This is a genomic window from Halobacterium sp. KA-6, assembly GCF_021029015.1.
GTDB lineage: Archaea > Halobacteriota > Halobacteria > Halobacteriales > Halobacteriaceae > Halobacterium.
The window spans coordinates 1-99,005 of the sequence record NZ_JAJJZH010000011.1; the positions used below are offsets into that span (position 1 = coordinate 1).

General features: G+C 58.2%; 87 protein-coding genes and 8 pseudogenes. 51 read left to right on the forward strand and 44 right to left on the reverse strand.

Annotated features, from left to right (window positions below):
* A pseudogene (locus LPA46_RS16190) lies at positions 1-112 on the forward strand (IS630 family transposase); the annotation flags it as partial.
* A 387-nt stretch (positions 113-499) separates the two neighbouring features.
* Entirely contained in the window at positions 500-2,818 is a 2,319-nt protein-coding gene (locus LPA46_RS16195) for an STT3 domain-containing protein (protein ID WP_230893389.1), read from the forward strand.
* A 6-nt stretch (positions 2,819-2,824) separates the two neighbouring features.
* Here LPA46_RS16195 and glmS read toward each other — a convergent pair whose 3' ends face one another.
* From glmS to glmU, 3 genes are read right to left on the reverse strand one after another with little or no spacing between them, the layout of a single operon-like run.
* Complete coding sequence (gene glmS / locus LPA46_RS16200; RefSeq protein ID WP_230893390.1) at positions 2,825-4,627, reverse strand: glutamine--fructose-6-phosphate transaminase (isomerizing); 1,803 nt, start codon at positions 4,625-4,627, stop codon at positions 2,825-2,827.
* 2 nt (positions 4,628-4,629) lie between these two features.
* Positions 4,630-5,793: a sugar phosphate nucleotidyltransferase gene (locus tag LPA46_RS16205; RefSeq protein WP_230893391.1), complete on the reverse strand. Its 1,164-nt coding sequence runs from the start codon at positions 5,791-5,793 to the stop codon at positions 4,630-4,632.
* 7 nt (positions 5,794-5,800) lie between these two features.
* Entirely contained in the window at positions 5,801-7,000 is a 1,200-nt protein-coding gene (glmU, locus tag LPA46_RS16210; RefSeq protein ID WP_230893392.1) for a bifunctional sugar-1-phosphate nucleotidylyltransferase/acetyltransferase, read from the reverse strand.
* 121 nt (positions 7,001-7,121) lie between these two features.
* On the opposite strand from glmU, the gene LPA46_RS16215 reads away from it, so the two are divergent.
* From LPA46_RS16215 to LPA46_RS16230, 4 genes are all read left to right on the forward strand, one after another.
* Complete coding sequence (locus LPA46_RS16215) at positions 7,122-8,543, forward strand: sugar transferase (RefSeq protein WP_230893471.1); 1,422 nt, start codon at positions 7,122-7,124, stop codon at positions 8,541-8,543.
* A 119-nt stretch (positions 8,544-8,662) separates the two neighbouring features.
* Positions 8,663-9,259, forward strand: coding sequence for an IS6 family transposase (locus LPA46_RS16220; protein ID WP_230893393.1), 597 nt, complete (start codon positions 8,663-8,665; stop codon positions 9,257-9,259).
* Positions 9,260-9,629: 370 nt separating this feature from the next.
* Positions 9,630-10,982 (forward strand): sulfatase, encoded by a 1,353-nt coding sequence (locus tag LPA46_RS16225; protein ID WP_230893394.1) that lies wholly within the window; start codon positions 9,630-9,632, stop codon positions 10,980-10,982.
* A gap of 19 nt (positions 10,983-11,001) precedes the next feature.
* A complete protein-coding gene (locus tag LPA46_RS16230; RefSeq protein ID WP_230893395.1) occupies positions 11,002-12,438 on the forward strand; it encodes an oligosaccharide flippase family protein in 1,437 nt (478 codons plus the stop codon).
* 74 nt (positions 12,439-12,512) lie between these two features.
* Here LPA46_RS16230 and LPA46_RS16235 read toward each other — a convergent pair whose 3' ends face one another.
* Both LPA46_RS16235 and LPA46_RS16240 read right to left on the reverse strand, forming a co-directional pair.
* Positions 12,513-13,373 carry a hypothetical protein gene (locus LPA46_RS16235; RefSeq protein ID WP_230893396.1) on the reverse strand — a complete coding sequence of 287 codons (861 nt, stop codon included), beginning with the start codon at positions 13,371-13,373 and terminating at the stop codon, positions 12,513-12,515.
* Positions 13,374-13,520: 147 nt separating this feature from the next.
* Positions 13,521-14,402, reverse strand: a pseudogene (locus LPA46_RS16240) (IS1595 family transposase).
* Between the two features lie 238 nt (positions 14,403-14,640).
* Between LPA46_RS16240 and LPA46_RS16245 the strand changes: the two are divergent.
* Genes LPA46_RS16245 through LPA46_RS16255 form a run of 3 tightly spaced genes read left to right on the forward strand, consistent with a single transcriptional unit; the run spans position 14,641 to position 17,908 of the window.
* Positions 14,641-15,846 (forward strand): hypothetical protein, encoded by a 1,206-nt coding sequence (locus LPA46_RS16245; RefSeq protein ID WP_230893397.1) that lies wholly within the window; start codon positions 14,641-14,643, stop codon positions 15,844-15,846.
* A 41-nt stretch (positions 15,847-15,887) separates the two neighbouring features.
* Positions 15,888-16,739, forward strand: coding sequence for a glycosyltransferase family 2 protein (locus LPA46_RS16250; protein WP_230893398.1), 852 nt, complete (start codon positions 15,888-15,890; stop codon positions 16,737-16,739).
* Between the two features lie 41 nt (positions 16,740-16,780).
* The gene (locus LPA46_RS16255) at positions 16,781-17,908 is read left to right on the forward strand and encodes a glycosyltransferase (RefSeq protein WP_230893399.1); all 1,128 of its coding nucleotides are present in this window, start codon (positions 16,781-16,783) and stop codon (positions 17,906-17,908) included.
* A 10-nt stretch (positions 17,909-17,918) separates the two neighbouring features.
* On the opposite strand, the gene LPA46_RS16260 is transcribed toward LPA46_RS16255, so the two are convergent.
* Positions 17,919-18,611 carry an FkbM family methyltransferase gene (locus LPA46_RS16260; RefSeq protein WP_230893400.1) on the reverse strand — a complete coding sequence of 231 codons (693 nt, stop codon included), beginning with the start codon at positions 18,609-18,611 and terminating at the stop codon, positions 17,919-17,921.
* 114 nt (positions 18,612-18,725) lie between these two features.
* On the opposite strand from LPA46_RS16260, the gene asnB reads away from it, so the two are divergent.
* Positions 18,726-20,612 (forward strand): asparagine synthase (glutamine-hydrolyzing), encoded by a 1,887-nt coding sequence (gene asnB / locus LPA46_RS16265; RefSeq protein WP_269073741.1) that lies wholly within the window; start codon positions 18,726-18,728, stop codon positions 20,610-20,612.
* Here asnB and LPA46_RS16270 read toward each other — a convergent pair.
* The gene (locus tag LPA46_RS16270) at positions 20,605-21,693 is read right to left on the reverse strand and encodes a glycosyltransferase family 4 protein (RefSeq protein ID WP_230893402.1); all 1,089 of its coding nucleotides are present in this window, start codon (positions 21,691-21,693) and stop codon (positions 20,605-20,607) included. The two genes, asnB and LPA46_RS16270, sit on opposite strands and share 8 nt — an antisense overlap.
* A 2-nt stretch (positions 21,694-21,695) precedes the next feature.
* Positions 21,696-22,682 (reverse strand): SDR family oxidoreductase, encoded by a 987-nt coding sequence (locus tag LPA46_RS16275; RefSeq protein WP_230893403.1) that lies wholly within the window; start codon positions 22,680-22,682, stop codon positions 21,696-21,698.
* Positions 22,683-22,920: 238 nt separating this feature from the next.
* On the opposite strand from LPA46_RS16275, the gene LPA46_RS16280 reads away from it, so the two are divergent.
* On the forward strand, positions 22,921-23,637 hold the full coding sequence (locus LPA46_RS16280) for a sugar nucleotidyltransferase (RefSeq protein WP_230893404.1): 717 nt from the start codon (positions 22,921-22,923) through the stop codon (positions 23,635-23,637).
* A gap of 52 nt (positions 23,638-23,689) precedes the next feature.
* On the opposite strand, the pseudogene LPA46_RS19270 reads toward LPA46_RS16280, so the two are convergent.
* A pseudogene (locus LPA46_RS19270) lies at positions 23,690-24,009 on the reverse strand (hypothetical protein).
* A 127-nt stretch (positions 24,010-24,136) separates the two neighbouring features.
* Between LPA46_RS19270 and LPA46_RS16285 the strand changes: the two are divergent.
* From LPA46_RS16285 to LPA46_RS16305, 5 genes are all read left to right on the forward strand, one after another.
* On the forward strand, positions 24,137-25,072 hold the full coding sequence (locus LPA46_RS16285) for an SDR family oxidoreductase (RefSeq protein WP_230893405.1): 936 nt from the start codon (positions 24,137-24,139) through the stop codon (positions 25,070-25,072).
* Positions 25,073-25,182: 110 nt separating this feature from the next.
* Entirely contained in the window at positions 25,183-25,386 is a 204-nt protein-coding gene (locus LPA46_RS16290) for a hypothetical protein (RefSeq protein WP_230893406.1), read from the forward strand.
* Positions 25,387-25,503: 117 nt separating this feature from the next.
* A complete protein-coding gene (locus LPA46_RS16295) occupies positions 25,504-26,589 on the forward strand; it encodes a DUF4330 family protein (protein ID WP_230893407.1) in 1,086 nt (361 codons plus the stop codon).
* On the forward strand, positions 26,590-27,045 hold the full coding sequence (locus LPA46_RS16300; RefSeq protein ID WP_230893408.1) for a hypothetical protein: 456 nt from the start codon (positions 26,590-26,592) through the stop codon (positions 27,043-27,045). It abuts the gene before it with no gap.
* 42 nt (positions 27,046-27,087) lie between these two features.
* Positions 27,088-27,516, forward strand: a complete 429-nt coding sequence (locus tag LPA46_RS16305; RefSeq protein WP_230893409.1) for a VanZ family protein — start codon at positions 27,088-27,090, stop codon at positions 27,514-27,516.
* Here LPA46_RS16305 and LPA46_RS16310 read toward each other — a convergent pair.
* The 8 genes from LPA46_RS16310 to LPA46_RS16345 form a co-directional block, all read right to left on the reverse strand.
* A complete protein-coding gene (locus LPA46_RS16310; RefSeq protein ID WP_230893410.1) occupies positions 27,508-28,320 on the reverse strand; it encodes an undecaprenyl-diphosphate phosphatase in 813 nt (270 codons plus the stop codon). The genes LPA46_RS16305 and LPA46_RS16310 overlap by 9 nt on opposite strands.
* A gap of 52 nt (positions 28,321-28,372) precedes the next feature.
* Positions 28,373-30,007 (reverse strand): DUF7519 family protein, encoded by a 1,635-nt coding sequence (locus tag LPA46_RS16315; protein ID WP_230893411.1) that lies wholly within the window; start codon positions 30,005-30,007, stop codon positions 28,373-28,375.
* Between the two features lies 1 nt (position 30,008).
* Positions 30,009-31,337, reverse strand: coding sequence for a DUF58 domain-containing protein (locus tag LPA46_RS16320; protein WP_230893412.1), 1,329 nt, complete (start codon positions 31,335-31,337; stop codon positions 30,009-30,011).
* Positions 31,334-31,966 (reverse strand): DUF7269 family protein, encoded by a 633-nt coding sequence (locus tag LPA46_RS16325; protein WP_230893413.1) that lies wholly within the window; start codon positions 31,964-31,966, stop codon positions 31,334-31,336. The genes LPA46_RS16320 and LPA46_RS16325 overlap by 4 nt, the downstream gene beginning before the upstream one ends.
* A complete protein-coding gene (locus tag LPA46_RS16330) occupies positions 31,966-34,980 on the reverse strand; it encodes a transglutaminase TgpA family protein (RefSeq protein WP_230893414.1) in 3,015 nt (1,004 codons plus the stop codon). Before LPA46_RS16330 ends, LPA46_RS16325 begins: the two co-directional genes overlap by 1 nt.
* A 119-nt stretch (positions 34,981-35,099) precedes the next feature.
* Complete coding sequence (locus LPA46_RS16335) at positions 35,100-36,062, reverse strand: AAA family ATPase (RefSeq protein WP_230893415.1); 963 nt, start codon at positions 36,060-36,062, stop codon at positions 35,100-35,102.
* Between the two features lie 218 nt (positions 36,063-36,280).
* Positions 36,281-37,042, reverse strand: coding sequence for a hypothetical protein (locus LPA46_RS16340; RefSeq protein ID WP_230893416.1), 762 nt, complete (start codon positions 37,040-37,042; stop codon positions 36,281-36,283).
* A gap of 130 nt (positions 37,043-37,172) precedes the next feature.
* Positions 37,173-37,316: a hypothetical protein gene (locus LPA46_RS16345; protein WP_230893417.1), complete on the reverse strand. Its 144-nt coding sequence runs from the start codon at positions 37,314-37,316 to the stop codon at positions 37,173-37,175.
* A gap of 770 nt (positions 37,317-38,086) precedes the next feature.
* Between LPA46_RS16345 and LPA46_RS16350 the strand changes: the two genes are divergently transcribed.
* Both LPA46_RS16350 and LPA46_RS16355 read left to right on the forward strand, forming a co-directional pair.
* Positions 38,087-38,512 carry a type IV pilin gene (locus tag LPA46_RS16350; RefSeq protein WP_442908265.1) on the forward strand — a complete coding sequence of 142 codons (426 nt, stop codon included), beginning with the start codon at positions 38,087-38,089 and terminating at the stop codon, positions 38,510-38,512.
* Positions 38,513-38,518: 6 nt separating this feature from the next.
* On the forward strand, positions 38,519-38,956 hold the full coding sequence (locus LPA46_RS16355) for a type IV pilin (RefSeq protein WP_230893418.1): 438 nt from the start codon (positions 38,519-38,521) through the stop codon (positions 38,954-38,956).
* Positions 38,957-39,014: 58 nt separating this feature from the next.
* Here LPA46_RS16355 and LPA46_RS16360 read toward each other — a convergent pair whose 3' ends face one another.
* On the reverse strand, positions 39,015-40,280 hold the full coding sequence (locus LPA46_RS16360; RefSeq protein WP_230893419.1) for an RNA-guided endonuclease InsQ/TnpB family protein: 1,266 nt from the start codon (positions 40,278-40,280) through the stop codon (positions 39,015-39,017).
* Between the two features lie 694 nt (positions 40,281-40,974).
* On the opposite strand from LPA46_RS16360, the gene LPA46_RS16365 reads away from it, so the two are divergent.
* The 3 genes from LPA46_RS16365 to LPA46_RS16375 all read left to right on the forward strand — a co-directional run bounded on the left by LPA46_RS16365 (position 40,975) and on the right by LPA46_RS16375 (position 43,009).
* A complete protein-coding gene (locus tag LPA46_RS16365; RefSeq protein ID WP_230893420.1) occupies positions 40,975-41,355 on the forward strand; it encodes a hypothetical protein in 381 nt (126 codons plus the stop codon).
* A gap of 147 nt (positions 41,356-41,502) precedes the next feature.
* A complete protein-coding gene (locus LPA46_RS16370; RefSeq protein WP_230893421.1) occupies positions 41,503-42,072 on the forward strand; it encodes a hypothetical protein in 570 nt (189 codons plus the stop codon).
* 142 nt (positions 42,073-42,214) lie between these two features.
* The gene (locus LPA46_RS16375; protein WP_230893422.1) at positions 42,215-43,009 is read left to right on the forward strand and encodes a hypothetical protein; all 795 of its coding nucleotides are present in this window, start codon (positions 42,215-42,217) and stop codon (positions 43,007-43,009) included.
* Positions 43,010-44,511: 1,502 nt separating this feature from the next.
* Here the strand turns inward: LPA46_RS16375 and LPA46_RS16380 are convergent.
* On the reverse strand, positions 44,512-44,793 hold the full coding sequence (locus tag LPA46_RS16380) for a PadR family transcriptional regulator (protein ID WP_230893423.1): 282 nt from the start codon (positions 44,791-44,793) through the stop codon (positions 44,512-44,514).
* Between the two features lie 885 nt (positions 44,794-45,678).
* On the opposite strand from LPA46_RS16380, the gene LPA46_RS16385 reads away from it, so the two are divergent.
* Positions 45,679-46,872 carry a Cdc6/Cdc18 family protein gene (locus LPA46_RS16385; RefSeq protein ID WP_230893424.1) on the forward strand — a complete coding sequence of 398 codons (1,194 nt, stop codon included), beginning with the start codon at positions 45,679-45,681 and terminating at the stop codon, positions 46,870-46,872.
* A gap of 692 nt (positions 46,873-47,564) precedes the next feature.
* Here the strand turns inward: LPA46_RS16385 and LPA46_RS19275 are convergent.
* Positions 47,565-47,804: a MarR family transcriptional regulator gene (locus tag LPA46_RS19275; RefSeq protein WP_442908266.1), complete on the reverse strand. Its 240-nt coding sequence runs from the start codon at positions 47,802-47,804 to the stop codon at positions 47,565-47,567.
* A gap of 353 nt (positions 47,805-48,157) precedes the next feature.
* Here LPA46_RS19275 and LPA46_RS16390 point away from each other — a divergent pair, with 353 nt between their 5' ends.
* The 6 genes and pseudogenes from LPA46_RS16390 to LPA46_RS16415 all read left to right on the forward strand — a co-directional run bounded on the left by LPA46_RS16390 (position 48,158) and on the right by LPA46_RS16415 (position 54,976).
* Positions 48,158-49,027 (forward strand): hypothetical protein, encoded by an 870-nt coding sequence (locus tag LPA46_RS16390; protein ID WP_230893425.1) that lies wholly within the window; start codon positions 48,158-48,160, stop codon positions 49,025-49,027.
* A complete protein-coding gene (locus tag LPA46_RS16395; protein ID WP_442908267.1) occupies positions 49,027-49,776 on the forward strand; it encodes a hypothetical protein in 750 nt (249 codons plus the stop codon). Before LPA46_RS16390 ends, LPA46_RS16395 begins: the two co-directional genes overlap by 1 nt.
* Positions 49,773-50,705, forward strand: coding sequence for a hypothetical protein (locus LPA46_RS16400; protein ID WP_230893427.1), 933 nt, complete (start codon positions 49,773-49,775; stop codon positions 50,703-50,705). Before LPA46_RS16395 ends, LPA46_RS16400 begins: the two co-directional genes overlap by 4 nt.
* Positions 50,706-50,786: 81 nt before the next feature.
* Positions 50,787-51,193: pseudogene (locus tag LPA46_RS19280) on the forward strand (cell division control protein Cdc6); the annotation flags it as partial.
* Between the two features lie 737 nt (positions 51,194-51,930).
* Positions 51,931-53,433: a sodium:solute symporter family transporter gene (locus tag LPA46_RS16410; protein ID WP_230893428.1), complete on the forward strand. Its 1,503-nt coding sequence runs from the start codon at positions 51,931-51,933 to the stop codon at positions 53,431-53,433.
* Positions 53,434-53,524: 91 nt separating this feature from the next.
* Positions 53,525-54,976, forward strand: coding sequence for an amidase (locus tag LPA46_RS16415; RefSeq protein WP_230893429.1), 1,452 nt, complete (start codon positions 53,525-53,527; stop codon positions 54,974-54,976).
* Between the two features lie 45 nt (positions 54,977-55,021).
* On the opposite strand, the gene LPA46_RS16420 is transcribed toward LPA46_RS16415, so the two are convergent.
* The 3 genes from LPA46_RS16420 to LPA46_RS16430 form a co-directional block, all read right to left on the reverse strand.
* On the reverse strand, positions 55,022-55,792 hold the full coding sequence (locus LPA46_RS16420) for an IclR family transcriptional regulator (RefSeq protein WP_230893430.1): 771 nt from the start codon (positions 55,790-55,792) through the stop codon (positions 55,022-55,024).
* A 360-nt stretch (positions 55,793-56,152) separates the two neighbouring features.
* Positions 56,153-56,599: a hypothetical protein gene (locus LPA46_RS16425; protein ID WP_230893431.1), complete on the reverse strand. Its 447-nt coding sequence runs from the start codon at positions 56,597-56,599 to the stop codon at positions 56,153-56,155.
* Positions 56,596-57,171 carry a DUF7342 family protein gene (locus tag LPA46_RS16430; RefSeq protein ID WP_230893432.1) on the reverse strand — a complete coding sequence of 192 codons (576 nt, stop codon included), beginning with the start codon at positions 57,169-57,171 and terminating at the stop codon, positions 56,596-56,598. Before LPA46_RS16430 ends, LPA46_RS16425 begins: the two co-directional genes overlap by 4 nt.
* A 335-nt stretch (positions 57,172-57,506) precedes the next feature.
* On the opposite strand from LPA46_RS16430, the gene LPA46_RS16435 reads away from it, so the two are divergent.
* A complete protein-coding gene (locus tag LPA46_RS16435; RefSeq protein WP_230893433.1) occupies positions 57,507-57,791 on the forward strand; it encodes an AbrB/MazE/SpoVT family DNA-binding domain-containing protein in 285 nt (94 codons plus the stop codon).
* Between the two features lie 152 nt (positions 57,792-57,943).
* On the opposite strand, the gene LPA46_RS16440 is transcribed toward LPA46_RS16435, so the two are convergent.
* The 5 genes from LPA46_RS16440 to LPA46_RS16460 all read right to left on the reverse strand — a co-directional run bounded on the left by LPA46_RS16440 (position 57,944) and on the right by LPA46_RS16460 (position 61,854).
* On the reverse strand, positions 57,944-58,219 hold the full coding sequence (locus tag LPA46_RS16440; RefSeq protein WP_230893434.1) for a ribbon-helix-helix domain-containing protein: 276 nt from the start codon (positions 58,217-58,219) through the stop codon (positions 57,944-57,946).
* Positions 58,220-58,320: 101 nt separating this feature from the next.
* The gene (locus tag LPA46_RS16445; RefSeq protein WP_230893435.1) at positions 58,321-59,337 is read right to left on the reverse strand and encodes a YeiH family protein; all 1,017 of its coding nucleotides are present in this window, start codon (positions 59,335-59,337) and stop codon (positions 58,321-58,323) included.
* Positions 59,338-59,889: 552 nt separating this feature from the next.
* On the reverse strand, positions 59,890-60,231 hold the full coding sequence (locus LPA46_RS16450; protein ID WP_230893436.1) for a hypothetical protein: 342 nt from the start codon (positions 60,229-60,231) through the stop codon (positions 59,890-59,892).
* 63 nt (positions 60,232-60,294) lie between these two features.
* A complete protein-coding gene (locus LPA46_RS16455) occupies positions 60,295-61,029 on the reverse strand; it encodes a type II toxin-antitoxin system HicB family antitoxin (RefSeq protein WP_230893437.1) in 735 nt (244 codons plus the stop codon).
* Between the two features lie 111 nt (positions 61,030-61,140).
* Positions 61,141-61,854: a DUF7437 domain-containing protein gene (locus tag LPA46_RS16460; protein WP_230893438.1), complete on the reverse strand. Its 714-nt coding sequence runs from the start codon at positions 61,852-61,854 to the stop codon at positions 61,141-61,143.
* A 335-nt stretch (positions 61,855-62,189) separates the two neighbouring features.
* On the opposite strand from LPA46_RS16460, the gene LPA46_RS16465 reads away from it, so the two are divergent.
* Positions 62,190-62,465: a DUF433 domain-containing protein gene (locus LPA46_RS16465; RefSeq protein ID WP_230893439.1), complete on the forward strand. Its 276-nt coding sequence runs from the start codon at positions 62,190-62,192 to the stop codon at positions 62,463-62,465.
* Positions 62,462-62,830, forward strand: a complete 369-nt coding sequence (locus tag LPA46_RS16470; protein ID WP_230893440.1) for a DUF5615 family PIN-like protein — start codon at positions 62,462-62,464, stop codon at positions 62,828-62,830. The genes LPA46_RS16465 and LPA46_RS16470 overlap by 4 nt, the downstream gene beginning before the upstream one ends.
* 361 nt (positions 62,831-63,191) lie before the next feature.
* Here the strand turns inward: LPA46_RS16470 and LPA46_RS16475 are convergent, their stop codons facing one another.
* Entirely contained in the window at positions 63,192-63,629 is a 438-nt protein-coding gene (locus LPA46_RS16475) for a hypothetical protein (RefSeq protein ID WP_230889915.1), read from the reverse strand.
* Complete coding sequence (locus LPA46_RS16480; protein WP_230893441.1) at positions 63,629-64,162, reverse strand: DUF7342 family protein; 534 nt, start codon at positions 64,160-64,162, stop codon at positions 63,629-63,631. The genes LPA46_RS16475 and LPA46_RS16480 overlap by 1 nt, the downstream gene beginning before the upstream one ends.
* Before the next feature lie 482 nt (positions 64,163-64,644).
* Between LPA46_RS16480 and LPA46_RS16485 the strand changes: the two genes are divergently transcribed.
* From LPA46_RS16485 to LPA46_RS16495, 3 genes and pseudogenes are all read left to right on the forward strand, one after another.
* Complete coding sequence (locus LPA46_RS16485) at positions 64,645-65,937, forward strand: RNA-guided endonuclease InsQ/TnpB family protein (protein ID WP_230893442.1); 1,293 nt, start codon at positions 64,645-64,647, stop codon at positions 65,935-65,937.
* A pseudogene (locus LPA46_RS16490) lies at positions 65,883-66,788 on the forward strand (cell division control protein Cdc6); the annotation flags it as partial. The gene LPA46_RS16485 and the pseudogene LPA46_RS16490, both read left to right, overlap by 55 nt.
* Positions 66,789-67,301: 513 nt before the next feature.
* A complete protein-coding gene (locus LPA46_RS16495) occupies positions 67,302-68,546 on the forward strand; it encodes an RNA-guided endonuclease InsQ/TnpB family protein (protein ID WP_230893443.1) in 1,245 nt (414 codons plus the stop codon).
* On the opposite strand, the pseudogene LPA46_RS19285 reads toward LPA46_RS16495, so the two are convergent.
* From LPA46_RS19285 to LPA46_RS16515, 5 genes and pseudogenes are all read right to left on the reverse strand, one after another.
* Positions 68,543-68,644: pseudogene (locus tag LPA46_RS19285) on the reverse strand (hypothetical protein); the annotation flags it as partial. The gene LPA46_RS16495 and the pseudogene LPA46_RS19285 overlap by 4 nt on opposite strands.
* The gene (locus tag LPA46_RS16500) at positions 68,623-69,162 is read right to left on the reverse strand and encodes a winged helix-turn-helix domain-containing protein (protein ID WP_442908268.1); all 540 of its coding nucleotides are present in this window, start codon (positions 69,160-69,162) and stop codon (positions 68,623-68,625) included. The gene LPA46_RS16500 and the pseudogene LPA46_RS19285, both read right to left, overlap by 22 nt.
* A 948-nt stretch (positions 69,163-70,110) precedes the next feature.
* Positions 70,111-73,155 carry a type IV secretory system conjugative DNA transfer family protein gene (locus LPA46_RS16505; protein ID WP_230893445.1) on the reverse strand — a complete coding sequence of 1,015 codons (3,045 nt, stop codon included), beginning with the start codon at positions 73,153-73,155 and terminating at the stop codon, positions 70,111-70,113.
* On the reverse strand, positions 73,133-74,002 hold the full coding sequence (locus LPA46_RS16510; protein WP_230893446.1) for a hypothetical protein: 870 nt from the start codon (positions 74,000-74,002) through the stop codon (positions 73,133-73,135). The genes LPA46_RS16505 and LPA46_RS16510 overlap by 23 nt, the downstream gene beginning before the upstream one ends.
* Positions 74,003-74,528: 526 nt before the next feature.
* Positions 74,529-74,771, reverse strand: a complete 243-nt coding sequence (locus LPA46_RS16515; RefSeq protein WP_230893447.1) for a MarR family transcriptional regulator — start codon at positions 74,769-74,771, stop codon at positions 74,529-74,531.
* A 177-nt stretch (positions 74,772-74,948) separates the two neighbouring features.
* Here LPA46_RS16515 and LPA46_RS16520 point away from each other — a divergent pair, with 177 nt between their 5' ends.
* From LPA46_RS16520 to LPA46_RS16530, 3 genes are all read left to right on the forward strand, one after another.
* The gene (locus tag LPA46_RS16520; protein ID WP_442908269.1) at positions 74,949-76,133 is read left to right on the forward strand and encodes a DUF7094 domain-containing protein; all 1,185 of its coding nucleotides are present in this window, start codon (positions 74,949-74,951) and stop codon (positions 76,131-76,133) included.
* Between the two features lie 846 nt (positions 76,134-76,979).
* Positions 76,980-77,810, forward strand: coding sequence for a DUF7260 family protein (locus tag LPA46_RS16525; protein WP_230893449.1), 831 nt, complete (start codon positions 76,980-76,982; stop codon positions 77,808-77,810).
* Between the two features lie 105 nt (positions 77,811-77,915).
* Positions 77,916-78,662: a hypothetical protein gene (locus LPA46_RS16530; protein WP_230893450.1), complete on the forward strand. Its 747-nt coding sequence runs from the start codon at positions 77,916-77,918 to the stop codon at positions 78,660-78,662.
* A gap of 90 nt (positions 78,663-78,752) precedes the next feature.
* Here the strand turns inward: LPA46_RS16530 and LPA46_RS16535 are convergent, their stop codons facing one another.
* The 5 genes and pseudogenes from LPA46_RS16535 to LPA46_RS19290 all read right to left on the reverse strand — a co-directional run.
* Positions 78,753-79,901: a tubulin/FtsZ family protein gene (locus LPA46_RS16535; protein ID WP_230893451.1), complete on the reverse strand. Its 1,149-nt coding sequence runs from the start codon at positions 79,899-79,901 to the stop codon at positions 78,753-78,755.
* Complete coding sequence (locus tag LPA46_RS16540; RefSeq protein ID WP_230893452.1) at positions 79,901-81,079, reverse strand: tubulin/FtsZ family protein; 1,179 nt, start codon at positions 81,077-81,079, stop codon at positions 79,901-79,903. Before LPA46_RS16540 ends, LPA46_RS16535 begins: the two co-directional genes overlap by 1 nt.
* Before the next feature lie 165 nt (positions 81,080-81,244).
* On the reverse strand, positions 81,245-81,637 hold the full coding sequence (locus tag LPA46_RS16545) for a hypothetical protein (RefSeq protein WP_230893453.1): 393 nt from the start codon (positions 81,635-81,637) through the stop codon (positions 81,245-81,247).
* Positions 81,638-81,779: 142 nt separating this feature from the next.
* Positions 81,780-82,436, reverse strand: a complete 657-nt coding sequence (locus tag LPA46_RS16550; RefSeq protein WP_230893454.1) for an AIM24 family protein — start codon at positions 82,434-82,436, stop codon at positions 81,780-81,782.
* Between the two features lie 148 nt (positions 82,437-82,584).
* A pseudogene (locus LPA46_RS19290) lies at positions 82,585-83,063 on the reverse strand (site-specific integrase); the annotation flags it as partial.
* A 534-nt stretch (positions 83,064-83,597) separates the two neighbouring features.
* Between LPA46_RS19290 and LPA46_RS16555 the strand changes: the two are divergent.
* The 6 genes from LPA46_RS16555 to LPA46_RS16580 all read left to right on the forward strand — a co-directional run bounded on the left by LPA46_RS16555 (position 83,598) and on the right by LPA46_RS16580 (position 88,348).
* On the forward strand, positions 83,598-84,032 hold the full coding sequence (locus LPA46_RS16555; RefSeq protein WP_230893455.1) for a TRAM domain-containing protein: 435 nt from the start codon (positions 83,598-83,600) through the stop codon (positions 84,030-84,032).
* 207 nt (positions 84,033-84,239) lie between these two features.
* Positions 84,240-85,115: a ParA family protein gene (locus LPA46_RS16560; RefSeq protein WP_230893456.1), complete on the forward strand. Its 876-nt coding sequence runs from the start codon at positions 84,240-84,242 to the stop codon at positions 85,113-85,115.
* Positions 85,112-85,510 carry a hypothetical protein gene (locus LPA46_RS16565; RefSeq protein WP_230893457.1) on the forward strand — a complete coding sequence of 133 codons (399 nt, stop codon included), beginning with the start codon at positions 85,112-85,114 and terminating at the stop codon, positions 85,508-85,510. The genes LPA46_RS16560 and LPA46_RS16565 overlap by 4 nt, the downstream gene beginning before the upstream one ends.
* 285 nt (positions 85,511-85,795) lie before the next feature.
* Positions 85,796-86,446 (forward strand): hypothetical protein, encoded by a 651-nt coding sequence (locus LPA46_RS16570; RefSeq protein WP_230893458.1) that lies wholly within the window; start codon positions 85,796-85,798, stop codon positions 86,444-86,446.
* The gene (locus tag LPA46_RS16575; RefSeq protein WP_230893459.1) at positions 86,443-87,354 is read left to right on the forward strand and encodes a S49 family peptidase; all 912 of its coding nucleotides are present in this window, start codon (positions 86,443-86,445) and stop codon (positions 87,352-87,354) included. Before LPA46_RS16570 ends, LPA46_RS16575 begins: the two co-directional genes overlap by 4 nt.
* A complete protein-coding gene (locus LPA46_RS16580; protein WP_230893460.1) occupies positions 87,341-88,348 on the forward strand; it encodes a GldG family protein in 1,008 nt (335 codons plus the stop codon). Before LPA46_RS16575 ends, LPA46_RS16580 begins: the two co-directional genes overlap by 14 nt.
* 725 nt (positions 88,349-89,073) lie before the next feature.
* Here the strand turns inward: LPA46_RS16580 and LPA46_RS16585 are convergent.
* Positions 89,074-89,418, reverse strand: a complete 345-nt coding sequence (locus LPA46_RS16585) for a hypothetical protein (RefSeq protein ID WP_230893461.1) — start codon at positions 89,416-89,418, stop codon at positions 89,074-89,076.
* On the opposite strand from LPA46_RS16585, the gene LPA46_RS16590 reads away from it, so the two are divergent.
* Positions 89,344-89,940, forward strand: a complete 597-nt coding sequence (locus tag LPA46_RS16590) for a sensor histidine kinase (RefSeq protein ID WP_442908270.1) — start codon at positions 89,344-89,346, stop codon at positions 89,938-89,940. The two genes, LPA46_RS16585 and LPA46_RS16590, sit on opposite strands and share 75 nt — an antisense overlap.
* 48 nt (positions 89,941-89,988) lie before the next feature.
* On the forward strand, positions 89,989-91,518 hold the full coding sequence (locus LPA46_RS16595; protein WP_230893463.1) for a bacterio-opsin activator domain-containing protein: 1,530 nt from the start codon (positions 89,989-89,991) through the stop codon (positions 91,516-91,518).
* Positions 91,519-91,705: 187 nt separating this feature from the next.
* Here LPA46_RS16595 and LPA46_RS16600 read toward each other — a convergent pair whose 3' ends face one another.
* Positions 91,706-92,260: a response regulator transcription factor gene (locus LPA46_RS16600; protein WP_230893464.1), complete on the reverse strand. Its 555-nt coding sequence runs from the start codon at positions 92,258-92,260 to the stop codon at positions 91,706-91,708.
* 151 nt (positions 92,261-92,411) lie between these two features.
* Between LPA46_RS16600 and LPA46_RS16605 the strand changes: the two genes are divergently transcribed.
* The 5 genes from LPA46_RS16605 (at position 92,412) to LPA46_RS16625 (ending at position 96,447) form a co-directional block, all read left to right on the forward strand.
* Positions 92,412-92,768: a winged helix-turn-helix domain-containing protein gene (locus tag LPA46_RS16605; RefSeq protein ID WP_230893465.1), complete on the forward strand. Its 357-nt coding sequence runs from the start codon at positions 92,412-92,414 to the stop codon at positions 92,766-92,768.
* Between the two features lie 121 nt (positions 92,769-92,889).
* Positions 92,890-93,978 (forward strand): tubulin/FtsZ family protein, encoded by a 1,089-nt coding sequence (locus tag LPA46_RS16610; protein WP_230893466.1) that lies wholly within the window; start codon positions 92,890-92,892, stop codon positions 93,976-93,978.
* A gap of 724 nt (positions 93,979-94,702) precedes the next feature.
* A complete protein-coding gene (locus LPA46_RS16615) occupies positions 94,703-95,044 on the forward strand; it encodes a hypothetical protein (RefSeq protein WP_230893467.1) in 342 nt (113 codons plus the stop codon).
* Between the two features lie 60 nt (positions 95,045-95,104).
* Complete coding sequence (locus LPA46_RS16620; RefSeq protein WP_230893475.1) at positions 95,105-95,989, forward strand: IS1595 family transposase; 885 nt, start codon at positions 95,105-95,107, stop codon at positions 95,987-95,989.
* Positions 95,990-96,000: 11 nt separating this feature from the next.
* The gene (locus tag LPA46_RS16625; protein ID WP_230893468.1) at positions 96,001-96,447 is read left to right on the forward strand and encodes a hypothetical protein; all 447 of its coding nucleotides are present in this window, start codon (positions 96,001-96,003) and stop codon (positions 96,445-96,447) included.
* Between the two features lie 382 nt (positions 96,448-96,829).
* Here the strand turns inward: LPA46_RS16625 and LPA46_RS16630 are convergent, their stop codons facing one another.
* Positions 96,830-98,476 (reverse strand): sensor histidine kinase, encoded by a 1,647-nt coding sequence (locus LPA46_RS16630; RefSeq protein WP_230893469.1) that lies wholly within the window; start codon positions 98,474-98,476, stop codon positions 96,830-96,832.
* A gap of 205 nt (positions 98,477-98,681) precedes the next feature.
* Here LPA46_RS16630 and LPA46_RS16635 point away from each other — a divergent pair, with 205 nt between their 5' ends.
* Complete coding sequence (locus LPA46_RS16635; protein ID WP_230893470.1) at positions 98,682-98,900, forward strand: hypothetical protein; 219 nt, start codon at positions 98,682-98,684, stop codon at positions 98,898-98,900.
* A gap of 7 nt (positions 98,901-98,907) precedes the next feature.
* Here LPA46_RS16635 and LPA46_RS16640 read toward each other — a convergent pair.
* A pseudogene (locus LPA46_RS16640) lies at positions 98,908-99,005 on the reverse strand (IS5/IS1182 family transposase); the annotation flags it as partial.

Sequence of the window (99,005 nt, forward strand, 5' to 3'; positions counted from 1 at the left end):
GCTGCAAAAGGCACTGAGCAACCGATTCTTTGACTCACTCGACGAGCTAACAACAGCGATCGACACCGCTCTCGACAAACTCTCCGTCCCTAAAGTGAGCAATTACTTCTAGTGTCTACTATAGTGTCCCCCGACTGTGCTGACGCGCCAGCGACTGTTGACGCCTGTAGTCCCGCTCCAACCGCCAACGCGGTAATGACCGAAAGTACCCCCAAGATGACGGCTGATTTTCGAAGACACCCACCCACTCGCATATAAATTGAATTGGACTAGAACACGGAAAGGCGTTATCGCCGAAAACACCTGAATAAAACCTTGTGGCCGCCAAATACAGGATTTATACAGTCTCAGTTTAACTCCCTGAATACAGGAGATACGGACCAGAAATATTGCTACTTATACCTCTAAATTGCTGTGACCAACACTTTAGCGTCGGTGCTTCATTCGACTGTGGTGCAGTCGAAACACCTTAGCCCACTCGTCGGTGTTTGCTTTACTAATGACCGACGTGCGCGAGGAGACGGCCGCACTCCTCGACGATCGACCGGGACTCGCCGGCGATCTCCGGACTCTCGTCGATGTCGACCGAAAGCGCGAAGCGTGGACGTTCGACGAAACGCCGCTTGACTCCGGGATGTTCGGCGAGCTCGTCTCCCGTGGCATCGCTACTGAAACCGAGGACGGATATCGTCTCGCGGACCGTCACGCCGTCCGGGTGGCACTTGGTGACGCCGAGCCTGAACGAACGTCCAGCAGTGCCACATCCTCTCTTCGGGATCGATTCGCCGCCACGAATATCTCCGCGCGTGTGCTTGCAGCGATCGTTGGCTGCCTGCTCGTTGTCGTCGCATTCCGCGCATTCGTCTACCCTCGCGTGTTCCGTGGGGAGCACGTCGTCCTGCTTGGGAACGACCCGTACTACTATCGGTATCTCGTCTTCTCGATGCTGGACTCCGGCGCTGGCATCCTCGATCTCCCGGCGCAAATTACGACCGGCGAACCCCTGCTTGTCGCGCTTCTCGTCGCCGTTACGCGAGTCTTCGGTGGCAGCACGAGTGTCGCGGAACTTGTGCTCGCGTGGTATCCTGTCTTCGCCGCCGTTGGGGGCGCGATCCTTTGTTATCTCCTTGCAGTAACGCTCTCGCGTGACCGCCGGGTTGGTCTGGCATCCATACTCATTCTTGCGGTCTTACCGGCCCACGCCAACCGGACCGCACTCGGCTACGCCGATCACCACGCACTGGATTTCCTCTGGCTTGGCCTCGTCGCACTCGCCGCCGTCCGCACACTCCCCACGAGGACGACGGAGTTCGAGTGGCGATCACAGCTCCCGTGGGCTGCTGTCCTCGCGGCTGGGATTGCCGCACAAGCGCATTCGTGGAACGCTGCGCCATTGCTGTTCGTGCCGTTCGTCGCCTATGCGGTCGTGCGGAGTGCAGCCCTCGTCCGTTCCGGGGATTCGCTACGTGCGGACATCCCTCTTATTGCGGGCGTCGGCGCTGGTGGGATGCTCGCTGTTGCCGGCCACGTGGTGCTTGGCTGGCAGTCGCCCAATATTGTCGTGCCGCCGCTCCTTGCGGCCGCGGCGATGGCGTTCGCAGTGGGAATGGCCACGCTGACGCGCCGGCTTGAGTGGCCCGCATGGGTGGCGTCCGTTCTGACGACTGGGAGTGGCGTGCTCACGCTCGGAGCTGTCGTCATGATCGAACCATCGTTCGGCGCCGAACTCAGCCAGGAGTTCTCCCGACTCGTGAGCATGTCCGGCAGCGACATCGTCGAGACCAAGTCGCTGTTCAGTACTGACTACGGCCTGTTCGTCGGCCCTATTTTCTTCTATGGAACTGCATTGTTGTTCGCGCTCCCCGCGGGCATGTGGGCGTTCTACGCAAAGTTTGACGAGCCGCGATGGCTGCTCACCGCGTCGTATGGCCTGGTGTTGTTCGTGCTTGCAGTGACGCAAGTCCGGTTTACAGGAGAACTCTCGCTGTTCGTCGCGGTGTTCGCAGGATTTGCCTTCGTCTACTACCTCAACGTCTTCGACATTACGGATCCGCCACAGCTATTCGCCGACAGCAACCCTCGTGAAGCTGATGACCGTGCCGTACGGTCGTTCTCGATCCCCGAACGCCGCACGCTCGTCGCGCTTGGGGTAGCGTTCCTGTTGGTCGGTGGGCTTGGGGCGATGATGACGCCACTTCGGACGAATACGGTTGTGCCGGCTGACGATACGTATGGGGCGGCGGCATGGATGGAGGATGAAGTCCAGTCCCCGGAGTGGACGAGCGACCAGCAGTACGTGTTCAGCGCATGGAGTCAGAACCGCCTCTACAACGCCTTCGTCTCTGGCGATTCCCAGAGCTATGGGTATGCCCGAGCGAATTACGTGGAGTTCCTTAGCTCAACGGATAGCCAGGGCTGGTATGAGCGCCTCCGTACCCGGGCAGCCTTCATCGTGGCTGACGAGGACTATGCGAGTGAGGACGAGACGGAGATGTTAGTCTCACGGCTCGCAGACTGGGGCAGCGGCACTAGTCACTACCGCGCTGTGTGGACTGGCGGGTCGAAAACCGTCTACACGCTCGTCCCCGGCGCGACCATCCGTGGGACGACCGACGCAAACGCCACAGTAACCGTAACACACGAGGGGACAGTATCCGGGCAGCCGTTCACGTATGAACGGACGACAACAGCGGCAGCGAACGGTACGTACACTGTGCGCGTTCCCTACGCTGGCGAGTACGACGTGGCCGGGACGACGGTCGAAGTTCCCGAGGACGCAGTGCAGAATGCCGGACAAGTAAACGCATCCACGGCGTGAAGCCGGCTATTCGACGGTGACGCTCTTCGCAAGGTTCCGCGGCTTGTCGATGGGCCGTCCTTTCTCGTTGGCGACGTGGTAGGCGAACAGTTGGAGCGCGACGTTCGCGACCACTGGCTCCATCGACCCACAGTCGGCGATATCGAAGGTGGCGTCGACGTGTACAGTCGCATCTGGGTCGCTCGCCACACCAATGACGGGCGCCCCTCGGGATTTCACTTCCTTGACGTTGTTGAGCGTCTTCTTGCGCGCGGTCTCGTTCGTGAGGAGGGCGATAACTGGGGTGTCCGGGGTGACGAGCGCGAGCGGGCCGTGCTTGAGTTCACCCGCGGCGAACCCCTCGGCGTGGTCGTAGGAGATTTCCTTGAGCTTGAGTGCACTCTCGAGGGCGACCGGGTAGCCAGCACGCCGTCCCACATAGAAGAACGCGTCACTGTCGGCGTACTCTTTGGCGATTTCTTTGATGTGGGCTTCTTCGTCGAGGACTTGCTGGATCGCGCCGGGGAGGTCGCGCAGACTTTCGAGGAGTTCCGATGCTACTTCCGTCGACATTTCGTTGCGTACCTGGCCGAGGTGGACGGCAAGGATCGCTGCGGTGGCGACCTGTGAGACGAACGTCTTCGTTGCAGCCACCCCGATCTCGGGGCCTGCACGAATGAAGACCGTATCGTCGGCCTCACGCGTAACCGTGCTCCCGAGCGTGTTCGTGAGCGCAAGCGTTCGCGTCCCGGCACGCGACGCTTCGCGGAGCGCGGAGAGCGTGTCCGCGGTTTCGCCGCTCTGCGTGATGGCGACCACCAGTGTCCGCCACGGATCGCGGCCACCCTGGAAGTCGTACTCGCTGGCGACATGGACTGTCACGCGGATGTCCGCCTTCGCTTCGAGGAGTTCTTTCGCGAACAGCCCTGCGTGATAGGATGTCCCACAGGCGACGATCTGGATTTCCTCGACGGACTGGAGGTACTCGTCGGGGAGGTCAACGTCGAGGTCGACGCCCGTCGAGAGTTCGTCGATGCGCCCGGAGATGGCTTGCCGGAGCGCGCGCGGCTGCTCGTGGATCTCCTTGAGCATGTAGTGGTCGTAGCCACTTTTGCCCGCGGCGTCGGCGTCCCAGTCGAGCGTCTCAGTCGTCCGTTCGACGCGCTCGCCGTCGTTGAAGATGGCAACACCGTCCTTGGTGATGTGTGCGATGTCGCCGTTCTCGAGGTACGTTACGCGGTTCGTGTGCTCGATGAACGCGGTGGCGTCGCTGCCGATGAACGTCTCGCCGTCCGCGTGTCCAATAAGGAGCGGGCTATCCTCCCGTGCCACGATAATCCCGTCGTGTCCGGCCGCGGTCACCGAAATCGCGTAACTGCCCTCGAGGCGGCTCATGGCGCGCTTGACCGCGGTGAGCAGGGAGACGTTGTCAGTGAGATGGGTCTCGATGAGGTGCGGAATGACTTCGGTGTCCGTGTCGCTGCGGAAGACGTGGTCGTCACGCAGTTCGGCTTTGAGGTCGTCGTAGTTCTCCACGATGCCGTTGTGGACGACTGCGACCTCGCCCGTGCAGTCGGTGTGTGGGTGGGCGTTCTCCTCGGTCGGCTCGCCGTGCGTACTCCAGCGCGTGTGGCCGATGCCACAAATGACGCCGTTGCGGGAGGGAACGGGGAGATCGCCGACCTCACCCTCGGTTTTGTGAATTGTGAGGCCGTCGCCGTTGAGTGCGATGCCCGCGGAGTCGTAGCCGCGGTATTCGAGATTCTGCAGTCCCTGATGGACGATTTTTCCCGTTGCGTCGGTGCCGATGTAGCCGGTGATTCCACACATGGTTAGCCTCGCGTGACGTGACTGCCGTCCTCAATACGGCCCTCAACCAGCGTTGCGCTGTCGACGGTCGCGTCGTTGCCGACGATCGCGCCAGGTGCGACGGTGACGTTTGCACCGATGTCGACGTTGTCGCCAGTCAATCCGCCGAACCTGACATCCTGGTAGATTGTATCGTCGAGCACTACATCAGCTGTCCCACCTTCGACAGTGGTGTTCGGGCCGAAGGACGCGTTTGCGCCGACGATACAGTCGTTCACTATTGCCCCAGACTCTATCGTGCAATCTGATAAGAGTATCGCGTTTTTCACTACTGCGCCGGCACCGATGCTCACGTTATCACCAAGCGTCACGCCGCCGAGTATCGTCGCTTGTGGGTGGACGACGATGCCGTCACCGAACACGGTGGCGTCGGCGACGACAGATGAATCGTCGATCGCTGCGTTCTGTGGGGGCTGCGGTTCGCGTTCCTCGATGAGTGCGTTGTTGACGGTGAGGAGGTCCCACGGCTTGGAGACGTCGAGCCAGCGGCCACGGTACCGGACTGCGCGAATGCGCTGGTCGTCAAGGCGCGTCGAGAGTGTATCCGTCAGCGCCTGCTCACCATAACTTTCCGTCTGGCGAATCGCCGAGAAGATACTGGGATCGAACGCGTACACGCCCGCGTTGATGAAATTCGACTTTGCGAGCTCCGGGATGGGCTGCTCCTCGATGCCGATTACGGTTTCGTCGTTGAGTTCGACGACGCCGTACTGGCTTGGGTTCTCGACTTGCGTCACGCCCATCGCCGGGTCACCGGTCTTCTGGTGGCGTTCCCACACGTCCTCGATGATCGACGCGTCGATGATGCGGTCGCCGTTCAACGCGATGAATGATTCGCCGACCTGTGCTTCCGCTTGGAGGAGCGCGTGCCCCGTGCCAAGCTGTGGATCTTGGATAGCGTAGGTGATATCGACGCTCCACGCGTCGCCGTTCTCGAAGTGGCGCTGCACGCGTTCGCGATTCGACCCGACGACAAGGACAATCTCGGAGATACCGGCTTCGACGAGCGCGTCAACGATATGTTCTAGGAGAGGGCGGTTCGCGATGGGAATCATCGGCTTCGGCCGGTTCTCAGTGAGCGGCCACAGCCGCTTACCCTTCCCCGCTGCGAGTATGACAGCCTGCATTACCAGTCTAGTGGTCGCCCCGGTTCTTATCAGTTGTCACGCGTTCACCAAGCGATGTTAGCGTCCCCGTGCCGAGCGTCACGCCAGCGTTCAAGCTCGTGTTGATGCCGGTCTTCGTGTCATCACCGACGACCACACCGAGCTTCCGGCGACCGGTATCCACCATCTCACCTTTCACCTGAACGTGGACGGTATCTTCGTCATGGCGGAGGTTGGCGACCTTCGTCCCTGCGCCGAAGTTTACGTCCGCACCGAGCACGCTATCGCCGACGTACGCGTGGTGGCTCACGGCCGTTCCAGCCAGCAGAATCGAGTTCTTGATTTCGACGGCGTTCCCAACGCGGACGTCCGGCCCGATGACGGTCGACCCACGAACGTACGCGTTCGGCCCCACGTCTGCACCCGCCTGAATTCGCACCGGTCCCTCGATGTATGCCCCGTCGCGAACCCGCGCGCCCGCTTCGACAACGACGGATCCCTTGAGCGTCGCGCCTGCTTCTACTTCGCCTTGGATATCTCGGTCGAGGTCGTCGAGGAGGTAGCTGTTCGCTTCCAGGAGCTCCCACGGCCGCCCGATGTCCAGCCAGGGGCCATCGTATTCGACGGCAGTGACGCCATCGTCGAGGGCCATCTCGAGGGCGTCCGTAAGTTCGTACTCGCCGCGCTCGCTGAGCTCCGTCCGCTTGATATTTTCGAAGATCTGGGGCGTGAACCGGTAGAGGCCGAGGTTTGCGAGATTCGTCGGCGGGTCCGTCGGCTTCTCGACGACGCTTGTCACCTGGTCGCCGTCGAGTTCGACGACGCCGTACGCACTCGGGTTCTCGACGGGCATCACGGCCATCGCTGTCCCCGACTGTGCTGCCAGCTTCTCGACGAGTGCGGCCGTGACGTAGACGTCCCCGTTCAACACGAGCACGTCCTCGTCGACGTACGGTTCGGCCTTCCCGACGGCGTGTGCAGTCCCGAGCTGTTCGGCTTGCTCGACATACTCCACGGGAAGCCCCTCATACGTCTCGTCGACGCGGTCGCGTATCTGGTCGCCCTCGTAGCCGACGATCACGACGTAGCTGTCGACGTACGGCGCGGCGACGTCGAGGACGTGTTCAAGAATCGGTTTTCCCGCAACCGGGAGCAGCGGTTTCGGCCGCCCGTCTGTTAACGGCCCCATGCGTGTTCCCTGGCCGGCAGCGACGACAATAGCCTGCATCGTTTCTACAGTCCCGTTACTCGTCGCGCGCTTAAGTTTGCAGGAACCCTCGCTGGTGTTCGACCGGCAAGCCTGTCAAAGTCGGAGCGTTTAACCCTGCTAGCCACCCAAACGAGAGATGATGAACGGGGGTTGGCGGTACCGCGTTGGAAGCGCCTTCGGCGTCGCAGCGCTGACCGCGCTCGCAGTCACCGTCGCGAACAGCCCCACCATCCAAGGTATTCTGGGTGCGCTACCCCTCATCGGACGGCTTTCCGCCAACCCCCCAGCGGGCGCGGAGGGCCTCCTCGAAACTGCAACGACCGTCGCGGTCGTGACCGCCGTGTTCGTACCCCTCTACAAGCCTCGCCCGCGCCGGATTCTCGACGTCGTCGTGTTCGCGCAGAAACGCGTTCTCGTCGCGATGCTCGCGCTCGCTGCCATCGGCTACTTCGACTACACGTATCGGCTGCCGCGGACGACGCTACTCGTGGTGTCGCCAGTGTTGTTCGTCGCACTCCCCGCGTGGTTCGTGTGGATTCGCCGCCGGCCGAGTAGTGACGTCAAGCGCGCCATCCTCATCGGCGACGACGCGGAAGAAATTGAGCGCCTCGCTAGCGACGCCGACATCCCGATTCGAGGGTATCTCTGTCCGACGAGCGCGTTCGACCGCGTCGCAAGCGCGTCGCCGCCGTCGGCGGTCGTCGCGGATAGTGGGTTTACACTCCACGGCATGGAACGGCTCGGTGGCCTCTCGCGCATCGAGGACGTGCTCGTCGAATACGATATCGACACGGTCGTGCTCGCATTTGAACACACCGACCGCGCGGAGTTCTTCGGCGCCCTCAACGCCTGCTACGAACACGGCGTCAACGCGAAAGTCCATCGCAACCACGCCGACCAGGTGTTGACCTCGGACAGTGACGTCGGGACGCTCGTCGACGTCGATATCGAACCATGGGACATCCAAGACTATGTGCTCAAGCGCGGCTTTGACCTCGCCTTCTCGACGGTTGGTTTGGTTGCGTTAAGTCCCATCATTCTCGCGATCGTCGTTGCGATTAAGCTCGATGACGGTGGTTCCGTCCTGTACAAGCAGGAACGGACAGCTGTCTTCGGTGAGACGTTCGACGTGTACAAGTTTCGGTCGATGATCGAGAACGCCGAAGAGGAAACTGGCGCTAAAATTAGCGACGAGGACGAGGGTGGTGTCGACCCGCGCGTAACGCGAGTGGGGCGCATCCTTCGGGAGACGCACCTCGACGAGATTCCTCAGCTGTGGGCAGTCCTGAAGGGCGACATGAGCGTGGTCGGTCCGCGGCCCGAGCGGCCGGAACTGGATTCGGACATTCAGACTGGCGTCATCGATTGGCGAAAGCGCTGGTTCGTCAAGCCCGGACTGACTGGGCTCGCCCAGGTAAACGATGTAACCGGCACGGAGCCGGCAGAGAAGATTCGCTACGACCTTCAGTACGTCAAACAACAATCGTTCTCGTTCGACATGAAACTCGTCATCCGGCAAGTGTGGAAAGTGGTTGTTGACGCCATCGAAGCGTTCCGCTAACCAACGTCTAGGAGTGATACTCCTATCGATATTAAGCCACTTGTTAAGCTTAGGAAACATTACATGGCGGTGTTCAGATAAGGATTGAAAGGTGAGGCGGAGCGTTTTCTGAGTAATCTATGCCCGAAAACGCCCGCCTCAACGGGAATGTCGACCAGATTGACTTAGAGTTTGTTGAACGAGAAGCGACACCGCAGCTGCTGATGAAGCTCAGTATTCAACTCCACCTAGCTGGACTCTCGCTTTCGAATACTGTTTCTATTCTTGAGATATTCGGTGTCGAGCGTGCTCGATCAACCGTTCATAATTGGGTTCACAAGGCCGACCTACAGCCTGAACCTGGTCGGTGTCCGGATCACATTGCGGTTGACGAGACCGTAATCCAACTCGACGACGAGCAATATTGGCTGTACGCCGCTGTTGATCCCGAAACAAATGAATTACTGCATACAAAGCTTGAACCGACGACAACGAAGGTTCTCGCTCATTCGTTTCTGACGGAACTCTCCGAGAAACACGACGTCTCCGACGCCGTGTTTCTCGTCGATGGATCGCACTCGTTACAAGACGCGTGTCAGCGTCACGGCTTCGATTTCAGAGACGAGAAACATGGAAATCGGAATGCTGTCGAACGTGTCTTCCGCGAGATAAAACGGCGAACTCTCTGTCTCTCAAACTGTTTCAGCAACGCCGAAACAGAAACTGCCGACTACTAGCTCAGATCGTTCAGCTTCGCATGGAATCAGCTTATCTGAACACTACCTTCGAACGACAACGAGCTGCGGGCAACGAGGCGACTGCGTCGTCTCGGGCCGTGCGAGCGGTCCGATGGCCCGGGAGCAAAATCCGAGACAGCCGGCGACTTCAACTGTTGACCATAAAATAGCCAGCTTTAGCTGCTTATGTGAACAATCCTGCCGAAGTACCGAACAATATTATTCAGACGCCGATTTCCCGACCACATAAGCCCTGAATCACCCAAAATCTGGCTCACTTCTTTCGCCGCTCTCTACAATGTCATACTCAAAGCTATCCCCCCTTGACTGAATCCGGCATCTTTTTCTTGGAATGTGGGAAGAATGGCACATGCGAGACGTTCTATTGATTACGATAGACTCACTCCGGTCCGACCATCTCGGATGCTACGGGTATGATCGGGACATCTCCCCAAATATTGACGAGATCTCACGAGAGTCGATCACGCTAGACAACGCCTTCGCGAACGGTTGTAGCACTCCAATTTCATTTCCATCGATTTTGACGTCCTCCTATGCTCTACACCACGGCGGGTATCCACCTATCACCGAACTATCTGAGAACCGTAGTTTCGTTTCAGAACCGTTAGCAGAGAACGGATACAGGACAGTCGGTATTCACTCGAATCCGCATCTGTTCGCCGACCTGGGGTACGGTCGAGGGTTCTCGGAGTTTTTTGACTCACAATCGAGCACCGGACTAATCGGACGGCTTCGAAACTACCTTAACAACAATTTTCAGGACAACTCGCTTGTCTACCGAGGCGTCAAGCGGCTTTACTATTCTGTCCGGAGCGCCGGATTCGATCCGGGACTGCCCTACGTCCGTGCCGAGGATATCTCCGATATGGCGATAGAGGCCGTGGAGACGGGCGGGAACAACCAGTTTATCTGGGCACACTACATGGATGTACACAATCCGTTTGTCCCACCCAGTGACGTACAGGAAGCAGTCAATGGAGTGGTAGTACCGCGTCGGCGGGCAGTCCAGCTAACGAACAAATTATTAGACGCTCCCGAGGATGTGACGGACGATGAACTAGACGTACTCTTAGATTTGTACGACGCTGAGATACAATACACAGACCGGGAAGTCGGGAGGCTTATCGATCGTGCGAGAACGGAGCTTGAAAACCCACTAATCATCATAACTTCCGATCATGGAGAGGAGTTCCTAGACCACGGTGGTTCGTCCCACGGAGCTTTGTACGATGAAATCATCAGCGTCCCCCTGATCGTTTATGACGGGGAACAGGAGGGTATTGTTGAGCAATCAGTTAGTCTGATTGACATAGCCCCGACTATCCTTGACTACCTTTCCATCGACACTCCATCTGCGTTCGACGGCGAAAGTTTCCGGCCGCTGATTACTGAACAGCGAGATGAAGACTCACGTTTCATTTTAAGCGAGTGTGGTAAACCAGGTGGCCCCTACAACGTCAGTTGTCGTTATGACGGAATGAAATATATCTACTCAACTAGTTCGGACGACGAATTGTACAATATAAGGCGAGACCCGTCGGAGACAAAGAATCTTTTCGTTGAGCAGACAGTCCCACAAGATTTGAAAAATCAGGTCGATACCCATCTAGAGCGGATCAAGGACGAGATGGATGAGCCAAGTGGAGCCATTTCGGTCGACGGAGAAATCGAAAATCGGCTCTCTGCGCTTGGATACAAGTAACTAGTAGCCAAGTCGCTATATGGACCTTCAGAAAAAGTCAATAGTAAGTCTCGTTTCAATATCCCTTATTGGAGGGTTACTGGGGAAGGGGTTACGCTATTTGACGAACGTCGTCATCGCGCGGGAACTCGGAGCAGAAGCGCTAGGGATTTTCGCAGTAGGGGTGGTTTCGGTCAAATTCCTCGGAGTAGTTTCGCGGCTAGGCTTGGACAAAGCTCCTCCAAAGTTTATCCCCAGCCAAGAAGATGATTCAAAGATTAGCGGGACAGTGATTCTGAGTCTTGGGATGCCAATCCTGGTCGGTATCTTAGTTTCAGTAGTCGGGTACGTCGTTCTGGACAAAATTGATGCATTCGGCTATGAAGACTCGCTACGCTTGTTCTTCGTTGGAGTGCCAGTTATTGCCTCGATGATGGTCGGCGTTTCGGCCACGACAGGATTCAAAGAAACAAAGTATTCGGTATATGTCAAGGATCTCATACAGTCATTCTCCGCCCTACTTTTCGTGGGTATCGGCGCCTATCTGGTCGACAGTCTCCAGTTCTCCATCCTAGGGTACATAGCCTCGTTTGTACTTGGATTGGGCGCATCAGTTTACTTCCTGTTCAAATTAGGTGCGTTCGATGCACGTCCGGATTTCGAGGTTGGAAAGGTCCTGACGTTCTCGGTACCACTACTCGTGGCTTCGATGACACAATTCGTCGTGTCGTGGACTGATATCTTCATGCTCGGGTTGTTCGTGCCAGCGAATGAAGTCGGATGGTATCAAGCAGCTTATCAGACATCAATTCTCCTGTTAGTGGGTCTCTCATCAGTAAATACAATCTTTCCGTCAATTGCATCTGGACTCTTCAGTGACGGTTCGATGACCGAATTGGGTAAGATCTACAGAGTAGTGACTAAATGGCTTGCATATATTAGTTCTCTATTGTTTGTGCTGATTGTTATATTCCACTCTGAAATACTAAGCATATTCAAAATATCGGCTACCGAAGCCAAGATCGCACTCGTAATCCTCTGTTTCGGGCAGACAGCATCCGCCGTTACCGGCCCTGTTGGACTCTTACTCATCATGTCCGACAGGGAGAGAGTAGAAAGCGTAAACAGCACCTTGTTAGCGGTGCTGAATCTTGGGCTGAATTTCTTTTTGATTCAAGAGATGGGAATCGTCGGAGCCGCTATTGCGACTGCAGCATCTATCACGATACTAAATATTGTTCGGGTGACGCAAGTCTGGTGGTTCTTCGGATTCAAACCAATTGATTACAGTTACTATAAGGGAGTTTTCGGTATCGCCGGGGCAACGCTATTCGCGGTAATGGCAGCACGGATGACACCCAACGGAATATTCAGCATGATGGTGATATCTGGGTTTGCCGTCGTGATATTCTCTGTAACCATTATTTTGTTTGGTTTTGGTGAAGATAATGAGGTTATATTGCAGAACATAAAGTAGTGGGTGAAGACTCGAAGCGGGTACAGAACCGTTGGATGTGTTTCAGCATGCCAATACGTGCCTATGAATGGCAGCTACTTGTATCCGAGATCCTCCAGACGCTTGTTGACAACCGATCTCTCGATTGTTTTTCTAGGCCCACTGGTCTCACTGATAACTTCTTTCCGTTCGGTAGCGTTCATCACCAGCCATGGTACCGTAGTCAGAGATTCAACATATGTACCCCGTGGATGGCCCCATTCCGTGACTGGGATCGGCGAACTCCGTTCCCCGAGAAGATTACCGTGATCTGAGGTGACGACCGTCTTTCCATTCAGATCGCTACATAGTTTTTTCACATCTGGTAGAACAGCGCTGAGGTTGCTGTGATACGAGTCAATTACGCGTTCTTCGTCTATTTTGTTTCCGTTCTTGGTGAGTTTTTCCCAAATGTTTAAAGATTCTCCGTCAAAGTCTCCAGTGCCTGTTTCAATATCACCAGCGATAAATGGATAGTGCGGTTGTACGTAGTGTACTATCAGTCGCTTCCGTGGATATTTCTGTTCCGCTTCAAGTGCATATTCCGTTACAGTCTCCGGACGAACAGTTCCGTAATCCTTGTCCCACCCGTTCTCAGCCCAGACGTTTACTTCCGCGTGAAAATTTGTATCGACAGATTTATTATTGTAGTATAATTGTGGATTCGCCGTAACGTACACTGTGTCGTTCAGTTCCTGCCGGCCGAAGTTCCCATTCAGGAACTCAACCGTCGTGGACCCCCGTGAGGTACGTCGTTGTAAGTTGCCCTCAAGATCAGATTTAGACTCAAACATATCATACCGGCAGGCATCAAGTATAACCAAGTTATCCCAATCCTCAGAGATGACATCCATGCCGTGGGGGTTATACTGTCGAGTGTAGAATCGGGTGTGATAGAGGCGGTTGAGTTCACTCAATATTGACTTCGGGTTAGAAATCGCACTTTTGAGATCGTCTAGTCCATACATGGGTGTCTGGATAAACCCGGGAATTCATCAGAGAAGTATCTTCCCGTTTACACCGCCTGAAATAGCAGTGCTCTTGCCGCGTAGATTGTTGGTGAGTTAGAGTGCAGTTTCGAGAATGATTTTCAGCGCTTCTTTCCCCGGTTTTCGGAAGACTTCACGGCGGAATTGGAACGCTCTGAGATATGGTGTGAGTTTGTCTTTGGAGACGCCTCGATGCGGCGAGGGCCACCGTCGCGTCAGCGACGCGTGGCTCTCGCAGGTGTTCACGTGCACATCTCCGTCAACATACTCACCGTCGCCGTAGACGACGTATTCTCGGTTGAATGCGTCGTCTTCGTCGGGTGGGCCGTACGCCCGAAAGCCGTCAGTATAGACGGCCAACCACTCCTCATTTCGGTCAGCAAGTAGTAGTAGGGTCGTCGATTCATCCGCGGCTTTCGCCAGGATCACGTACCGCTCACACTGCCACGATCTGCGAGAACGAACACGGTGAGTTTGTCTGTTCGTACGATCCTCGTCTGCGCGTGGAGAGGGCACGCGAATGCGCCGGGCCTTCGCACTCGCGGCCTTTGAGACCGGCTTTCACGTACAGTTCGTCGATTTCGACCGGGCCTTCCAGCTGTCGTGAGGCGCGTCCAGCGCTTCTTGCGAGCGCTGGACGCGCCGGTATATCGTCTTATAGGAAACGTCGATCTCCGCGTTTAACCGTCTGAGACTCGTGTTGATCCGGATGTAGGTGTAGACAGCGAGAAACCACTTTCTGAGTGCCACCGCCGAGTGTTCGAAGACAGTGCCGGTCTGATCGTTGAACATGCGGTCGCAATTCTCACAGAGATACCGCTGAAACACCCGATAGCTGCCGTACCGAATCACAGATCCGCCACGGCAGCGTGGGCAGTAGACGCCATCACGCCAGCGAATCTGTACCAGCAGATTCGCGGCCCGACGCTCCAAGACGAACGTCTTGATTGGCATCATCGTTCGTCGGGTGACGCGGTCGTGTCACCCCTGCCCTCTGTGACTGCTAGCTACTGCTGAAAACTGACCACAATCCTCTACCCAAGAGCGAATAGCAAATTCAAGATTTATAGCGGTATTCCACAGTACTGAGACGCTGGATAATACTGAGGCCATGTACATGTCGGGGTGGGCCTCTGAAAAAAGAAACTCCTAAGAGGTGCCGTCTCAGAACAATAGTGACGCATAATCCTCAAGTATGTACTCGGTGTTGGTTTTCACTCTTGTTTCATCACTGTTGCTTGCCGTGGGGATACTGTTCGCGGTAGTTTATAGGGCCGGAGCCTATCGGAGGGTCATTCTCGTCTCTATGCTAGCAAAGCTATCGACTATTCTGCTCAATAGCCGTCTGAACTTAATATCAAAGGCAGATTTGAGTGATTATCTCCCACATTTCTTACAGTTTCACGATGCCTTGGTTACCGGTTCGCTTGTCGACTTCATTGGTATCCACGTCTCTGCCTATACGTTATTCTATCCCGGGTGGCTGTTCGCCCTCCCAGTCAGTACTGGCGATGCTATCCTCATGATCAGACTGGCGAACACTGTTGTGAGTGTGTTTCTCCTGTATCCACTCAACGAGCTGAGTAAGGATGTGTTTGGAACAGACTTAGACAGATGGCAGGCACTGTTGCTGCTTACATGGCCATCGTATGTCCCGTTCACAATTACGATCGGTCGGACCCAATTGAGCGTCTTCTTGGTGCTGTTATCGTTAGTTTTGATAAACAGGTTCATGAGGGAGCGGTCGATTTCCTCAATAGGACTCGCAATTTCAGCAGTTAGCCTATCGACAATCTTGCGGATTCATTACATTGTGTTTCCAGCCTCTTACGCACTGTTAGCCATTGTAATCAATACTAGGAGCCGCCTTGACAATAGGGAATTCATTTACTTCAATATGATAAGCTCCACAATTTTAGGCACAGTATCACTGGCAACATATTCCTACCTAGTAAAATTGTATACAGGTCAGACGCCAAGTTCTATTGACTTTATCATTAATTCTGCACGGGTGACTGCTACTGGCGGATCAGCATACCTCACGTCACTCTATCCGTCCGGATACATCGATTTGGTCTGGTACCTTCCATTACAGGGGTTTTATTTCCTCTTCTCTCCCATGCCCTGGCAGGCACTTCACCCAAGTGCTTCCGCGATATTAGTGGTGACAGCAGTTGAGACTTGGATGTTTTTAGGCCTCATTATAATATCTTTCGGACGCAATATGGGATACATCCGGACAAACAAACGGCTACTGACTTTGCTGGCTATGGTGTTTCTGGTAAGCGTAGGGCTGGGAGCGGGCGTAAAAAACGCTGGCGGTGCACACCGCTGGCGGATGCCTCTACAACTCCTACTCATCCTTATATCCACAACATTATTAACCCGCTCAGATGGATAGATCTAATAAGAACGGTTTCCCTTGAATAGAGTGATATTCTGATGGTCAAGGTAAGCGTTGTCACAACTGTCTACAATGGTGAAGAGTATCTCGCAGAGGTGGCAAACTCAATCACCGACCAGCAGTTCGAAAATTTCGAGTGGATACTTGTTGACGATGGCTCCTCTGACAATTCACTGGGGCGTATGGAGTCAATCACTGACGACCTAGATTTCGCGGAACTATACGCGCCCGGCCGTCTCGGACGCCCCAAGGCATTAAATTTCGGTATAGAAAAGGCGAATGGAGAGTACATTGCACCACAGGACGTTGACGATGTCTCGTATCCGAACCGACTGTCTGAGGAAGCGACATTCTTGGACGACCACCCTGAAGTTGGTGCAGTGGGCGGGCATGCAGTGATTGAGAACACTATGCGCGGTGAGGAATACGTCTGGAAACCCCCGTCACGATACGCCGAACTCAGAAATGCATTGTCGAAGTACGTCCCCATCGTTCACACTCTTGCCATGTTTAGGAAAGAGGCGTGGCGGGATGCAGGGGGGTATCCAACGGCAGATGGTAATCTACCCATTATGTACCGTGAAGCAGCAGAGAAAGGGCTTGAGGACCTCGTTTTGTGGATCGAGATGGCAACGAGTGGTTGGGAGTTACGCAACCTTGAGTCAGTGGTTGGTAAACACCACGTTCACGGTGAGAGTTCGTGGTACAGTAAGAGTTCGTACATGAGCCGACAACTGACGCTGGCGAGAGTACAGTACGCCGCAATCAAGAAGCTCAACCTCCCATTACGGAACCTAGTCTATCTCCCCGGGCGCTTAGTCTACTCCATTTCACCACCGTTGTTAAAAAAGGGGATAAGGTGGCTGCAGCCAGAGGTGTCAGAGGAATGAAAAATAATAGCTCGCTGCGTATTATGTTCGTTTCTACCTCGATGGGTCTCGGTGGGGCCGATAAGAAGATCCTATCGTTGACCAAAGCATATCTTCAGAATGGACACGATGTGAAGATAGTTTCACTTGTGCCAATCGGTCCGATGGGTGTGCAGGCCCGAGAGTCAGGTGCTGAGGTGATATCCCTCGATATCGCGAAGAGTCCGAGTGCAGTACTTGACGTAATTGACCTCGTCAGAGAAATCCGGTCGTTCCAACCTGACGTGCTTCACGCACAGATGTACTACGCAAACATCCTGAGTCGAGTAGTTCGACCACTCACTGGGGTGGAGTCGCTCGTTTGTACGGTTCAAAACACCTACGAACGTGATCCGGAGTCGGGGAAGGGAGCAGACAGATCTCTGGTCGAGCATCTATACAGAGCAACCAAATCGCTTGACGATCTCACGAGTTTCGTGAGCACGCGTGCAAAACAACGCTACGTGGATGTAAGAGCCGTCTCCGAAGAGAAGGCGACAGTGGTGCCGAACGGGACCGATACCAGTGAGTTCGTACCATCCGCCGAGTCGCGGTCCAGATTACGTTCGGAATTCGACGTAGAAGAGACGTTCGTGTGGCTCGCAGTCGGACGGCTCTGGCGGCAGAAGGATTATCCAACTCTCTTAGAAGCGTTCTCAGAAATCGACGGGGAAGCCGAACTATGGATTGTGGGCAAAGGCCCACTCCTCAACGACCTCATTGAACTGCGAAACAATCTGGGATTGCAGTCAAGGGTACGGTTTATTGGGCCGGTTCAACCCCAAAAAGTCCCAGAGTACATGAACGCAGCTGATGCGTTCGTGCTTTCATCGTCTTGGGAGGGGTTGCCGCTTGTGCTGACTGAAGCGATGTCGGTTGAACTACCAGTCGTTGCGACGACGAGTGGAGGCTCAAAAGATATCATTGAAGACGGAAAGTCAGGGTTTCTCGTCCCGCCGGAGTCTCCTGAAAAGTTGACCGAAAAGTTAGATTACGTTATGAGCATGGGACCAGAAGAAAGGGCAAAAATTGGTAGGAACGCACGTGAGCGAATAACGAGGGAGTTCAGTATGTCGGCGATATCGGAACGGTGGGAGGAAATCTATGAACAACTACACAGCCAAGACGTTATTCCTGATTGTTATCTGTGATAAATAGTAGTCAACCACTGGTTGCGAACCACTGCTCCTCAGATAGCTTGTTAAGCGTGTAGTTACGGGACTCGAAAGCACTCTCGAAGGCCCGCTTTTCTTCCTGAGAGTGGGTTTCGACAAGCCAGTCGGGTTTTTGTTCCAAGACTTTAGCCGCCCCGTCAATCAGTGCAGCCCCAGCACCTTCGACATCAACCTTAATTAGGTCCGGATACACCCCCGCCTGAAGGGAGTAGCTATCCAACGTGGTACTATCGACCACGATCTTATTGTCGTCCTGATCAGAACTCACAATACTGTGCGAGTCGCTTCTACCAACCTGTAATTCAACCTCACCGCTGACGTTGCTGACCGCTGATGGGACTACTTTTATTTGCTCCTCAGCTTTGTTGGTCGATATGTTTTCTTCTAGTCGTGTAAGATTAGCCGGGTGTGGCTCGAAAGCATGGATACTAAGATTTTCTGAGATCGTTCCCAGAATAGAATACGTTCCAATGTGGGCACCGACGTCAAAGAACGTGTGATATTTCGAGATTCGTTCTACGAATAATTTCTGAACGTCTGGTTCTCTGAAATTGAGAGGAAACCCCATTTCGCGGTCAAGATACACATTCAATATTTTTCGCGGGGCAAGTCGATATGGGACCGGAAGTTTCCAATGTGGGAGGTAGGAAGTTGCGCGGGAGAGATTCTGTGGTACCATATGCTGTCTTACTATCGCGAACGGTATATAATTCTGGATACGCAGAGCGCTCAAATTTCAGCCAGTTGGAATCGGATGTTTGATTGACAGTCCCCTTCTACTCTCTATCAGTAAATGTGTGGAATCGCTGGAGTGTTCAACTCGGAGTCGCGGGATCAGCATCTGCTAGAGTCGATGAATGACGCACTCACTCATAGAGGTCCCGACGAAGGAGGTATCTACACGTCCGGTCCAGTTGGACTGGCCCATCGCCGTCTCTCAATCATTGACCCTGAAACGGGTCGGCAACCAATTTTCAACGAAGACAAGTCCGTCTGCACAGTCTTCAACGGCGAAATTTACAATTACCAGCGACTCCGCAAGTCGCTAGAGGCCGCTGGCCATTCGTTCTCGACCAATACAGATACCGAGGTGCTGGTGCATCTCTACGAAGAAGATGGTCCCTCGTTTGTCGACCGCCTGGAGGGGATGTTTGCCTTCGCACTCTGGGATTCTGAGCGAGAACGCCTTCTTTTAGTTCGCGATCCGATGGGCATCAAACCGCTCGTAGTCGCCGATGACGGTGAGTCGGTAGCCTTCGCTTCTGAACTAGGTGCGCTACTCGAATCGAACCTCGACAATGGTGGAATCGACGAGGCAGCTCTCGCCCAATATTTCGGCCTCGGCTATATTCCCGCACCACACACCGCTTTTAACAATATCCGAAAGCTGAGGCCAGGAGAGCAGATTGTTATCTCCGAGGATGGTATCAAGACTAACCAGTTCTCCACGTCAAGTATTGACCGACGTGACGTCAGTTATCAGGAAGCTGTCGAGGGTCTCCGGACTCGAATCAAGGACGCGGTGCGGAAGCGCCTCATGAGTGACGTACCACTCGGCGCATTTCTGAGCGGCGGCATCGATTCGAGCATCGTCGTCGGGACGATGGCGAATCTTATGGATGAATCAGTCCAAACCTTCACCGTCGGATTTGACGAGGACTTGTTCGACGAGTCCTGGGCAGCCAAGGAAGTCGCAGATTATCACGAAACCGATCACACAGAATACACCGTGACGCCTCAGGAAGTACGTGACACGATCCCCCAAGTACTCGATCGACTAGGCGAGCCGTTCGCCGACCAGTCGATCGTCCCGACCTATATTGTCTCCAGAGAGACGAGCCGCGACGTGAAGGTCGCCCTCTCGGGTGATGGCGCCGATGAACTCTTCGCAGGCTACAGTCGGTATCGCGGCGAGTATTACTCCGGCTACTATCGTCAGATTCCGCCGATCGCTCGGAACAGCCTCGTTGAACCTGCACTCCGCCGGCTTGATGCCTCCCGGAATAGTTCGCGCGCAGAACTCGTCCGCAAGGCCCAGAAATTTTTACGTGGGGGTATTGCGAACACGCCTGACCGCCACTTCGAGTGGGCACGCATCGCAGACAATGAGGCCCTAGCCATGTTCAAGGATCTGAACCCGACCGACGCCGGACGAGAAACACTCCGTCGGGAACATGCACGCGCGGAAGCGTACTTGCCCGAAGAGCGCCAGGACGACATGTCCAGAATCCAGGCCGTCGATACCCATTTCGGCCTGCCCAACCAGATCCTCCACAAGACCGACCGGGCGAGCATGTACAACTCCCTCGAAGTCAGAGTCCCGTTCTTGGATACCGACGTCGTTGAGTACGCGATGTCCCTCCCAGCAAACTACAAGATCACCCCGCGAAAACAGAAGCGCGTCCTGAAGCGTGCCTTCGACAACGTGCTTCCCGATCAGATTCTCGAACGGAACAAACAGGGCTTCGACATGCCCATCGGCGAGTGGTTCAAAGATGAGCTGAAAGATGAGTTCACGAAGACTGTTTCAGCCCTCGACACAGATATCATCGACATCGATGCGGTAATGGATCGTTTTGCCGACCACACGAACGGCCGACGCGAACATGGCAAGTTCCTCTGGGCGGTCTACGTCTTCGCACGCTGGCACAACCGAATGACCGACAAGGGGGTTATCTAAGTGAATTCAGCACCGCAGTTGTCTCTTCAACTGTCTCCTGCCATTGAAATTTGTCTACAACCGTCTGTCTGCCCCGATTGCCAAGTGCCAATCCGTTTTCAAGCACCTGCTCCAGCGCTTCCGTATATCCCTTGATGTCGCCGACTGGAACTGTCTCTCCACCTCCCTGAACGATCGACGCCGTGTGTTCTAAGTGACTTGACACGACGGGGGTCCCTGACGCAAACGCTTCAAGCACCGTCCGTGGCAATCCTTCTGCCCGACTCGGTAATATCATCACGTTGCCCCCGCGATAGATCGCCGGCATCTTGTCGTAGGGTACATGTCCGAGATATTCGACTTCGACATCATCGCCACGACCCTCAAGGTCTGCACGCAACGGTCCATCACCAACGACGTAGAGTTTTGCATCCAGACTGTCAGGAAGGCGATCCACGGCCTCGATCGCGTCTTCAGGCCGCTTGCCCTGGACCAACCGTCCCACGAACAACACCACGAGACCGTCGTGGTCGATCAAGTCGCTTGCCTCCCCATCGGGAGTGAATCGCTCTGTGTCCACGCCGTTCGGCACGACTTCAATGCGCGACTCGACACCAAACTCCTGTACGCGCTCTCGGTCTTCCTCGGTATAGCAAAACATCACGTCGGCCTGATTAAACGTCCATCGGCCCACAGTTCGCAAATATAGATCGAACAGCCACTCCGGTGCGTTCTGACTGTACAGCCCGTGGTTCGTTATCGCCAGTGGGGTGTCTCCTAGCCGACGGGTGACGGCGGCGAGGTTCGTTGAGAAGTATAGATGTGAGTGTGCGTGCACAACATCAAAGTCGTCAGCGTCCCGCAGGAACTGTGCAACACCGACAGAGATCTCGTTCCCGAGCAGATCGATAGTCGGCTTTCGACGAATGACCTTGTATCCATCGCGCTGTTCACGTCGCGGGAGGCTGTCATCGTTGGTCACCGTAAGAACGGTGACGTCGTGACCCATCGCCGCTTGATCACGGCTCATCGCGTGGACGTGGTACGTTCCACCACCAGGGACCTCAGGATAGAGGTTCTGTGCAACGCGCAGAATCCGCATTATTAGCTCTCCCGTACCAGCGGCTCGTACCAGTCCCGGTTCGCGCGGTACCACTCGACGAACTCCCGAACGCCATCTCGAATTGTCCGGGTAGGCTCGTATCCCAATCGATCGTTAGCCTTCGAGATGTCCGCGTGCGTGTGCTCAGCGTCCGCGTCGTGCCGGTCGGCGAACTTGATGTCCACGTCTGGAGCGACCTGATCGCGAATCTCCTCTGCGAGCGTCAGAATCTCGATGTTGTCCGTGCTTCCGATGTTAACTGCTTCCCCATCTGCCGTATCCTCAGTAAGCAACTGAAGGTTCGCGTCGACGACGTCCTCAATATACGTGAAGTCACGCGTCTGCGTGCCGTCCCCATACACGATCGGCGGTTCGTCGTTCATACACCGTGAGACGAAATTCGAGATGGCCATGTTCGGGCGCATCCGTGGCCCGTACACGGTGAAGTAGCGGAGCGCAACCGCCGGCAGGTCGTAGACTTCGTTGTACGCGCAGACGTACCGTTCTGCGGCGAGTTTCGACGCGCCGTATGGGCTGACTGGCGTCGTCGGATGTACCTCGTCGTAGGGCAAATACTCGGGTTTCCCGTAGACTGACGACGAGGACGCGTACACGACGCGCTTGATGTCCGTGTCTCGCGCAGCGTCGAGGACGTTCAGCGTCCCGTCGACGTTGACCTCGTTGTATTTCCGTGGGTTCTCGACACTCGGGCGGACGCCGGCTTGGCCCGCCTGGTGATAGACATAGTTGACGTTAGCCACGAGCTCTTCGACGAGCTCTGCATCTCGAACGTCGCCTTCGACGAGCCGGTACGACCCGTCACCGTCGGCTGCACGACTCTGGCAGACCTCAACAGTATGATCCTTGATGCGCGTCTCGTAGAATGGGTCGAAATTGTCGAGCACGACGACGTCGTGCCCTCTTGAGACAAACCGCTCTGTGAGGTGGCCGCCGATAAATCCGGCACCACCCGTAACAAGAATCTGCATAGTAAAGACATGTTCCCTTATGAGGTAAAACGCCTCGTATTCTCTCGCCCAGTCAGGCCAGTGACAACCAACTAGACGACAAGCACCCGTCGTGACCGAACCCACCTCCTTCCTCCGGGATATCATGTTGCCCTCTTCTGATGTGCTCGATACCATGCGAAAGGATTTACCCGGCATTGCCGTACTCATGGATTTCTCTGGGAGGAACTAAGACGCCGGAATCCCACCACAGAATACGATGAACGCAGTGGTGTTAGCTGCCGGCGAGGGCACACGCCTTCGCCCGAGGACGGCCGACCGTCCCAGGCCACTCGTCGAAGTTACCGGCAAACCGATTCTGACGTACTGCTTCGAGACGCTGCTTGACCTAGGCACGGAAGATGTCGCCGTTGTTGTCGGGCACGAAAAGGACAAAATCATCGACCACTCCGGTGACTCGTTCCAAGCGCTCGACATCCAGTACGCCCACCAATCGGAACGACTCGGACTTGCTCATGCTGTCCTCACAGCTGAACCGTACGTCACCTCCGACTTCGTCGTTCTGAACGGTGACAACATCTACTCGGCGAATCTCTCCGAGGTCGTGGCCCAGCACACCGAATCTGATGCGGATATCACGTTCCCGGTCCAAGAGGTATCAGCCGAGGCGGCCACAAAGGGAGCAGTCTGCGAGCTTGATGACGACGGGGCGGTCACTGGTCTCGTCGAGAAACCGGAGGACCCACCATCACAGTATGTCCCAACTGCATTCTACATCCTTCCACCGGCAATCTTCCCAGCGTGTCACATCATCCAGCCCTCTGAACGTGGCGAGTACGAACTCGCAGCCGCGATCGATCTCCTGATCTACAGTGTATACAGCGTCGAAACACACCCGTTCAACGGCTGGAAAGTGAATATCAATACTGACGCCGACATTACCCGAGCAGAACACTTGCTGTACCAGCGCCAGTAACAACCCTGGCTATTGAGCAACTCGCCGCTGCGGTATCTGCAACAACCTGCATCTACTGATTGGCGAGTTCGTCGGTAGCCGCGTCGACGAACGCCTCGTCGAGTTGCTCTTTGAGCACGCGCAAGGTCGCCGCCTCCTCGTGGCCGACAACGGCCTGCTCGTCGAAGGTGATGTCGCCGTCGTAGTACGCGTCCGCGAGTTCCTGTTTAGGTCGTCGTCGTGGCCGGCGTCGTGCAGATACTCCCGGAGCGCCGAGAGGATGACTGACGTTCGGTCTGTCTCACGGACTGCTGCCAGCGCATCCACCTGTTGCACGATGCTCTCCGGGGCGTCGAACTGCACCCCCTGTTCCTCCCCGAGTTCCGAATCCAGGGGTGTCCATTACCAGTTACACGACAAAGAACCATTGCCACCGATAATGCCCTGTCCTCATTCGTCGCTAGCCTGGAATAGCACTCGAAGTCGACAGACCCATCTCCACTCCTGAGAATCCTGACGCATGCCCACTGCACTCGTTACTGGCGTTGCGGGGTTCATCGGGTCGCATCTCGTCGACACTCTGCTTAACCGCGGGTACGACGTTCGCGGTGTCGACAACTTTGTGACGGGCCACGATCAGAACCTCAAGCCATTTCGTGACGTGGAGAACTTCTCGTTCCACGAGGCGGATGTCCGTGATGCTGATACGATGGCAGACGTCACTACCGGTGTCGACTACGTCTTCCACCAAGCCGCAGATTCATCCGTCCCGCGTAGCATTGACGACCCGATCACGACGAGCGACGTCAACTGTACCGGGACAGCTACCATCATCGACGCTGCCCGCAAGGCTGACGTCGACACCGTCGTCGTCGCCTCCTCCGCCGCAGTTTACGGCTCCACGGAACAATTCCCGAAAGTCGAGTCGATGACCGAACAGCCTGAATCCCCGTACGCGCTCTCGAAGTACTACACGGAGAAGCTCGCGCTCCAGGCGAGCGACCTCTACGACATCGACACGGCTGCGCTCCGCTACTTCAATATCTTCGGCCCGCGTCAGGATCCCAACGGCGACTACGCCGCGGTCATCCCGAAGTTCATCTCGCTGCTGCTCGACGGCGAACGCCCCGTCATCTACGGTGACGGCGAGCAGTCCCGTGACTTCACGTTCATCGACAACGCCGTCCAAGCGAACATTCTCGCCGCGGAGCGCGATGTGACCGGCGAAGCGTTCAACGTCGGCTGCGGCAGCCGCATCACGATTAACGAGCTCGTCGACACGCTCAATGACCTCCTTGACACCGACATCGACCCGATCTACGACGACCCACGGCCAGGCGACGTTCGTCACTCCCACGCCGACATCTCGAAAGCCGGAGAACTCCTCGGTTACGACCCGGACGTTGGCTTTGCGGACGGACTCGAGGCGACGATTCCGTACTACCGTAGGCGTTAACCAACACGCTCTGCGTTTCGCCTGATTCTGTTGGTTAACACGCGAATCGATACGACCTGTTCGAACGCGTGGCGAGAAACTATTTCTTCCTTGCCGCCGCAGCCAGTTCCGTGAGTTCCATTCAGCTAACCGCACAGGAGCTCAGCGCGATTCTGGTGATTGGCGTCGTGCTTGGCGTGTCACGATACTTCCGCTACGACGTTGAGGGCGGTTTCCCCGTTATTGACGTGCTTCTCAGCACCGTCCTCGCCTTCCTCGTGGCAACTGCGGCCCTGCTGGTTGCGAAACGACTCGGTGTCGTTCCCGAGTCATAGGCGAGACGGTTGTTCCAGCACCGACCGCTGCTCCCCGTCGCCACCGAGGAACGCCGCGTTCCGGAATCGTTTAGTTGTTCTGTCGACCAGTCGGGAACAACATGACTGGTGGTCTCTATGGAGCTGCTTGACGACGAAGGCCAGCTCTTCGGCGTCGTCAACGTCGTCGACGCGCTCGTCGTGCTCTTCGTCCTCGCGGTCGTCGCCGCGGGCGCTGCGTTCGTCCTCCAACCCAATCCCGAACCCGAGCCGGAACTCGCAACGACGGACGCAACCCTGGATCTCGGCACGCAACCAGGCTACATTATCGAGGAGATCGAGGCCGGTGATACGTATTCGCCGTCAGGGGAAGCAGGCCTCGAGATCACCGACGTCCACCTCGCCCCGCAAGGAGATAGCACGCGCGTTATCCTCGCCATCACGCTCAACGGCTCCGTTTCAGAAGATACGATGAATTACGCGGGCGCGCCACCGCGTGTCGGACGCAGCCTCGACATCCAAACGTCGACGTACCAAGTCTCAGGGACCCTTCGCGATCTCGGCTCCGGCCCCAAGACAACCACTACTGAAGTCGTCGTCGAGGACACCGTCAGCACCGAAACGGCGACGACCATCGAGACCGGCGACACGTACACGCTCGGCGACAAGGAGATTGCCACCGTCGAATCCGTGCACGCCTACGGCACGGATAATCCGGATCGGAAACGCGTGCTTGTCGGCCTCTCCCTTGCCACGCTCCGAGATGATGGCAACGCGCGCTTCGGCAACACCACCGTCCGTGTGGGCGCGACGATTCCCTTCCAAACAAGTGCGTATTCGCTGAACGGTTCCGTCCAACGTGTTGGCGCCACCGAACCCCAGGGTGACACAGCGACGCGCACGATGACCCTCCAGTTGCAGGACGTCCCGCCAGCCAAAGCGGACAGCGTCCACACGGGGCTGACCGAAACCGTCCGCGGCACCACCATCGCCGACATCACGGCTGTCGACCGCGAGGATGCGACGGTCATTCTCACAAGTCGCGACGGCAACATCTACGAGCGCGACCACCCCGTCAACCAAGACCTCACGCTCACCGCCGACCTCACCGTCCGCGAAACCGCCACCGGCGTGACGTTCAAGGGCCGGACGATTCAGCAAGGTAGCAACGTCACGCTCGACCTCGGGACGACGACCGTCCGCGCAACCGTCGTTTCAACGTAGATGCCCACCAACTCCAGTCCGAACGCCAGCGACGCACGCTCCACTATCGAGCGCATTCTCGACGGGTCCCGTGTCGTCGACGCCGTCCAGCGCGTGTCGACGACCGCCAAGCGCTGGCTGAACGCCACAACCGAACGACTCACGCGCGTCGTCCAGGGATCGTTCCTCTACCGGTGGCTCACCGCCGAACCCGACCCAGAAGTTATTGTCATCGACCTCCGGGAGACGTACACAGTCGGGCCCTTCATCGCCATCCTTGATCGCATCGTCGAAACGCTCGTCCCTTACTATCAGCAGTCCTTGCTCAAGCGCGGCGTCGACGGACTCGCTGCCCTCGCAGCCCGCGCCGCAGACACGCGGCCCGGTCGCCTGCTCGTGGCGCTCTTCGAGCCACCGGAACCGCCTGAAGGCCGTGACGAACCGCGCGACGACCGTCACGACCGCGACGACGAGTAAGGACCACCACCGTTTTCTTCCCGGTCACGAATCTCTCAGTTCGTGCGCACAGTCCCGTTCCCGCTCGTTCCGCGCTGGCTGCGATACGCTGGCGTGCTCAGCGTCGTTGGCTTCCTTCTCTACTATTCGGTGCTGTCGGCGCCGCCCGTGAACCCACCAAGCCCCGACCCATGGTGGGACAAGAAACTCCACGTCGCCGCGTACCTCGGGCTTGGACTCACGCTGGCGTACGCTACTGTCCACCTCCGTGACCGCTTTTGGACGCGCATCGCGCTCGTCCTTGCACTCGCCGTTGGTTACGGCCTCTTCATCGAAGGGATACAGGCAACGCAGCCGAACCGGTACGCTTCACTTAGTGACGCGCTCGCGAACGTCGTCGGCGCGCTGCTCGCGAGTACGTGGTTCTTCGTCGAGCGTCATCTACGGTACGTACGCCCGCTCAACAACGAGCCGATCGAGTACTCAGAGTAGTAGTACACCGCCGGCAATAGCGACCGCACCAAGCCCGACGCAGACGCCCCAAAACGGCACCCGTTCGACGACCCGCATCAGCGCGTCAATCGTCAGATACCCAACGACCGCCGCACTCGCGAGCGCTGCAGCGCCACCCACGAGCGTCACATCACCCAACCCAGTATCGAGCGCCGCGAGCAGGCCGCCACCGACGGCTGCGGGAATCGACAGCAAGAACGAGAGGCGAAACGACGCCGGTCCCTCGTGGCCGCGTAGCAGTAACACGCCCGTCGTTGAGCCCGACCGCGACACACCGGGGAGAATCGCGACACCCTGTGCTACTCCCACGAGCACCGCATCAACTAGTCCGGGCTGCTTCGTTGGCGTGCGATCAACAGCCGTGGACAGCCGCTGGAACGCCCCAGTTGCGACGAGTAACACGCCAATCACGACGACGACCATTCCACCAGTCAGTTCAGAGACGACCTCCTCGAGCACCGCGTATGATGCGATTCCTACAACACCCGAGACGAGCGTTGCCACGCCGAGGAACGTCGTCGACGCGTGCGTTTCCGCGGTCGCGTGCCGGGGCCGCCACGTACGTAACAGCGCCAATTCCTCGCGGATTTCGGAGCGATAGTACACTGTCGCGGAGAGCGCGGTGCCGAGATGCAAGAATAACGCAAACGCGACTGCCTGCTCGGGACTCTCCCCAAGCCACGAGAGCGCGACCGTGATGTTACCCTCGCTGGATATCGGGAGCCATTCAAAGATGCCCTGCAGGACACCGACGACGATCGCCACCACCAGTGACCGAGCCATACTCAACGTGGCCGCTGCGCTCGCAAGTGTATTCCGCTATGAGGGAACGGCGTCAGGCGGTGGTCGCTGACCGGAGTGCGAAGACGAGGAGGAAGATGGCAATAGCGGCACCGACGAGGGCGACTGGGATGGAGGTCGGGTCGATAAATGAAATCGCCGTGGCGTAGGTGAGCGCGGCAACGGCGATGGTGCTGGCGACAATACCGACGGCGAGGGTGCCGGCGAGGTGGACGGCTTCAGTATTTCGCGTGGGGGTGTGGCGGCCAACTTCCTGGCCGAGTTGCCAGGCGAAGTGGCCACTATCCCAGGCGACGAAACTGCCGATGATACCAGCGAACAACACCCATCCCGGGAGTGCCTCGACACCGCCGAAGGCGGAGGCAACGAAGAGCCCTGCCCCAGACAGTGCAGGGCCGACGGTTTTGGCTGGCAGGAGCTTGATCCACATCGCCAGCCGGAAGCCCGCAATCATCCCTGCGGTACTGAGGAGAACGGCTGTCAGCGCGGCGAGCGTAATGGTGGCCGGGCCGTAGAATGTGATAACGCTCTCGGAGAGCTGGCGGTAGGTTGGCGACATCGTTGACGGCAGTGATGTCACGATGAACGCCTGGACCGTGTTGACGAGCGGGTCGGCGACAACGAACCCGACGACAGTGAGCGTGACGCCGCTGAGCACCGCACTGTACCGTGCAACTGAGAGCGCTACCGAGGCCTGTGCGAGCCGCTTGAGCACGTAACTCACCACAACTAAGCCGAGGCTCACGCCGATACTGATGGCGAGTAGGAACCGGAGTGGTTCCAGTTGGGTCGCGCCGATCAGCAATCGATAGGTCGAACCACTCAGTTCCGACCGGAACTGTGGGCGCCGAAGCAGCACGTCGGTAATTACGCCGATCGGGATGAGGAGAATGAGACCCCAGGTGAGTTTGGTGAGGTGCCCCTGAATTGTGTGGAGTGCGGCCTCGTGCTCGCGGCCGAAGAGCGCGACGATTGGGAGGGCGCGAAGCGCCATCCCGAGTGTAGCGGTTGTCCCGAAGAGCAGGAGGACGAGCGAGGCCACTTGGGGCGCAGACGCGGCGGGCGTGAGGAAATACGTCGTCACCACGGAGAGGCCATTGCTGACGGTGCTGCCAACCGTCTGGTTCTGGCGGGCAAGCGTGGCCGTGTCGATGACCGCAGCCGCTGCCAGCACTGTTGTCGCGAGTACTGGACTGACGAATGTTCGGTACGTGACGCTGGAGAGCGCGCGGAGTGACGCCCGTGTGAGGAGGTCCGCGATGGCGACGCAGGCGCCAACCACCGCCAGCATGAGACTCGCGACGACGATGAGTTGGGCCACCACCTCGAGAATCGCCGTCGCGCCCTGCGCGGGTGTCGGCTGTGGGAATCGTGTCCCGGACAGCGAGAGCGCGGCGTACGCGAGCCCGCCCGTGGCTGCGAGTCCGAGCGGGGCGACCAGCAGGCCGGCAAGATACTGCGTGATGACGCGCCACGAGGAGTGCGTTGCCAGCCACAGCCCGCCAGCGAGCGAGAGTGCGGCGACCCATGCAGCCGCGAGCGGGAGCAGCAAGTCGAGCCAGGCGGCGATCAGCGACGTTACGGCGATCGTGACGAGGACGCTAATGAGGGTGCCTTGTCTCGTCGGTCGCCACGTGGACTCGTCGACGGTCGTTGGCTGTGAGGACATCTTAGTGAGTGAGGTGGGTGAGTGAGCGGGCGAGCGCTGTATCAATCGGCGTGTCGAGCTGCCAGTCAACGACCGCGAAGCCGGCATCCGTCAGCCGCGTCTGTCGGAGGTCGCGGTGGAGCGCGACGAGATTGCCCGCACTCGTTGTGCGGTCTGTCACGTCCGGACTGACCACCGTAACCGGGTAGTCGTACGGCCGCAGTCCCCCCGCGAGCTCGAGCGGCCAATCGTCGAGCAAGGGCGTGACAACCACAACCTCGGCGCGTGGTGGGAGGCGGCGGCGAATCGCCTCACCCGCTGCCGGCATCGAGAGATCGAAGACGTCCGCACGCGGTGGGGTTGGCGTCATCGAGTGGCGATTCGGCCCATTCGTTGCGGTGTCCTCGACGGCATCGAGGAGGTCGGCGGCGTCAGTCGGCGTCTCCGCGGTCACCCACGGCAGATCATGCGGGCCGACAGTAAGCGTCGTGTTGTTGGGTAAGCCGACCGCGGTGAGGAGCGTGTCGACGTCGGCGGTCGCGAGGGCGTCGTGCAGGCGTGCGCTCACGTAGGCGTTGAGTTCCGGGGCTGTCGGATGGCCTGGTGCCGGACTCACGCGCGTCGCTTTGCGCGCATCCACGATGATGGCCGTCCGAGTGGCATGTTCCTCCCGGAATTCGACCGTCGAGAGCTCGCCGGTTTTGGCGTACTGGCGCCAGTTCAAGCGATTCAGTGGGTCGTTCGGTTGGTAGTCGCGTGTACGGTGGAACTCGAGCCCCGGGCCACCTTGGTCGGTTGGCTGCGTGCCTGCGCGATGAATGGGCGTCTTCGTTGGTGGGGAGTCGATCGCGCGAAGCCCCTCGAAGCTGGTGTCGCCGCCCGGCTCGAGGGTGGTTGTCGCCTGCTCACTCCCGGCAAAGGACCGGCCACGGGCGACGGGCGCATCGAACTCGTGCTGGCCGCGTTTGGCCACCACCTCGTAGGTGGTCGACGCGGTGTCGCCTGCTCGCAGTGGCGCGCTCACCCGCGGGGTTCCCGAGACGACTGCGAGCTCGGAAGGGACACCGTCGATCACGCGCAGATCCGGTACCGCCGCGTCCCCAGTGTTCGTCACGGTGAGCGTGACGGGCACGCGCTCACCGGGACTGGCGGCGGTCATACCAATTTTTCGGTCCGCCTGGAGTTCAGCGTCGGCTGGAACCACGGAAAGCGCATCATACGCGGCGAACGCGACGGGGATCGCGGCTGCAGCGACGACCATCGCGCTGGCGTACAGGAAGCCAACCGCGACGAGAAGCAGGGCCGCAATCCCCGCCATCTGCCAGCGGTACGTCCGCCTCACGGCCGTCATTCGCCATCCGCCTCCGTGCGGTGTGCAGCGAAAGCCTCGACTTCGCGAGCGGTGACGCGAACGCGGCGAGCGCGTTCCCGCTCTGGATCCAGCCACCGACGCAGCCGGCTCCAGACGGAATACTCGACGTCCCCGGCGTCTGAGAGGAACGCTGCTGCAAGCTGCGACTCCGTCCACGCCCCATCCGCGAGCGCGTCCTCTGGGGTGGCGTCTGCCGTCGCGATCAACGCCTCCGTTGTGTCCCGCAGGAGCGTGCGTGCTTCCGCGGTCTCGTCTTCAGTGAGTGAAGTGGCGTCAAGCGTACTGGGGACGGCTTCAGTAACTGGCGTTCGGTCGTCGTCGATAACGCGTTCCGGCGGGCGCTCCTGTGCGCCATCGTACCGGGACGCACTGCCTGCAGCCGGGTTCGTCGGGGTTATGCTCCCACCCCACGCCCCGAGGAGTGCGTACAGCGAGAGGACGCCACCAACGGCCGTCAGCAGGTGATTCGGGTCCGTGTCGCCGAGTCTGGTTTCGACGAGGGAGAGGCCGGGGAGCTGTGTCGCGAGCCCCGGTTCGAAGGTGTAGACTGTGCCGAGCGCGAGCGCCAGCACGCCCAACCCACCACTGACAGCGGTACGCATCCGCATTAGTCCGCACCCCCAGTCTCCGAACTGTCCTCCGCTTGGCCCGCCTCGTCACGGACTGCTGCTTCGATCGCCTGACTAGCGGTCTCGACGCGTTCCAGTCGCGCTGACGGCTCCCGATGGCCGTATTCGACGGCGCGGAACTCGTTGCGCAGCGTGGCAACCGCGTCGGCCGGCAGTCCGTCACGGCTGACGGCGTGTGCCGCGAGCTCGCCGGGCGTGTAGTTGTAGGGTCGACGAATGGACACGTGCGTGAGCAGCGTCTCCCAGGCCTCCCGGAACGTCCGATAATCCGACTGTGACCCAACCGCGTCGCCGCGCTGCACGGCGCGGGCGCGGTTCGTGATGTCGTCCGCAATCGACGACGTCTGGCTGGTGAGTCGCTGGCGGACCCGTTGCAACCACCGCGCGAGCCGCGTGGCGAGCACCTTTGGTGAGAGTTTCCCACGGAGAGTCGCGAGCACCGCACGGAGTGCTGCGTGGAGCGTCCGAATACTACGCGCGACCCATCCGGCCATCGTAGTGGCGACGTAGACGAGCGTGTTACTGAGCCACCGCACAGCCTCAACGAGGAATGCGGTCAGGCGTGCGAGCACTCCCCGAGCGCGAACCCCGGACCGGCGTTTGGTGTACCCGAGCACGCCCACCACGAGGACGACCGCGCCAACGGCAATCGCGATGTTTTGGTAAATCCCCTGGATGCTCGTCGTGGTGGTCTGTTCGAACTTGCGGACTTCGAGTGCGGCCGCGTCGGCGAGCGGGAGGCGCGTTGTGAGCGTACCATCCGGCCCGGTAACGCCGACCTCGTTACCGTTGAGCCGGACTGGGGCACCAGGTACAGCCGACCCATTCAGGGTGGCCGTGACCTCGACCCGGGTGAACGGGAGTGCAAGCGGCGCCACAGATGACGCATTCACCGTGAGTTCCGGCAACCGAACCGACCTCGTCCCGGCGACCTCGCCGCGCTCGACGCGGATCGTCGCGTTGCCGGGGGCACTCGGCAGCGTGAGCGTCGTCATACCCGAATTATTCGTCCTGGCGACTGCCTCGCCATCGAGGCTGACCGACGCATTCCGGAGAGAAACGTTATCGACGGCCGCCACCACTCGCACCGTATTCCCCGTGACCGTCCGCCCGAGAATCGAGACGGACGCGTTCGTCGCCAACGAATAGCTCTTCGTCGTGTTGTTCCCCGAATCAGGTGGTTGGGCGTGCGTCTGCGTGCTGCTCCGCGGGGCAATTCGCTCGCCGCGTTCAGGCTGGGCGCTGCGGAGGGTGAGCGGTCGATAACTCTGCTGTGGCGTCGCCAGGTGCGATGTGCGTTGTGCCGTCGCGGAGTCGGCTGGCGCTGTGACGGAGATGTTCAGGGTGGCGGTGTACGGCACTGTCCCAGTCACGTTCCCCGTCTCGTTCGTCACGCCGATCGGCTCGCCGTTAAATGCGACGCGAGCTCCCGAAACGGCAGTATCCTGCCGTGTCACCGTCACAAGTACGGTGCTGCCGGGGACCGGGTCGCGGTTCAGCGTCACATTCAACGGGCTGCGTTCCACACTGTTCTCCGAGTCATTTTGTGTGGGGTCCTCGGACTGGGATGACCCCTCGCTCGACGACGATTCACCACCACTGGCCGAGCCGTTCTGTCCAGTACTGCTCGTGGGGCTCCCATCGCTGGGTGCGCCCGCTGGCCCTGCGGTCGTATCTGATGGACCAGGTTGTGGCTGGCCGCTTCCACCCGTGGCGCTCCCGGACTGGGTGCCGTTCGGTGACTGTTGATTGTTGGTCGGTGGCGTCTCCCCCGGAGATCCAGGGACGCCGGCCGGAGTGTACTCGCCTTGCGAGCCCGCGGCGCTCCCGCTGCCCGTGCCGATCGATTGGGCTTCCTGGGCCTGGCGCTCGCTGGCCGGAGTCGGGTCGAAGCGCACCCAGCCAACGTCGGCGAAGTAGACTTCAACCCACGCGTGAGCGTGCAGCGCGCGAACCGTGTACTGGTTGGGGCCCGATTGTTCGCCCGGCGCATACCCAACCACGTAACGCGCGGGAATATCATGCGCGCGCAGTAGCGCGGTCATGCTGGTCGCGAAGTACTCACAGTACCCCGCCTCCATGTCGTGGACGAACTGGCTGGCGACGCCATCCGCGGGTGGCTCCGAGACGGACAGCGAGTAGTTCTTGTTCGTCTCCAGCCACGCCTCGACCCGCTTGGCGGCCGCGTACCGGGACGTAGCGCCAGCAGTAATCGTCTCGACCGCCGGTGTGAGTGCTTCGCGTTCGGCCGGCGGCAATTGCGTGTACTTCTCAGCCACGTCCCCAGACGCACTCCCACCAGTCGCTTTCAGGACGGCTGGATCGCGTGGTGGCCGCGAGCTCCGCGCGGTGTACGTCGTCCCCGCGGGGAGTGTCTCGGCGGCATGCACGGCCCGCGTGGGCGTCACCTGCAGGGAAGCCCCACTGCGCACGCGGTGTGGCCGCCACGCCGTCGGGAGCGCCGTCGCCGCCGTCTTCAACTGGACGCTGTACGTAAGCTGTCGGTCGCTTCGCTCCGGGTGAATCGGCGCCGAATACGCGCTCGGCGTGCCGGTCTGTTGCCAGCCGCTGCCGGTGTAGCGGTCGTACGCGTTCGTCCGCCAGTACGCCGGCCGGTCAGCGTTCACGACAAAATGTACTTCGTCATTCTGGGACTGGAACGCGGACGCGTTCTCGGACGCCAGGCTCCCTCCGACGCTCGTCTCCTGTCCGGGAGATAGCGCCCCGAGCTGGCTCCCACCACCAGCCGCTGCTCCATCACCCGTTCCATTCCCAGCGCCGCCACCACCACTGCCTTGGAGTGGCTCCGACCCGCCACCACCAGGGACGGGGACGACGGAACTAGCGGGCGTGTCACTTGCGAGCGAGCCCAGCGCGGGCGTCAGCCCAGTCGCAAGGACGACCGCCATGATGAGCAGGCCCGTGAGCGCGACACTGCCCCACTGCCGTGATCGGCCGGAGTCAACGAGTGGCGTTTGCTGACGATCACTCATGCGTGTTGTATAGCCCCCTGGCCGTCCCCCATCCGGGCATGCTGATAGCGTGATATGCTAAGCCAGCCGTTAAAAATGTTATCAGAGTTAAATCACTCAGATACACGATTTGCTCGTTGTCACTCCTCTTCGGTGACGCCCGGCACCGAAAGCTGGTCGAGGACATCTTCGATGATCGCTTCACGTTCGACGCCCTTGGCATCCGCCTCCGCGGTCAACACGAGGCGATGCTGGAGAGCGGGGATCGCCGTGGTCTTGATATCGTCGGGCACCACGTAGTCGCGGCCGGCAAGCGTCGCGCGGGCCCGTGACGCCTCGAAGAGCTTCTGGATGCCGCGCGGACTCACACCGACGTCGACGCGATCATCCTCACGGGTCTGGCGGCCAATCCGAACGAGATACTCACGCAGCCGCGTCTCCACGTCGACGGTCTCCGGCACGTGTTGCAGGTCGGCGACCGTTTCGGCGCCATCCAATACTGGCGTGACGCTGGGGACGTGCTCGAACCGATTCGCGCGCCGATCAATCAACTCAAGTTCGCCTTCTAGCCCGGGATACCCCATACTCGTTTTCACCATGAACCGGTCGCGCTGGGCTTCCGGCAGCCCGAACGTCCCCTCCTGCTCGACAGGATTCTGTGTCGCAATCACGAAAAACGGACTCGGCAACTCGTGAGTGGTGCCGTTCACACTCACTTGCCCCTCCCCCATCGCCTCAAGCAGCGCGGCCTGCGTTTTCGGGGGTGCGCGATTGATCTCGTCAGCGAGCACGACGTTCGCGAACACCGGCCCAGGCTGGAACTCAAACGTCCCCTCAGCCTCATTATAGATGTTCGACCCGGTGATGTCCGCCGGCAACAAGTCCGGCGTAAACTGGATGCGGGAGAACTCCAAGCCAAGCGCTGTCGCGAAACTCTGTGCAGTTAGTGTCTTCCCGGTCCCCGGGACGTCCTCGAGGAGTGCGTGCCCGTCCGCGAGTAAGGCGGTCATCACGCTCTCGAGGAAGTTGTCGTCAGCAATCACCGCAGCTTGCACTTCCTCAAGCACGTCCCCCACGCGGTCGCGCGCCGTCGACGAGTCCATACGATGACAGGACAGGGACGGTCGCAAATAACTATCGCTCCCATCTAAGGCAGGTGCGACCTAAAGACCGAATCAGCGATGTGCTGGCCGTGGGAGCGCTTTCGAACCGTAACACGAATAAAATTGAAGGCCGGCAAGGTGGATACAGATTCGGGAACCGAGGAATACCCGGATAGCGGGCTTCGTGCAAACTGGGCGCGACAGCACTTGTTTATTTGTTAGCGTTGCTGGAGGTTCGTGAAGTCGGTCTGGAGCCAGTCAACTCGGGTGTCGAGGCGGTCACGTTGATGGCGGAGGTCTTGCAGAAACCAGTCGGGATCGTCAGTCAGCGCCACATACGAGAAGTCGGTGGGTTCGAACTCGAATTCAGTTTGATACGCTTCACCGATGGCATAATAGGCGTGCACGCGACGGACTGCGGTTTTGGCGTCGGCGAGACGGTGCTTGGCATCGGTGACACACTCCGCTGCGTCCTCAAACAGCGACTGTAGTGGGTCCTCGCTTTCAGTCATTGTGTCCGGCTGGTCGCGTTGAAGTCGCGTCTCGATATCATCGAACAGCCGCTCCGCCTTCGTTCGGCACCGCTCGATCGTCGTGAATGCCTCCGTCGCGATCCCATAGGCGTCGAACGCACGGAGATAGAGACACTCTGTGTAGCGCTGGACGGCGGTCTTGAACGCCGTCCAGTTGAGACCGAGTTCGCTGCCACGCCCATTCAACTCCGGAAACCACGACTCCGACAGTTGGGTAGCAATATATTCACGGAGGGCTGTGCGGTCTTCCTCATCGGTTAGGCCCGCGCCAGGCGTACCCTCCCTGTCCTCGAAGAGGTCCGCGAGAAGGTCGTCCGTCTGCTCGGTACATGCGTCCAGCAGCGGTGGTGCGATCTCCGCAATTTCACTGTGGCAAGCGTCAAGCGCACTATCGAGGGTGTCGTGTGGCCCAGTCAGCGTGAGCCCAGCATCAGGCACCGTCGTCATTTAGACACACCAACAAGATGTGCGCCTCCCACCAAATAATTTGGGACGGCTGACAGGAACTGCTGGCTGTTAGTCACGAGAAACCCGTGTGCTGACGGGGCTAGTCAAGAATGAGGTCGCCGTGGGTTCACTACGCATTGGTGAGCGACCGTGCGGCAGCGGCAGAGACGGTGACAGTACTCCCGGACTGCGTGGCTTGCTCGACGGCGACCGTTTCGAAGAGCGCGGCGAGCTCCTGTAAGTACGACTCCGGCCGCTGCTCGTGGATCGTCAACGTGGCTTTGTCGGTGTGTGTCGCCCCATGATTGAGGGCGTAGATGCGTGCGAATACCGCCTGCTGCGAGTTACTGCACTCGCTGACGAACGCCGGAAGTGTTGTTGCAGTCTACTTGACCGATGCCGATGCTGGGACACCCATCGCGATGAGGACGCGAGCGAGCACGGCGCCGTCCGTGGTTGGGCGTGCTTCAGTCGCCCGCCCTTCGGTATTCGCGTTGACGACGTCGTAGTCGATGCCAGCGGGTCCGCAATCTGCTCGAATGGCCCGTCGTCGTGGTCGAGCGAGAAATAGACGTGCTCTCGCCGGAAGCAATACTCCCGCCGCTCAGCGCCCACGCCGCAAGTTGGACGAGCGCCCGCTCGGTGTCGGGTGTGCTATGTGTCGCAAGCCAGCCGTGTGCTTCGGCGGTCTGGATGCCACGAACGACATCTGGCCGGCTGCCGTTTATCATGATCGGATCCGGCTCCGTGGCAGGTCAAGCCGGGAGGAAACGGCGCCACTTCCGAGCGACGGATGGTTCGCAGTGTACTCAAGGACGCGCTGATAGTCGGTAACTCAGTCTAGGGGTCGCGATAGTTGGGTGGATGATAGGTGCGAGCGGGGTCTTGGGTGGTGGCCAGTACCATTATTAATCGGGTGACGGCGTGCGGTATGCTGTCAATTATTTCCCAATAGACTTTAACACTCCGGGTGAGACATCTCTACGTACACGCACAATCCGGAATGAAAAACGGAGGGACTAGCTCCACCTATTCGTGGGTGGTGTGCCACCGTATCTCTTCCGGTTGCGTGCACTCAACCCAATCATGAAGAAAAACAAACTCGAAATCCCAGACCCAGACGACCGCGGTGTGTCACCCGTTATCGGCGTCATCTTGATGGTCGCAATCACCGTCATCCTCGCCGCCGTCATCGCCAGCTTCGTCCTTGGCTTCGGCGGCCAAACCACCCAAAGCGCTAGTGCTGGTGTCGAAGTTGACGCCAGCGGTAATAATGCTAATGTGACAGTTATCACTCTCGGAGAGAACGCTGAAGGAGTAACCTGCGTACAGGGGTCTGCTACTGATGCTCCTGATACCACCATCGCTGGAGTCGGCGAGACAATCGAGTGTAATACTGGCAATAATGTGATTGCCGTCGGCACGGATGGCGCACAGAATTCCACCATCAGAACGAACATCGGCAACTAATCAACGATGTTCGAGGAACTATTGAATAGTCGGTCAGTAGATGAAAGGGGTGTCTCGCCTGTAATTGGGGTGATACTTATGGTGGCAATCACCGTGATTCTCGCTGCGGTGATCGCCTCATTCGTCCTTGGGTTCGGTGACAACATCAGCCAGAATGTTAATGCTGGCGCTGATATCGAAGCAACCGAAGGCACAGGCACTGATACCGGCGAAATCAGTGTAACGTGGATTAGTGAAGGAACCGCGGAGGAGCTTAGTGTCTCAGTTTCGGGATCTGGTGCTAGTAATATAGACGGTAGCACCAGTCGAACGCTCAGTAATGTCGGTGATACAGTCACTTTCGAAGAATCAAGCAGCGGGGCTACTGAGGTGCGAGTGACTGTTACCGCGGAAGGGTCTGGCGGCCAACAGACCGTCATCAGTACGGAAACAGTCACAATCTAATCGGTTCTCGTTCGGTTTTTCGTCTAACCCGGCATCATTACCGGTGAACTACTCCACCCTACTCGCGGACGGCTGACGCCGTTCGTTCGTTGAGGGTGGGGCTTCCTGTTTCGATGACGCGCTTTGCAGACACCGACTCAACGCGAGTCGTGCCCGTAGGGAGCGCAGTCTCCACAGGCGTCGATTCGGGCCATCCCAGCCCTAATGCAGCAAACCCGCGCTGCAAGACGTTCATCGCCGCGTTTGCATCCCGATCCGCTTCGAATCCACACGAGGGACAGGCGTGTTCTCGCACCCAGATCGGTTTTGCTGTCTCCACACCACACGACGCGCATTCCTTGGTTGTTCCCGCCGCGTCCACCTGCACGACGTGAGTGCCGTACAACTCGGCCTTATATTCGAGCAAGTTGATGAATTGCCGCCACGCCGCATCCTGCTTGTTCCGGGCGTTGTGCGACTGTTCGAGCATCTCTTTGACGTCCAAGTCCTCGACGAACACGGCGTCGTATTCGCGGACAAGCCAGGTGGTGAGTTTGTGCTGGTAGTCCAGCACCTTCCGACGGATGTGCCGCTTGACCTTCGCAAGCTTCCGTCTTTGTTGGTCGTAGTTGGTTGAGCCGTGGTCTTTCCGCGAAAGTTTGCGTTGCTCGCGGCGAAGCCGCTCATACTCTTCGGAGAGGTCAAGCCAGTCGACGGCTTTGCCATCCGAGGTGTGGATATAGTTCTGAATACCGAGATCAATCCCGATGGTGTTAGTCGTGTTGAGGGAGTCTATGTTGGGTTTCTCGGGCAAGTCAGCTTTGTCGGTTTCGAGGCCGAAGGAGACGAACCACTCACCGGTCGTCTCCTGTTTGACCGTGACTTCTTTGATGGTGGCTTCGTCGGGGAGTGGACGGTGATACCGGATCGGGATGTTGCCGATTTTCGACAGCCAGAGGGTCGCACGTCGGCCACTCGTGTTTTTGAGTTCGAAGCCAGACTGCGAATACGTCAGACTCTGGTATTCTCTCGATGATTTCCACTTGAGTTTCCCGACCTTGCGGCCGTTCTCTTTTTGCTTGGAGAGGTTCGAGAGGTTCTGGTAGAATCGCGTGACGGTTCGCTGGAGTGCTTTCGAATGCACCTCTTTGAACACAGCGAAGTCGTCTTTCCAGTCGGGGAGTCGAGAGTGGTGTTTGTACGCTGACCCGATATTGTCGGCGTCGACGTTCTCGTACTCGTAGCGAGTGTAGTTGTACGCCTGACGATGAACGTCGATATGGTAATCTAGTGCACCGGCTACTTGTTGTGTCGGATATGCACGGTAGCGGTGACTGTACTCCAACGCTATCCCTTGATTCGGGGTGTGTCTACTTAATGGCTTATATTGCTGGCCGGCGATTCATCCCCTCCCTACTCGCTCGCATTGCTCGCTCCTTGAGGAACGGGCATTCTCGCCTTATCTCTGGTAAACGGCGCACAAAACGCTGTTTCGGAGTGCAAACTCACTGGCACCGCCAGTACGTGAACAGGCTCTACGGCAGGCAACGATTCCAGCGCCTCAACGTATGACCAGTCTTCGAGTAGCCGTCATCCACGAGCGGCGACGCCGTGCGCCTATTGCCGGTGAGGCTCTCTGAAAGAATACTCGTCTCCCGTGTCTGAGATGCCACTCGTCGGCTCCCCAAGCAACGTGGGTTGCCCGCCGCTATTATACCCGAAATATTAGGTCACTGCAATCAAATATAGATATGGGCGGAAGAGTCACACGCTCTGTCCACCTCGTTCCATGACCACAAACGAGTTCAGAGAAGTATCACTCCAAGACTGACAAAGAGGTCGGATACAAGAACGGTAAGTCAGCTGTACTTAGCGAATCAAATCCCCACATCGAATAATTCTCACCGGCTGATTTGCTGTGGGAAAGCCGGCACAGTCGGCACTCGCGAGAACTACAGTCCAGACTGGTCTGTGAACGTGTCCGGTGATTCGGGGGGCACGCAGAAAGCTTATCACGGCTACTCTCGGTTCTTGGCCTTGTGCAGGAGCGGATACCCGCAGTGAACGGTGGCGAGATCGGGCTCGTACTCGGAGCTGTACTCTATGCGGGCGTCTGGCTGGCAGTGTTCGGTTCGGGTTCGCCGATTACGTTCTATCTCTGGATTGCGTTCGGGGGACTTGCGCTGGGTGGCCTAGCGGGCTTCACCCTGGGACGAGAGCGGTTGGTCACTCCGGTCTCGCTCGCTCTCCTCGTCCTGTTGGTTGGAGGGCTGCCGACTGGTGGCGTCGACGGGGGCCTGTCCAGTCCGGGCGCATACTCGATGGTGTTCATCTTCGGATGGCCGCTGCTCTTCGTGCTGGCTGGCCTGCTGGCTCTCATCGAGCACTACGACAATATCTGGCCACAGTCTCCACTGTAGGTAGCGGGCAGGCGTTCGTCTGTCCTTCTCGAACCGACGACCCACATACGGCAGGTGCTCACCAGCTGAGTTGACATTGAACAGCCGCTCAGTAGGGCTGCGAGCCGCCCAGAAGACACTTGCCAAACCTGTCATGAGCAGGTAGTAATGCCCCCTGACCGGTCTCGCCGTGCCATCCTTGCGAGTCTCGGGAGCGTACTACTTGCCGGCTGTAGCGGCATCCCACCGACCGAGACACCCACACCGGACACCCCAACTTCGACCACGCCCGTTCCCTCCTCGTCGACGCCGTGTTCAGGATCTGGCGATGTAACGCTTACCGCTGAAGGCGAGGTGTTTACCGTTGATGAGAGGTACGACGGATTTGAGTTCACGCTCCGGAATCAGACGACGGCTTCGCTGACGATCACGCGGACGAAGGCGTGGGAGATCGAGAGACGCACAGCCGTTGGCTGGGAGCAAGTCGCAACTGAGGGCGGTGTCGCAGACGGTGAGACTCGAACGCTGGACTGTGGCGAGGAACACGCATGGCATCTCGCACTCTTCGAACATCCAACGCCCCCTGGCCGCAAAACTACGTACCTGTTCGTGAATCTCGCCGAGGGCCGGTACGAATTCTCGGTGACGGGGACTCTCGAAACTGGCGTTGAGATCACTCGGTCAACCCAGTTTGAAGTGCGGAGACAACTCCCGCCCCAGACAGAGACTGAAGACTGATGTCTGGGGTACGATGACCGTTCCGCGACGCATTCAGGCTACGACCAGTAAGATTGCTAGCGTGCGAAACAGCCGTCACACACCGCTGCTTCCCGTGAGAACCACCCACATTTCTAATGACACGTAAGGTAACCAATCACTGATGCCGAACCTGAATCGGTCTCCATTCATCCTGACTGCCTTCCTCATCGTGCTCGCGGGGTGTAGTGGGCACCCCGTCACGCCTGGGACAACTGATGCGCCGGACGCGGCGACCAGCACAACCACCGACCGCGACACTCCCCAGTCGATGCTCGCACCCGGCCTTACCGACTCGGGTGTGACTGACGCGTGGGCGCTGGCACAAGCCCATCGCGACAGCCTCGCCAACACCACGTACACTGAACGTAGCCAACGCACCGTACACGCAAATGGCACGCTCCGCCGAGCAGTGACAACGACACTCCGGCAAGGACAGAACGAACAGTACGTCTACGAGCGCCACGCTTACGGTACGGCCGCCGCACTCCCGAACCTGACGGTATTCCGGAACGCATCGACGCTCGTACAACGGACCTCTTATAGGAACGGCACCGTCGCGTACAGCGGCCCCGAGACAGCTTCGACGCCCGCGACAGAGCACTACGGGAACGTCTACGCCGTGCTGAGCGCGAGTCCCACAACCGTCGAAGCGTCATTTGAACGCAACGGCACGACGCGCTACCGCGTGACGTCAACTGGTCCACCGACGACTTCGTCGGCGTACGCCGGCGTCTCCAATTACACCATGACTGCGCACGTCGGCCCCGATGGACTCGTCCACGAGTACACCATCTCCTATGCAGCGATCCGGGATGGCCAGACAGTTACCGTCAGCACTGCAGTGCAGTTCACTGCCCGCGGAGAGACCGTTGTTCAGCCGCCTGAATGGGGTGCAGACGCGCTCGTGAACAGCTGAACCGCGCTAATTCATGGGCGTTAATAATCGATTTTGAACAGTGTTCGCAGTGGAACCGCCGTCCAATACAGGGAACGCACGCAGCATAAGGGACACTCAGTCGTCGACTGCGTATACGTCCCCGCGACGCTTGGTTCGGGCGATAACGAATCGTTGCTCGTCCTATCGGACTGTCGCGGAAAGACGAAATCCGCCGACGCGACGGGGCAGTTTGCAGATTCGGCTCTGGTATCAGTAGTACGCGTCGGGCCGTGGGATAATACCGAAAACAACGAGCCACGGTACTAGCTCATCGCAGCGGTGCAGGCCGGGGTGGCCTGCGCCGGCTCGCAAAGGCAAATGTGCCGCAACTGGTGTGTCGCTGGTCGCACAGTAGTCCTCGGGTGCGCTCAACTCGCATGCTGTGATGGCCGGGGTAGTCCTCAGGCTACCCGCCATCGCTGCGACCGGCGACAATCCCTCAATTAGTCAACCAGATACCTAAAGGTATGGAGTCGTGCAGTTGCCACCGATCACAGTCTTCGTCAGTGCCCCGAGGGAGGTAAAAGCCAGTCCTGCTGGCTGCGGGACGTCCTCAGTTGTGTCACTCCGGATAATCTAGGCGCCTCAAATACGATTCACAACCAACGAACACCGCGTATCGTTGCATACTCCCCTCGTTAATTATCGATTAGTTGGCGGGATGTCGCCGACCACGTGAGGGGCGAGAACACAGGCCGAGTTGTCTGCGACGACGCACTCGTAGGTTGTGTTCAAGGGTGATCGGCGACACCGACTGCTGGGCTTGGCAGCCACCTAAGTATTCTGATTGCCCAGTAGCGCAAGCGAGCGTTCGCGATCAGGACCACTGTAACCTACAGGCACCGAACGTACCTTCGAGGAGGCGATGGCAGTCTCCTTTCTCGAAAAGGGCGGCCGCTACGAGGGGTAGCCCGCAGCTGGGAACTGGTACGAAGTCGACGTTGCCGAGACGTGCACGTGCGCGGATTGGGACGTATCGAAGTTTTGAGGCTGGATGCGAACACCGCGGCGCGTCGACATCGAACTCAACCCCGGCCGTGGTCCGCGGCCTGATGGTGTACTCCCGGAATTGGCGCGCTAGCGTGAGTATTACCCAACAGAACACCCCGGAAACACTCCACTGTTGGTTAACTCGAGTTACCGATGGCCGAGCCATCAACGCCACCGACAGCAGTCCCTGGCGAGCCCGTCGACTTGCTCGGCGATTGTTCGCCCGGATGACTCCGTCAGGTCGCCAGGACCACCGAAGAGCTCCCCGCGTATCCCGACCAAGACGAGCAGTCGAAGACAGCTGCAGTATTCGAGGCCGACGACCGATCAGAGGGGTTCCTGCAAAGGCGTCCACCGCGAGCACGGAAATCAACCACGACCGCTACTATGATTGGCAGTAGCGGGATAGCGAACACGTCTGTTCCGCGTACAACGGGCCCAAGTTAATTCGGACGACTAACGCCTGCTCAATTGGAGACGCCAGTTGCCGCTCACTCGTTGAGGTCGACGTACTGTTGTTCCCATTCACGTCGGGCAGTGATTTCGCGGCGTCCACGCTTCGTCACCGTGTAGTAATTCGTGCGCTCGTCAAGTTGTCCTTTCTCAACAAGTCCCTTTTCGACGAGCGTGTCGAGGTTGGGATAGAGGCGGCCGTGATGGACTTCTGACTCATAGTACTCCTCAAGTTCATCTTTGACGGCAAGCCCGTGCGGCTCGTCTAACCCGGCGATAACGTACAACAGATCACGCTGGAAACCAGTGAGATCGTACATATATCCCCAATAACTCTAAAATCGTATCATTCTTCGCATCTTCTCCCCACCAGCCTAACTCAAGATACGTGGAAAAGGATGTCTGTGAACTGGTTCACCACATGATCCAGTGGGTCTGACCCGGTGAGAATCACGCTCTGATGTACATTTCCACCGGTAGAAGCCAGCCCCCAAGCTACTGGAAAGAGTCGTTGAGAAGTGATAGGGGGACCCCACTGCGTCCGCATAATCTGACCGTTAGAGTAACGGTCACTAATCAGATCCTCAAGCTGGATTTGCACCATCGCAGAGAGTACGTTTCGTCTGTCTTTCCAGCTCTTAGTCAGGCCTGCTGAATCGTCTCCTAGAGGCGCCAATTAACGCCACCAGTCGCGTACGTTCACGTGACCACAGACACACCGGACAACGAGTGAAAAGCTACGTTACCCTGCGCGCCACCCACTCTCCATACCCCCGTGAGAGCGTTGGTTTCACAGATAGAGAGTACATTTCGTCTGTCTTCGGTTGGGTGCTGCTTGGCTGTACTGAGGAAGTATGTTGAGAGAAATCAAGTAGGGTTCTTCGATACTTCGCGAGGATGGGGACCCCCCTGTGTCTGCATAATCTCGCCCGAGGAGTGGCGGGACCTACTCAGATTGTCGTTGAGTAGTAGCGTCAGTGCGATTAGATTAGTGTTATACTGTACTCTACGATTAGCCCTCCGTCGAATGATCTTGATTCTTTTTCGTCCTGTGGGATCCATCGGATGTTGGCTATAGATTCGAGATCTAATGCTGGATTATGCAGTCATGGTGGGGGGTGCTGTATACTTAAAGAACGAATTATCCAGACATCCCGGACGCAGAAGACGATGGGGTTATACGTGTGACAGCGAATGCTCTCTATATGTCCAAGTCATTTAGCGACCAATCCAGTCTTTTCGTCGACGAAACCGTTCTGTATGACTCTTGGACACCAGACGAATTACCCGAACGAGAACGCGAACTTGACACACTCCACGACGCCCTCGCTCCAGTCGCTCGCGGTGCCGCCCCACACAACACATTCGTCTACGGAAAAACCGGCCAAGGGAAAACCGTCGGTGTCACCTACAAACTAACCGACCTCCAAGATTTCGCCACAGACAACGACATCGACCTCTCCATTATCAAGTACTCGTGCGCAAAAGACAACACCTCCTACCAAGTTGCATCTAACCTAGTCGAGGAACTAAGCGGGGAGAAACCACGTGGCTACGACAAGAAAACCGTTTTCGACCGCCTCTACGACAACCTCCAAGATCTCGGTGGCACCGTTATTATTGTCCTCGACGAAATTGACTCAATTGGCACCGACGACGACATCCTCTACGAACTTCCCCGTGCTCGCGCGAACGGCCACCTTGAGGATATGTGGGTTTCCGTAATCGGAATTTCAAACGACTTTGAATTCCGTGACAACCTCAGCCCAAAAGTCAAAGACACACTATGTGACGAAGAGATCCATTTCTCCCCCTACAACGCCAACGAACTCCAATCAATCCTCCAACGACGCGCAGAGAAAGCCTTCCACGATGACGTCCTCACCGACGACGTCATCCCACTTTGTGCAGCGATGGCCGCACAAGATAAAGGATCAGCACGGCAAGCAATTCGCTATCTGTACAAAGCCGGCGAACTCGCATCAAACGCCGGCGACGACGTCGTCACAGAATCCCATGTCCGTAATGCTGAAGACATTATTGAACGGAAAAGCATCGAGAAAGGGATTCGTGACCTCACAACACAAGATCATCTCGCGTTGACTGCGGTTGTCTCGCTCGAGATTGATGCCGAAACACCCGCACGGACGAAACAAGTATACGCGGAATACAAGCAGATCGCACGTCAGATTGGAGCCAATCCAATCCACATGCGGCGTGTTCGCGATCACCTTCAGGATTTGGACTTAGCAGGTGTGGTAAACGCGATAAACAGGAATACAGGTATTCAGGGCGGACAACATTATGTATTTGAGCTGACCGCAGATCTTGAAATGACGATTGAGGTACTTCGTGAGACGGAGCGATTGGGGGACGTAGTGGATCACATTACGGAGTGATTATGCGGACGCAGGGGGGTGTGGGGGCGTCAAGTTTACGCCGTCAATAGTGGTCTCGGGTCCAGACGTTCACAGAGGGTCATCAGATACGGAATCGGAGAACCACCTCGGCCATCCTCTCCGACCTTGGCAAAGACAGACGAAGCGTCCTCTCACGCTATCAGGTTAAATGCCTGAAATGGTGATTGGTTTTCTGGGCACATGTTCGCGGAGTATTCGTGATCACCTCCGAGCTCAGGACTTCGTGAAACACGGCGACGAGGGGGCGCGGTAGACGATATCACCGAGCGTTTATGCGGACGCATGGGGGTGTGGGTCTTCAAGTCCACACAGAAGTAGTGGCCCAAGCTGGAGCCGATTCACAAAGCGAACGTCGGCCGCGAAATCGAAGAGTAACATCAAACAGCCATACAGACTCTGGCTATCCCAATCAAAGACAGACGAAACGTACTCTCCCTCTACCAGGCTGAGTTTCTGAAACGGTGATTAGCATCCCAGACATATGCTCGAAATTCCCTTGGAGCAGCGCATCCACTCCAAGATTAGGACTTCGCGAGGTACAGCGATGAGAAGACGTGGTGATCGCATCACTGGATATTATGCGGACGCAGGGGGTGTGGGGCTGGTCTAGAACGCTCATTTGAGGACTAGATCATGGCTGTTACCAGTCTTGAGCGCCTGCTAAGAGGGCGTCAGCTTTCTCGTGGATCGGCGACGAATTCGTATAGGCCGCCTTGATTTAGTTGTGTGATCCAGCCGGCGTTTTTCAGGTTGCGGAGTGCATATTCGACTTGGCCCTTGTCGAGGTTTGAGTGTTCTCGAAGGTAGAGTGGGTTTACGCGCCCCCAGGGTTCGTCGGAGTCTCGCCCACCTTTGAATAGTTGGAGGATTGTCTCTTCGCGTTCGTTTGGTTCGTAATTCTCGTTTACCATCTGTTAGCCGTTCATTCTAGTGGGTCAAACATAATTCTCAGCCATACGCCAGGGGAATTGCTTAGCGTTTTGCTTAGCAAAACAATTAAGTGACTGCCACACTACGTATCGGGTGAGGAGCGTGGGATGCCTCAGAGGAAATGAGGCCGGTGCTAGGACACCGACCCCGTGCTCCGGAAACCTCACCGAAGCATGAAGCCATCAGACCGTACGGAGCAAGAAACTGTCGAACAGTCTAACGACCAGCTCGGCCCGGAGCTCAAGGAGTGCCTTGCCTGTGGCGCCATAGGACTTCCCGAACGTATTGAGGACCACGACTGTCAGTCGTTCCTCGGACAACGGAGGCGCCAATAATGGAGGAGGGGGTCTCAGCGTCAGAATTCCAAGACGTATACGTTCGAATCGAATCGGATCTCCTCGTTGTCGGGGATAGTATCCTTACTGACCGGCATCACGCTAGTAACGGGAACTATGAGGATGATGACCCACAGAACCAGATCGGCGGCATCATCCCTGCGTTCCCCCTATCAGGGTGGCTTCGCCACGGGATCGAAGAGGTCGTCCAGGAGTACGGCGGTACCGCCTGCCATCCCGGAGAGGCCAACGCGGACTTCATGAAAGACGACGTGTACGAGCGCGACCTCAACGCTGGCTATCACGAGAAAGGCGCGTGCACAGACAATCCAAAAGCAGACGATGGCTGCGTCGTCTTTGATCTCTTCGGTGGCTTCGGTGGCATCCCCGGGAAGGTGATGCGGCGCCCGATCAAATTCAATCCTGTTCGCTCCAGCGTCGACTACACGCGGGGCCAAGCAGAAGGCCACTACCGCCGCCTCAACCGCAACATCGTCTCTCGCAACGCTGAGGACAACCGTGAACCCTTGCGGAACGTCGAAGTAGACGCTGTTGCCAACCTCGATGGCTGCTGGCACCTCTCCTTCCGGGAACCCAAACCCGAATTTATCGGCCTGCTAGCTGAGGCAATCGACTTCCTCGATGCCCACAAGACAGATTTCATGCACCAACTCGGTGGCGCCCGGAACTTCGGCGCAGGCATCGTCGACTGCCACCTCATCAACCCACTCTATAATGAGCGGGAGCTGAAGCGTGTCTTCAACCGCACGAAAAGCACCACGAACGCGATGGCCGAGAAAGACGACCAGTGGACCGAGAAGCACCGTCCAGCGTTCGTGGAAGCGCTGAAAGAGCGAGTCGAAGAGTGATGTCTGATTCGAGAACTCGCGTTCTCATCAACTGCTACCGACATGACGCGCACAAAATAAACGGCCAACCCCACGACACTGCCCCAGAAACGTTCGCTGGGGTGCCTGTAAATCAGACAGTTCCGCATGGCGCGGACGGCGATGCGTCGGCGCTGAGCCGACCTAGTGGGGAGCCTAAGCAGACGATGGAGAATCACGAAACGCATTATCGGCTATCGCTCATCGAGGGCGAGAGTCGATACAGCCCCGATAAGTTCACGCGGAATGGTGTAGAGAGTGCTGTACGTGACCTCTTGATCGAGGACGACCATGAGGCCATGCATCAGGCGTGGCTGACAAGCGATGTAGTTTCGGTGTTCAACGAGACTGTCTACTACCCATACACGAGTCTGAAGTATCATACGCTGCTCGTGGCAGCACTCTTAGACAACTACCGCGACGGCCACGAGTTCGCCGACCTCCGGCTAGTCGTCGACGACGGCGGAGTGTTTGTACCCCACCGAACGGTGTACGCGTGCGAGGAGTTCGCCCTGCGGATCGATGTCGACCCTCGAGGCCAGCCGTCGGCCCGACTTGGGAGTCGCCCGTGGCGGTCGTGGGCGTCGGCATGGAACCGCCTGGAAGCGCACCCGCTGGAGACGGCACACGACAAGTACGACATGGTGCTTGATGCGAACCTCCGCCGGATTGCCGCGTGGTCAACCGCGCTCCAATACATTGAGGACTACATGGAGGCGTTCGACCGATGACGCGCATCCAGCAAGTTCACTGGGAACTAGAGATGGACTACATCGGCCATCCCTACTACGTCTCGGGGAACGCCATCATGCACGCACTCGGACAGCAACTCCCGCAGAAAACCCACCAGCACCTCCAAGCCAGCCACGGCATGTTCGTCCCCGGTCAGTTCGGGACGTTCCCCGAGGAGCATTCACAGAGTGGTATCCGAACATACCTTGGAAGCAGCCTCCCGGACGTCGAGAGCTACGATGACCTGTTTCTGATGCGGGAGGCGTCCCATTCATGGCTTCTCGACAGCCGCCCCCGGGACGCACTGAACACGCACGACATCCGTCCACAGAGCGGGCACCCGGCGCTGTCTCACGAGACGATTATGGGCAAGCCCGAGGGTGCTCGCAACCAACAGCAGACGACGAAGTGGTACATCAACGCCTACCTGCACGCCGATGACCCCGATTCACTCCCGCTAGGCGGGGACGTGCTTGACGGCCTCCAGTTCGGGGGTAAACGGAACTACGGCTACGGCGTCACACGGCTGAAGGACACACAGGTTGTCGACCTCGACGACTTGGACTACTCACGGCTTGAGGACGGAGAGACCTTCCTCGTGGAGGTGGCAACACCGTTTGTGCTGGAGTCGGAGTACCCCAAAGCCGCCGATCAGGATGTCCCGTGGTGGTGGAAGGAGAGCCGTCGAGATCTCCGTGAACGAGAGGAGAAGATCCTCGAACAACGGGAGGTCTACAAGCTTCAGACCGTCGACCACGGGCAGACCGTGAAATACGAGGGCAACCGGCCCATCGAGACCGCGAAGAGCGGTATCCTTCGTGTCGGCAGTCACTCGAAGTACGGCTTCGGCGAACTACGAGTGAAACCCGTCGAAACCCAATCTGACCAGTGCCAGGATTCGAGAGGACAGACGAACGGTACCGACTGAGATAACTCATGCAAGACGAGAGAATCGACTCGAGAAACCACACTGCAGACCGAATAAAGAAATCGTATTCGCAACAACTGCTACGAAGCCGGGTGCCTCGCTGAAAAACGCGGTGACAGTACGGTTACGATCGGCCATGTTGATGAAGCAGTCCATCAGGCCGCGGTCAACCGCTTCGAACGCCTCATCAGTGGTACAACCCCCCACGTCAAGTACATCCTCCACGCCTTAGCACTGCTTACGCGGGATCACCCTGGAGAGCAAGCATTCCGTACGCAACGCATTTACTCAGTTTATACTTCCATCGCTGAGCAGGAGGGGAGTAGTCCGCTTTCTGAGGATCGCGTGTATCGATTGCTCAAAGAACAATCATTTCTCGGTATCACTGAATCCAAGCACACGGGCGGCGGGATGAGCGAAGGTAGCTTTCTTGAGCATCACCTGATGCAAGCCCTGACATCGTCATCGAAGCGGTGACTGCCAGTTAGACCTCTGCTGGATTATTTGAGGGTCACTCGTTGTGGGGTGTGTGGATGATAGATTATGCGGACGCCGGGGGGTGTGGGGGCTTCGGTTCTTGTTGGGAGTGACGTAGTGGGGAAATGAGTTGCGGTGCTTGGGTTGGCGTGTAACCTAAGGATATTCGATAGAATGCAGTCACTGGTAGTTGTTGGCAGTCGATACGTCATCCAACGACGTAACGGGATAATGTGTCTTTGTACGGTGAAAATCGGTAAGTGAGCATACCGACTAAGCGGCTGTTTCACCCCAGCTCAAGCTGATTAGAACTGGTCTCGATGTCAGGCTTAGCTTCGGTAAGTACAGTACTCCTTGTTAGTAGAAGGAGTGGCCGCAGTCGTTGCAGTAGTATCCTTCGCCGCTTCCTTCGACGTATGCACTTTTTCCACAGTTTGGGCACTTTGGCATCCGTGGCATACCAGCCTGATTGTGTAGATTACTATTAGAATTTTCGCCGATACGTACAATTGAGCTACGTGAATTCCGCTCTTGAGACGCGAGGGAGAACGGGGGTTGTTCGCGAGAGTCGAATGGTGGTGTGGTGCTGGATGCTTGGGCTGGGGTGTGTGCTGGTGGTGTGTTGAGTTGGAAGGCCGGTAGCTGGTGGTTTTGGTGTGGCGAACGATTTGGGGTGGTTCTGGCTTGTGACGGCAATTGAGTGGCTGTTTCCCGGCATTCATCATGATTAACCGATGTTGTGTGGGTGATGACGCCTCTCAAACTGTATCTGTGGGTCGGGCTTGGCCTCTTCTTGGTTGTGGTGGCCGGGCTTGCCTACCTTGGATGGAAACAAACAGACACGATGTCCGACTTCGCAATCGCGAGTGAATCGCTTGGGCCGTACGTGCTTGGTGCGGCGTTCGCGGCGACGTTCTTCAGCGCCGCAACATTCGTCGGCTATGTCGGATGGTCGTACACCGCTGGCCTCGCGAATATTTGGTTGTTCCTGGCGCTGATCGGGGCGTCCCCAGTTGCGTTGATCTTGTTCGCGAAACGCGTTCGCGAAATCAACATCGACCAACACTCACTGTCACTGCCTGACTGGCTTGGGTCTTTCTACGACAGCCAGTTCATTCGCGTCTGGGCGGCACTTGCAGTGATGTTCAACCTGTTCTATATCGCCGCACAGCTCGATGCTGGGGCGTTGTTCTTCACGACGCTGCTTGGGTTCAGCAAAGAGATTGGTCTCACCATCATCACCGTCCTTGTCGTCCTCTATGTGATTGCTGGGGCGACGTTCGCTGACATCTACACTGACGCCGTGCAAGCGGTCTTGATGGCGATTATGGGCGTGGTGGTGTTTGTGTCTGCGTTCTGGACGATTGGTGGTGGGCCAATCGGGACGTTCACCAAGATTGGTGCGGAGATGCATGCGATCGATCCGGCGCTCACGCGGCCAACGAACCCTGAGTCGTCGGTCTTCTACAGCGCGTTCGCGATTGTGGCGTTGTTCGTCCTGGAGTTTGCGTTCGCCGCACAGCCCCAGTTGTTCAACAAAGTCCTCGCGATCTCGGACCCACGAGACCTCCGGAAGATGATCGTCACGTACGTCGTGCTGACGCTGGCGTTCATCCTCACCATCTTCGGTGGGTTCTACCTGCTGGTACTCGACTCGTCGCTGCAGGTCGCCGACCAAGCAATCTTCGTGTACGCGATGGATTACTTCCCCGCGATCGTCGCCGCATTCCTCGGGTTGGTAATCTTGTCGGCGGCGCTGTCGACGACCGACGGGATCTTCATCGTCCTCTCAACGGCGGTTGCGAACGACGTGTTCCTGAAATTCCTCGTTGGCGAGGGCTACATCGACATGGGCGATGACCGCGCCGACCGCGTCTCCAAATACATCGCGCAAGCAGTCGTCGTTATCGTTGGGGCAATTGCGTACTATATCGCATTGACGGCGCCGTTCAACATCGGCGAGCTCATCTGGGTCGGCATCTCCGGGGTGGCTGCGGCGACCGTCCCGCCGATCATGGTTGGGATCTATTTCCCTGGGTTTGTCACGCGGAAAGCCGCGATTGCCTCGATGATCACTGGGGTGCTCGGGTACGCTGTCATCACGACCGTCTCGAATGCACCCAGCGTCTTCGTTCGCGGGACGTACGCGCTCGTGCTCTCAACGGCCGTCATGGTCGGTGTGAGCGCAGTCACCGCCCAGGAGGATGGCGTCGCCGAAATTGAAGCAAACACGACCACCGGAGGTGACTAAGAATGGTATCCATCATGTGGTACGTTTGGCTTGTTGGGACGGCCGTATCGCTTGCGACGATCTACGTGCTGCTTCGCGTCCTCTACGGCGAATGACCGGCACAAGCACGCCCGACACCGACGACCTCGCTGCGGTTGCAGCCGAGCTCGGGTTCGATCTGCCCCAGGACGCCCTCGATGCCTCACGGGATGCCGCCAGCCAGCTCGCCGACACCGCCGCTGCCGTCCGCGAACGCGAACGCGAATCAACGCCAGCAACGGAGACACCACCACAGGACGGCCAACTCGATGACGAGTATGGCACGCTCCTGTATGGGTATGAGACCCCACGCCAGCGCGACACCGACGGCCGCCTCGATGGGTATCGCGTCGCAGTGAAAGACAACATCGCCGCGGCGGGCCTGACGATGACGTGTGGGTCCGAGGGGTTCGAGCATACGCCCGAATTCGATGCTGCGGTGGTTGGTCGCCTCCTCGATGCCGGCGCACAGCTGGTCGGGAAGGCGAACATGGATGCATTCGCGTTCGGGCCAAGCGGCGAATTCAGCGGCCAAACCCCCGTCACAAACCCACTCGACGAAGATCGGATTCCTGGAGGGTCCTCGAGTGGGAGTGGAGCTGCGGTCGCCGCCGGCACCGTCGACGTTGCCCTCGGCACCGACACCGGTGGGAGCGTCCGCATTCCCGCCGCCTGCTGTGGGGTTGTTGGCGTGAAACCCTCGTTTGGCGCCGTCCCGACGCATGGCGTCGTGCCATTCGCGCCGTCACTCGATACGGTCGGGCCACTCGCCCGTGATGTCGACACGGCCGCCGACGCCCTCACCGCAATTCAGGGCCCCGATCCACGGGATGCAACAACAACGCCAACCTCGATAGTCGAGTTGCCGGACACGCCGACAGTTGGGATTCCAGACTCGTTCCTCGAGGCGTGCACGCCCCCGGTTGTCGATGCGATCGACGAACTTCGGGACTCACTCAGTACGGACTTCGACGTGCGGCGTGTTGAGGTGCCGTTTGGCGCGATTGAGGAAGCGTACTCTCTTGTCGGCGCGACAGAATTCGCATGGTATGTCCGCCAACACGGCACAATCCGTGGGATTGGCGCGACCTACGACTCCGACTGGGCTGATGCTCTCCACGAGTTCATCACCGAGCAGGGGTTCAGCGACCACGTCGCCAAACGCGTGCTGCCCGCTGCCACACTCGACGCCCACGAAAACGGCCAGCCGTATGTCGCCGGGCGCCGCGAAGCACGCACCTTCGACCAACACCTCGAAGCAGCCTTCGCCGACGTTGACCTGCTCGTCACGCCGACGCTTCGGGCGCTCCCCCATGAACGCGGCCGGATCGGCGCCGACGACAGCATGTATGACCTGCTTGGGAACACCGCCCCGTTCAACCTCACCGGCCACCCCGCAGTCACACTCCCAATCGCCGAACGCGATGGCCTCCCAGTAAGCGCCCAAGTCATCGCTCCACGGTTTGCAGACGCCGCTGCAATCGCTGGCGCCAAACAAATCGAAACCAGCGTCAACACAACCTAACGCTCCCGCCGCTCAGCGTCTGGAGTTTGTATCGCGTCGAGACAGTTACGGTGAATGCGCGATATTCAATTCAAGTTCGTTCGTTGTGCCGAGGAGACGGGAGCGAATTTCTCGTTCGACGTCTGCGTCTTCGAATCGGCGTTCTGGTCCGGAGATGCTGATGGCGCCGACGACGCCACCGTCGGAGCGCCGGACTGGCGCGCCAAGTGCTGTGAGGCCTTCGATGTGTTCGCCGCGATTCACTGCATAGCCTTGTTCGCGAACCGTATCTAGTTCCTCAAGGAGCGGCTCACGGTCGGTGATGGTGTTCGTTGTTTCTTCAGGCAAGGATTCCGCGAGGAGGTCTTGGATGCGGTGGTCTGGGAGGAACGCAAGAATCGATTTTCCGGACGCCGTTGCGTGGAGTGGCATCCGGGAGCCAACCTGGGGCTCTGTCTCGACGGCGTGTTCGCCGGTTGCTCGAAACACACAGAAGCCAACACCATCCTCCTCAACGACGAATTGTGCGCGTTCACCGGTTTCTGCAGCAAGTTCTGTGACTTTCTCCTCGGCCAGCGCGTATGTCTCACGTTTCCGCCTGGCGGCCTCCCCAAGTGCGAGCAACTCGAAGCTCAGTTCGAACTCTCCATCCTCGTGAGTGATACAGTGCCGGTCGTTAAGTGTCCGCAGATGCCGGTGGACCGTACTCTTCGCTAACGAGAGCTCGTCCGCAAGTTCGGAGAGTGTGACGTTGTCCCGGCTGCGGATTTCGTCCAGAATGTCGAAGGCAGTTTCGACGGCCTGCACCGTGTCTCCAACCTCCGATTGTGGCGGCATACCACCACACTACCCACTCGCCGGTTTAAGCCCTCCGGGACCAAAACCCGAAAGCCAGCAGCAGGGTTCCAGACGGGGGAAGACAGACGAAATGTACTGTGTAGGGGTTGTGGTTTGCTGGCAAGAAAGGCGCGTGATCAGTCGCGAAGCTCGGCGACCGACTGACCGACCTCGCGAACGTGTTCACTTCGTTCAAGGTCGAGTTCCTCGGCGAGGTAGTCAACTGTCTCTTCGAGACTCATACTTGAAAGATATTCGTCAAGAAGTATAAACCTCGTGCTGGCGCAGCAATGTAGCCCATCAGAGGAAGCGCTTCTTTATTCCTACTCTCACAGCGCCTGCTGGAGGTGTGTGGGGCGGCTACTTGGTCCAGAAGCCATGTTGGCGGGCTTCGATTTCTGAGAGCGCCAGCGAGAGGACATCACGCCAGTCGGTGGGGTGTGTTGTATCGTCGCCGGGTGTTGGTGCGTCTGGGCCTGGATGGATGTGGTCGCGGGTGTTGTGATTGGACGGATGTCTGTCCCATCGGTGATCGAATGCGGTTGTCTCGTGGGCTTCGTGGTAGTGCAGCGAGAAATCGCCGTTTTCGAACCAGACAATCTCAAGACGAGCACGTCGAACACGTTCCGGATAGAATTGTTGGTCGTACCGACAGACCAGTCGTTCGGGAGCGAACGCTGGCTGTTCTTCAATCTTGGTGAAGCGATCGTCCGTTGCGAGGCGTTCTCGGATGGCGTCCAGCCGGTCGAAATCAATCGGCCCACCAGAAAGTGAATCGGACGGATCGTTCTCCTGTCCGTCCGTCATGCGACGGATTCGAGATCTGTAACGTCGCTAGACTGAGTAGTGAGTGCTCGTTCAATCAGTGAGATGCGACGGCGAGCAGTTTGCCATGCCGTGAGTTGCTCCCAGACGTCCTCGATGGATTGGTCGGTCGCGGCTGCATAACGTGTGAGCGAGATCGCCGATGGAGACTCAGCGTCGAATTCGCGTTCGAGTGCGGTTGCTCGTTCGGATTCGGATTCCAGCAAATCGAGTAATTCCTCGGATGTGTATTCGCTGCGTAGTGTCTGGACGCGCCGCCAATTCAGGTATTCTTGGTTCCGTTTGTACGTGGCTGGTGCGGTCGTCACTTGGGTGACGATGCCCATCTGTTCGAACCAGTCCAAGTATTCACGTGCGGCATCAACACCATGCCCTGCACGGTCGGCGACTTCGCTGGCGGTTGCTGGACTGTCGAGTCCGAGCACGGCATCGAAGAAATCATCGCGTGTTCGGTCACCACGGACGACGTCTTCTGGTGGGGTTAACTCGTCAAAGTCCGGCGCTGCTTCGCGTTCGCTGGCATCAGCTTGCAAGTCCGAACGCGGGTCTTCCATACACCAACCCACGGCCTAAAACGACATAAACCTTGCTAGAGCGGATTATTCCGTTTTCGATCAGCACCACGCTGCACTGGTCAGATCGCTTTCCGACGGGCAAACTCTCGTCTAACCAGGGCAAGCGCGGTCAACAATATTGAAACTGGTTGGACGCCTGTTGTTCGGAATTCCGTGATATCAATGCTTAGTCTAAGTCCAGCGAACGAAACTAGGAACAACCATCGGTAGGCAGAACTCAATCCCTGGGTTACAGACTGCGAAATCAGGTCGTCGCCGAGCTAGTGAGTAAGGAGAATATTGAATCGTGAGGAGAGTGTAGGTAGAGTAAGAATATGACTGTTTCAGTAGATGCGACTGTCAGGAGTAAGGGGGAAGTAACGATCCCAAAGCAGATTCGCGAGAAACTCGGTATCGAGGAAGGAACAGAGGTTGAGTTCATCCTCGAGGATGACAGGAGTGTGAAAGTACGGCCGAAAATGCCGGCGATGGAGCGACTTCGTGATGTGAAAGGATCTCTTTCGAAACACGATGTCGATGTCGAGGAGGTGCGCCGCAAGTCCAAATCCGAGTGGAGCTCGCATTACGATGAGGATGCAGCGTCAGCGACCCACAGCTGAAGGGGCTTCCACGCTGCTAGCGCTGTGACCTCCTTTTGTGGTGATCGGCAAGGAAGAGGTTACCAGTCCTCAATCGGCCTTGTTCAGTATGCGGTCGGCGACCTGTGGATATAGGTCGTCCAGTTGCTCGAGAGCCTGCTCGGTGTACTATCTCAGTCATCTAGGTCGAGGCGTTCGCGTGCCTCTTCTGCTGATACGGTCTCGCCGCGTTCGGCCTGTTCACGGCTTTCTTCGAGAGTGTCAAGCGTTTCATCCGAGAGCGTCACAGCCGGGTCTACCCAGTCTCGCAGCGCGTCGCGGATAGCTTCTGATCGACTGGAGTAGCCACGGCACCCCCACTCTTCGTCGATTTGCTCCAATAGCGGCGCCGGGAGGCGGGCGTTGATCTTCTCCATTCGATCGTCGCCCGAACTCGTGTCTGCACTCATAGTCTATCGTACACCTGTACTACACAAAAGCAGTCCGTGGCGACACCACCACGACGACCGGACAATCACTGCGCTGTTGAGGAAACTACATCCACGAAGGTTCAAAAACCGAGTTTAAGGACGGCTAGTGTACCAGCACTAACCAGGACAAGCGCGGTCAACACTATTGCAACAGGTTGAACGCCTGTCGTTCGGAGTTTCGAGATGTTGATACTGAGTCCAAGTCCGGCAAACGCAACCAGGAACAACCATCGGTAGGCAGCACTCAACCCCTCGGTCACAGACTCCGAAACCAACGGTGTTGAAGTAAGTGTCATCACCGCCACGAATCCAAGCACAAATTTTGGGAAGGAATCCCAGAGGACTCGCAGAGAAACCCTCTCGTTGTGGGCGGAGTCGGCGTAGGCCAGTGAGTACCCGCCGACGATGACGCCAAGGAGGATGTTTCGCGTGAGTTTGGTGATTGTCGCCCACTGGCCGGCGGTTTCTGAGAACGTGAACCCGGCTGCGGTCACCGGCCCGGTACTGAACATCGTGATCCCCGCCCAGATCCCAAACACCTGATCACTCAACCCGAGGAACGCCCCCAGTGCCGGATAGACAAACAGCGTGAGAATATCGAAGAGGAGGATTGTAGCGGCTGCGTACGCGATATGTTCGTCGTTGGCGCGAATGCTTCCGGCAACACCAACCACGGCAGAGACCCCACAAATCCCCGCACCAGCAGCCAACAGCGACCCAAGCTTTTCTGGAATATCGAAGAACGTCCGACTCAGCGCTTCAACAAGCCCAATCGTTACGGCGACAGCGCCAATCGTGATTGCAAGCAACACGAGGCCGTTCCCAAGCAGTGTTTCAACCGATATTCGAGCGCCCATGAGTACGATCCCGGCTGCAAGCCAGAGATTGTGTGTTCTCGTACCGGGGATAATGCGTGCCGGGAGTGACACCGTATTCCCGACGACCAATCCAAGGACAACAGCAAGCACAAGCGGTGTTACGTAGGGGGTCCGGGTTCCGAGCACCCGTGCGATCACCGCGAGGCCAATGAGAACCCCCACTCCTGGTGCATACCGCCTCAGAGTTGTCGTACTGTAGTCACCCTCTAGCACAGTCATATTAGCTCAAAAGCCGGTGGATTCGCTGAACGGCCACATACGACTGTGAGTGTTGAAGGCTGTGTTGAGTGCTTCGAGTTCCACCCGCCGACCATAGAAGGTCATACTCTACATAATGATTACTACGATAATGACTTGTTTTACTGGCTCGATCAGCCTTCCAGTCGAAACACCGAGGAATTGTAATCTATCTGTCTTTTTAGAGAGATGAGGCAGACAGACGAAACGTACTGTGTGGGATTTGGAGAAGAACCCCCACGGCGACCAACAGGCAAGCAGGTCAAATTCCCCAGGGCTTGACCCCGAAACAGGGCACCGAGGAGTAGAAGAAGAAATCGTAGTTTCTGAAATCGTGATTTCTGCAATCAAGAATTCCACCCGTGGGAGGTGTGAGTTGGTCAGAGTGGGGGTCCACGTGGGATCCCACCGCTAAAGTGGTAGGTAGCCCAAGAAGAAGCATCTCAATGAGAGTTTGTGTTTGCGTCGAAAAACAGCCAACGTGGAGGCATTTTAGTTGCCGGGTCGACAGCAGCATACAGCCAGTAACGCGGGTTATTCGGTCGTACTGTTGAGGGCGCTGTTCAGTTCGAAGAGTTCGCGGACGACGTCGCTGTCGGCGACGCGGTAGCGCTGGGGAGTGGTCCCTGGGACTTCCTCGATTAGGTTGACTTCGAGCAGGAGGTCGGTGTAGTTGCCGACCGTCTGCCGGGTGACGCCGGCGTGATCTGCGAGTTCGGTCTTGTTGAACTCGCGTCCCGGGGGAAGGTCAAGAAGGGCGTCTACGAGGATTGGAATGGCGTCGTGCTGCGTGAGATGCAGCCAGCCACTGGGATGCTCTTTGCGGAGTTCTTTCTTCTGTTCGCGGTCACCACCCGCTGATTCCATCTCGCTCATGCTAGTGACTTATACCCCGTCGTTAATAATCATCCCCCCTCGCGTAAACAGCCATTAACATATTTATTCGTCCTCGTGTTCCGGGTTTGTATAGTGGTCTGTTCCGCCGGGGAATACGGCTTGGTCGACGTGTCCTTCGTAGCCACATTCTGGGCAGGCAACGAGTTCGTGGCCTGCGTGGAGTGATCTGCCAACAAAGGCGTTTGCGACGCCCCAGGCCGCCTCAGAAATTCGCTCGTAGTCCTCGTCGGTTCCTACGCTGAACACGCGACGCTCTGGAATCGATTGTTTTTCTGCTTCTGTTTCCGCCGCATCGATTTGTCGAAGCCGCTCACGTGATTCTCCGCTTGTCACGTTCTCGGGGTCATATCGAATGATGGTTTCCTGTAGGTTGCCACGATCTTCACTGGAATCGTCGTCGTTTGTCCCGCAACTCGACCCCTGAACCATCGAATTAATTTGGTTGATGACGTGGTTGTCCGAGAAGTTGGTACGCTTGTGCGACTTCGCGAGGTGTACCACTAGTTCTCTGTTCTTTTTGATACGGCTCTCGCTTGGCGGGTCAGACGACCAGTCGTCTCCATCCTGGTCTTCAATTGTTGGCATGTCTGGATCGGGGACGAAGATGTCTGTCGCCATTGCGAGCAGGTCCTCGTTACTCGCTTCGTACGCCGCCAGTGCGTCGGCCAGCATCAGTAGTGCCTCGTTCTTCGATTCGCCTTGAGTCGTGACTCCGGTCTCTTCGTCGGTGATGACGTACCAATCGTCCTCTCGGTCTATCGTTATGTTCTCTGTCATCGGTAGCGATCTTGTGCAGTTCCCAAATTAGGAAGTTAACCACCAGTGGTGAGCGTTCGCGTTGCTCGTCTTTGCCGGGACACACTCCGACTGATGGAACATTCGGTGTCCTTACTGTTCGCGGGTCGGGGGCTGTGGTGGCGTTGTCGCTTGGTCGTCAAGATCGGGGAGGTCCATTTGGTCGTGGACGTCCGGGAAGAGGTACTTGAAGTACGGGTCGTGGGTGCGCCCGACGGTAAGGGCGGGAACGACCGCGTAGATGAGCATCATTGCTTCCGTGTCCCGGACGTCAATATCGGTGGCAACCATTCGTTGGGTGGTCTTGCCAGCGTAGTGTAGGCCAGCGCCGCGAAGGCCCGCGATGAGCGTGCCGATGCCGTGGCGGTCGATGAAGTATTCGATATCCTCGTCGATCTTTTGGAGGGCGAATGCGTGGAGGACGGTTGGTGTGATGATGATCGGTGCGTGTTCTTCGATGAGGACAACGGGGTCAGCAGTGAGCTGTTGTGGGCGCGTCGAGTCATCACGCTTGACCAGATCTAGGGTAGCCAGGCGGTCGATGTATTCGTAGGTTGTTGATTTTGAGAGGCTGAGCGCGTCCATCAGTTCTGGTGGTGTAACTGGACCCCAGTAGCAGATGTAGACGTAGACGCGAGTTAGTGCTGGCTGGTTGAGGAGTTCTACAATGGTCTCTAGTCTTGGCGCATTCGCTGCGAGAGCCTCTGGTTTGAGCGTGTCTTCGTTGAGCGCATCAATCGGCGGCGCATCAAGTGCCCGAGTTCCACCATCCGCCCTAACGCGTGACAGGTCGGGATGAAGCGTCATACCCACTTGTACAAAGTCCGTGGACTTCAGACTATTGGTTGCAACTCTCTGAGAGATGCGGCTGAGGACTGGAGCAGACAGACGAAATGTACTGTGTGGTGGGAAGAGACATACCAGTATTGCAAGTGAAGTCTGACCCATACAGAGTGATGAGGGAATTTCTGTCGTAGTCTGTTGTAGAGCGGCCCTAACTGCGGCTGCTATTGCTTGAAGTAGATAGAATTGGACTGCGAATGTGTGGGCGTGGTCGTGTTGGGGTGGGCTTCTGCTTGCTACGTGTCAGAATTGGTTTGGTCGTCGCAAAGAATAAGCGAGGTGCTGCTGTATATTGTTGTATGAGTATTGTTCGTGACGAGGGTGTTCTCGGTGGCGAGCCTCGTATTGACGGTACGAGGGTTGGCGTTCGTCACGTTGCGGCGAGAGTTGTTGAGTCCGGGCAGTCGCCAGCATATGTTGCCGACCAGTTGGATGTCTCGCTGGCTGCAGTCTATGAGGCATTGTCGTACTACTATGAGCATATTGAGGAGGTGCGTGACTTCCAGCAGGCAAACGAGAGTGCTTTCGATCGCGTCCGCGAATCTTCGTTGGAACCGCGGGAAACAATCCAGTGACTGGTGTGCGGATTCTTCTCGACGAGCACGTTGGACGTGTCTTCGAGCGGGTGCTCCGTGAGTATGGCTACGATGTTGAGCAGGCCAAAGATCGGTTTGGTGAACAAACGAAAGACGAGGAATTGCTGGAATGGTGCTCGGAGCATGGCGTTGTTCTGCTGACAAATAATGCCCGAGATTTCGAGCCACTCCACCACGAGTACGACCATGCCGGAATCCTCCTCTACTACGACCACAGCCGGCCAGACGACGACCCGGAGGGACTAGCACGAACGGTCGAAGAAGTATTCGACCAATACGGTGCAACACGCATCGAAAACGAACTCGTAGACCTCAGTCAGTGGTACGACATCCTTCACCGCTGAGTCGTGGAGTTCGCGGAGGCAGACGAGTTTCTTGACTTCCCCCACCCCTGAAGGAATGGATATCTGAGATGACAGCGATGTTAGCGGAAGCCCACCCCTTCAGGGGTGGGAGGAAGCCAAGTCCAACTCTTCGATCTTGAGGACTTGATCATCGCTGAGTACAATCGGACTGGGTACCGTCGAACGAGATGATCGTACTCTGGAGTATGATACTCTGGAGTATCGTCTTTCGTGTCTGTTTGCTGGAGTCTGCTGTTGAGGACTGGAGCAGACAGACGAAATGTATTGTGTGGGCTATCGAATTCGAGTTGGTCGCTGGCGAATTTGCCGACGATTGAAGACGCAATACCCAATTTTGGGCTTACTCCCAGTGGTCGGTAAGCCGTTGTTCGATGGCGTCGAGGACGGTTGAGTACACATCGAGTGGGTGTTGGGAAGGGAGCGACAGGTCGGTGATGTCGTTGCTGTCTGGGGGGTGGTGGAAGTGGATTCGTGTATTGTGGGTGTTGGGGTGGCGGTCCCATCGGCACTCCCAGTGGGTGGTGTCTGAGTTGGCTTCGAGATAGTGAAAGGAGAAATCACCGGTGGTGAACCAGCGCACGTCCAGTCGGGCGGTAGTCGTCGATGCTGGGTAGCGGGCTGTGTCGAGGTGTGCGTGGAGGAGTCGTGGTTCGTGGGGCGTTGGGTCGAAGGTAGTGGTCTCAACGAGTGGATCGGATGCGAGGTGTCGTTCGAGGAGGCGAAGGGTTTGACGGTCGGGCGGGCCGGTTGATGCTGGGGAGTCCGATGGCGGACCCATTAGGCGGGGATGAGGTGGCCGTCGTTTTGGGCGAGTTGGCGGGCGAGTTCGTAGAGTCGAATATCGCGGGTGGTGGCCTGCCAGTCGCTTACCGCTTCCATGCGCTCGTGTACTGCATCATGGTCGTCTACCTCGAAGACTGTGACAGACGCTGGGTCAGTCGTTTCGAAGCGCTGCTCGTAGGCGTCTCGTTGGGCTTCAAGGTCGGCGACGCGGTCAATAATCTCATCAACCGTGAGTTCGTGGGCGATACGGCGGGCTTCCTGCCATTCGAGGTAGCCGTCATCGCGTTCGTAGCGCGTTGGCCGGCTCTGTTCGTCCTTGTGGACAACGCCCATCTCAGCGAGCCGGTCAAGGTGTTTTTTGGCGGTGTTCGCCGAACAGTCTGCTCGATCCGCAATATCACCATACGGCGTCGGTGTAGTGATGCTAAGGATGACGTCGTAGACGCGGTCGAAGGTGTCCGTTTCAGCCATCCACCGTTTCCGGGCGCCATTACTGTCGTTCTGGGGCGCTGGATCAAAACCGCTCATACCACGTCACACACGCTCCACAAAAATATATGCTTTGATTGCGAATATATTTGTGAGAATAGCGCCGGTTAAGCAGCGGAATCTTCTCCGACGGATCGTCCCGACTCCCACTCGACTCAGTGGACTGCGTCTCGAAGCGAGGTGAGTCTCCGCGCGAAGACACCTATAGGAGGTGATCAACAGCTACAGAAATCGTAGTTCCTGAAATCACGATTTCTGTAATCGTGAGTTCTATCTGTAAGGGGTGGTGTCAGCGGTGAGTGATTAAACGATTCAACCCAGCGATTTACCTAGACCGGGTTCACAGTGAGTGATTGAATAATTCAACCTAGCGATTCACAGCGGTAGCAGCGCGGAAGCCCACGGCTTTAGCCGTGGGAGGAAGCGCGTGCGCTTTGTGCGACAACCCACCGATACCGGCATTCCCGACTCCCCAACGGATTCAAAACTATTAATAAAATATAGCGATTCTTGTGATGTACATGGTGTGGGAGGTGACGCGAACGGTGCGGGTTCGCCTTGACGTGCCCGACGACCGTAAGCGTGACCTCCACGCCACCAACAAGAAATTCCAGTACTGCGCCAATCGCACTAGTGAGTGGGCGTGGCGCTATCCCGACGAAGCCTGCGTTACCAGTAAGAACGAGGCTGAAGCCGCGCTCTACGACGACCTTCGGGAAGAAACCGACTCCCTCCACGCCAACCTCGTCCAGAAAGCGATCAAACGCGCCACCGACGATATTGACAACTGCGTGGACCGACTGGCCGACGGCGAATCCACCAGCCAACCGGAGTACGATACGTTCAGCATTGTCTACGATAAGCGCGCGGCGACCTACTACCGGGAGAAGGTGAGTCTCGCCACCGTCAACGGCCGTGTTGAATGCGACTACATCCTGCCCGACAACCCCGAAGGCACACCGCACGGCCAGTATCTCCTGAACGACGACTACGACTTCTCAACTAGCACCGTCCATTACGATAGTGAGGCTGACGAGTTCTACCTGCACGCGGCGATGGAGCGCGAGATCGACGCGAGTAGTCCTGAGAAAGCCCAGGATTCGAGAGTCCTGGGCGTGGACTGCAACGTCGACGACCACATCGCCGCCACCAGTACGGGTGAGTTCATCGGCAACGCCGACTACCTCAACCACCAACGCCGCGAATACGAGAAGCGGCGCGCCAGCCTCCAACAGACTGGCACACGCAGCGCGCACGTGACGTCTCAGCGCATCGGTGACCGGTTCGGCCGCTGGAGCAACGACTACCTCCACCAGTGCTCCAAACAACTCGTCGCAGAAGCCCAACGGCACGGCTGCACGCATATCGCGTTCGAGGACCTCGAGCAGATTCGAGAGCGCATCAGTGATGGGAAGAAGTTCCAGCAGTGGGCGTTCCGCAAACTGCAGGAACAAACCGAGAACAAAGCAGAACTGGCTGGAATCGTTGTCGAGACAGTCGACGCGGCCTACACGAGCCAGCAGTGCTCGAAGTGCGGGTGTACGCTGGAGGAGAATCGCGATGGCCAACAGTTCGCGTGCTTGGACTGCTCGTACTCGGTGAACGCGGATTATAATGCGGCGAAGAATGTGGCGCGGAAGCTCGCACTCAAACTCCAGCGAGGGCAGAAGTCCCCTGCTGGAGGGGCGTTCTGTCAGTACGCCCTCAAGTCAGGGATCATGACCGTGAGCGCTACTGACGTGGCGTCCGACACCCCAGTGTCGGCACAACGGGAGTCCACCGACAAGCCCACCGCTTCAGCCGTGGGTCGCTGACAAAGCTCTACCAGGAACTCGATGCACTCGGCGGCACCGTTCTCATCGTCCTTGACGAGGTTGATGCTATCGGGGATCGTGACGATCTCCTCTACGAACTACCACGCGCCCGTGCCCAAGGTAATCTCGAGGAAACGAAGGTCGGGCTGATCGGCATTAGCAACGACTACAAATTCCAAGACCAACTCGACCCACGCGTCCGAGACACACTCTGTGAGCGTGAACTCCAATTCCCGCCGTATGACGCTCTGGAACTTGCGAATATTCTCGAGTCTCGTGCGGACATCGCGATTGCTGATGGCTCGCTTGCAGAGGGTGTGTTACAGCACTGTGCGGCGCTGGCTGCTCGTGACAGTGGTAGTGCCCGCCAGGCCTTGGACTTGCTTCGATTAGCTGGTGAACGCGCGGAAAACCAAGATGCAGATGCGATTTCGAGAAATCACGTTGAGGAAGCACGTTCCGAGCTCGAGCGCGAGCGTGTCGAGGAGGGAATGCGTGAACTCACGACACACGGGCGTCTCACTCTCCTTGCAGTTGTCTCGAAAGCGGCGAAAGCTGAGACACCAAGCCGTACTCGAGAGATTTACGATGAATACGTGTCACTCTGCGAGTCGGCCGCGAATACTGATGACCCGCTCAAGCAGCGCTCTGTCCACAACCACCTCTCGGATCTACATATGCTTGGTATTCTCTCGAAATTCGAGAATCGGAGTGGATCTCGTGGCAACTACTACAGCTACGAGTTGGATGTGCCATTCACGAGTGCTGTTGAAGCGATGGCAGATGTACTCATGCTTGATTCAGAAATCGAAAAGATTCAGGCGTTAGCGTCCCGGAACAGCGTTATCTAGGCCGCTTTGGCTCGTAATGGCTGGCTGTGGACACACCATCGGTTCGAGTGAAGCGAAGTAATTGCTTGTACCAACGACGATCGCCTTCTTGGTGAACACACCACTGTTGCAACTGAAGCTAGCCGGTAGGACACGATGGAACGGCAAGATGCACTGAAAACACACCACGCTTGCAAGTGAAGCGGACTAACGGCCGATTACTCGATGCTATTGCTTCTTGCTGGAGATGATTCGGAGTTACCGCTTCACTTGTATTGATGGTGTGTGTCTATCGAATACGCGCTATCCGAGTCTCAGCCTGGCAGGCCGCGGAGACATCCTCAACCACGGCTCATACTATAGATTATCATCATAGCGATGAGAACGGCTTGAGAACATCATCATAGCGGTAACAGCGCGGAAACCCACCCGTTTACGGGTGGGAGGAAGCGCGTTCGCTCCGTGCAACAACCCACCGACAATGGCAGGGTCGACTCCCTAACGTTATTGAACCATCAAACTCACCTATGATGTATGGAGAAGCGGCGTACTGTCCCCGTGAAACTTGACGTGGACAGTGACGACGCCGCACTCCTCGAAGACACGGTCGACGAGTTCCTGTGGGCTGCTAACTACGTGACGCGCCACGCTTTCGAGGGTGAATACGTCACCACGAGCAAGACCACGCTCCACGACGACACCTACGAGGACGTGCGCGAGGAGACACCGTTGCACAGCAATCACGTCCAAGCGGCGCGAAACAAGGCCGCTGACGCCGCCAAGAGCGTGGTCAAGAAGTGGAAGCGAGGCAAGACGGCGTCGATGCCTCACTTCACTAGCCCACACCTCGTCTACGACCACCGCACTGCTACCTTCCACGACGACTACGTGTCGCTGGCAACAGTTGACGGTCGCATCGAAGCCGACTACGTGCTTCCCGACGAGGAACGAGACACGCCCCACGCTGAATACTTCTTCTCGGACGAGTACGAAACGACAGGGGCGGAACTGCACTACAGCAACGACAACTGGATGCTTCACATCCACTGCAAGAAGGAGACGGAGTCTGACACGCCAGGACAGGATACCACCGAGAACAGAACAGTTCTCGGGGTAGACCTCGGCGTGAATAATCTTGCAGTTGCCTCGACAGGGACGTTCTGGACCGGCGACGAGTTCGACCACTGGCGCCGCGAATACGAGAACCGCCGTGGTGACTTACAGGAACACGGCACACGGTGGGCACACGAGAATATGCAGGCAGTCGGTCGGAAAGAGGAAGGGCGGTTCAAACTGACGCTCCACCGCATTTCAAACGAGTTGGTGGCTGAAGCCCGTGACCACGAGTGTTCGGTGATTGCATTTGAGGAGTTAACCGACATTCGGGAACGCACTGGTGCGTCGTGGGGACACAAGTGGGCGTTCAACCGCCTCTATGAATACGTCGAATACAAAGCCGAAGAATACGATATCGACGTCGAGCAGGTTGTCCCGGAGAACACGTCACGACGGTGTTCTCACTGTGGGTTCACACACCCGGACAACCGTGAGAGTGAATCGTTCGAGTGTCTGAAGTGTGGCTATGAGAATCACGCTGACTACAATGCGGCGAAGAACATCGGTTTGCGGTATCTCCGCCGGACCCAAACTGGAGACGGCGGAGGGGCATCCGTAGGCATCGCCCTGAACAGCGGGACGTTGAACGCGAACGGAGAGTATGAACCTCCTGCCAAGGATTCGGCCAGAGCGGGAGTCCACGCTGAAAGCCCACCCCTTTAGGGGTGGGTTAGCTTACACAGTTGCGGAGCGTGTTTCACGAGTCTGAGTTCCGTGTTGATCGCTTCCCACGTAGCGATCACATTGCGTCGCTCACGAAGCTCGGCCGCCGAGAGGTCCTCGTCAACGAGGTATTTCCGGAACTCATTAAGCGAACTGACACATACTCCGTCGCTAACGCTTCCTGTTCGTCCTTCAGTTCTGTGAGCTGGCTCTCCAGTTCATCACGCGAGTTGGCTTCGATCAGGCCGGTTACTTCGTCAAAGCGCGTTCGAACGGCGTTCAGATCGTAGGCTTTCGTCCCGTCAACGATCGTTTTCGTGACCCAGTTGTCCCCCTGTAGTCGTTGGAGTTCATTGTCGGCTGTTGCCTGTGAGACGTCTGCCTGGTCCGCGATCTCCTGCACCGGCGTTGGCTCGTCCAGCAGCTCCACGACATGCCGGATACGCTCACTCCCGCTCAGATTCTCCGTCCACGACCCGGGATTCGATTCCGCCATCGCACTAGCTCTTGCACTGCGTAGTGCAAAGAATGTGACTCTGGTTGACATCCTCCTCGGCGTGAACGCGGAGGAATCCTGAGCGTTGGAGATTTCAGGTTTCACAATCCCACCGAACATCCAACCAGTACGAATCTGAAGGGATGCTCGTGGTCTACGGCGGATGGGACTGCTGGGAGTGCCAAGCCCCCGGTACTCCTATCCTCAGTCATATTCGGACTCCCAGAGTTGGTTTTGCCTCGGGGAGTCCCCCAGACGTCGATGGACTCGGAGTTACTTTTTCTGCTGACAACAGTCAACTCCGGTCGAATCCTGTGAGGATTCGCCGGTCATCGACTGGTTCCGATTACTGTTTGATTGCTTGAGGCGGGCAGGCCGCCATCGTAGGACTCGGTGGAATCGCTCCGTCCCAGCCTGATTCCTACTCTTGAGTACGGTTGACTGCCACTTCAAAGTGTGTATTCGTAATCTCGGGATAGTCGTCGAGCGTGGATTGATTCCGTTTTGTCGGATTCATCCTGCGGCTAAAGCCGCAGGTATTCTCCTCGAATCTGTATAATCGCGGCTTCTCAGGGATGGAGCAGACAGACGAAATGTACTGTGGTGAGGGAGAGACACACCACGCTTGCAAGTGAACTGGCGGTAATGTACTTGATCACGGTGTTTCCGAGGAGCGGCGGGTCGACCTTTCACTTGAATCGGTGGTGTGTGTCTGTTGTTTGTGATAGAGCAAGCAGCAGGCTTCGAACCGGATGGCGTTGAGAGAGTAATTCGTGGGAGTGAGAAGATATATCTCAGCAATCAATGAACACAGGGTGGATTTGGCTTGTCCAGGCAATCGTCTAGGCGGGAATTCCCGCCTATACTAGTCGATAATTTCGGGGATTTTGCCTGGACAGCCGCGCCGTCTGGTGGTTTTGCTTGGACAGTCAGATCTGCGAAATCGTTGCTTGGACAGGATTGCTTGGACAGATGCTGTATCTCGTGTTTCAGACCATGTATCCCCAGAATATCGGCGAGAATGCTTGGACAGAACCACCAGCCCATGTATTGGGTGTGGCGGCCGAGTTAGTCGGCGGGTTGACTTGTGAGCGTGAGGTCCTCGAAGACGTGGATGCGTTCACCATCAACGCGTGACCGCTGGATTTCGAAGTCGATTGTTTCGCGCAATTTTCGCGTGAACCAACTCTTCGAGAGTTCCTTGATCTCGTGGTGGTCTGTCCAAGTCCGGTAGGCTTGATAGAGGTCATCTCGTCGAAGTTGTGCGCCTTCATTCCTCGACAGATGCAGGTCAGCGAATGTTTCGATACCACCCTCACTGGAGTCGACATCCGCTGTTGCAATCGCACCGGTTTGAATCGTCGATGCCGGTGCGTGATTGTGAGGTTCCTTGGGTGCCTGCTTGTTGGGAGTCGAAGTCGATTCACCTAGTCCAGCAAGCGGGTTCGTATCGACGGAGGACGTTGGGAGTGGTTGGACTTGCCCGTCAGTGTAGCGTTTTGGTTGCCCTCCTTGCGGGAGGATGAGGATGTGGTAGCTGTCGCGGTCGTAGTTTGGCGTAGGGAGGTTGACGGCAGGGATGAATGGGCGTTTGATCGGCGTCCACTCCTCTCGGAGCCGTGCTTCTGATTGGTAGACATTGGTGTCGCCGGGGGTGTAGACGGTGTATTGGGCTGTTTCTTCGTCGTAGCTGTAGTACGCTGGGAGGCTGTCTTTCGAAATTGGGGCGTTGGCTGGCAGGCTGGCGAACTCGGTGTCGCCGTCCGATAACCCCCACTCATTGTCCCGGCGAATCCATACCGTCTGCTTGGAATCTGTCTTCGGTCGAAGGCCGGTGACACCACCGTCGATTGTGGCGCCGCCATTGAACGTGAGGGGTTCGTCGGAGTTATAGAAGCGCTCGGACCCATCAGACATTTGCCGGACTGGCGGTGATAGAATCGATTCAACACGACTGGCATACTGGGTTTCGGACTCTTCTCCGGGCCGAACCACAAACAGCGGTATGTGGTCGCCTTTCTGGGAGCGCGCCAAGTTTGCGAGGACGTTCCATGGACGAGTATGCGTCGTCGTTTCAGCCTCAATGCTATAGACCGTCTCCTCGCCGGGATAGACTGCTGTGGCGTCGGGTTGCTCGCTGCCGTCTTGCTCGCGGATGTCGACACTGAATCCACGTGTTGTGAGTGCGGCTTCGGTATCGAACAGCAGGTGGTCGTGGGCGTCACCGCCCGCCGATGCAACGTCTCCTGTACTGGGTTTCGCTGCGGTTTCGCCGGCGTCGGTGAGCCGTACCACTGGGTCGCCAGCCACGTTGTCGACCACAAATCGCGTGGAGTTCGCGCGTATCTCCGGGAGGTCCACGTCGTTGTAGTCGAGGTCGTGTTGGATGAGGGAGTGCCGGCGAGCGAGTTCCGCATCAACGGCCTTGGTGGTCACCCAGTCGTTGTCCAGTCGTGAGTCTTCGCGGAGTTGGACGGCTCGAACGGCAGCCGCCAACTCTGCAGTCACCTCTGAATGAAGCGCTGTCTGCCCGGTTGTATCCGAGAAAACGAGGTGCTCGTGAATCTCGACGTCCGATAATTGTGGTGTGCCATAGCGCTCAAGACTGGCGTCAATGATGGCATCGATGGCCTCAGTCGGACGGAGTGGTGGGTATGGTGGGAAGGTGTTGATGCGGACGGGATTCGAGTACCCCTTATCTTCGCGGGGGAGTTTCGTCCAGAGTTGGTAGCGCCCTGTCCCTAGCAAGTCCTCAGCACTGTAGTCCTGGAAGCGCTCCATGAGGATGCGTGCGTCACTCTTGGCGTTCACGGAGAATGCGAGGGTGGTATCGCAGTTATTCCGCACCGCATCCTGCGTCGAGGAATCCAACTGGGAGGGATACTGGCAGGACAACGTCACGGAGAGCCGATTGGAGCGTGCGCGAGCGAGCATTCCCTCGAGGTCGAGGTTCGGACTTGCAATGTCGTCGAATTCGTCGCAGAACACGAAATAGGGGTCTGGCTGGCCGTCCTGATTGCTTGCGCGTTGGCGAACGGCCGTCCAGAGTTGCCGCATCACACCCAATGAGATCATCTGTTTGACCGAGGAATTCTCAATGGGCGTGCGGACGATGACGATCCGGTCGTTGTCGATGATCTCACGGAAGTCGATGGTGCTCTGTTTGTGCGCGATGATCTGGCGGATCACTGGGCTCTCCACCCACGCCTTCAATCGCTTCAATAGTGGGCGAATCGTCTTATCCGGCATCCCAGCGATCTCTTCGCAGAATTCCCTGAGGTAGCGGTCTTCAACGGTCTCAGCGAAGTCCTCGCGGCGGTCAGCCTCGAGGAGGATGTAGTACATGTCGATGAGCGAGTACTGGGTGTCAGACTGCAACATTGCTCGGCCCATCGATTCGGTGATTGACTCCATGTTGATCCCCCAGTACTCGCCATTACTCAACACGGCTTTCAGCGTCTCAATCCGCGTCTCAATCTCTTCCTCGCGACTAACGGCAGAATCACCACTGGGTATGTCGAGGAAATTCAACCCGACCGTATCCTCCCGGTCGAGATTCCCGGGTTCGACCCAGACCACATCATCCAACCGATCCTCGGGGAGCTTTTGGAGGAGGTCACGGGAGTCTTGGCCTTTCGGGTCGACGTAGACGAAGCCATGCCCGTTATTCGCGAGTTGGGTCATACTATTGACCAGCATCGTCGATTTCCCGTAACCGGTGGTGCCACTCACCCAGAGATGCCGGAACAGCGAATCGAATGGCAACCCCGCCTCCACAAACCCACGGTGTGGGTCTTTCTGGTAGCCCAGCCAGAGTGACTGTGGTCCAGCTCCGGGGGTCACTTCGAACATCGTCCGAATGTCGGCTCCGGCAACAACGCCTTCGTCAAGCGTCTCCGCCTGCACTTCGATGTCGCCAACGGAGTCCGTACTTGTCTCGGTGATTGGATACGGACGCTCGTTAGTGCCGGTTTGGGTCTCTGGTTGCTGTTCAGGCTCACTTGCGTGTGACTTGTCCTGTGGATCGCTGGTCGCCTGATTGGCGCGTGATTCGTCACCGCTACTGGATGCACCGCGGTTGAAAATCCCGTTAAACACGGTCGTGGCCTCCATCAGTTGCAGCTGATCCACCACCGCGCTGGGTGGTGTCAGCAAAGTTGTACTGGGTCTCCGTGCCAGACACACGGTCGCTGTCTTCGGTTGTCTTCTGGTCGAGATTCGGCGTCGGAATATCTCCCTCTGGAAGATGCGCAACGCCGGCTAGTTCGTCGACGGTCAACACAGTCTGTTGGGGTGTGTACTGGCGGGTTGCCATCGCCTCAACGAACTCGCGAAGCCGAGCGACCGTGCCGTCGTCGTCGCGATGCCAGACTGGCGTCGCCTCCAAGCCCTGCTTGGAGATGCCGTTGTACTGCGTTTCGAAGATATTTGCAACCCCCCGTGTGCGCGCTAAGGCGTCCCGTTTCGATGGCGAGATCGCCAACACTCGAATAGTGGTGTGGTAGGCGAGTTTATCCCGTTCGTGCTCCAAGGTCTTCGCTGCACGTTTGTCAGCGGCACTTGGGGGACGGGTTCGCGGGTTCAACCACCCGACTGAGGTGCCCTGTCGGAGGCTGTTGGCGATGTCATCGATGCTGTCGCTGCGGAGGCGAGAGCCACTCGTCCAGGAGGCTTTCGCCGGCCGAAACACGACTTGGGTGACGACGCGGGTATCCTCGTCACCGAGCATTTCGCGAGTGAGTTCGCCGTATGGGTCGGTGTCGAACCCCTCGTTCGTGTGGTCGCGAATCGGATAATACGACCCGATATTCGTTGCGACGCGTGCGCCAGCGACGTACTCACCGGGCTTAATCTGGGGGAGGCCGTGACCGGTCTCAACGCGTTCAATCTCGGTATTTGGATAGTTGGTGGCGAGCCGGCGCCGAAGCGTGTCCGCAGCCGCCACCGTTGGCGCATGCACGTAGAATTCCAATTGCTCACCAGTGAACCACGTCTCAAAGGAGTACGAGTCGCTCTGGTTCGATCCCCAGAAGGATGTTTCGACGTCGTGTAGACTCCGGTATATCCCGGCGGCATCCTGAATGCCGGCCGATCGTATGTTGGGTTGTACTCGCAACAGGACGCCCCAGGTGTCTTCGACAGCATACTCAAGAGGCTCGCCGGCCGTGATTTGGGCGGCGGTATAGGTTGGCGGGCCAAAGACTAGGCGATGGAGACTATTCATCATCGTGACACTACTGCGGCATCGATAATAGCCAGTATATTTGATATGGATTGGTGCTTGCGTATACGCGAAAGCGTCATTACCAGCCGACTAGTGGCTACAATCGTTTAAAATGGAGATTAAAGAAAAATGTATATTCCTCTTATGAAAGTAAAGCAGATATTGACCACCTAAGTCAGCAATCCACCCCCTGGCCCTCCACGAGCAAACCCGCTAGGGCGAACAAAATGACGTCCTCCCCACCGTGAGCGGGTAGGGTAGTTTATTTAAGCGAGTAGACTTGTTTGCGGGCGTCAGTGAATGAGAATCTGGCGGTGATGGCGTTTGCTTCTTCGAGGCGGGTGAGTGCGTATCGGACGGTGCGGGCGGGGAGGAGGGTTTCGTCGGCGAGCTCACTCTGCGTGAGGGTGTCGTTATGTTCGAGGACTTTTGCGACGAGCTTCGCGCTGGGCGGCAGATCTTCGATTGCCTCAGCGGTGGTGTCGTCCATGCTTGACGTACTCATGCTCGCCAGTTTTGAGTCAACGATATTAATCCCTACGCTTGTCCAGTCTCTACTTCATTTCGCGGGCGTGGAACAACAAATGGAGGGTTCTTGAATCAATACTATGTATCTGGTCAGCAGTACAAGCAGTCCGGCTGGTGGAGGTAGATTTTTCATCGTGTACGCGGTACCGTGAGTATGGCTTATCGACGCGGGCTAGCCCTCCTCTGCTGTCTGTTGGTCGTAGTGTCTGGTACAGCGGGCGTACTAGCCGCCCAACCCCCGTCGCGAACAATCGACCAAGCGAATCAAGCGTCGGTTGCGACGCCGTCAGTGCTCTCGGTTAGTGAAGACCGCCAAAATTTCACCACCCCTAGCATCACTGTCACAGATACCTTATCAATTGGCCATCACGCAACCGGCCAGGAGCTCTCGATCTCAATACTCCAAGCCCGGTTGGACGCTGCGGAGACCGAAGCGGCCCGAACGCGAATTCTGACGAACGCGACGGACGCACTGTCTGAGGCGGTCGACCAACTGGCAACGGATTCGAGGGCGGCCCGCCAGCAGTACCGAGAAGGCGCCATCTCGACGAAAGAATACGGGAATCAACTCGCCCAGATTGATTCCCGGGCTGAAGACCTCGTGTCGACGGCAGAAGCGATTGAAGAGCGCGCATCCGAGGATTCCGAACTTGTGTCGCGTGCGGTTGAACTTCGTGCACAACTCATGATGTACACGGGGCCAGTACGCGACCGCATCGCTACCGCGATTACTGAGGGCGGGAGCTCCGGCCAAATCTATATTGGCGGAGGGCCGAACGGAACGACGAGCGCAATTATCGAGGATGGCGTCTATGTTCGAGAGGCGAATCGGCCGGATCAGTATAATTCCGAGCCAGGACAGATTCCACAGGCAGAGCCTCTGCTCGAGAATATCCGCCAGCAGTACCCCTGGGTGATGAACCAGAGTGCGGGCGTCAGCTTCACCCCGCTCCCGATCGACAGTGCCGGCCCCCAGTACGCGTACTGGTTGACGCTCACGTATCCGAGCGGCGAAATCAACGCCTACGTCGACACGAGCACGCAGGACGTGTATCAGGAGGTCCACCGAATACGACTCGATCAGCTGGAGGCTTCACCCGACGTCACAATCGAGAAAACCAACTACGTGGTGACCGTGAGTCAGTCGTTTACTGGCGGGCCGCTCCAGGTTAATGTCACTGCTCCGGACGGGGATCCTGTTGATGCAGAGATTCGCGTAGACAACAGTTCGGTTGGCACGACGGGCCAGGACGGCATTTATTGGCTGATCGAGCCAGCGGGCGACTATACAATCACCGCCGTGACGGACGACACCGAAATCCGCGTCGTCAATCCCTGACCTCCCTAAAGTTCCACGATGGTCGTGGAAGCCCGACGCTGTAGCCATCTAATGCGATAGACCTCGTTGCCTCCACACGTAGTGAGTGGGTTTCTGTAACTATCCAGTACCAACCTGATCTAGCTTGAATCGAGGATGGGTTCAACCCGAGAAACCGGCCCCTTCGACTCAACCCTTGCTCCCGCTCGTGTCGTGAATACCAAACTTAAGCATCCAACGCACCCCAACAGATTTATCGCCGATTAGCGCGGTAGGTTGGAGTGTTGGTTTTGGCCATGGAGGCCGGCCAACGCTTGGAAGATCGAGGCCGACGCTGTTGAGGGCGGCGTCACAATCTCTTCCAAGATTTCCTACATCAATATAGTGCCGAGCCACCAGAATTCGTGTCTGTCGCCTTGGAGCACCACGTGAGTTCCTCGCCAGTAGAAGCGCTGGAGTGATTCAGAAGCCGAGGGTCATATACAACGTGGCCGCTACTTTTGGTCGCTGGAGTCCTCGGATTCCTCAGTGCGTTCAGACGAGTCCGCCAGGTCATCTAACGTATCCCGAAATTCCGCGTGCTGTGCAGCGATCTCTGCTTGGAGCGATTCGGCCGTTTCCCCGTCGTTTTCCTGGTCGTGACCCATGGCGTACTGCGTAGGATTGGTTGATTGGGTAGGGGATATTAGCAGCTGTGGTCCTCATGCAAAGCCCCGACCTGCTACGAAAACGGCCCCGTGTGTGGACGAGACGAACGTTGTCTCCCAGCACGGGAACCGGTTGGGTTCTCTATACGTGGGAAATGGGCAACACGCCTATATATTTCTATTAGTAATAGTTTACTCAGTTTCAACGAAACTCAGACACATGCTCCAGCCGATCACCCTGAACGTCGGGCACCCGGGTTCACTCACGCGGATTGACTGCCTACAGGAAGCACACCAGAAAGTCGCCGAAGAACGCGACCTCCTGCGGACGGAGGCGAACGCCTTCAGCGATTTCTGCGCGCGGCTCGACGAAATCGACTGCGAGACCACACCCGGAGAGGCGGTCACTTCGACCTCAGCCACACACGACACAATCGCCTTCCACGGCGACCCAGCCCCACACCAAGGCGACACGCCAATTCGCGATGCGTACCTCGAGACCGTAATGGACACTCCACATTACGAACGCGAGTACGCGGATTCGTACTGGGAGAGCATCACCGCAGAGTTCGGCAACGAGTTCGCGATGATGCTCGAGCAGGCAGCAGTGATCACACCAGCGTTGAAAGACCACGTGCTGACGGCCGCCCAGCAGTCGAAAGCCCAACGCAAACAACTGATCTCGACACTCAACCGGGAAGCCTCCACATTAGAAGCAGCGAACGCGGAGCTGTATACGATCGCTGAAGAGGCCAACGCGATTCGATCGCGGCCGTACCACGACTGTACGACAGCTGAACTCCAGCACCTCCGCGCTGACATCGAGGACCTCTCAGCACAGGTCGAAGATCTCGCGACTCGTCGCCAAAGCGGTGATTTAGAACTTCATGCAGTTGGCGCTGGTCTCAAGAACACCCTTCGGCGGACCAAGTACTTCTACGAATCTCTGGAAACCACGCATCCCATCCTTGACCCCGTCGCCACCATCAGCGACCAACTCACAACCACCAACCAACGCATCACCGACATCCTCGCGACAAGAACCGCCTGAGAACTGACGGTAGCCTTCCGCCCAACCCCGGGATGGTCTCAGTTTCGGCTGCCAAGGGAAGTTCCCTCACAGTCCTTATTACAGAGCCGGTGGTTGGTCCGAATAATGGGTACGCTGCGAGATCTCCTTACCGCCGCCAAGATTGACCTGACACGGCTGTTGGGCGCGTGGCGTGACATCGCGTTCTCTCGACAGGCCAATGAGTATTCGATTCAGGACCGCTGGCACCTCGACTCTCCCGTCAAGCAACTCGCGTTCTGGGCGTGGAGCCTCCTCGGCGCCATCCTCATCACCGTCATCTACCCGTTCGCCGCACTCGGCTTCTGGACGCGCTACGTCGGCCGACAAATCGACCGGCTCGTCGCCGGCCTCGGCGTCCTCGTCATCATCGCCGCGATGGCCGTCCTCTGGGGTGGCCTCACAGCACTCGCCTGGGACCGCCTGCCAACAACCGGCTTCCGTGCTGTGCTCGCCGCAAGCGTCGTTGCGACAGCCTCAGTTGGCCTTAGCTGGGTGTTCGCCCGCCGCGGGTCGCGCCGCCTTACGCTCATCCTCGCCTACCCGTTCGCGGTCGCAGCCATCTTCGTTCCGCCAGTCACGGCCGCACTGTTCTCGCCAACGATCGGCGCCGGCATTCTCTCGGAGAGCGAGCTGTTCGCCGAATGGCTCCTCAACAACGTCGTCATCATCGGCGATCTCAGCACAACCATCCGCCAGCAGTTCGAACTTGCCGGCGTCGCCTTCATCGCTATGTGGTTTGGCTTCGCCATCCCGGTCGGCTGGACGCTCGCGCTACTCGTCTCCCTCGCCAATCTGATTCGCCCGCGCACCCGCACGAACTCACGGCGCTGAAGCACGGCGAAACAGCCCACGAAGCCACTCACGAACGGCATCAGCGGCCCGCCAAACTCGCGTGCTGGTCAAAGAAGTCGGTGATCGACGCTAGTCCTGATTGTCTGGTGACATCGCTGCTTCGTCGCGATCCCCACCAGCGTCTTTCTGGTAGTCGACGGCCTGTTGCTGGAGGGCGTCGATCCGGGGGACGTCGGTCACATTCGAGAAGAGGACGACCGCTTCGAGGGTCGGTGACCCGTTTCGGGGGTCGTCACCGGCGAGGATTTCGACGGTGTCAGTCTCCTGTTCGAGCCACTGGCGCGCGCTTTCGAATCCGCGCCGCGAGAGTTCCTCTGGCGGCCCTGAGAGCACGACCAGCGCTCGCTCCGCGCTCGCAATATCACAGGGGACGGTGAGCCGCGAGTTGGCGGCCTGCCGGACGAGCGATTTGACTTTCGCGGCGTCAGTCGTCTGGGGCTCCGCCTCGTCGCGAACACCAAGCCACGTCAGCAACCGAGCAATGACGCCGGATGAGTCCGTGTCAAGTTCGGTCGCGGCGTGCCCGATCGACGAGAGACCGCCGGGGGCGAGCGTGCGAATGATGTCACTGGAGTCGACCGCGTTCTCCGCGACCGTCGACGCGTCGAGTTCGCCCGCCGCGAACAGCGTCACGACGCGTGCCGCCAGCGCATGTATCGCCTCGTCGTGGCCGTCCTCATCCACCCGGGGCTGCCAGGTTTCGCGGTCAAACGTGAGCATGCTGTCTGCTGCGGGCACGATCGAGCGGAGCGCGCGACCCGCATTCACTGCTGGTTGCCCGCCCTCGGATTCGGCCGGCAGGACGCCCAGCGCGTACACCGGCTCGTCGTACGTTGCCTGTAGGTCTTCGATGATGACTGACCCGGCACCGCTGCCGGTGCCACTGCCGAGCCCGGCAACAACGAGGATGCCGTCGCATTCGTGGATCGGGAGCGAGTCGAACGCCCGCCGAATCTCGGGCAAGTCATTTTGCGTGACTTCAACAGCGAGGTCGGGGTCCCCGTCGACGCCCTGCTCGTCAACCGCGTGATGGGTGTCGCCGATTAGGAACCGTTGCGCCTCGGGGATCATGTCCAGGTCGTCGGGAATCGTCTGGGAGATCTCGCAGACGAGCGCGTTGCCGTGGCTGAACGTCCGCTCCGTCTCCGCTTCCACTGCGAGGATGCGATCGACGATCCGACTCCCGGCCTCGCCGACCCCAACGAGTGCGAGTTCCATTAGACGACCGGGTCGAGATCGTCGTTTTCGTCGGTAATCAGGTCGTTAATCTCCTCCTCGCGGACGGCTTCCTGCTCGGCGATTTTCTCCTGGGCGTCGACGGCCTGATTCTGGATTTCGTCGATCCGCGGGGTTTCCGTGACGTTCGAGAGCAGGACGGCCGCGGAGAGCTGTGGCGACTGCTTGCGCGGGTCGTCACCCACGAGCACTTCCACCGTGTCGACTTCCTGTTCGAGCCACTGGCGCGCGCTTTCGATGCCTTTCCGGGAGAACTCGCTCGGCGGCCCCGACACCACGACGAGGACGCGGTCGGCGCTGGAGATTTCGGCGGGCACCGTGAGCCGGGAGTTGACGGCGCGACGCACGAGCCCCTGGATCTTCGTTGCGTTACTCCCGTCGTCCTGTTGGGTGGTCTGGTCGCCGCTCCACCGGTCGAGGAGGCCTTCACCCGCGTCGTTATCGACTTGGGTTGCCGCGTACCCGATCGTCGACACGCCGCCCGTGTCGAGCGTGCGGATGATGTCGCTGGAGTCCATCGCGTTCTCGGCGACTTCCGAGTCGTCGGTTTCGCCGGCCGCGAGCAGCGTGACCAGCCGGGCGGCCAGCTCGCGGTTCATCTGCTCGTAGCCTTCCTCGATCGTCTGCTCGCGGGCTCGCCAGGCGTCGTTGTCGAAGCCGATGAAGTTGTCGACCTTCGTAACGAACGACTGCAGCGATCGCGCGGCGTTCAGCGCCGGGCGGCCGCCTTCGAACTCGCCGGGCAGCACGCCGAGGCCGTACACGGGTTCGTCGTACATCTCTTGGAGCGCGTCGATGACGACCGGGCCGCCACCACTGCCGGTGCCGCCACCGAGGCCGGCGACGACGAGCATCGCGTCGACTTCGTGAATCTCGATGTCGTCGAATGCCCGCCGGATCTCCTCGATGTCGGCTGAGGCGACTTCCGCGCCGATTTCCACGTCGCCCCCGACCCCGTGGCCTTTGGCTTTCTGATTCGTGTCACCGATCAGGATTCGTCGGTCCTCCGGAATGTAGTCGGGCTTGGCGAGGTCCGTTCGTGCCGTGTTGATTGCGTGGACGTGCTGGCAGAGGTTGCGATCGGTGCGCGATTCGAATTCGAGCATCCGATCGACGATCTTGCTCCCGGCGTTTCCGACGCCGATTGTGGCGAGCTTCATGACGGTCATTCTATCCCGTCATGGCTATTTAAAACCCGCGAGTGTTCACCCTTCGTAGACAGGTCACCAACCCTAGTATTTTCCACCAATCACATCCTTGAAACAACCCCTCGTGATGTTCACCCCATCCACTCGCTACAGCAGCCGGATTCAGGTCGCAGTGTATCAGCGAGGAATGGCAAGCAACACAGCGAGAAAACTCAGCGGAACAGCGACAAGCACGGCATACCACACAACGCTACCGACAAGCAACAGCCATGTCGTTCCGCTGTAGCCAGTTGGATCCCAATCAACGCCCAATTTGGGGAGGACATCCCCAGCAAGCACCGGCAACGCAACCACATACACGAACGTGATCTGCACAACCGTATCAAGAATCGCAGTCGAAACAGCCGCCCGCGGTATCCGCACCAACGCCACAGCCGTTCCCATAATAAAGGGCACCGCCAATCCAATCTCCACAACGAGATAACTCCTCAGTAACGAGTTCGTCGGCGGCAGGTGGCGAAACAGCGACCGCAGTCGCTCGCTAAGCAGGAACGGACTCCACAGCACCACCGCGACAACTCCCAACGCAACCCCAAGTAGCACCGCAGATCGAATGTCCGCCAGCCCAGCCAACCCACTCGTCGTGCTCGCCAGCACACCAAAGCACAGCCAATACATATTCCAAATCAAGGGGATGCCGGCGACCGGCGGCTTAGACGTGTTCTTCGTACGGCTGGACGACGACGAACCCACTCTCATCATCGAATCGCATCTGGAAGCGCTCACCGGACTCCTGCCCGACGAAGTCGGAGAGATTCTTGTTCACCTCAACGGACGGTGAGGTCTCACTCCACGCCACAGTCGCACTCGGATCTGTCGAGACCGGCGGCTCCAGCACGAGCGGATCACCATGTGTGGTCAGCGCGACGACCCCTGGCCCTTCGAGAGAGACGTTCGTGAAGCCGCCAGCAAAGGAGCCCGCGAGGCTGTCGATCGTGCTGATCTCATAGTTGAGGTCGGATTCGAACGCGAGAATATCCTCGCCGTTGACAGTGACCGACTCACCCGCCTCAAGCTCCAGAATCTGGACTTTCTTCTCCTGGTCAGCCAGATACACGTGTCCATCCCCCTCAACGGACATGATTGGGGTTCCTTCTCCCGTTGCTGCCTCTTTCAGGAAGCCTCGAATCCCTCCTTCCGCCGACGCTTGCCCGGTGAACGAGAGATTACCCGTGTGCGCGACCATCGCGCCGGCTTTCGCCATAATCGAATCAGTGACCGCTACGTCAAGCGTGTAACTGTTCTCGAGTTGGAACGTCTCTGTGCTTTCGGTTGGTGCGTTCGCGGATTTAAACTGCGCAAGATCCATGGTTCACAGAGCCAAATCCCGGCTCCACGCTGCCCATCCTCCCGACCGGATATAAAACCGGCTGCGGTGATTCACAGCGCGAAATACCGTTCCGTCTCTCGACCATCCCACATGTGTTGGCCGTCCGGAAAACAACCGTATGCGGATATTCTTCGAGAGTGCGTGTGCATTCCGATCGCGTCATGGCTCGTTCAACGACGTGGCGGGTAAGGGCGTGGCGCTGCTCGGACGTTCAGGCCTGCTGGTTGCCAGGCTTGCGGCCGTCGTCCTCCGGCAGCGCCGCCATCGTACTCGCCGTTCGCGACGTGCGCTTCGAGCTACCCTTCGTTGACGCACCAGCCACACCACGCAAAGATATAGCGACAATCAGTTTATTACGCACATTGCTTGAGTCCTCGGTCACAGCGAGATACCAGGCGTACGTCCAGAAGACCCGTCGTTGAGGTCCTCGAAGGTCGGTCTTCGGTTGACGTCCTCAGGAATGACCCCGTCCAGTAAGTGTCACCCCGGTCGCCGATGGCCCACTCCCCTAACCGGTCGACCTCGCGCGAAGCGGTCGATAGTTCCCGCCGTCGCCTCCACGGCCTTCCCCTTGTCCTGGAAATACCGGTCGAAGGAACCGCGAATTACTAACCCCCGCGTTCTCGAGGTGTGTCGGGTACCATGAGTGTTCGTTTGCGTCTTGGTAGATCGGCCGAACGTCCTCGGGGAACTCTTCAACGATTTCCCAGACAATCAGATGGGGTCTCGTGTTCGAACGTGATTCCCCAGCGGCCCTCCGTATGGCGGCTGAGCGGTTGAGGGCATTACCCATATCGAACATGCTGGTTCGCCATCGCTTTGACCTCGGCTGAAGAGCATCAGCACCATTTCGAATCACGTTCTTGGCGGCTCAACCCCCAGGGGGAGCGTCGGCCTGAGGCGGTTGCAGTATTCGCGCTTCACCGATGGCGTCGTAGCCCTTCAAAACGGTCGTGACTAGAAGACGAGAACCAGAATTCGTCGTTTTCGACGCTATCCAGGCTCCCCTTACGGTGAATAGACCAGCTCATCACCGATATAAACTTTATTCTGAGATATCAAACTGCCTGGATGCCCGATGGGATTGTAGAACGCCTGGACAACCCAATTCCCTTTAGTCAGCCTCCCGTACAGCCGGTAATGGCAGAGATACCTGATTCGCTACGCCTTCTCTACGAAACTACACTCGAAAAGCACGGGGACCAGTACACGATTTCAATCCCAGAAGAGATCGTCGATGGCAGCTCGCTTACGCCAGGAGATGTCTATCGGGTGGCGCTGCTTGCCTCAACAAACGGGGTGCAAGAAGAGACGTCCAGCGCTCAATCTGCATCAACTGGCGACCGCCACCAGAGTCGGAACCAGAATGGGGCGCCACCGGTAGAAGAAGGTGAAGTCCGGTCGGTAACCATCGACACGCTTGGCGATCAAGGGGACGGGATTGCGAAGGTCGAACGAGGGTTTGTCGTGGTCGTGCCCGGGACTCAGCCCGGCGATACGGCAGACGTCGAGATTACGGACGTGCGGGAGTCAGTCGCATTCGCCGAGCCTGTGACCGAGCCGGAAGTGAGATAGCACGGTCACCCCGGCGCCGTCTTCGACTTTTTGTAAATGTAACTAGTTACACTCACTAACCCGCTCCAGTAGGTACACCCATTATGTGTATTCATTAGTTGTGTTCACTAGTGGTGTTCACTGTTGATGTTCACTACATCATGTAGCGAACGACGGTAATGAATGAACGTACCGGGTTTTCAAGATGGGGGTGTCCATGAAGCGAGTATGTTAGCGTACTCGACGTACAGCGAGGCAGGCGGGGTTGGCAAGACAACGACAGCCGCAAATCTGGCAGTCGCGCACGCTCGAGCCGGACTGAAACCACTCGTTGTCCCACTCGACCCACAGGATGGTGACCTCTCCCGACTCTTCGGTGTTGACACGGACCGTACCGACCCCGTTGACAATATCGTTCGACACATGATTCGCCGTCCAAGCGGGGAGTTCGACAACCTCGTCCGAACCGTCGAGGGCGTCGACATCATCCCGGAGCACAACATGCTCTCGGACCTCGCCGAGTACCTCCAGCGCGAGAAAGACCAAGCCGAAGCGATGGGGGAAGCATTCGGAATGCACGCACAGTTGCTCCGTATCCTCCGCGAAGCCGGCGTGCCCGACGAGTACGACGTCCTCATCTGTGACCCACCAGCGACCGAAGGCCCGCATCTCTACAACGCGATTCACACCACACGTTCGCTCGTCATCCCCGTCGAACCGAGCGCGAAGGGACGAGCTGCTGTCGAAGGCCTTGAATCGCTTGTCGCCGGTCTCGAGGAGGAACTTGACGTCGAAGTTGGCGTCCTAGCTGCAGTCCCAGTCGGATTCAAGAATACGCGCGACCAGCGGACAATCCTTGACGAAATTGAGTATCCGATTCCGGAGGTGATCGGCGAACGCGCGTCACTCATGGAGGGGTGTTGGATGCAGCAGTGTTCTGCGTTCGAGTATGTGCGGGAACACCGGGACCGACAGCGTGACTACGAAATCGAGACGCTCGCCCAGTTCGATCGGATTGCACGCCACCTAGAGCAGCAGGTCGGGCTTGAAGCACCAAATCCACCGGAACCCGGTGACCTCGACCACAAGGTGCTATCCGCATGACGGGCATGAAAGAAGGCGCCGGCGAAGACCCCTTCGCAGCAGGGGATGACAGTCCGGACGCGGAGTCAACGACGACTGAAACGACTACCACCAAGTCGGAGACGACGGCGGAATCTGAGTCAACAGCATCGTCCCGACAGCAGCGATCGATGCAAATCCCGTACAAATTCCGGCGGGATGGCGTCCAAGATGGCCGTGAGCGTGTCCCACTGTTTCTGCAGAGTGAGACGAAAAGCGGTGAACGTGATGCTCAACGAGAACTCGAAGATCGATTCGACGACGACGTCTCGCTTACTGACCTTCGGGAGGCGCTGATGAAGGCTGGATTGAACCATCTCGACGAGGTTGAAAGCCATCTCGAAGAATGGGGGTACGGGATGACCTTCGAGGATTGACATCAGTCGTGAGATCCACCCTGTAGAACGAGGAAACGTTCGAGCGAGTTCCAGCGATTCCATAGCACAAGCGGGATTGGCGCTGTAATTAGTCTGAATATGGTTGATGCTGGAGACAACGCCCACATACCTTCGCCCTGGGTCGCTTAACCACGACGTCGCTCTAGTATGGCCTCACTCGCAATGGTCGGTCACGCGCGTGTGGTCATATTCTAGGATTCTCTCTGACTGAAACACCGCTCAGTATGTTTTATGCCTCCTCGAAATACGGGGAGGTGGAGACTTATGTATAAGATACGAATGCGAGTGGCGGTTGCAACCGCCCTCGTTGCCCTCACGCTGACTGCGGGCTGCATCGGCGGACTATCTACTGATGGTTCCGTCGACGCGGACGCAGTCGGCGACGCAGTTGAACAGCGATACGCCGCCCTAGATGGGTATGACGCAACGGTCACTCGAACGGTCGATGTCGGCGACTCGACTACGACGGCCCGCGCAGCCATCACGGTCCGCGGCGACCAGCGACAAGTAACGTATACGGCTGGCCCGAACGCCGGTGAGACGGTTACCAGCGCAGCCGACAGCGGCCCAGTCTTCGAAACTGCCACCAGCAGGACTGGTGCGGCCGCGCCGGCCGGCTATGGGGCACTCGCGGAAACACTCGTCCGGACAAGTAACGTCTCAGTCGATGACGTGACCAGCTATGAGGGCCACCAGACCGCTGTTGTTGCCCTTGACGCGACGGCTAACGAGACGTCGACTGGCGCCACGAACGTGACACGCACTGTTTGGGTTGATCTCGACCGCAAGATCCCCCTGAAGGTCGTTACGTCGTGGACGACAGCCAACGGCCAGCCCGCGTCCGTGACGGTCACGTACGACAACGTGACTCTCCACGAGAATAACGCGTCCAATACCGCGGAGGTGGCGGCGTGACAGCACTCGACAGCTCGACACGCAAACTCACGCTCGTCTTCGTGCTGATCGGCTTGCTCATCGGCGTCGCCGTCGCACCCCAAGCGTGGGATCACGCCACCGAACCCGACAGCACGGTCGCCGTCGTGGAACTCCACGGCACCATCACCGGCGACTCTGCGACCGCAGTCATCGACGACCTCCGGGAAGCCCGACAGAACGACTCCATCGACGCTGTCGTTCTCGACGTGAACAGCCCCGGTGGGACCGCGTCCGCGAGCGAACAACTCTACCTTGCCGTGAAGCGCACGGCGGGCGAGATGCCCGTTGTCGCGAGCGTCACCGGCACTGCGGCCTCCGGGTCGTACTATGCTGCCGCGCCCGCTGACGACATCTACGTCACGCCCGCCTCGGTTGTCGGGAGCATCGGCGTGCGCGCCACCCTCCCCTCGTCGAGCATTCCCGAGGGGCAAGTGGTGACTGGCCCCGACAAAGTCGGTGGGTCGACGCCCGACGAAGTCCGCCAGCGCGTCGAAACCCTTCGACAGGCGTTCGTCGGCTCCGTCTTCGCCGAGCGCGGCGACCGCATCGAGTTGACGCGCGAGGAGGTCTCGCACGCGAAAGTGTACGCCGGCGCGAGCGGCGTTGAGAACGGCCTCGCCGACGAAATCGGCGGCGTTGACACGGCCATCGCGGCCGCTGCCGATGACGCTGGCCTCCAGAATTACGACGTGGTGCGCATGGAAGCACCACAGCCGTCGGTGCTCTCCCAACTTGGCCTCTCCGCGGACGCGACCGGCGACACAACTACCGCACAGACCTTCGACTATCGCGGCGTCGACACCGTCCAATACCTCATGCTCCATGGAACCATCAAGACCGAGACACCCCACAACACGACGGAGGTGACCGCGAATGCAACCGCGTGAGATTGCACGCGCCATCGGAATCACCGCTGTCGTCGCCGCAGTCGTCGTCGCAGCGGCGTTCGCCGGCGGCATCGTGTTGGGCTCACCCACGCAGGGTGACGCACCCGACGCACCGGCGTACGACACGAACGAACTCGTCGCCGAGCCAATCGAGGACGACGGCAGCGTCACCGCGCCCACAGGCGACGAATCGAAGACCGTCGTCATCGACGTGAGCCACGGCAACGGCGTTAGCGAAGACTCCCTTCAGCCGTTCATCGACGCGCTCGTCGCCGCCAACCACGAGATCCGGCTGTATAGTGGCGGCTCCTCGAGCTTCGGTTCGCAGCCGGGCGCGGCGTTCAACGAGACGCTACGGAGCGCCGACGCGCTCGTCGTCGCCAGCCCCGCCACAACGTACTCATCGAACGAAATCGCGGGCGTGGAAGCGTTCGCCGACGCGGGCGGCCGCGTGCTGCTCGCCGCCGAACCCCCGACGACTACAAGCACCACGTCAACTGTCTCAATTCCCGGCTTATCGACCGGCGCGACGATGACCGCATCCGGTCAACCATCGAATCTTGCGGCCGCGTTCGGCATGTCATTCGGGAACGGCTACCTCTACGACATGGCCGAGAACGCGAACAACTTCCAGTCCGTCTACGCGAGCGGTGACGGCGGCGTCGCCGACGGCGTGGAGAGCGCTATCCTCACCGACGCGACGCCCGTGACCACCGGCGGGGACGCCTCCCCGGTGCTCACCGCCAGCGACGTGTCGCTATCCTCAACGCGCGACGAGGCGTCGTACAGCGTCGCTGCGCGCAACGGCGACGTGCTCGCCGTCGGGGACACCGACTTCCTGACAGCAAGCGCCACCGAGGGCGACAACGACGTCCTGTTGAGCAACGTCGCGGCGTTCCTCGTCGAAGGTGACAAGCAACCCGGCGCCCCTGAAAGCAGTCAATCCAGCGGGCAATCGCCCGGCACGGGTACGACAGCGCTCGGCGCAGCGTAGGTCAGTGTGCCGCGAGCCGGATGGCTCGCCGCTCCCCGTTTGGGGCTGTTTCCGACGGGCATCAGGTGGGAAGCTACCGCTTGATGGCTGAGGTACTGTCAATCCCCTCTGTGGCCGGTGTTTCGCAGTTAGAAACGCTCGCCTGGAGTTAACAGTACTGCAGTCGTTATCTCCGTGTGGGGGCAACTGTTCCCCTACCTCTTCGATCTGCCCTCCCCTTCCGCACTGTATTTGGAAAACCCCTGTAGTACCACCTGATTGGGAGGGGGTACTCCACACCATTGAGCGGTATTGGCGAAACCTCGAAAACGCTGAAAAACTCCCGGGAATCCCAATCTCATGAGGGCCTCCCGCCGACACGGCTGTTTCTGTGCGGGAAGCCGAGAGGAAGACTAAATGGTGATGGCTGTGAACAGAGGAAATAACCAGGGCGCTGGGCACGATGAAAGAAACAGTTTCTGCGGGTGAGGTCGGCGATCTTGATGCCGGTGGCAGCGGCCATGGAGATCAGAAAGGCTCCTGTGCGCCACTATACCAGCAGCACGGCGGCTTGTGCTGGCCTCGACACGGTCACCTCATGGACTGCAGCTATGAGTGAGCACGGTCCACCCGCGATTCCGATCGATTCGCATCCGTGTCCCGTGCTCGAATACACGCTCTCGGATGGCAACCCACAGGTCACAGCGACGAATAGTGCCTTCGAGCAAGCGTTCGATGGTGCCGTCTCAGGGGAGCCGGTTGCCGACGTCTTCGACGGGTTTGGCGGGCTCGGCGCAGCCGGCGAGCCGGCGCTTGTAGCACAGCTCGCTGCCGGCGACGATATTAAGCGGTATGTGACCGGTCCCGGATCGACCCAACCGTATTTGGTGCAGCATGCAGCGACGAGCGAGACGGGTGGCTTTCTCGTCTTTACCGCGGTCGATGGTGCCGAAACACCAGCCTCCGTCGACGATGTGGCGAGCGTCCTGAGCCATGAGCTCCGAAACCCCCTCGATGTGGCGAACGCACATCTTCAGGCCGCACGCGAAACCGGTGAACCAGCTCATTTCGATGCGGTCAGCGACGCCCATGATCGAATGTCACAGCTCATTCAGGACGTGTTGACGCTTGCCCGGGGTGAGGAGGCAATTACGGCGACTGAGTCGGTATCCATCCAGAGTGTCGCGACGGAGGCGTGGGCTGCCGTCGAAACGCAGGGGGCTGACCTCGTGATGCCGGCGACGCTGCCGACAGCGGATGCTGATCCGGATCGCGTTCGCCGGCTGTTCGAGAATCTCTTTCGAAACGCCGTCGAACACGGCCGGCCAGGTGAACAGCGGGGAGCCGATGACGAGCAGTCAGCCACCAGCCACTCCCAGATTACGGTCACCGTCGGGCCACTCGAAGATGGGTTCTATGTCGCTGATAGCGGCGCTGGTATTCCGCGTGGTGAACGCGACGCCGTCTTCACGCCCGGCTATACGACGGCAACTAGTGGCGCTGGACTTGGGCTCGCCATCGTTGACCGGATTGTCGGCGCTCACAGCTGGGAACTGACGTTAACTACCTCTGCAGAGGGTGGCGCACGCTTCGAGGTGCGATTCCACGCATGACCGTCAACGACTGCCGCGTCTTGCTACAGCCACTGGAGTGACTGCGCTATGGATGATCGACTACAACAGGCGCCCATTGGCGTGCTCGAAATCGACGCTGATGGAACGCTCAGCGAGATAAACGCGGCTGCACGCGACCTGCTCGACGTTAACGGCTCAGTGGCAGGTGAGCCACTCGCCGACGTGTACCCGCAGTCGGTCGAAGAGACGCTACCCCGCATGTTCGATGCGGACGAGATCACGGCCACGGAGTTCGAAGAGTATTACCCAGCCATCGATGGCTGGCTCGCCGTCTCGATTGTCCCCGTCGAGACCGGGGCAACAGTGTACGTGCAGGATGTGACCGCGCGGCAATCACACGCACAGACTGCGGAACAGCTCCGTGCTGAACGAACCCGAGCAACGATTGTTGACGAACTCATCGCGGACGTCGTCACGAAGCTCGTTAACGCCCAGTCGCGTGAAGCGATCTTGGAGGCGATTTGTGAGGCGTTCGGCGAGACCGACCTGTACGAGTTCGCGTGGGTCGGTGACCGGGAGCTCGGACGCGATGCGCTGGCAATTCAAGCGGTTGCCGGCGATACCGGGCAGACGTTTGCGGCGGTGCGTGACACGATCGGATCCGGGGAGCAGACGCCCGAAGAGCGGGCAATCGAGCGCACCCAAGTGGAGGTCGTGCACCCACTCGCCGAAGCCACGCACGTCCCCGAGCGGATTCGCCGGGCTGGATTCGCGGATGGCATCCAGTCACTAGTCGCGATTCCACTCGTACATGGGGCGGACAGCCACGGTGTCGTCGGCGTGTACGCGAGTCATGCCACCGCGTTCTCCGACCGCGAACGAACCACCTTCGAAGCCCTCGGGGAAATCGCCGGGTTCGCTGTGACGGCTGCCCGGAACCGGAACTTACTGCACGCTGACTCCGTGACTGAGGTGACCTTCGAGGTGGGCGACGACTCAGTGCTCGCCGCGCTTAGCGCGGCGACGGGGACGACGATAACGGTGAACGGAATCGTTCCCCACGAGGAGGCCATCCACGGCTACCTCTCGATCGCTGGGGCAGCCCCCGACACCGTTGTGGCGGCAACCAGCGAGCTGGCTGGCCTGAACGACCCCAGAACCGTGCGCGCCGCTGACTCCGGAGGGATGATCGAAGTGACCCTCACCGATTCGACGCTGCTCCTGGTTGCGGCCTCGTTCGGCGCAACCGTCCAGCAGGCAGTCTTCGAGGAGGGAACCGGGCGTGTCGTCGTTGATCTACCCCAAGACGGGGAGCTTCGCCGATTCGCGCGGGTTGCGAGCCGGGAAGTGGATGCTGACGTCGCCGCAAAACGACAGCGGGACACTACGCCCGGGGTACGCGCTCGCGACGTCCGTGAAGAGCTCACCGACCGGCTCACCGACCGCCAAGAAACCGTCCTTCGAACCGCGTACCTCGCGGATTACTTTGAATCCCCGCGGGGCAGTACCGCGGAGGAAGTCGCCGCCTCACTCGATATTACGGGGTCGACGCTCCTGCATCATCTCCGAGCGAGCCAACGCAAGCTTCTCGACGCAGTCTTTGACGACTACGAGTAACCAGCACCCAACCACGGAGGTTTTCAGCGCTGTCATGCAGAACTCCCCTAGTAGCGTCTAACAGTCAACTCATCACAACGCAGTGCTGGGGCGCTAGAATGACGAGTTCGCCATGTGGTGTGCCACTCCTTCGACTCGCTATTGACCGGTCTGGTGTGCCGAGTAGTTGCCCCGCACTTACCGCGGGCTAGTCGAACACGTCGAGGACGTCTTCCTCAGGCAGGAGGCGACGCACTCGCTGTTCGAGATTCGCCGTTCGTTCGGCGATATGGGCATACCCTTCGTGGTCGGCGCGCTCAGTGGCGGTTGTCGCATCCTCCACAACGGCTTGCTTGGATGCAGCGCTGAAATACTCGCCAAGCAGCTCGTAGGCCAAGACCGTTCGATGCTTCTCGATGACGGTGTGGAGCGTCTCGCGGTCAACCGGCTTACAGAGGTATGCGTCGAACGGCATATCCAGGACGTCGAAGTCAGGATCAACCGCGGTGACCATAATCACGCGTCCACGGAACTCCCGGTCGTTGAGCTCCAAGAGCACGTCATCGCCAGATAGCCCGGGCATATGCCGGTCTAACAGGACAATATCGACCGTCGTGTCTTCGATGACGGAGAGCGCGTCTGCGCCCCCGTAGGCGGTTTCGACGTTGCAGAAGCCGCGAAGTCGGAGGGCGTACGCGTCTGCGACCTCTTTTTCGTCGTCCACAACGAGAACCGTGAGGGCATCCAGGGCGTCATCTGACATAGTTCCCGCCGTACACGCCGTTCGTCCCTGAGTCCTCTTAACATATTTCTTTCTCGATAGCTGATCGGTCTGCATACTTCGCCTGTTCACGACGAGCGCATCTGCATGCCTAGCATGACAATCCACGGGGCGGGGAATTCGTTCCTGACGTATGCCCGTTCACCGGCAGCCCTCCAGTACAACTCGCTCACGAACGCATACGGACGAAGTCGATCTCACCCCGACAGAACTCCTCGATATCTTCGGTGACGAATATACGCGACGCGTGTTCGAAGCCATCGCAGACACACCACAAAGCGGTCGTGACGTCGCTGAATCCGTCGATGTCTCCCGCCCAACCGCATACCGACGGCTCAACAAACTCCAGGACGCAGGGCTCGTGACGACCGAGACAGTACTCGCGAAAAAAGGCCGCCATCACAAGCAGTACAAGCCCGTCGTCGACGAACTCCGCGTCTCGTTCAATGACGACGGCAGCATGGATGTCACGGTCCAAACCACCGACTGACGCATGTCAGCGCACTAAATCCCTCTCTCGGTGAGGAATGAACTGCTGGGAATCATTCTGAGGTCCTTAGCGGGCCTTGCCTGTAGAAAGATAGTTCAAGCCGGCTACCGGCATGCCTAGTATGCGCGTCGTAGCTATCGGCGTTGGCGGTGCTGGTGGCCGCATCGTCGATGCACTCTATCAAGATGATACCACTCGGCCAGCATCGTATCTCGCCGGCTGCTGTGTGTTGGACACGGACGGCGTCGATCTCGCGGCGTTAACGGCCGTCCCAGAGGATGCACGCCAGCTGTTCGGCCAAGCGGAGACGAACGGGAACGGTACTGGTGGGGATCGCGAAGTGGCTGCTGCAGCGCTTGAGGAAGATCTCGTGGAGATGCAGCGAGCGGTCGATTCAGCAGTCACCTCGGACGCGGCCGCGATACTCCTCATTTCTGGACTCGGCGGCGGAACCGGGTCTGTCGCAACCCCAAAACTCGCCGACGAGCTGCAGGCGGTGTACGATCGACCTGTGTACTCGGTTTCAGTGTTGCCGGCTGCCCACGAGGACGTCCCCGCGGAGAATCCAGCACACGCCTTGCAGTCGCTGGATAGCGTGGTAGATGCGCAGATTGTTTTCGATAATGACGTGTGGCTCAACTCCGAGCACGACGTTCTGGAGGTGGCCGATGAACTAAACCAGACCCTCGCTGAGCGTCTTGGCGCGCTGTTTAGTGCTGGCGAAGCCGCGGGCGTGGATTCAGTTGGGCAACGGGTCGTCGACGCCAGCGAAATCATCGCGACGCTTGACGAAGGTGGCCTGGCAACAATCGGCTACGCAGAACAAACACTCGACAGCCAGGCGGATTCATCGTCGCTGCTCGGCCGCGTTCGCGGACTCGTTGGGGCACGCGACGAGACGGTCGATGAAGTCGCAGCGATCAAGGCGGTCGAAACGACGCTTCGGCGTGCGACCCGCGGGCGGTTGACGTTTGATTGCCCGCTGGATGCTGCAACCAGTGGGCTGCTAGTCGTGTCCGGGCCGCCAGCCTGGCTCCACCAGTCGGCGATCTCTGACGGCCAGACGTGGCTGTCAGAAGAGATCGGTTCAGTACAATTGCGTACCGGTGACAGTCCAATCCCGAACGGCGATACCCTCGCAATCCTCGTTCTCTTCGCTGGCATCCGTGACGCACCCCGGATCGACGAACTCCGGACGACGAACAGTTAACCGGTCGTCCGAGCGAAACACGTACCGGTCGTAGTCCTCACGAATTTCTGACTGGGAAACGCTGCATTACCGTTATTTTGTCTCCGCCATAATCCAGCAGTGTCGCCGGCCCTCCAGAAAATCGCCTGCCATCGGATACGACGTTATCGGAGCCTCGTCACAGCTCCCCTGAGAGGACCAGCAACTCATCCCCGCCGGCGACGTTCTCGTGAGACAGTCTCAACACGACAACGCCCAATCTTGGCACGGTCCACAGCGGTTCGTGAGAACGCATTACTGCAAAGAGTAGGTGTTTTCACGGACGACTTGACCACGAAGAGCGGGACGCTCAACACGAGTCAACTGCCACGGGCACGGTGGCCCGTGGCTTGTCAGTGGACTCACCGCGTCATACCCGAAGGGTTTTCGGGCGTTCACGGGTCGGCATCCCTGACTTCGGGGCCGGTTGACCGCGGCCCGTGACCGGCGACAACTGTTGGCCGCCGACCACTACCAGACTAGTGGGGTGCCATTCACTAAAGGACTGGTATGATGCAGTGAGTGTCGGCTTCCTCTCCGCCCACGGTGGGGCGGGGAATCCGCCTTGGTTTTCTTTTGAATAGCACTCGCGACACACGTACAATTCACGCTACCCGAAGCTAACGAGTGCGTCTGGGTTGGGGGCTGTTTCTAGTGCTGAAATAGCCCACCATGTATTTTGAGGTTGCAGCGAAAGTACGAACTAATGCCCTTGAATATCGGTTCGGCATTCACTAATGGAGTTCGCCGCGTCGCCAATCGAAACGGCTTGAAACTAATACTTGGATACGTCGTCCTCGGTGCGATCTGGCAGATAGCGTTCTATAGCGCCTTTGTCTCCTGGATTGACACAACGGATATTCCCACGAGCGAGCTTGGTCTGCCGACAGTAGGCGCACCGTTCGCCCTCCTTGTTGTCGGTGCAGTCCTCTCGCTGCTGGCGCTTCAATACCTTACAATCGTCGCGCTCCGAACGTTCGTCAACGGCCACACCAACTCCATCCCCCAGGAATACTTCACACGACGCTCTTGCGAAGTAGATTGTTGATAGCGAGAGCTGGGGCTGAAAGTCGAAGAGGGCAAGGGCACCGCGCTAGCGGTGCCCGATATGTTCCCGATAAACCGATTCGTGTCGGAATCGGCTGCAGCGGACCTGCTGCAACAGGTTCGCTGGCGTGATGGTGTCGAGTGCCCCCGCTGCCGTTCTGACCTGACGGTCAGAAACGGCAGCTATCGGGTGTATCAACGGTATCTGTGTAAGAATTGCGGTCGGACGTTCAACGATAAAACCGGCACGATTTTCGCCCACTCGAAACTCTCACTGAAAGAGTGGTACTTCACGATCTACGTATTCTTACGGTTTAACACGAGTATTCGGCAAATCGAGGCGGAGCTTGATTGTTCCTACCGAACGGTGAGACGGCGCGTCGAGCGCTTCGCCAAGGCGCTCGACGCGCCTTCGATCACACTGTCTGGACCGGTCGAAATCGACGAAGTGTACGTCTCGGCCGGCCTGAAAGGCCGCGAGCGCGACCAGGAGTCGCGCTCGCGTGGCCTGTCCACACGTGGCCGAGGATCGTACGACGGCGACAAACCGCCGGTGTTTACGCTGGCCGATCGTGGTTCGGGCGACCGGTACGTCGTGCCAGCGAAATCCGCTGATGAATCGACCATTCGACTCCTGCTTGCTGACCACAACGAGGAGTCGCTGACCGTCTATACGGACGGATTTCGAGCGTATGAACCGCTCGAAAAAGACGACGCATTCACCCGCAAATACGTCGTCCACGGCGACGGCGAATATGCCGACGGCGACATCCACGTCAACACCTGCGAGAGCCACGCGTCGCTGACGCGACGGTGGCTCTCGCCCCACCGAGGAGTGTCAAAAGACAAGCTAACACCGTATCTCAGAGCATTTCAGCTCCGCCGCGAACTCTACAGAAAACCTGGTGACGAAGCACTCAAACATGCTCTCGACGCCGCCCTCTGAAAATCAACAACGTGCTTCACAAGAGCGTCACACGAAATATCGTCTACGTCCTCGTTAACTCAATCCTCGGCAGTATCGCATTCGGCTTCCTCGTCACCCTCGGAACCATCCTCCTCGTCATCCCAGGAATCATCGCCTACATCGCATTCCTCTTCATGATCGTCTATATCACCGTCGAAGACGAGAACTTCATCGCCGCACTCCGCGACAGCTGGACGTTAACGCGGGGCAACTGGCTGCGCCTCTTCGGCCTGCTACTGGTCCTCTTCGTCGTCGTTGGGATTTTCGCCAGCCTCCTGTCCGTCGGCACAAGAATCGCGATTACCGCCGTCGCCGGCCAATCATTGGGTACGCTCGTTTCCGGCATTATCGCACTCCCTGTCTCACTACTCACGCTCGGCATCCTTGCAGAAGCATACACCCAACTCCGCAACCAAACCGGAACTACTGAACTGTGAACTGCCCCTGCCACTCGCCGCCTTCGGTGACCCCTTGAGGAAGGGAGCTTACCGCCTGTATTCACTAAAACCGGGGTTCCGTCACGCGTTTGACGACGGTTGCCCGCGGGATATCGACACTAGGTGGTTTCAGGCTCGCGAGCTAGCCGGAATGCGTTCAGGGAACTACCGAGAGAACGGTAGTAGCCCGGCACCGCATTCGTAAGTAGTCGCCGGCCGATACGCGAGTACAGGGGGCATGTAGTCGCGTCACTGACAGTGGGAATGGCCGGCGACACTCAAAGAATTGTAGAGCCAACAAGTATGTGTTATGGCCCACGAGGTACGACGGCCTTAGCGTTCAGATCGGGAACCCGGAGGGGCGATATTTTCCTCTCTAACTTCAGCGATCAACTTCGAGTAAAACCTCGTGGAGTCGAACGGTAACGGTGCTTCCTTGAGAGTCGCGGTCTCCGAAAGAGAGGGTTCCACCGAGTTGGGTGACAGCCCAGTTCACGAACCAGAGGCCAATACCCCGGCTGTGTTTGAGTTGTGACTCAGCTCCTTCAGTCAGAATTTGCCGCTCGCGTTCCGGGATGCCGGGGCCATTGTCCGTGACCGTGAGTTCTACTGCTGGGGCATCGATATTGACGGTGATTTCGATGCGTGGCGTCGACCGGTCCGTGTGTGTAAGTGCGTTCTCGATCAGTTCTGCCAGCACCTCACGAAGGAGCGCCGGATACGATTCGATGAGGCATTCCTCAGGACACGTAACGTCAATCTCGCTCGCCGGGTACTCCGCGCGAAATTCGGCTGCGACCGTTGTCACGAGTGCCGTGATATTAGTCCGTTCCGGCGGCCCAAGACTGTCCTGCATGACGTCTTCGGCTTTTCGCGCTTTCTCGCTCAACACGACAAGGTCCTCGGCGTTCTCTTGGACGCCTGATCGAAGTGTGTCGTCGTCGATTTGTTCGGCGTGGGCAAGGACGATATCCAGTTTGTTGCGGAGATTATGTCGTAGGATGCGATTGAGGACGGCGAGGCGTTGCTCTCGTGTCTGTTGATCGGTGACGTCCCGAAGGAGCACCGTTTTCGCGACCTGCGTGGCGTCGTCTTCGACGGCGGAGACGCTGTATTGGAATCGTCGCCGTCCCTTCGTGGTTTGCAGCGTGCTGGCCCCGGTGGTGCCGACCGTAAGATCCAGTTGTGCAAACTCGTCTGCAATAGCTTGTACTGGCTGGCCGATTAGTGATGCGGGCGGCTGGTCGAAGACCTGCCCGACGGTCCCGTTCGCGTCGAGGACGTGGTCGTCCCAGTCAAGGACGAGGACGGCTTCTTGGAGTGTTTCGACGACGCGTGTCCGCGCGATATGCTCTGCTTTTGGGAACACTGTCAGAACCGGATAGCGACGGACTGCGATTGCGAACAGGCCACCCGCGGTGAGGAATCCGACTGTGACCCCGTTCGCGGCAGGGTGGCCGTCACCGAGCATGCCGGCGAGATATGGTGCGGTAACGGCAAGCGACAGCACGAGCACTTGGTGTTTCGAGACGCGGGCGTGATTCCAGCCGAGATCGACTAACAGATACGTTGCATACACGATGAGGATGAGCAGCGTCAGAATCGCTGTCCCTGCAAGCGACGCGACGAGCCGCTCAATCGTGGTGGTTGGCAGCCCAGCGGCGATAACTGCCCCGCTCAGGACGACCGGCGCGGCGATCCCCGCGAACATGACAACTCGCCACCGCGTCAGTCCGGTTCCACGGCCAGTGTAGCCGAGCGCATAAACCGTCCAGGTTCCGGGTAGGAGGAGGGCACACCCGAGTTGGCCGAACGTCGCAATATCACCGACTACGGAGACGCCGAGCGCGCTCGATGACTCCGCGAGCAGCGAAAAGAGCGCCCAGCATGCCATCGTCCCAACAGCGACCGCGAACATCCATGCACTGGCGTGCTCTCGGGCCTGCAGTACAGTCCACGTTGTCCAGCCCAAGAGGAGGACCGCAACGCCATCTAGCAGAACTGCGGCGGTCGCCTCAAACACCGGCATTATTCGCCATACTTCAACTAACTAAGTTATAGTTACTGTTTGAACGCCACCCATAGCCAGCAACCCGGACCACTAGTTGGCAAAACCAATAGAACGAGTGGCGCCAGCCTATATTCACAATTCACCCGATACCGGCTGGTAACGGTGGGTAATACGGCCTTTCTGGGGGAGAAAACATTTACCGGTACCGACGAAGCTTCCTGTGATGCCCTCCAGGCGCACCTATCTCAGCACGCTCGCGGCCGTCAGTCTCGCTGGCTGTGTTAGCACCACCCCAGACGAAACAACTGAATCGACGACCGAAACGACGACCGCCACGAGTACGTTGTCACGGCCCGCGGTAACAGTTGAGGCGGCGGCCGTCCAGTACGCCTACCGCCACATCGAGAGCGTGGACTGGAATGCTGTGTTGAATAGATGTTGAGTCACGGTTATAGCGGCTCACACAGCGGTTCGATGTTGATGATGGCGAACATCAAGACAATTTCACGGAACTGTCGATACCAGCCCAGCGCTCGCACGGCATCGC

Excerpts from the sequence above, each read along its gene's own strand:
- LPA46_RS16300 (WP_230893408.1), top strand. The coding sequence starts at position 26,590 with ATGCCCACCAACTCCAGTCCGAACGCCAGCGACGCACGCTCCACTATC.
- LPA46_RS16355 (WP_230893418.1), top strand. The coding sequence starts at position 38,519 with ATGTTCGAGGAACTATTGAATAGTCGGTCAGTAGATGAAAGGGGTGTC.
- LPA46_RS16445 (WP_230893435.1), bottom strand. The coding sequence starts at position 59,337 with ATGACTGTGCTAGAGGGTGACTACAGTACGACAACTCTGAGGCGGTAT.
- LPA46_RS16615 (WP_230893467.1), top strand. The coding sequence starts at position 94,703 with ATGCCCTTGAATATCGGTTCGGCATTCACTAATGGAGTTCGCCGCGTC.
- LPA46_RS16430 (WP_230893432.1), bottom strand. The coding sequence starts at position 57,171 with ATGGAAGACCCGCGTTCGGACTTGCAAGCTGATGCCAGCGAACGCGAA.
- LPA46_RS16375 (WP_230893422.1), top strand. The coding sequence starts at position 42,215 with ATGCCGAACCTGAATCGGTCTCCATTCATCCTGACTGCCTTCCTCATC.
- LPA46_RS16195 (WP_230893389.1), top strand. The coding sequence starts at position 500 with ATGACCGACGTGCGCGAGGAGACGGCCGCACTCCTCGACGATCGACCG.
- LPA46_RS16400 (WP_230893427.1), top strand. The coding sequence starts at position 49,773 with ATGACGCGCATCCAGCAAGTTCACTGGGAACTAGAGATGGACTACATC.
- LPA46_RS16230 (WP_230893395.1), top strand. The coding sequence starts at position 11,002 with ATGGACCTTCAGAAAAAGTCAATAGTAAGTCTCGTTTCAATATCCCTT.
- LPA46_RS16450 (WP_230893436.1), bottom strand. The coding sequence starts at position 60,231 with ATGAGCGAGATGGAATCAGCGGGTGGTGACCGCGAACAGAAGAAAGAA.
- LPA46_RS16495 (WP_230893443.1), top strand. The coding sequence starts at position 67,302 with ATGGAGAAGCGGCGTACTGTCCCCGTGAAACTTGACGTGGACAGTGAC.
- LPA46_RS16330 (WP_230893414.1), bottom strand. The coding sequence starts at position 34,980 with ATGAGTGATCGTCAGCAAACGCCACTCGTTGACTCCGGCCGATCACGG.
- LPA46_RS16500 (WP_442908268.1), bottom strand. The coding sequence starts at position 69,162 with ATGTTCGGTGGGATTGTGAAACCTGAAATCTCCAACGCTCAGGATTCC.
- LPA46_RS16630 (WP_230893469.1), bottom strand. The coding sequence starts at position 98,476 with ATGCCGGTGTTTGAGGCGACCGCCGCAGTTCTGCTAGATGGCGTTGCG.
- LPA46_RS16455 (WP_230893437.1), bottom strand. The coding sequence starts at position 61,029 with ATGACAGAGAACATAACGATAGACCGAGAGGACGATTGGTACGTCATC.
- LPA46_RS16535 (WP_230893451.1), bottom strand. The coding sequence starts at position 79,901 with ATGGAACTCGCACTCGTTGGGGTCGGCGAGGCCGGGAGTCGGATCGTC.
- LPA46_RS16255 (WP_230893399.1), top strand. The coding sequence starts at position 16,781 with ATGGGTCTCGGTGGGGCCGATAAGAAGATCCTATCGTTGACCAAAGCA.
- LPA46_RS16425 (WP_230893431.1), bottom strand. The coding sequence starts at position 56,599 with ATGACGGACGGACAGGAGAACGATCCGTCCGATTCACTTTCTGGTGGG.
- LPA46_RS16315 (WP_230893411.1), bottom strand. The coding sequence starts at position 30,007 with ATGTCCTCACAGCCAACGACCGTCGACGAGTCCACGTGGCGACCGACG.
- LPA46_RS16205 (WP_230893391.1), bottom strand. The coding sequence starts at position 5,793 with ATGCAGGCTGTCATACTCGCAGCGGGGAAGGGTAAGCGGCTGTGGCCG.
- LPA46_RS16385 (WP_230893424.1), top strand. The coding sequence starts at position 45,679 with ATGTCCAAGTCATTTAGCGACCAATCCAGTCTTTTCGTCGACGAAACC.
- LPA46_RS16380 (WP_230893423.1), bottom strand. The coding sequence starts at position 44,793 with ATGTACGATCTCACTGGTTTCCAGCGTGATCTGTTGTACGTTATCGCC.
- glmS (WP_230893390.1), bottom strand. The coding sequence starts at position 4,627 with ATGTGTGGAATCACCGGCTACATCGGCACCGACGCAACGGGAAAAATC.
- LPA46_RS16285 (WP_230893405.1), top strand. The coding sequence starts at position 24,137 with ATGCCCACTGCACTCGTTACTGGCGTTGCGGGGTTCATCGGGTCGCAT.
- LPA46_RS16410 (WP_230893428.1), top strand. The coding sequence starts at position 51,931 with ATGACGCCTCTCAAACTGTATCTGTGGGTCGGGCTTGGCCTCTTCTTG.
- LPA46_RS16275 (WP_230893403.1), bottom strand. The coding sequence starts at position 22,682 with ATGCAGATTCTTGTTACGGGTGGTGCCGGATTTATCGGCGGCCACCTC.
- LPA46_RS16335 (WP_230893415.1), bottom strand. The coding sequence starts at position 36,062 with ATGGACTCGTCGACGGCGCGCGACCGCGTGGGGGACGTGCTTGAGGAA.
- LPA46_RS16340 (WP_230893416.1), bottom strand. The coding sequence starts at position 37,042 with ATGACGACGGTGCCTGATGCTGGGCTCACGCTGACTGGGCCACACGAC.
- LPA46_RS16245 (WP_230893397.1), top strand. The coding sequence starts at position 14,641 with ATGTACTCGGTGTTGGTTTTCACTCTTGTTTCATCACTGTTGCTTGCC.
- LPA46_RS16505 (WP_230893445.1), bottom strand. The coding sequence starts at position 73,155 with ATGGAGGCCACGACCGTGTTTAACGGGATTTTCAACCGCGGTGCATCC.
- LPA46_RS16260 (WP_230893400.1), bottom strand. The coding sequence starts at position 18,611 with ATGGTACCACAGAATCTCTCCCGCGCAACTTCCTACCTCCCACATTGG.
- LPA46_RS16605 (WP_230893465.1), top strand. The coding sequence starts at position 92,412 with ATGCCCGTTCACCGGCAGCCCTCCAGTACAACTCGCTCACGAACGCAT.
- LPA46_RS16395 (WP_442908267.1), top strand. The coding sequence starts at position 49,027 with ATGTCTGATTCGAGAACTCGCGTTCTCATCAACTGCTACCGACATGAC.
- LPA46_RS16635 (WP_230893470.1), top strand. The coding sequence starts at position 98,682 with ATGCCCTCCAGGCGCACCTATCTCAGCACGCTCGCGGCCGTCAGTCTC.
- LPA46_RS16610 (WP_230893466.1), top strand. The coding sequence starts at position 92,890 with ATGCGCGTCGTAGCTATCGGCGTTGGCGGTGCTGGTGGCCGCATCGTC.
- LPA46_RS16530 (WP_230893450.1), top strand. The coding sequence starts at position 77,916 with ATGGGTACGCTGCGAGATCTCCTTACCGCCGCCAAGATTGACCTGACA.
- LPA46_RS16440 (WP_230893434.1), bottom strand. The coding sequence starts at position 58,219 with ATGAGTGCAGACACGAGTTCGGGCGACGATCGAATGGAGAAGATCAAC.
- LPA46_RS16420 (WP_230893430.1), bottom strand. The coding sequence starts at position 55,792 with ATGCCGCCACAATCGGAGGTTGGAGACACGGTGCAGGCCGTCGAAACT.
- LPA46_RS16540 (WP_230893452.1), bottom strand. The coding sequence starts at position 81,079 with ATGAAGCTCGCCACAATCGGCGTCGGAAACGCCGGGAGCAAGATCGTC.
- LPA46_RS16370 (WP_230893421.1), top strand. The coding sequence starts at position 41,503 with ATGCCCCCTGACCGGTCTCGCCGTGCCATCCTTGCGAGTCTCGGGAGC.
- LPA46_RS16270 (WP_230893402.1), bottom strand. The coding sequence starts at position 21,693 with ATGCGGATTCTGCGCGTTGCACAGAACCTCTATCCTGAGGTCCCTGGT.
- LPA46_RS16600 (WP_230893464.1), bottom strand. The coding sequence starts at position 92,260 with ATGTCAGATGACGCCCTGGATGCCCTCACGGTTCTCGTTGTGGACGAC.
- LPA46_RS16310 (WP_230893410.1), bottom strand. The coding sequence starts at position 28,320 with ATGGCTCGGTCACTGGTGGTGGCGATCGTCGTCGGTGTCCTGCAGGGC.
- LPA46_RS16465 (WP_230893439.1), top strand. The coding sequence starts at position 62,190 with ATGAGTATTGTTCGTGACGAGGGTGTTCTCGGTGGCGAGCCTCGTATT.
- LPA46_RS16520 (WP_442908269.1), top strand. The coding sequence starts at position 74,949 with ATGGCTTATCGACGCGGGCTAGCCCTCCTCTGCTGTCTGTTGGTCGTA.
- LPA46_RS16565 (WP_230893457.1), top strand. The coding sequence starts at position 85,112 with ATGACGGGCATGAAAGAAGGCGCCGGCGAAGACCCCTTCGCAGCAGGG.
- LPA46_RS16475 (WP_230889915.1), bottom strand. The coding sequence starts at position 63,629 with ATGGGTCCGCCATCGGACTCCCCAGCATCAACCGGCCCGCCCGACCGT.
- LPA46_RS16390 (WP_230893425.1), top strand. The coding sequence starts at position 48,158 with ATGGAGGAGGGGGTCTCAGCGTCAGAATTCCAAGACGTATACGTTCGA.
- LPA46_RS16325 (WP_230893413.1), bottom strand. The coding sequence starts at position 31,966 with ATGCGGATGCGTACCGCTGTCAGTGGTGGGTTGGGCGTGCTGGCGCTC.
- asnB (WP_269073741.1), top strand. The coding sequence starts at position 18,726 with ATGTGTGGAATCGCTGGAGTGTTCAACTCGGAGTCGCGGGATCAGCAT.
- LPA46_RS16280 (WP_230893404.1), top strand. The coding sequence starts at position 22,921 with ATGAACGCAGTGGTGTTAGCTGCCGGCGAGGGCACACGCCTTCGCCCG.
- LPA46_RS16320 (WP_230893412.1), bottom strand. The coding sequence starts at position 31,337 with ATGACGGCCGTGAGGCGGACGTACCGCTGGCAGATGGCGGGGATTGCG.
- LPA46_RS16295 (WP_230893407.1), top strand. The coding sequence starts at position 25,504 with ATGGAGCTGCTTGACGACGAAGGCCAGCTCTTCGGCGTCGTCAACGTC.
- LPA46_RS16595 (WP_230893463.1), top strand. The coding sequence starts at position 89,989 with ATGGATGATCGACTACAACAGGCGCCCATTGGCGTGCTCGAAATCGAC.
- LPA46_RS16560 (WP_230893456.1), top strand. The coding sequence starts at position 84,240 with ATGTTAGCGTACTCGACGTACAGCGAGGCAGGCGGGGTTGGCAAGACA.
- LPA46_RS16585 (WP_230893461.1), bottom strand. The coding sequence starts at position 89,418 with ATGGGCGTCGCTGACCGCATCGAAATGAGCTGGTTCACCGGTTTCGCG.
- LPA46_RS16580 (WP_230893460.1), top strand. The coding sequence starts at position 87,341 with ATGCAACCGCGTGAGATTGCACGCGCCATCGGAATCACCGCTGTCGTC.
- LPA46_RS16435 (WP_230893433.1), top strand. The coding sequence starts at position 57,507 with ATGACTGTTTCAGTAGATGCGACTGTCAGGAGTAAGGGGGAAGTAACG.
- LPA46_RS16525 (WP_230893449.1), top strand. The coding sequence starts at position 76,980 with ATGCTCCAGCCGATCACCCTGAACGTCGGGCACCCGGGTTCACTCACG.
- LPA46_RS16485 (WP_230893442.1), top strand. The coding sequence starts at position 64,645 with ATGGTGTGGGAGGTGACGCGAACGGTGCGGGTTCGCCTTGACGTGCCC.
- LPA46_RS16550 (WP_230893454.1), bottom strand. The coding sequence starts at position 82,436 with ATGGATCTTGCGCAGTTTAAATCCGCGAACGCACCAACCGAAAGCACA.
- LPA46_RS16620 (WP_230893475.1), top strand. The coding sequence starts at position 95,105 with ATGTTCCCGATAAACCGATTCGTGTCGGAATCGGCTGCAGCGGACCTG.
- LPA46_RS16250 (WP_230893398.1), top strand. The coding sequence starts at position 15,888 with ATGGTCAAGGTAAGCGTTGTCACAACTGTCTACAATGGTGAAGAGTAT.
- LPA46_RS16220 (WP_230893393.1), top strand. The coding sequence starts at position 8,663 with ATGCCCGAAAACGCCCGCCTCAACGGGAATGTCGACCAGATTGACTTA.
- LPA46_RS16555 (WP_230893455.1), top strand. The coding sequence starts at position 83,598 with ATGGCAGAGATACCTGATTCGCTACGCCTTCTCTACGAAACTACACTC.
- LPA46_RS19275 (WP_442908266.1), bottom strand. The coding sequence starts at position 47,804 with ATGGTAAACGAGAATTACGAACCAAACGAACGCGAAGAGACAATCCTC.
- LPA46_RS16460 (WP_230893438.1), bottom strand. The coding sequence starts at position 61,854 with ATGACGCTTCATCCCGACCTGTCACGCGTTAGGGCGGATGGTGGAACT.
- LPA46_RS16215 (WP_230893471.1), top strand. The coding sequence starts at position 7,122 with ATGAACGGGGGTTGGCGGTACCGCGTTGGAAGCGCCTTCGGCGTCGCA.
- LPA46_RS16225 (WP_230893394.1), top strand. The coding sequence starts at position 9,630 with ATGCGAGACGTTCTATTGATTACGATAGACTCACTCCGGTCCGACCAT.
- LPA46_RS16515 (WP_230893447.1), bottom strand. The coding sequence starts at position 74,771 with ATGAGTACGTCAAGCATGGACGACACCACCGCTGAGGCAATCGAAGAT.
- LPA46_RS16415 (WP_230893429.1), top strand. The coding sequence starts at position 53,525 with ATGACCGGCACAAGCACGCCCGACACCGACGACCTCGCTGCGGTTGCA.
- LPA46_RS16570 (WP_230893458.1), top strand. The coding sequence starts at position 85,796 with ATGTATAAGATACGAATGCGAGTGGCGGTTGCAACCGCCCTCGTTGCC.
- LPA46_RS16480 (WP_230893441.1), bottom strand. The coding sequence starts at position 64,162 with ATGAGCGGTTTTGATCCAGCGCCCCAGAACGACAGTAATGGCGCCCGG.
- glmU (WP_230893392.1), bottom strand. The coding sequence starts at position 7,000 with ATGCAGGCTATTGTCGTCGCTGCCGGCCAGGGAACACGCATGGGGCCG.